Source organism: Oceanobacillus saliphilus (assembly GCF_023522835.1).
In the GTDB taxonomy this organism is placed as follows: Bacteria; Bacillota; Bacilli; order Bacillales; family Amphibacillaceae; genus Oceanobacillus; species Oceanobacillus saliphilus.
In genome coordinates, this window is sequence record NZ_JALCZU010000001.1 from 173,015 (window position 1) to 265,196 (window position 92,182).

The 92,182-nt window shown below is 37.6% G+C and carries 82 protein-coding genes, 4 pseudogenes and 2 riboswitches; of the genes and pseudogenes, 17 read left to right on the plus strand and 69 right to left on the minus strand.

What is annotated here, in order from left to right:
* Window positions 1–42 precede the first annotated feature (42 nt).
* The 12 genes and pseudogenes from MN204_RS00745 to MN204_RS00800 all read right to left on the minus strand — a co-directional run.
* Window positions 43–138 (minus strand): annotated as a pseudogene (locus tag MN204_RS00745) (aldehyde dehydrogenase family protein); the annotation flags it as partial.
* A 37-nt stretch (window positions 139–175) separates the two neighbouring features.
* Window positions 176–844 (minus strand): aspartate/glutamate racemase family protein, encoded by a 669-nt coding sequence (locus MN204_RS00750; protein ID WP_249869157.1) that lies wholly within the window; start codon window positions 842–844, stop codon window positions 176–178.
* Window positions 845–951: 107 nt separating this feature from the next.
* Window positions 952–1,878 (minus strand): AEC family transporter, encoded by a 927-nt coding sequence (locus tag MN204_RS00755; RefSeq protein WP_249869158.1) that lies wholly within the window; start codon window positions 1,876–1,878, stop codon window positions 952–954.
* 122 nt (window positions 1,879–2,000) lie between these two features.
* Window positions 2,001–3,194, minus strand: a complete 1,194-nt coding sequence (locus MN204_RS00760) for a PrpF domain-containing protein (protein WP_249869159.1) — start codon at window positions 3,192–3,194, stop codon at window positions 2,001–2,003.
* Between the two features lie 106 nt (window positions 3,195–3,300).
* Window positions 3,301–4,353: an AbrB family transcriptional regulator gene (locus tag MN204_RS00765; protein WP_249869160.1), complete on the minus strand. Its 1,053-nt coding sequence runs from the start codon at window positions 4,351–4,353 to the stop codon at window positions 3,301–3,303.
* A 45-nt stretch (window positions 4,354–4,398) separates the two neighbouring features.
* Entirely contained in the window at window positions 4,399–4,863 is a 465-nt protein-coding gene (locus tag MN204_RS00770) for a tripartite tricarboxylate transporter TctB family protein (RefSeq protein ID WP_249869161.1), read from the minus strand.
* Window positions 4,856–6,346 carry a tripartite tricarboxylate transporter permease gene (locus tag MN204_RS00775; protein WP_249869162.1) on the minus strand — a complete coding sequence of 497 codons (1,491 nt, stop codon included), beginning with the start codon at window positions 6,344–6,346 and terminating at the stop codon, window positions 4,856–4,858. Before MN204_RS00775 ends, MN204_RS00770 begins: the two co-directional genes overlap by 8 nt.
* A gap of 266 nt (window positions 6,347–6,612) precedes the next feature.
* Window positions 6,613–7,713, minus strand: a complete 1,101-nt coding sequence (locus MN204_RS00780; RefSeq protein ID WP_249869163.1) for a type 2 periplasmic-binding domain-containing protein — start codon at window positions 7,711–7,713, stop codon at window positions 6,613–6,615.
* A gap of 111 nt (window positions 7,714–7,824) precedes the next feature.
* A complete protein-coding gene (prpB, locus tag MN204_RS00785) occupies window positions 7,825–8,727 on the minus strand; it encodes a methylisocitrate lyase (protein ID WP_249869164.1) in 903 nt (300 codons plus the stop codon).
* A 36-nt stretch (window positions 8,728–8,763) separates the two neighbouring features.
* A complete protein-coding gene (locus MN204_RS00790; RefSeq protein WP_249869165.1) occupies window positions 8,764–10,164 on the minus strand; it encodes an MmgE/PrpD family protein in 1,401 nt (466 codons plus the stop codon).
* A gap of 22 nt (window positions 10,165–10,186) precedes the next feature.
* Complete coding sequence (gene acnA / locus MN204_RS00795) at window positions 10,187–12,916, minus strand: aconitate hydratase AcnA (RefSeq protein ID WP_249869166.1); 2,730 nt, start codon at window positions 12,914–12,916, stop codon at window positions 10,187–10,189.
* Between the two features lie 42 nt (window positions 12,917–12,958).
* The gene (locus tag MN204_RS00800; RefSeq protein WP_249869167.1) at window positions 12,959–14,005 is read right to left on the minus strand and encodes a threonine aldolase family protein; all 1,047 of its coding nucleotides are present in this window, start codon (window positions 14,003–14,005) and stop codon (window positions 12,959–12,961) included.
* 375 nt (window positions 14,006–14,380) lie between these two features.
* Here MN204_RS00800 and MN204_RS00805 point away from each other — a divergent pair, with 375 nt between their 5' ends.
* A complete protein-coding gene (locus MN204_RS00805; RefSeq protein ID WP_249869168.1) occupies window positions 14,381–15,244 on the plus strand; it encodes a LysR family transcriptional regulator in 864 nt (287 codons plus the stop codon).
* A 425-nt stretch (window positions 15,245–15,669) separates the two neighbouring features.
* Window positions 15,670–16,113: an SRPBCC family protein gene (locus MN204_RS00810; protein WP_249869169.1), complete on the plus strand. Its 444-nt coding sequence runs from the start codon at window positions 15,670–15,672 to the stop codon at window positions 16,111–16,113.
* A 250-nt stretch (window positions 16,114–16,363) separates the two neighbouring features.
* On the opposite strand, the gene MN204_RS00815 is transcribed toward MN204_RS00810, so the two are convergent.
* Complete coding sequence (locus MN204_RS00815) at window positions 16,364–16,888, minus strand: TetR/AcrR family transcriptional regulator (protein WP_249869170.1); 525 nt, start codon at window positions 16,886–16,888, stop codon at window positions 16,364–16,366.
* A gap of 115 nt (window positions 16,889–17,003) precedes the next feature.
* On the opposite strand from MN204_RS00815, the gene MN204_RS00820 reads away from it, so the two are divergent.
* A complete protein-coding gene (locus tag MN204_RS00820; RefSeq protein ID WP_249869171.1) occupies window positions 17,004–17,345 on the plus strand; it encodes a VOC family protein in 342 nt (113 codons plus the stop codon).
* Between the two features lie 317 nt (window positions 17,346–17,662).
* On the opposite strand, the gene MN204_RS00825 is transcribed toward MN204_RS00820, so the two are convergent.
* The 5 genes from MN204_RS00825 to tcuA (MN204_RS00845) all read right to left on the minus strand — a co-directional run bounded on the left by MN204_RS00825 (window position 17,663) and on the right by tcuA (MN204_RS00845) (window position 23,390).
* Window positions 17,663–19,033 (minus strand): LLM class flavin-dependent oxidoreductase, encoded by a 1,371-nt coding sequence (locus MN204_RS00825; protein WP_249869172.1) that lies wholly within the window; start codon window positions 19,031–19,033, stop codon window positions 17,663–17,665.
* A 21-nt stretch (window positions 19,034–19,054) separates the two neighbouring features.
* Window positions 19,055–20,245, minus strand: coding sequence for an acyl-CoA dehydrogenase family protein (locus tag MN204_RS00830; protein WP_249869173.1), 1,191 nt, complete (start codon window positions 20,243–20,245; stop codon window positions 19,055–19,057).
* A gap of 236 nt (window positions 20,246–20,481) precedes the next feature.
* Complete coding sequence (locus tag MN204_RS00835; RefSeq protein WP_249869174.1) at window positions 20,482–20,643, minus strand: YezD family protein; 162 nt, start codon at window positions 20,641–20,643, stop codon at window positions 20,482–20,484.
* Between the two features lie 138 nt (window positions 20,644–20,781).
* A riboswitch (SAM riboswitch) is annotated at window positions 20,782–20,890 on the minus strand.
* A gap of 115 nt (window positions 20,891–21,005) precedes the next feature.
* Window positions 21,006–21,182, minus strand: a complete 177-nt coding sequence (locus MN204_RS00840) for a hypothetical protein (RefSeq protein ID WP_249869175.1) — start codon at window positions 21,180–21,182, stop codon at window positions 21,006–21,008.
* 705 nt (window positions 21,183–21,887) lie between these two features.
* Window positions 21,888–23,390 (minus strand): FAD-dependent tricarballylate dehydrogenase TcuA, encoded by a 1,503-nt coding sequence (tcuA, locus tag MN204_RS00845; protein ID WP_249869176.1) that lies wholly within the window; start codon window positions 23,388–23,390, stop codon window positions 21,888–21,890.
* Between the two features lie 321 nt (window positions 23,391–23,711).
* On the opposite strand from tcuA (MN204_RS00845), the gene MN204_RS00850 reads away from it, so the two are divergent.
* From MN204_RS00850 to MN204_RS00860, 3 genes and pseudogenes are all read left to right on the plus strand, one after another.
* The gene (locus MN204_RS00850) at window positions 23,712–25,295 is read left to right on the plus strand and encodes an ATP-binding protein (RefSeq protein ID WP_249869177.1); all 1,584 of its coding nucleotides are present in this window, start codon (window positions 23,712–23,714) and stop codon (window positions 25,293–25,295) included.
* Window positions 25,296–25,310: 15 nt separating this feature from the next.
* The gene (locus tag MN204_RS00855) at window positions 25,311–26,030 is read left to right on the plus strand and encodes a response regulator (RefSeq protein WP_249869178.1); all 720 of its coding nucleotides are present in this window, start codon (window positions 25,311–25,313) and stop codon (window positions 26,028–26,030) included.
* Between the two features lie 13 nt (window positions 26,031–26,043).
* Window positions 26,044–26,304 (plus strand): annotated as a pseudogene (locus tag MN204_RS00860) (GntT/GntP/DsdX family permease); the annotation flags it as partial.
* A 1,061-nt stretch (window positions 26,305–27,365) separates the two neighbouring features.
* Here the strand turns inward: MN204_RS00860 and MN204_RS00865 are convergent.
* The 7 genes from MN204_RS00865 to MN204_RS00895 form a co-directional block, all read right to left on the minus strand.
* Entirely contained in the window at window positions 27,366–28,070 is a 705-nt protein-coding gene (locus MN204_RS00865) for a hypothetical protein (RefSeq protein WP_249869179.1), read from the minus strand.
* A 594-nt stretch (window positions 28,071–28,664) separates the two neighbouring features.
* Window positions 28,665–29,930, minus strand: a complete 1,266-nt coding sequence (locus tag MN204_RS00870) for an MBL fold metallo-hydrolase (protein WP_249869180.1) — start codon at window positions 29,928–29,930, stop codon at window positions 28,665–28,667.
* Window positions 29,912–30,724, minus strand: coding sequence for a sugar phosphate isomerase/epimerase family protein (locus MN204_RS00875; protein WP_249869181.1), 813 nt, complete (start codon window positions 30,722–30,724; stop codon window positions 29,912–29,914). Before MN204_RS00875 ends, MN204_RS00870 begins: the two co-directional genes overlap by 19 nt.
* A gap of 104 nt (window positions 30,725–30,828) precedes the next feature.
* On the minus strand, window positions 30,829–31,875 hold the full coding sequence (locus MN204_RS00880; RefSeq protein ID WP_249869182.1) for an ABC transporter ATP-binding protein: 1,047 nt from the start codon (window positions 31,873–31,875) through the stop codon (window positions 30,829–30,831).
* Window positions 31,876–31,888: 13 nt separating this feature from the next.
* On the minus strand, window positions 31,889–33,568 hold the full coding sequence (locus MN204_RS00885) for an ABC transporter permease (protein WP_249869183.1): 1,680 nt from the start codon (window positions 33,566–33,568) through the stop codon (window positions 31,889–31,891).
* A gap of 66 nt (window positions 33,569–33,634) precedes the next feature.
* The gene (locus tag MN204_RS00890) at window positions 33,635–34,651 is read right to left on the minus strand and encodes an ABC transporter substrate-binding protein (RefSeq protein WP_249869184.1); all 1,017 of its coding nucleotides are present in this window, start codon (window positions 34,649–34,651) and stop codon (window positions 33,635–33,637) included.
* Window positions 34,648–35,505 carry a MurR/RpiR family transcriptional regulator gene (locus MN204_RS00895; RefSeq protein ID WP_249869185.1) on the minus strand — a complete coding sequence of 286 codons (858 nt, stop codon included), beginning with the start codon at window positions 35,503–35,505 and terminating at the stop codon, window positions 34,648–34,650. Before MN204_RS00895 ends, MN204_RS00890 begins: the two co-directional genes overlap by 4 nt.
* A 1,078-nt stretch (window positions 35,506–36,583) precedes the next feature.
* Between MN204_RS00895 and MN204_RS00900 the strand changes: the two genes are divergently transcribed.
* Both MN204_RS00900 and MN204_RS00905 read left to right on the plus strand, forming a co-directional pair.
* A complete protein-coding gene (locus MN204_RS00900; protein ID WP_249869186.1) occupies window positions 36,584–38,338 on the plus strand; it encodes a sulfatase family protein in 1,755 nt (584 codons plus the stop codon).
* 336 nt (window positions 38,339–38,674) lie between these two features.
* A complete protein-coding gene (locus MN204_RS00905) occupies window positions 38,675–39,406 on the plus strand; it encodes an Ltp family lipoprotein (protein WP_249869187.1) in 732 nt (243 codons plus the stop codon).
* A gap of 202 nt (window positions 39,407–39,608) precedes the next feature.
* Here MN204_RS00905 and rraA (MN204_RS00910) read toward each other — a convergent pair whose 3' ends face one another.
* The 7 genes from rraA (MN204_RS00910) to rraA (MN204_RS00935) all read right to left on the minus strand — a co-directional run bounded on the left by rraA (MN204_RS00910) (window position 39,609) and on the right by rraA (MN204_RS00935) (window position 45,357).
* Complete coding sequence (gene rraA, locus MN204_RS00910) at window positions 39,609–40,091, minus strand: ribonuclease E activity regulator RraA (RefSeq protein ID WP_249869188.1); 483 nt, start codon at window positions 40,089–40,091, stop codon at window positions 39,609–39,611.
* Window positions 40,092–40,463: 372 nt separating this feature from the next.
* Window positions 40,464–40,739: a hypothetical protein gene (locus MN204_RS21185; RefSeq protein WP_368858639.1), complete on the minus strand. Its 276-nt coding sequence runs from the start codon at window positions 40,737–40,739 to the stop codon at window positions 40,464–40,466.
* A complete protein-coding gene (locus MN204_RS21190; protein WP_306798541.1) occupies window positions 40,718–40,843 on the minus strand; it encodes a hypothetical protein in 126 nt (41 codons plus the stop codon). Before MN204_RS21190 ends, MN204_RS21185 begins: the two co-directional genes overlap by 22 nt.
* Before the next feature lie 22 nt (window positions 40,844–40,865).
* A complete protein-coding gene (nfsA, locus tag MN204_RS00920) occupies window positions 40,866–41,642 on the minus strand; it encodes an oxygen-insensitive NADPH nitroreductase (protein WP_249869189.1) in 777 nt (258 codons plus the stop codon).
* A 29-nt stretch (window positions 41,643–41,671) separates the two neighbouring features.
* The gene (locus MN204_RS00925) at window positions 41,672–43,141 is read right to left on the minus strand and encodes an aldehyde dehydrogenase (protein ID WP_249869190.1); all 1,470 of its coding nucleotides are present in this window, start codon (window positions 43,139–43,141) and stop codon (window positions 41,672–41,674) included.
* Between the two features lie 38 nt (window positions 43,142–43,179).
* A complete protein-coding gene (locus MN204_RS00930; protein WP_249869191.1) occupies window positions 43,180–44,802 on the minus strand; it encodes a thiamine pyrophosphate-binding protein in 1,623 nt (540 codons plus the stop codon).
* A 63-nt stretch (window positions 44,803–44,865) separates the two neighbouring features.
* On the minus strand, window positions 44,866–45,357 hold the full coding sequence (gene rraA / locus MN204_RS00935) for a ribonuclease E activity regulator RraA (RefSeq protein ID WP_249869192.1): 492 nt from the start codon (window positions 45,355–45,357) through the stop codon (window positions 44,866–44,868).
* A gap of 202 nt (window positions 45,358–45,559) precedes the next feature.
* Here rraA (MN204_RS00935) and MN204_RS00940 point away from each other — a divergent pair, with 202 nt between their 5' ends.
* Together MN204_RS00940 and MN204_RS00945 are read left to right on the plus strand one after the other, a co-directional pair.
* Entirely contained in the window at window positions 45,560–46,429 is an 870-nt protein-coding gene (locus MN204_RS00940; RefSeq protein ID WP_249869193.1) for a LysR family transcriptional regulator, read from the plus strand.
* 53 nt (window positions 46,430–46,482) lie between these two features.
* Window positions 46,483–47,349: a LysR family transcriptional regulator gene (locus tag MN204_RS00945; RefSeq protein WP_249869194.1), complete on the plus strand. Its 867-nt coding sequence runs from the start codon at window positions 46,483–46,485 to the stop codon at window positions 47,347–47,349.
* On the opposite strand, the gene MN204_RS00950 is transcribed toward MN204_RS00945, so the two are convergent.
* The 13 genes from MN204_RS00950 to MN204_RS01010 all read right to left on the minus strand — a co-directional run bounded on the left by MN204_RS00950 (window position 47,342) and on the right by MN204_RS01010 (window position 60,984).
* A complete protein-coding gene (locus MN204_RS00950; RefSeq protein WP_249869195.1) occupies window positions 47,342–48,505 on the minus strand; it encodes an MFS transporter in 1,164 nt (387 codons plus the stop codon). The genes MN204_RS00945 and MN204_RS00950 overlap by 8 nt on opposite strands.
* A 190-nt stretch (window positions 48,506–48,695) precedes the next feature.
* On the minus strand, window positions 48,696–49,847 hold the full coding sequence (locus MN204_RS00955; RefSeq protein ID WP_249869196.1) for an acyl-CoA dehydrogenase family protein: 1,152 nt from the start codon (window positions 49,845–49,847) through the stop codon (window positions 48,696–48,698).
* Window positions 49,848–49,870: 23 nt separating this feature from the next.
* Window positions 49,871–50,743: a succinate--CoA ligase subunit alpha gene (gene sucD, locus MN204_RS00960; RefSeq protein ID WP_249869197.1), complete on the minus strand. Its 873-nt coding sequence runs from the start codon at window positions 50,741–50,743 to the stop codon at window positions 49,871–49,873.
* Window positions 50,724–51,893, minus strand: coding sequence for an ATP-grasp domain-containing protein (locus tag MN204_RS00965; protein ID WP_249869198.1), 1,170 nt, complete (start codon window positions 51,891–51,893; stop codon window positions 50,724–50,726). Before MN204_RS00965 ends, sucD begins: the two co-directional genes overlap by 20 nt.
* A 253-nt stretch (window positions 51,894–52,146) precedes the next feature.
* Window positions 52,147–52,935 carry an HpcH/HpaI aldolase family protein gene (locus MN204_RS00970; protein WP_249869199.1) on the minus strand — a complete coding sequence of 263 codons (789 nt, stop codon included), beginning with the start codon at window positions 52,933–52,935 and terminating at the stop codon, window positions 52,147–52,149.
* 47 nt (window positions 52,936–52,982) lie between these two features.
* Window positions 52,983–54,485, minus strand: a complete 1,503-nt coding sequence (locus MN204_RS00975; protein ID WP_249869200.1) for a tripartite tricarboxylate transporter permease — start codon at window positions 54,483–54,485, stop codon at window positions 52,983–52,985.
* Between the two features lie 18 nt (window positions 54,486–54,503).
* Complete coding sequence (locus tag MN204_RS00980; protein ID WP_249869201.1) at window positions 54,504–54,950, minus strand: tripartite tricarboxylate transporter TctB family protein; 447 nt, start codon at window positions 54,948–54,950, stop codon at window positions 54,504–54,506.
* Between the two features lie 29 nt (window positions 54,951–54,979).
* Window positions 54,980–55,957: a tripartite tricarboxylate transporter substrate binding protein gene (locus MN204_RS00985; protein WP_249869202.1), complete on the minus strand. Its 978-nt coding sequence runs from the start codon at window positions 55,955–55,957 to the stop codon at window positions 54,980–54,982.
* A 91-nt stretch (window positions 55,958–56,048) separates the two neighbouring features.
* Entirely contained in the window at window positions 56,049–57,014 is a 966-nt protein-coding gene (locus MN204_RS00990) for an NAD(P)-dependent oxidoreductase (RefSeq protein ID WP_306798542.1), read from the minus strand.
* A 158-nt stretch (window positions 57,015–57,172) separates the two neighbouring features.
* Entirely contained in the window at window positions 57,173–58,663 is a 1,491-nt protein-coding gene (gene tcuA, locus MN204_RS00995; protein ID WP_249869610.1) for an FAD-dependent tricarballylate dehydrogenase TcuA, read from the minus strand.
* Window positions 58,664–59,208: 545 nt separating this feature from the next.
* A complete protein-coding gene (locus MN204_RS01000) occupies window positions 59,209–59,352 on the minus strand; it encodes a hypothetical protein (RefSeq protein WP_249869204.1) in 144 nt (47 codons plus the stop codon).
* Window positions 59,340–60,311: a DnaD domain protein gene (locus tag MN204_RS01005; RefSeq protein WP_249869205.1), complete on the minus strand. Its 972-nt coding sequence runs from the start codon at window positions 60,309–60,311 to the stop codon at window positions 59,340–59,342. The genes MN204_RS01000 and MN204_RS01005 overlap by 13 nt, the downstream gene beginning before the upstream one ends.
* Before the next feature lie 106 nt (window positions 60,312–60,417).
* Window positions 60,418–60,984 carry a sigma-70 family RNA polymerase sigma factor gene (locus MN204_RS01010; RefSeq protein ID WP_249869206.1) on the minus strand — a complete coding sequence of 189 codons (567 nt, stop codon included), beginning with the start codon at window positions 60,982–60,984 and terminating at the stop codon, window positions 60,418–60,420.
* A 307-nt stretch (window positions 60,985–61,291) separates the two neighbouring features.
* On the opposite strand from MN204_RS01010, the gene MN204_RS01015 reads away from it, so the two are divergent.
* A complete protein-coding gene (locus tag MN204_RS01015; RefSeq protein ID WP_249869207.1) occupies window positions 61,292–61,555 on the plus strand; it encodes a helix-turn-helix domain-containing protein in 264 nt (87 codons plus the stop codon).
* A gap of 110 nt (window positions 61,556–61,665) precedes the next feature.
* Entirely contained in the window at window positions 61,666–62,163 is a 498-nt protein-coding gene (locus tag MN204_RS01020) for a competence protein ComK (protein ID WP_249869208.1), read from the plus strand.
* Between the two features lie 747 nt (window positions 62,164–62,910).
* Here the strand turns inward: MN204_RS01020 and MN204_RS01025 are convergent.
* The 23 genes and pseudogenes from MN204_RS01025 to MN204_RS01135 form a co-directional block, all read right to left on the minus strand.
* Window positions 62,911–64,077, minus strand: a complete 1,167-nt coding sequence (locus MN204_RS01025; protein ID WP_249869209.1) for a nucleotide sugar dehydrogenase — start codon at window positions 64,075–64,077, stop codon at window positions 62,911–62,913.
* Between the two features lie 66 nt (window positions 64,078–64,143).
* Window positions 64,144–65,169: a dTDP-glucose 4,6-dehydratase gene (gene rfbB / locus MN204_RS01030; RefSeq protein WP_249869210.1), complete on the minus strand. Its 1,026-nt coding sequence runs from the start codon at window positions 65,167–65,169 to the stop codon at window positions 64,144–64,146.
* Window positions 65,170–66,024: a dTDP-4-dehydrorhamnose reductase gene (gene rfbD / locus MN204_RS01035; RefSeq protein WP_249869211.1), complete on the minus strand. Its 855-nt coding sequence runs from the start codon at window positions 66,022–66,024 to the stop codon at window positions 65,170–65,172.
* A gap of 13 nt (window positions 66,025–66,037) precedes the next feature.
* Window positions 66,038–66,589, minus strand: coding sequence for a dTDP-4-dehydrorhamnose 3,5-epimerase (rfbC, locus tag MN204_RS01040; protein ID WP_249869611.1), 552 nt, complete (start codon window positions 66,587–66,589; stop codon window positions 66,038–66,040).
* A 23-nt stretch (window positions 66,590–66,612) separates the two neighbouring features.
* Window positions 66,613–67,491, minus strand: a complete 879-nt coding sequence (gene rfbA, locus MN204_RS01045; protein ID WP_249869212.1) for a glucose-1-phosphate thymidylyltransferase RfbA — start codon at window positions 67,489–67,491, stop codon at window positions 66,613–66,615.
* A 125-nt stretch (window positions 67,492–67,616) separates the two neighbouring features.
* Window positions 67,617–68,921 (minus strand): lipopolysaccharide biosynthesis protein, encoded by a 1,305-nt coding sequence (locus MN204_RS01050; protein ID WP_249869213.1) that lies wholly within the window; start codon window positions 68,919–68,921, stop codon window positions 67,617–67,619.
* A gap of 136 nt (window positions 68,922–69,057) precedes the next feature.
* Window positions 69,058–70,377, minus strand: a complete 1,320-nt coding sequence (locus MN204_RS01055; RefSeq protein WP_249869214.1) for a nucleotide sugar dehydrogenase — start codon at window positions 70,375–70,377, stop codon at window positions 69,058–69,060.
* 82 nt (window positions 70,378–70,459) lie between these two features.
* On the minus strand, window positions 70,460–71,590 hold the full coding sequence (locus MN204_RS01060; protein ID WP_249869215.1) for a glycosyltransferase: 1,131 nt from the start codon (window positions 71,588–71,590) through the stop codon (window positions 70,460–70,462).
* Between the two features lie 204 nt (window positions 71,591–71,794).
* Window positions 71,795–73,105: a hypothetical protein gene (locus tag MN204_RS01065; protein ID WP_249869216.1), complete on the minus strand. Its 1,311-nt coding sequence runs from the start codon at window positions 73,103–73,105 to the stop codon at window positions 71,795–71,797.
* 37 nt (window positions 73,106–73,142) lie between these two features.
* Window positions 73,143–74,039 (minus strand): glycosyltransferase family 2 protein, encoded by an 897-nt coding sequence (locus tag MN204_RS01070; protein WP_249869217.1) that lies wholly within the window; start codon window positions 74,037–74,039, stop codon window positions 73,143–73,145.
* 13 nt (window positions 74,040–74,052) lie between these two features.
* Window positions 74,053–75,219 (minus strand): glycosyltransferase family protein, encoded by a 1,167-nt coding sequence (locus MN204_RS01075; RefSeq protein ID WP_249869218.1) that lies wholly within the window; start codon window positions 75,217–75,219, stop codon window positions 74,053–74,055.
* A gap of 25 nt (window positions 75,220–75,244) precedes the next feature.
* Window positions 75,245–75,679: a glycosyltransferase family protein gene (locus tag MN204_RS01080; RefSeq protein ID WP_249869219.1), complete on the minus strand. Its 435-nt coding sequence runs from the start codon at window positions 75,677–75,679 to the stop codon at window positions 75,245–75,247.
* A gap of 43 nt (window positions 75,680–75,722) precedes the next feature.
* On the minus strand, window positions 75,723–76,346 hold the full coding sequence (locus MN204_RS01085; RefSeq protein ID WP_249869220.1) for a glycosyltransferase family protein: 624 nt from the start codon (window positions 76,344–76,346) through the stop codon (window positions 75,723–75,725).
* A 34-nt stretch (window positions 76,347–76,380) separates the two neighbouring features.
* Window positions 76,381–77,244: an NAD-dependent epimerase/dehydratase family protein gene (locus MN204_RS01090; protein WP_249869221.1), complete on the minus strand. Its 864-nt coding sequence runs from the start codon at window positions 77,242–77,244 to the stop codon at window positions 76,381–76,383.
* The gene (locus MN204_RS01095; RefSeq protein ID WP_249869222.1) at window positions 77,241–77,870 is read right to left on the minus strand and encodes a sugar transferase; all 630 of its coding nucleotides are present in this window, start codon (window positions 77,868–77,870) and stop codon (window positions 77,241–77,243) included. The genes MN204_RS01090 and MN204_RS01095 overlap by 4 nt, the downstream gene beginning before the upstream one ends.
* Window positions 77,871–78,401: 531 nt before the next feature.
* Window positions 78,402–78,731, minus strand: a pseudogene (locus tag MN204_RS01100) (type II secretion system protein); the annotation flags it as partial.
* 268 nt (window positions 78,732–78,999) lie between these two features.
* On the minus strand, window positions 79,000–79,896 hold the full coding sequence (gene galU, locus MN204_RS01105) for a UTP--glucose-1-phosphate uridylyltransferase GalU (protein WP_249869224.1): 897 nt from the start codon (window positions 79,894–79,896) through the stop codon (window positions 79,000–79,002).
* 67 nt (window positions 79,897–79,963) lie between these two features.
* Window positions 79,964–81,790: a polysaccharide biosynthesis protein gene (locus tag MN204_RS01110; RefSeq protein ID WP_249869225.1), complete on the minus strand. Its 1,827-nt coding sequence runs from the start codon at window positions 81,788–81,790 to the stop codon at window positions 79,964–79,966.
* Between the two features lie 45 nt (window positions 81,791–81,835).
* On the minus strand, window positions 81,836–82,519 hold the full coding sequence (locus MN204_RS01115) for a transcriptional regulator (RefSeq protein WP_249869226.1): 684 nt from the start codon (window positions 82,517–82,519) through the stop codon (window positions 81,836–81,838).
* Window positions 82,520–82,625: 106 nt separating this feature from the next.
* Window positions 82,626–83,306 (minus strand): response regulator transcription factor, encoded by a 681-nt coding sequence (locus MN204_RS21425; protein WP_249869227.1) that lies wholly within the window; start codon window positions 83,304–83,306, stop codon window positions 82,626–82,628.
* A gap of 106 nt (window positions 83,307–83,412) precedes the next feature.
* Window positions 83,413–84,177: a tyrosine-protein phosphatase gene (locus MN204_RS01125; protein ID WP_249869228.1), complete on the minus strand. Its 765-nt coding sequence runs from the start codon at window positions 84,175–84,177 to the stop codon at window positions 83,413–83,415.
* A gap of 203 nt (window positions 84,178–84,380) precedes the next feature.
* Window positions 84,381–85,082 carry a CpsD/CapB family tyrosine-protein kinase gene (locus tag MN204_RS01130; RefSeq protein ID WP_249869229.1) on the minus strand — a complete coding sequence of 234 codons (702 nt, stop codon included), beginning with the start codon at window positions 85,080–85,082 and terminating at the stop codon, window positions 84,381–84,383.
* Window positions 85,057–85,818: a YveK family protein gene (locus tag MN204_RS01135; RefSeq protein WP_249869230.1), complete on the minus strand. Its 762-nt coding sequence runs from the start codon at window positions 85,816–85,818 to the stop codon at window positions 85,057–85,059. The genes MN204_RS01130 and MN204_RS01135 overlap by 26 nt, the downstream gene beginning before the upstream one ends.
* Window positions 85,819–86,202: 384 nt before the next feature.
* Between MN204_RS01135 and MN204_RS01140 the strand changes: the two genes are divergently transcribed.
* The 5 genes and pseudogenes from MN204_RS01140 to MN204_RS21435 all read left to right on the plus strand — a co-directional run bounded on the left by MN204_RS01140 (window position 86,203) and on the right by MN204_RS21435 (window position 91,534).
* The gene (locus tag MN204_RS01140) at window positions 86,203–87,288 is read left to right on the plus strand and encodes a C40 family peptidase (protein ID WP_249869231.1); all 1,086 of its coding nucleotides are present in this window, start codon (window positions 86,203–86,205) and stop codon (window positions 87,286–87,288) included.
* A 625-nt stretch (window positions 87,289–87,913) separates the two neighbouring features.
* Window positions 87,914–87,998: riboswitch (cyclic di-GMP riboswitch) on the plus strand.
* A 57-nt stretch (window positions 87,999–88,055) separates the two neighbouring features.
* Window positions 88,056–88,235 (plus strand): aspartyl-phosphate phosphatase Spo0E family protein, encoded by a 180-nt coding sequence (locus MN204_RS01145; protein WP_249869232.1) that lies wholly within the window; start codon window positions 88,056–88,058, stop codon window positions 88,233–88,235.
* Between the two features lie 341 nt (window positions 88,236–88,576).
* Window positions 88,577–89,080: a PAS domain-containing protein gene (locus MN204_RS01150; protein WP_249869233.1), complete on the plus strand. Its 504-nt coding sequence runs from the start codon at window positions 88,577–88,579 to the stop codon at window positions 89,078–89,080.
* 36 nt (window positions 89,081–89,116) lie between these two features.
* Window positions 89,117–89,755, plus strand: a pseudogene (locus tag MN204_RS21430) (PAS domain-containing protein); the annotation flags it as partial.
* Window positions 89,744–91,534: an EAL domain-containing protein gene (locus tag MN204_RS21435; RefSeq protein ID WP_368858640.1), complete on the plus strand. Its 1,791-nt coding sequence runs from the start codon at window positions 89,744–89,746 to the stop codon at window positions 91,532–91,534. The pseudogene MN204_RS21430 and the gene MN204_RS21435, both read left to right, overlap by 12 nt.
* Window positions 91,535–91,769: 235 nt before the next feature.
* Here MN204_RS21435 and MN204_RS01160 read toward each other — a convergent pair whose 3' ends face one another.
* Complete coding sequence (locus MN204_RS01160; RefSeq protein ID WP_249869235.1) at window positions 91,770–91,961, minus strand: hypothetical protein; 192 nt, start codon at window positions 91,959–91,961, stop codon at window positions 91,770–91,772.
* Window positions 91,962–92,182: the final 221 nt, after the last annotated feature.

Sequence of the window (92,182 nt, forward strand, 5' to 3'; positions counted from 1 at the left end):
CCAATGCTTCCTGTTCCGCTGTCCGGTCTACAATTTAAAGGAAACGCCGGAGTTAGATCCCAGCTCGAGCGTAACTTTTTTCAGTCCGGCTTTTTCCCTTATCGATTTACCGACAGGAACACTGCCTGTAAAAGTAACCACAACTTTATCCTCCATTGAAAATAACTTTCCATTTTCACTGGCTCTCCCTCTTTACATGTGCTTTCGCTAATTGAATAATTGATTCGGCAGCGACCTGAGGGGCAATGAGCACAGCGTCATTGGAGTAATCTTCAACCGCTCTCGCCATGGAGTATTGTGCCAGCACTATTGATTCTGCGTCCGCGTTTTCTGCAATTTTTTCCTTGATCAGTCTGTCATGCTCTTCTCCGTTGCCATTTTGCAGCGCCTGAAATGCTTCGGTTAAGAGATGAACATGAATCGTGACGTCTTTCTTCTTTTCCTCCGCTACTTCTTTCAGCATTTTTTCTGTTGTTGGGCCGGCTGCTCCCACGGTGGCAATGACGACAATTTCATCACTTTGCTCTACCGCTCTTTCCAGCATACTTCTGTCAGAGCTTAATACTGGGACAGACAGCTTTTCTGCAATTGCAGGAACGTACGGTGAAAAGGATGAGCAGGTGAAGAGAATGCCATCCACATTGCTATCGACCGCCTTTTCCGCTAAATATGTTAATCTAGTAATCATTTTTTTCGTTACTTTATTCGTTTCATTGAGTTCATAAATCAGCCCTTCATCCATGAAGCTCACAAGATCGACCGCTTCTTCCTTTGAAAATGCGTTTAGAATTGGCGGTACCGAGTTCATCGTTGCGTGAATGAGTCCAATTTTTAATTTCTTCATGAAATCCTCCTTCCAGCTTGTAAATAGTACTATCATCTTTATTTGTATATGATGAACAGCAATTAATTAAATTGAAAAATCTTATGCTTAACTATTAGAATTACTTATTAAAAGATGACACCTGCCAGATATACAACAAATGTCACCGTCAAACTGCTTAAGATCGTCGTCACTAAAACGATCTGCCCGGCAGACTCCGGATAGTTATCGTATTCCAATGCGAGCTGTGCACTGTTTCTTGAAGCGGGAAAGGAACTTGCAATAAGTAATGCTTGTGCAGTTGTTCCCGTAATACCCATCAGTAAAATAAGCCCGAGCCCAATTGCTGGAGCCACAATAAGTCTCCCAATAATGCTCGAAATTAGTACTTTATCAGGTTTTGTTATTTTAATATAGGCAATCTGTGCGCCGAGCGACAATAATGCAATCGCGAGAAAGGCAGCTGACGCACTTTCGATTGGATTCCATATAAATGCTGGAATGTTAATCTGGAATGCCTGAAATAAGACGGCAAGCAATAATGCGTACAGGATTGGCATTTTTAATAATATAATGAATATCCCTTTGCCATCATGCTTGGCGGCAACAGAATTAAATAAGCCATATGTATATGTAACAAAATTTTGGATCGTCATGACGATGATCTGAATGGTCATACCGAGCGGGTTCGTCTGAAAAACGAGCTCGCTCACGGGCAGGCCATAGTTGCCGGAATTTAATAAGACGATACTGTTTTTAAAATTTGCCGTCATCCCCCTGTCGAGTTTCAGCATTTTAGCAGCTAATGCGCTGCCGGCCATTAAAATCAGGCATAGCAGTAGCTGGAAACCAATGACCTCCATGAAGACTTGGATATCGATTTCGCTCTGGTACACATTTACAAAGGCAATAACTGGTAATAAATAATACATCGTAATTTTCGAGAGCGTATTTAAATCAAAAGTAAAAATACGGTGCAGAACAATTCCTGCACCGAGTAAAATAAATACCGGAAAAATCACATTCAATAATATCGAAAAAAGCACGCTTAACATGATATACCACAATCCTACTTAAAAATATTTAATGAGACATACTGGCTCTGATTATTTCCATCGCGCTTTTTGCCGCTCATAGCCTGATGGTTCCTCTTTAATTTCCATTCACAGGTGCTAATTCAAGTAACTTCTTTGATGTGAAGGTGTGGGACATATTCCGTTTCCTCCTCTTTCTTTTCAGGAATAAATACTTCGCCTTTCATGATGCGCCTTGCTGTCCGTTCGAGACCGACAGAGAACACATCTTCTTGATCTTCGGTTAATGAGACCTGTACTTCCGCAATTCCGTCTGGATGACCGATACGAACGATCTGATTTTCTTGCGTATATCTTGTGTTTGATAACTGATTTGGAATCGTGCCCGGCAAGAGGGCTGCTGCTGCTAAATTATAAAGTCCGCTCCCAGCAAATGTGCGATGCAATTTTTCCATAGAGATCATTTTCGCCAGTATATCAATTTCTTTCGCTTTTATTTCCTTACCTGATGTTGTCGTATAATCCTGTGGAGCTGCAACCATCGCAATTTTCGGAATGGCAGGTACAGTTGCTTTCGCTTCTTCTGCAGAATCTGCAAAACCTACAGCTACTGCTGCTTCATCACGAATACAGTTCAATCTGTCCATTAAATTTTGCTTGGCCGTGATTTCACTTGTCGGCTCTGTTCCTCTCAGTCCAAAGTCAGCAGCTGCAACATAAACAAAAGGATTAACAATATCAAGGAAGGTCATATCATATGTTTTTTTGCCCACTTTGATCTTACTTATTTTATCTAAGGGTGCCGTTTTTCCAGTCTTTCCGGCGCCTGGGTGCATGATGTTGACACTATATTTACTGCCCGGCGTCACAATTCCGGGCATAAGATAATCGCCGCTTACCTTAGCCTTTCCTTGATGGAGCGGGACATCGATTTTCACTTCTCTGTTAATATTTGTATTAAATACATGTACCGTGACGGATGTAGCTTCTGGTGCGACCTCTACAAAGCCTTCATCCACCGCGAAGGCTCCCACTGCTGCCATCAGGTTGCCACATGTTCCTTGATCATCGACGATCGGTGCGCCGATGCCGATCTGATAAAAAGTGTATTCGACACCAATATTTTCTCTTTGTGACTTCCCAATGACGACTACTTTACTTGAATGCGAGGTACCGCTTCCGAGTCCATTGATTTGTGACGGGTTGTACGCATCAATCGCGTGAGTGAATATATGATTGCGCGCTTTCGTATTTTCAGGTAAATCGACTGCATTAAAAAAAAGACCTCGACTTGTGCCGCCCCGGTAAACAGAACACGGAATTGCAGTTTGAGACATACGAATCAGTCCTTTCTATTTTTATTTTGGATTCTATTTGTGAACTATGGTATTAAAATTGTGAACTTCGGCATTTCTACTACGAAATACTAGAAAGCCCACTCAGCTACAAATCTTCCTCACGATATTCCTTATTTAAATACATAAAAAATTTCAATAAAAACGGCAGTGTTAAAAATAGTGAAATAACCCGTATAATATGTAAACTGGTTACAATGGTCGGGTCGACATTTAATGCAATAGCAACAACGGACATTTCTGCGGCTCCTGCAGGTACTGTGCTGATCAGGCTTGTTGCAAAGGGGACTTCTGTCAGCCATTTGAAAATATAGGCATTTCCTAATGTCAGTACAAAAAACATCCCAACAATCGTGAGTGTTGCGGGACCAATTTTCAATATCTGATATAAAACATATTTATCAAAACGAATGCCAACAAATGCTCCAATCAGTGCCTGTCCGATTCCAGCGACGAATCTCGGGACCTGTTCTACCCCAAAAACGAATTGTGTTAATAAAAATCCTATTAAAATGGAAAATACTAAAGTACCGCCCGGGATTTTAAAAAGATGATCAAGTACAAGTGTCACAGCCATGACCAGCGCGAAAAATAATACTGTTTTCCAACTAATTGACGCTACTGCTTGCTCGACAAACACTGTATTTTGCACGGCTGGGCTAATAGAAGCTACAATTAACGGAATCGATAGCGTAAAAAAAGTCATTCGGACAGTATGAAATGCAGCGACCAGCCTGTCATCCGCACCATATTGTCCGCTGATTCCGATAATCTCAGAGGCTCCTCCTGGGATACAGCAGAAAAAAGCTGTGATTTTATCTACACCTTTTGATCTTTTAAAAAGAAAAATACCAAATAAAAATCCTGCGGTAATGGTGATGATAATGGTTAAGAATAGGGGCAACAGAAAGTGATGAATCATTTTTAATGTTGATAATGTCAGCAACAGACTGATATTAGCCCCGACAAATGCTAATGCAAACTTGAACGAAATGCGTTTGAAAGTAAATCTATTGATAAAAATGCCGCATATCATTCCCGTAGTCAATGCTCCTAACAACCATCCAGCAGGGATATTTAATTGATTAAATATAAAACCTGCTGTGATAGCTGCTAATAAATACAGTAATTTCCCTACCATTCCTACCAACCACACTTTTTGTGAAGTTAAACTCCATTCATAAAATTAAACAAATATAACCGTTAAAATATTAATTAAGCTCTTTGGCCAATACAGATTCATTAGATCAGCAAAACCGATAACGGCCCCGATTAAAATAGCAGTTATTAGAATTGCTTTCCATAATTTCGTTTTTGCAATGAAGTAGAGAAATGCAAACACATAAATTACACTGGCGAGCACCATACCAATAACATAAACCATCACAGCATAGAGAATCAGAATTCCGGAATATATTAATGCGGCACCTATGTGTGGATGCAGCAATTCAGCCCTTTCTTCTTCATTCCCTTTTTTCAAATTAATCACCTGACGAATGATTTCAATGACCATCAGTACGATTGCTACAAGAGAAAGATACAATGGGAAATAACTTGCCAATTCTTTAAATTGCGTTGCTTCGATAGCTGCAAATATAAAGAACATGAGCATAATAATCGTAAAAACCAACTGGGAAATAGCTTTATCCAATGGTTGGCCCCCCTTTCGCCTTTTCTCTTCTTGCCATCACAATCGACCCAATAACAATGAGGGTGATGAGTATTCCAATGATAATGACACCTGGGTTTGTTAACCACCCAGAACCGTATCTTGAAATGGAAATCCACAGATAACGTTCTATCGGTGTTGCCAGTACAAAACCGATTAGTACTGCTGCTCTTGACCAGCCCAATCTACTCATAAACCAGCCGATAATTCCAATTGCAAAAAAGAGAATGATGTCTCCCCAATGCCTTGTGCTTTGGTAAGCTCCAATCGTTAAAATAACAAGTAGAATAGGAACTAATATTTCCGCTTGCACCAACGCCACTTTAGAAATGTATTTTGCAAGAAAAATACAGGCAATCGCACCGATTATATTTGCCAATATAAGGGTCCAGATAATCGACATCGTTAAGTCCAGATCCTGATCGAGCATTCTTGGACCTGCCTGAACACCCATCAATGTTAGACCTCCAAGAAGCATTGCCGTTGTACCGCTTCCAGGGATTCCAAATAATAGTGTAGGGATAAGTCCTCCGCCTTCTTTTGCATTATTACTGCTTTCAGGTGCAATAACACCGCGGATATCCCCTTTACCGAAGTTTTCTGTATTTTTTTCTGTTTGTTTTGCAAGACCATAAGAGATCCAGTCGACAACACTTCCCCCTAATCCGGGAACAAATCCAATAATTGCCCCTAATACAGCGCTTCTGAAAACTAGGAATTTATGTTGGAAAGTTTCTTTGACCCCTTTAAAAATACCGCTGCCAATTTTTGCTTCTTTGGCGATACTTCCTTGTTTTTCGGCAACTAAATCGACCATTACAGGAAAGGCAAACAGACCGAGTGCTAAAATCGGCAGAGGGATTCCGCTTTGTAAGTAGAGGATATCAAATGAATAACGATATTCTGTTACAGATGGTGCTGCTCCAACACTTCCAAGCAATAAGCCAAATAATCCTGCACCTATACCTAGCTTCGGATTTTTACCAGTTAAAACGCCCACCATACTTAAACCTAATAATGAAAGCATTAATAACTCTGGTGATCCAAAGCTTAATATAAGAGGTCTTGCAATTTGTATAGCCAGGAATAATGCTATTCCTCCAATTAAGCCACCTAGTAAGGAAGCCGTAAAACTGGCTCCGAGCGCTCTGGCTGCTTCTCCCTTTTTAGCTAAAGGGTAGCCATCTACAATCGTTGCCTGTGATCCGGCAGAACCTGGGATACCAAGTAATACGGAAGGGAAGGTATCTGCTGTATGTATAACTGCAATCATCCCGATAAGCAGCGCCATACCTGTAAAGGGATCCATTCCGAATACGAATGGCAGTACGATTGCCATTCCAACAGTACCGCCGAGTCCTGGAATAACTCCTATAAAGGCGCCAATTGCAACTCCAAGAAATATATATAGTATTCTTGAAGGATCTAGCACAACACGAAGTGCTTCCATAGCTACTTCAATCACGTTTGTCCACTCCTTTACCTATGAGGTTAAAAAGCAGCTGCAATCTACAAGATTGCAGCTTGCTATTTATTTTTCTGCGTCTGGTTTCGCCACCCAGCGACTATCAAACTTCAAACTCCTCTATTACGATAAAGAAGACTTACCGATTGATTCCGTCAGAGGCTTCGTTAAACTTATACGCTTGTAGAGAAAGTCAACATCGAACCACTCACGTCCTGTGAGGCATCGTTTAAACATCGTCAAAGGATGCTTTTCGCCTTTGTCTTTTATTCTCCAAAGTTCTCTGCTAGATAGTCAAAGATCCATGCTTCGATGTCTGGATCTAGTTCTGGTTGGATAATGCTTGCGATTAAATCAACAAGCTCTTGACCAACGACTGGTTCATAACCGCCAAGTACATCTTCGCCATCTTCAACAAAGCTCGGATCCGCTGCTAAATTTTCTGCACCCTCTTGCAATAATCGAATCGCTTCTTCTGGTGTCTCATTTTTTGTCCAAAGAACTTTTTGAATGGTAAATCCTCTTGATGCAACAACTTCAAATGCATCCCATATTTCACCTGATGGTTCTTTCCCATAAACTTCTTCATAGAATTCTTTCAGGTTTGGCAGATCTGGGAATGCTGGGTCTCTAATAATATTTCCATCTGAATCAAAGTGTCCGAATGAATACAATGGAATTGCTTCTCCGTTTTCAACGAGCGGTTCAACGCTTGATAAATATGCTGCAGTTGTCTGATAGTTTAAACTTGACTCTCCTTGTTCAAATGCAACACGGGCAGGACCACTTCCCTCATAGCCTAATAGCGCCTGTACATCAAGTCCAAGTACATCAAATGACATTAATGGAACAAGGTCAAGACCTGTAGCACTTTGTCCAGAATATACGAGATCTGCTGGGTCCACATTCAAGATATCAGCAGGCTCCTCATAGCCAATATCTGCTGAAATGAATACGACACCACCAGCTGGAACACCAAGAATGGGCGTTAGTTCACTAAATTCATAATTAACACCCTCTGTGCCTAATAAGTGGTTTGTAATGGTAGAACCACTTGACCAGATCAGACTGTAACCATCTGCATCACGAAGGCCAAAGTACTCATTCATTCCAATCACACTTCCTGCACCAGGAATGTTTGTTACTTGTACAGAAGGATTCCCTGCAATATGGTCACTTAAGAATGGTGCAACATAACGGCCTAATACGTCAGAACCCCCGCCAGCATCATATGGAATAACCGTCTCTATATTCTCACCGCTGTAATAGTTCTCATCTGAATCAGCGTCTGCCTCGTTATCCCCGCAAGCTGCAAGTACAAGTATCGATGAAAGCGTTACCAATAAAAGTAAAATAAGTCTTTTCATTATATTTCTCTCCCTCAAATTTAATTTTCAAAATAAATACCCCTTGAACACTTTTGATTTAACGTTACTATTCCACTTCTTTCGCCTATCACCTACTTTAAAGAACACATATTATTTATCGTCGAGTACGGTTTGTGCAATAGATTCATCAAGCGCTTCATAGTCATAGAGCTGCAGGGATTCATACAGTTCTTTGCGTGTCTGCATGTTTTCGACGGAGTCTTTTTGTGTTCCCGACTGTTTAATTTCTTCAAAAACTCTTTCTACTGCTTTAGCAGCTACCCGGAGTGAAGTGACCGGATAGATCACCATTTTATAGCCCCACTCTTCGAATTGTTCTGCAGTGTAATAGGGTGTTTTTCCAAATTCGGTCATGTTTGCAAGTAGTGGCACATCCATTGCTTCAGCGAATTGTTTGAATTCTTCTTCGGTCTGCAGTGCTTCCGGGAAGATAGCGTCGGCTCCTGCTTCGACATATTGCTTCGCTCTTTCGATTGCGGCATCAATCCCCTCCATTGCTTTTGCATCAGTACGGGCAATGATTACAATCTCTTTATCTGCTTTTCTTGCAGCCTGCACTTTCTGCATCATTTCCTCTGTGGAAACAATTTTCTTTCCGTTTAAATGCCCGCATTTCTTTGGCAGGTCCTGATCCTCAATCTGGATTGCTGCTACTCCGGCATCGGCAAGCTCTTTTACCGTTCTTGTTACGTTTAAGACACTGCCAAATCCAGTATCAATATCAACGAGCATCGGCAGATTTGTAGCACGGATAATTTCCCTAGCCCTTGTTACAAGCTCTGTCAATGTGATGATTCCGAGGTCCGGCATACCTAGACTCGCTGAGAAAGCACCGCCGGACAAATAGATTGCTGGAAAATCAACTTTCTTTGCGATAATCCCGGTCATAGCATCATGTGCACCAGGCATTTGGATGATGCCTGGGTGTTCTTTTAACAGATGGCGAAATTGCTGGGCTTGTGTAAGTTCTTGTTCATTCACTAACCATGTCATTGAATTTTACTCCTTTTCTCTCTAAAATTTCATTGTCTACTCTGCTTTCACTGCTTCTTTCAGTATGAAGTGCTTATAGAGCGCATCATAATCTTTCATATTTTCAAATTCCCATAGGGTTTCCAGACTATTATTCTGCTGTTCTGCTGTGAGTGCACCTCCCGTTAAACGTTTATACTTATCAACGATTTGTTCATCGGTCATCGGGTTCCCGCTATGGCCTGCCGGATGTTTTACAAGTTTCTCCAGTTTTTCTCCAGTTTTCAATGTAAGGGTGATTCGGTTCGGGTTCCCATCCGGATAACCTGCATTCATTTCGTCTGTTACTTCAATGGTGATCATCGTTTTGAGTCTATTCCGTGTTGTTTCATTGCTTAAACGTTCTTTGTCGAATGTATCCAGATCGATTTTCCCGTCTTCCAGGGCAACAACCGTAATATACGGCAGGGAATGATCCGCAGTTGCTCTTGTTTTTGGCGCCCATTTCTGTTCATCTTTTGCAAGAATATCGTACGCCATTTGGAATGTTTCGACATGAATCTGTTCAATATCTTCAAATGAATCGATTTCTTCATTTAATGCAAGTGCTGCTTCAATCGCACTTTGTGTCATGTACTCTACTGCCCAATTTTTAACATATGTCTGTAAAATACGAATCGGGCGATCTGCTTTTTCAAATTGTCTGATGACATCTTCTGCGTCGAGTTTTTGATTCAGCAGCTGATAATTCACACCCATCGTACCTTCAATTGGTTCGTATGGTCCCTCCATGCCTGCTTCAGCAAGTTGCAATGCGAATACTGCATTACGGGCAGCATTTGATGCCGCGGCTCCCTTCCACATGGAAATCTCTCCATTACGGGTCTGACGCATGGCTGCATGTGGCACGATTGCCAAAGCGATTGCCTGCTCTGTTTCTTCCTGTGAAAGCTTTAAAAGATTCGCTCCGCCTGCGACAGTTGCGAGTGTAATATAATTGACGTGATCCCAGCCATTATTTTTCAGGCTTGCTGCATCACAGAAAATGACGCTTGTTTCATAGGCAACCGTAATTGCTGTGATTAAATCTTTTGCCGGAAGTTTCCTAGCTTCCGCGAGTGCAAGCAGTGGTGCGATCGTATCGCTTGGATGCTGTGGCTCAACAGATAAATACGTATCATTAAAATCCAGATAGCGGATTGCTGTACCATTGGCCAATGTTGCGATATCTGCATTCACTTTCCGGTTGGTACCAATAATTGTTGCTCCCCGGTCTGTCTCATACTGTGAAGCAAGTTTTCTTGCGGCAATGGTTGCATCCTGGTCGTACCCAGAAACGAGGCAGCCTAACGTATCAATGATTCTTCTTTTGGTTTCGCTGATTACGTCCTCTGATAAATCTTCATATGTGACTCTCCCAGCAAATGCTGCGATTGCACGTGTAACACGATCTGACATTTTTATATCTCCTTACTGCATATTATTTTTTATTTTTTTCCAGGCTTGGCATTTTATCTCGTAATATCTTCTGCAGAATGCCTCCCTGACGGAAATATTCAATTTCCACTTCATTATCCATACGGGCAATTGCCTCAAAGGTAATTTCTTCATTTCTGCTGTTTGTTACGGTCACTGTAATCGCTTCATTTGGCTGAATTGCTTCGTGGAGCGCGATATCAAACTGCTCACTGCCATCAAGGCCAAGCGTTGCCGCGTTCTCTCCTTTTGCAAATATGAGCGGGAGTACGCCCATCATAACAAGGTTCGATCGGTGAATTCTTTCAAAACTTTCAGCAATCACAGCTTTTACACCAAGCAGTCTCGTTCCTTTTGCCGCCCAGTCACGGGATGAACCCATTCCATAATCTTTTCCGCCAATAACGATAAGTCCTGTGCCGGTTTCTTTATATTTTTGCGCGGCATCGTAAATTGGCATGACTTCATCTGTTAGCCAGTATGTTGTCATTCCGCCCTCTGTTCCAGGTGCGAGGCGATTACGTAAACGGATATTTGCAAATGTTCCGCGCATCATGATTTCATGATTTCCTCTTCTGGATCCGTAAGAGTTAAAATGACGTGGGGACACGCCTTTCTCCTGCAGGAACTTGCCCGCCGGTGCCTGCATTGGGATCGCTCCAGCCGGTGAAATATGGTCCGTTGTTACCGTATCTCCTAGCATAGCGATTGCTCTTAAGCCAGACAGTTTCGTGATTGGTGCGACTTCATGGGTTAAATCCTGGAAAAATGTAGGGTTCTGTATATAGGTAGAATACTCATCAAATTGATAAACCGGATCCTGTTTCAAGTCCACTGCATTCCACTGTTCATTGGATTCATACAGTCCCTGATATTCATCGATAAATATTTCCGGATTCACGATCTTCTCGATCAGCTGATTAATTTCACCGATTGACGGCCAGATATCTTTCAGGTAAACCGGCTGACCAGATGGATCATGTCCTAACGGATCCTCCATTAAGTTTGTATTCACTGTTCCTGTCAGCGCATAAGCCACAACAAGCGGCGGTGATGCCAGATAATTCGCTCTTGTGAGCGGATGAATCCTTCCTTCAAAGTTACGGTTTCCGGAAAGTACCGAAGAAACAATCAGATTTTTTTCCGTAATCGCTTCTTCAATTTCCGGATCTAGCGGACCTGAATTCCCCATGCATGTGGTACAGCCATAACCCGTCAGATTAAATCCGAGCTGATCCAGGTACGGTGTCAGTCCCGATGCATCGAGATACCTTGTAACCACTTTTGAACCCGGTGCGAGGGATGTTTTGACAAAGTCCGGTACAGTCAGACCTTTTGCTATCGCATTTTTAGCAAGCAGTCCTGCTGCTAACATTACATGCGGATTGGAGGTATTCGTACATGACGTGATTGCTGCAATGACAACGGACCCTGTTTTTAAAGTGGATGTATTGCCATTTGCATGCTGCACTTCCGACTGCTTTTTTAGTTCGTCTGCCGACAGGTCATATCCCTGTTCTTCCACAGGGGCCTGAAGTGATTGATGGAACGCCTCCTTCATCCCCGATAAAGGTGTTAAATCCTGCGGGCGTTTTGGACCGGAAACGTTCGGCTCCAGTTCTGCCAGGTTCACTTCAATTGTTTCTGTATATTCCGGTTCGCCCATTTCAGGGGTATACCATAAATCATTTTCTTTACAATATTTTTCAACAAAAGCAATTTGTTCTTCCGGACGCCCGGTCAACCTCAGATAGTTTAATGTTTCATGATCTACCGGGAAGTAGGCAGCTGTTGCGCCATATTCCGGAGCCATATTGGAAATCGTTGCTCTATCAGCGAGCGGCATATTCTCTAGGCCTTCACCGTAAAACTCCACGAATTTCCCGACAACATTTTTCTGTCTGAGCACTTGCGTTATTTTTAACGCGAGATCGGTGGCCGTAGTGCCTTCCGGGAAATCACCTTTAAATTTCACCCCGATTACTTCCGGTGCCGGAAAGTGGGAAGCCTGCCCGAGCATACTTGCTTCTGCTTCAATTCCGCCAACACCCCAGCCAAGGACGCCCAAGCCATTGATCATCGGTGTATGTGAATCTGTTCCGACAAGTGTATCGGGAAAGGCATTAAAACTTCCGTCTTCCCGAGGCGTTTTATGTATGACATTTGCCAAATACTCCAAGTTTACCTGGTGAACGATTCCCGTTGCCGGCGGGACCGCTTTGAAATTTCCAAATGCTTCCTGTGCCCATTTCAAGAAAACATATCGCTCACTATTCCGTTCAAATTCCAGCTCCATATTTTTCTGAAAAGCGCTCGGTGTTCCGTATTCATCCACTTGCACCGAGTGGTCAATGACAAGATCTACAGGAATTTCTGGATTAATCTGTTCCGGATCGCCTCCTAAATCAAGCATTGCTTTTCTGAGAGATGCGAGATCTACAACTGCAGGAACACCTGTTAAATCTTGCAAAATAACGCGTGATGGCTTAAAAGGCACGGTTGTAGATGTCGAATTTTCCTCTTTTCCCCAATTCAGGAGATTTGTAATATGTTCTTCCTTGATTTGATAGTCATCGAAATTTCTTAAAAGTGACTCGAGTAACACACGAATCGAGTAAGGCAAGCGTATGATGTTGTCTTCTCCATTCTCATTCAGGGAACGAAGTCGATGATAATAATACTGCTTTCCATCCAATTCAAACTGGTTTTCTGTTCCAAGATTTTTTATATGCATGATTCTTTCTCCTTTATTCCTGTTGTGCTGTTCTTTCTTTTTTTAAACAGGGCTTCTTTTTATCTTTGCAAAATATGTATTTAATATTGCTGCTGCTTGTTCGATATCTCTCACTGTTACGTCTTTATGCGTCGTCATGCACAGTTGGTTTCCAGCAGTCGTCTTGACCTTTAATCCTTGTTCGGCAAGTGCATCTTTTATAGCTTCGGCTGAAAAGCGTTCCTTTGACAGATTCAGGAGAACAATGTTTGATTCCACTTGATTCAGCTGAAAAACTTCTTCTTGCATATGTAGCAGGCTTTTTAGCAGGTAAGCTTTTTCATTATCTTCATGTACGGTTTCAACTCTCTTTAATGCTTCAATCCCTGCCGCTGCAATGACACCAGCCTGGCGCATGCCGCCTCCAATAAGTTTCCTGACCTTGCGTGCTTCGCTGATAAAAGCTTTACTCCCGCATAACACAGAACCAACCGGTGCTCCTAATCCTTTGGAAAGGCAAAACTGGATGGATGCTGCGGGTGCGGCAAGTACTTTGACTGAAGTGTTGAAGTGAGTAGCTGCGTTAAAAATCCGGGCACCGTCAATGTGGACGGGCAAATTGTATTCGTTTGCCTTTTTGCAAAAGGCTGCCGTTTCTTTGGCAGATATGCATGTTCCGCCTTTACTACTAAACGTATTTTCCAAGCACAAGACGCCTAACTTTTCTTTTGGCAGGGTGTCTATGCTTTCAAGCAATGGTCTCCCTGTTTCATCTGACCTGAAGAAAACCGGCTCGCGTCCGAAATATTCTTTCTGAAAAATCGCACGTTCGCTTTGGTAAATATGACTGTCTGGATCAACACCAATTCTCCCATTGCGCTTCGTGTAAGTCAGCAGTGCCGTGTGATTCGCCATCGTACCACTGTTGCAAAACAGTGCATCTTCTTTTCTGGTAAGTTTTGCAGCTAAATTCTCTAAGGCGTTTACTGTCGCGTCTTCGCCTTTTCCTTCAGCATTTGTCCGCCCATCATCCCCGAGTTCCGCTTGCAAGATTGCTTCCATCATTTGAGCTGTCGGCTGTGTGACGGTATCACTTCGTAGATCAATCACTTGAAATTGCTCCTTTTATTTAGTGATATAATAAGAAGTATGCCTTATGATTTTTCATAATATCTGAGGCTTAATCGATAAATGAAATATGCTTTTTGTATCGTTATCGATAAGAAAAAGTGGTAACAGAATTTTAAATGTTTTCTTTTAATTTGTTATTTACTAATAATAGAGAATAGTTAACATCATGTAAACGTTTTCAATTTAACGTTTATTAAGTTCTTATCGCACATTAAGTTCATTTTGTTCACGGGTGGGGGTGCACGATTTTAAGTGCAACGTGCGCGGTTTTTGATTCGCACGGACTTCCCGGGAATATTAATGTTATATTATAAAGAATAAATAGAGCATTTGCAGTAGGTATGGAGGGATGTTATGGATCAGACAGATTGGGAGATTATTAATCTTTTGTTTGAGGAACAGAATATAACAAAGACCGCAGAGAGAATGTATATTTCGCAGCCTGCACTTACATATCGGATAAAAAGTATTGAAAAAAAACTTGGAGTAAAAATAATTCACCGTACAAAGCAGCGTATTAAATTTACACTTGAAGGAGAATACGTCGCAGAGTATGCACAGAATATGGTTGAACAATATCAAAGTTTGAAAGACAAACTTGAAAATTCGAATGATGATAATAAAGGAACGATACGCATTGGGGTTTCCACCAATTTCGCCAGATTTATTCTGCCGCAAATTTTAAATGCATTTCTAGAGTTATACCCGGAAGTGCAGTTCCATGTGACGACTTCCTGGAGCGAATCGATTCTTGAAATGGCAGAAAAGGGAAATATTCATTTAGCAATTGTGCGCGGCGATTTTTTATGGGAACATGAAAAGGTTTTACTGAAAAGAGAACCTATTTCTGTAATCTCTAAAAAGCCGATCGACATCAAGCGCTTGTCAGATGAACCACGGATCATGTTCCATACAGATCCTGACCTTCAGCAAACTATTGATCATTGGTGGCAGGAAAATTTTGTGAAGGCACCAAAAGTGGCCATGATGATCGATAATATTGAAACCTGTACAAAAATGGTGGAGAGCGGGCTCGGGTATGCCATTGTTCCTGAAATTAGTCTCACAGATCATGACGGTCTCGAGAAAATGCCGCTGAGGGATAAAAATAATGAGAAAATATTAAGAGATACATGGCTGCTTTATCATGACACCGATGCGGAATATCCGATTATTAAAAAGTTCATTGATTTTATTTCGGAAATATCTGGGGTATAGAAAATAAAATAAGGAGGCCGGAATATGATTAACGGGTTCTATTATGAGATGCAAACAATATAATTCACTTATAAAGTCGCATGGAAATTCACAATGAATTTCACATGCGTCTTTTCTTGTCGTTCTAGGCTTATTAAATCAAAAAGCTGGTTCATTCGGTACAATTAACAAGTCATTCCGCACGCTGGAAATAATAATTGTATAGGTAGTGAATTGTCTGTGATACTGATGTGATTTTATATGTAATTTAGAAAACGGGAGCAATTTTATTAAAAGAGTTAAATAGAATTTATGTTAAAATAAATACAGAGAATGTGAACGATTACACTTAAACTATATGACAGGATTGTTGAAGAAAAAATGAATAGTAGAGGTTATATAATTATATAATAAATAAAAATTAAGGGGTTTGGAGGATACTGAAAATGCCAGATATAAACCATAAAACCTATATTAAAGTACCTTTAGAAGAAGTGTATAAAACAGTTTCAACATCTAAAGGTTGGAATGCTTGGTTTACAGATGATACATCTTTAGAGATATATCCTGATGGAACTGGTGAAATACGATTGAGATGGATAAATTTCGGTAGTGAAAATGTAAATATTGAGGATGGGGGGAAGATACTTGAGGCAACTCCAAACAAAAGATTTGTTTTTCAATGGTCACCAGGAGAACAAAATTCAATAGTAACTTTTAAACTTCAGCCTTATAAAGACGGAACATTAGTAGTTCTTAATGAGAAGGGCTATACAAATTCAGAAAAGGATTTAAAAGCCTGTATTGGATGTGCAGTAGGTTGGGGAGAAGCATTAACACTTTTAAAGATATACTTAGAGTATGGAATTGTTTACAAACAGGATTTATAATTCTCTAAGTTATATGAGATCTTTGAAAAGTAATGTACATAAAGGTGATTGTGGTAATCATCCAATTCTTATTTAACAAATGTGTTACTTTAAGATTCAGCTGCCTATTCAGGCGGCTTTTTTCTAACGGCAGGATAGTTTAAGAACAACTCTGAATTCATATCTAATTATAACTGGGCTCTAATAAAAGGTCTGATTCATTAAGAATCAGACCCTTTTATTAGAAATTTATATTTGATGAAAATCTAATTTAAAAATCGCTCTCACTCTTATTAAATATCCACTCAATTAATTTTATTCCTTGTTCGAGTGTTATTCTATTTTCCGAAATTGAATCCAGAATAGATCGCCAAGAAGAAATTATTACTATACTAATTGGCATATGGTGATTTGTATCAAATCCAGATAAATACTTTGTAATTTTATCCGGTCTCAGGGTTGTAGCTTCATCGCTTAATAATTTACATATATTTATTTCTACAGCGAATTTTAGGGATGTAATAAGTGCGGCTTCCAAGCCTTGATCAGGTTTTTCAAAAACTGAAATAACTCCCTCCATTCTATCAACGATTCTTTGCTCCATTTCATTTTTAATAACTTCATACAGGTTTGCTTTTGAACCAAAGTGGTGATAAATTGCACCGGTTGTCATATTGGCTTTAGTGGCTAATTCGGTAATATTGACTCCTTTGTAGCCTTTAGTTCCAAATTCCTCTAACGCAACTTTAAGTATTTTATCTTTGCTTGAGCCTGGTATAGGTATCCATTCTTTCATCATACTTTCATTTTAGCATATTGACAGCTATCCGTAAATGGTTTATGTTCTACATAACAACATTATGAATTACATAATTAATTTACGGGAAATTATATTATAGGAGGAACATTAGATGAAATTATTATTTTTGTGTCACCCGGTTGAAAATATTAAAGAATCGACTGCGTTTTATCGTGATACGCTTGGTTTTAAAGAGGCTTGGCGGGAAGGAGATCATACTGTAACATTTCAACTACCCGATTCAGAAGTAAGGTTGATGATTGAAGATGATGAAAATGATTTGTTGCCTGGTGGTGTTTTCTTAGTGGGTAATGTAGATGATTTTTATAATCGAAATAAAGAAAAATTAGACTTTATAAAGTCACCAATTGATATTCCGCCGGGTCGCTATGCAATTTACAAAGATATCTCAGGCAATCCCATTAGAATACTTGATTTCACCAATGAAGATTAAATCTAAAAGAAGAGCGGTTTCTCCCTTGGAGGTGTGAAACCGTTCTTTTTAAAAATTTTGACCTAAGAACTTAATTTAGAATTGGCTTCTTGTTTAACTATCTGGTGCGATCTTTCAAGAAGGAATTGCACTTTTTCGTGAATATATATACTCTGGGGGCAGGATTTATATCAAAAAAACGCATGAAATCAAGTTGTGATTCCATGCGTGGTATAGAATTACTGAGCAGTATAACCGCCATCAATGACGACTGCTTGTCCTGTTCAGGTGGTGCGCCTGGCACCCACAGGCGACAGGCAGTCACAATCAGTCCAAACTCAACTCCTCACTCCCCCAAAAGACCGGCGATACCTCGCTGCAGGATGCCGCTCGCTCAGACGATCCTGTCCGAACAATCTCCCGCGCAGTGTTTCCGGCACTGCCTCCCGCTCTTTCAGCAGTCCGCGCTCAGCCAAAATCGGTACAACTTTTTCAATGAATTCGGTGTAAGAGCTCGGAATAAAGGCGTTCATCACGTTAATCCCAGACACACCTGCTTCCAGCCATTCTTCCAGCCGGTCGGCAATTTGTTCTGGGGTGCCGACACATCTCGTCGTTCTGCCGTGGTGGGCGGCTACATCGTGTAATGTCGGTTTTCGTCCCTCGACCGACTGTTTTATCCAATTAAAAATGCCGCGAACACCGTCTGTTTCAATATCCTCAATCGGTGTGTCCAAATCCCATTTGCCGAAGTCGATTCCCATACCGCCACCGAAGTGGGCAATCATCATCTTGTAATCGATGATCTCATCAAGCTCTTCCGCTTTTTTCTGTGCCTCTTCTTCTGTCTCACCAATGACAAACCATTGGCCTTGGAAGAATTGGACATCTTCTCCTCTGCGTCCGTTCTGCACCGCTTTTTCTCGTACTTCAGCTACTAGACTCCTCGCAGCTTCCGGATTCGGTGTGTTAATGAAAACCGCTTCTGCATGCTGTGCCGCGAACGCCTTCCCTCTTGTCGAGGCACCCGCCTGGAACAGGAGCGGTGTCCGTTGTGGGGACGGGGAAACAAGATGCGGGCCTTCGACTTTGTAATGCTTGCTTTCATGATGAATTTTATGAACATGCGCCGGATCTGCGTAAATTCCAGTTTCCCGATCTTTTTTCAATGCTTCATCATCCCAGGAGCCTTCCCATAATTTGTACACTACATCGAGATACTCATCCGCCGTATCATACCGTTCGTCATGGGGAAGCATCCCGTCGTAGCCATAATTTCTAAAGCCGTTTTCCAAATACCCGGTCACTATATTCCAGGCGACACGACCACGGGAAAGATGGTCGAGCGTGGACATTTGCCTGGCAAAATTGTACGGCGGTTGCTGATACACGCCAGCTGTCACTGCAATTCCAAGCCGCTCCGTCGTCGCTGCAATTGCCGATGCAAGCGTAAACGGATCATTGCTCGGAACCTGCAGGCCGTTTCGAATGTGAGATTCCCAGCCGCCCTCATAATCACCGTACAGACCAACGACATCCGCCAGAAAAATCGTGTCAAATCCGCCGTCTTCCAATTCTTTCGCAAGCGAAGTCCAGAGGCTTAAATCGTTGAAATCCCGCTGTCCCCCTCTTGGGTCGCGCCACGTTCCATGGACAATATGTGAAGCCGTATTCATTACAAATGCAGTAAGTGATAATGTTTTACTCATGTTATTTCTCTCCTTTTCCTTTTAAAAGTACGCCGTTGTCGGCAGCGATTCCCCGTTAATATGATAGTTTCCAATCAGCCTCGATTTGTACAGCGTCGGATTATGGGAAGCAAGGGTGCGAATGTTGCCCCAGTGCCTGTCCAGGTTTGCAGATTGTTTCGTTGCCGATGCGCCGCCGACTTCAAAGAGCAACGTTGCGGCCTCGAATGCAAGTTTTTCGATGGCAACCTTTACTTGCGAGCCGTTCAGTGCGGCTTCATGATCCGCTTCAGCATTTTTGTAATCCGCCCGGGAGGCGTCAATACTTCTTGCAGCAGCGAGTACGATCGATTCTGCAGCAAACGCGTAGCTCGATAATTCCCCGACAACCTGCTGCAGCTGTGGATCTTGTTTTAAGCCCGTCGTGTTGCCATGCGCAAAGGAGCGCTTCCGCTTGCCGATCAACTCGACCGCATCCGTAACAATCCGTTTCAAAATACCGGCAATGATTCCCTGGAGGTATAAATGTGGAATCGGGGCATAGCTGTTATTTTTATCATGCGATTCAAAAACTTCATTCGCCGCAACGAGCACCCGATCAAAACTCGTCGTCCCGCTTCCCGTCATTTTCTGGCCGAACCCATCCCAATCATCACGCACCGTCACTCCATCCCGCTTAACCGGGATGATCACACTCACCGGGGCATCACCGAGCATGGCGGTAACTTCCGTAAAATCCGCATAATACGTTCCAGTCGTAAACGCCTTTTCCCCTTGTAAAATATAACCGTCCCCCTCTTTCACCAAATGCGTGTCGTACGTTCCGCCGCCAGCCTGGTGCTTCGAATTCTCGGTATACGCGTTGCCGATGATGGCTCCCTGGCGAATTTCCTTCAAAAGATGCTCCCGGTTGGCAGTCTTATGTCTCAAAAGAAATTCCACGGTCATAAAATGTGCTCGAAAAATATGTGCAAGCTCCGGATCCGCCTCCGCAACCCGAATGACCGCCGTAAATAAATCAGCAATCGGAGCCCCGGCACCACCCAACTCCTTCGGCAGCGTAATCGCACCAAACCTGAAATGCTTCAACAACTGCACCCCTATCCATGGATGTTGCCTGCCCCCTTCTTTATTTCTCCGATCATAATCCGCCCGAATTGCTTCAATGACCTCGTCAAAAGCGTGTGAATAAATATCCAACTGACCCGTTTCCGTAGTTAATGTTGTACTCAATGAAACCCTCTCCTTTTCATTTGGTGTATGTTTTATTTTGCTTGAAAAGCCTCTTTCTGTGACTAGGCCGATTCTCTACAACTCCAGCCATATAAAAAAGGCACGTTGCGATGCGGGATAGAAATCTCATCCTAATCACAAGTGCCTTTCGTTGTCGAATCGGCAATGAAGTCGTATGGCAAAACCGGTAATACTGGGAAACGCTCGAGTCTACGATCTTGGAGGCAATCATCACATCATTTACGGATTGCTTTTTCATGCAATGGAAACCGCTTTTTCTCTGTCGTATCAATTTGAGTAATTTCCCCATCATGTACTGTGATCGTTAAACTCCCGTATTCGAGCTCTTCCAGCTTCGCTAAGATATGATCAATTTTAGTGCGGTCATATTTATTCAAGCCCCATCCTCCCCATCGAAATATGATTTGTTTAAATCAATTCCCTTTACCCCCCCAATCATGATTGCTTAAATAAAATAAAAACCCTCTTCTCGAAATAAGAAGAGGGTGAATTCAACAAGGTTAGTCGAACGGCTCTTCTTATCTTCCAGGCTGAACGCCTGCTGGAATTAGCACAGTTCTTGCATGCAGCAAGTCTGTTGCCGAGGCTTCAAAGGGCCAGTCCCTCCACCTCTCTGGATAAGAAAAAACAAACTAATTTAATTTTTAAAATTTATAGGTAAAGGATAATCTAGTTTTTCCATTCTGTCAAGGGGAAGATGGAATTTATTTGTAACTGGGGTCTAACCCCTCCAAATCCCCTAACCTTGCTTCCCTCTTCGATTATGATAAAGACTCATAACGAACCAAATAGCAGCTGGTGCTGCGAATCCAGCAACGATAATCGAGATGATATTCTTCAAGCTGTCACCTGTGTTGCTCAAAATTAACAGCGCACTAACAGCACTGAGCATGAGAAGGAACAGGACAATTTTCACCAGCTTTACTAACCCTTTCCTTCCTCAAGTGTAGAAAGCGAACCCAGAGCCAAACACAAAATCTATCAACTAACAAAATTCAAAAAATAGGGATTGCTATTTGTGGACTACGAAGATGCTTCTACTACATATAGCTTTAATAATAAATCATTTATCAACTTTATTAATGAAGTAGCTTCCAATGTGATGGTGAAGTAGAAGTGTTATGGAGCTAGGCTGCAATTCTCTAAGAAGGAGAATAAAGATGCAGGAGAGAAAGAAATTTACTTAAGGAGTGAGTTGGATTGCAAAGTAACAGCAACAATTCTAATAACATAAAATTAATAGCTTATCGTAATTCCTTATTTTCTTGCCTATGGAATTTTTGTAGTTTTTAATGATATGTTTCTAAAACTAGAATTTGATTATAAGTACATTTTTTCAGTAACATTTGTTTCAATGATAGCTGTTTTTTATATATCAGTATTCATTAGTAAAATTAGAAAGAAGAGGTGATTTTCGAAACATAGCTTATTCACCTATTGGGTGCTTTAGTTGAACATTATAATACTCAAAAAGAGCTTGGAAACCCAAGCTCTTTTTTATGTGATTTCATTTGAGTCTTTTCAGCGATTTGACTTGTGAATTGCACTGTTATTTGCTTTGTTATTTGACGTTTTGCACCTCAAAATAGAACCCGTTAGAATATGATCCGGCCTCCTGTTATTATTTTGCTTTTTCTTTCAATGCCGAGAGATAATTGGCTGCTGTTTTACCTGCTTGTTTACCGAACACCGCTCCGGACATCAGTCCAGAACCTCCTGGATAGTTGTGGTAGAACAATCCGCCGACCATTTCCCCTGCTGCAAATAATCCTGGGATTGGCTGCTCCTGTTCATCAAGCACCTCAGACAAGTCATTTACGCGGACCGCACCGAATGTGAATGTAATGCCACAAGTTACCGGGTATGCGTAAAATGGAGCTTGATCAAAAGTAAGCGCCCAGTTTGACTTTGAGGGCTCAATACCAACTGTTTGCTTGCCATCTTTAATACTTGGATTATAGTCCCCTTCTTGTACTGCCTGATTGTAACGCTCAATCGTTTCCAGGAATACCGGTTGCTCAACACCCATTTTTTCTGCCAATTCTTCAAGTGTATCCGCTTTGATGCATGTAGCTTCCTTGAGGTCATATTCTTTTCTCAGTAAAGAGCGAACTTGGCTATCATATAATTGAAAAGCTTTCTGGTCGGGCTGTTTTAAGGTTTCTTTTCCATACTTGGCATACGTATAATTTCTAAAATCAGCACCTTCATCAACGAAACGCTCCCCATTCTTATTGACGATTAAACCTAACGGGTAAGAAGATTTTTTATAAATATCCCCTGGTTTGGAATAATCGCCGACTCGCGGTGCGTTATAATCTGTTGTATGGGCGTGACATCCATCCCATTCGCCATATTTTTTCCCACCAGCTTCAAGTGCGATTTCGATACCGTCGCCTGTGTTATACTCTGATCCTCTGACGACTGCCTTTTCCCATTCTTCTCCGATATATTTCATGCGTTTAGCTTTACTTGCTTCAAACCCGCCGCTTGCGAGAATGACAGCTTTTGCAGGGATAAGAGAATTGGAGGCGTCTTTATTTTCTACGTTGAGCCCTACTATTTTCCCATTTTCTTGCTGTACCCCGATTGCCCTTGTTTCATATAGTGTTTCAACATTTAATTCGTCTAATCTATTAAACAGTGATTCAATTAAACCCATCCCTTTACGGTGTGTTTTAAGCGGAAGTCCGCCCCAGAAAACTAATTTTCCGCCCTGGTCAAAGTACTGATTCTCATTTAAATCAAATCGTACGCCTTGTTTATACATCCATTTAATTGTTTCAAAAGAATCCTCAGATAGCTTGTTTGCAAGACTTGGTTCACTTTTTCCTTTTGTTACACGCATTAAGTCTTCGTGAAAATCGCTGACTTCATATACAGGCATTTCTATTTTCTCAGCCTGTTCATCTGTTACTTCAGGTAAAACCTTTCTCATTTCGTCGAGGTTATTATATGCACAGCGGATTGCACCATCTGTGAAAAATGAGTTCCCACCACGCTTTTCTTTTGGTCCTTTTTCTACAACTAATACATTTAACCCTTCTTCTCTGGCAGAAACTGCAGCACAAAGCGCAGCATTTCCTGAGCCGACTACTATGACATCATATACGTTATTGTCCACAAAAATTCCTCCTCGTTGTTTCTATTAATTTAAGTTTATCGAATTTTGTTACAGTGGTGAAATATAAAATTTTTATAGGGGGTGATAAGTTTTTTTGTTGATTGGTGGTCTTGTAAGTGAGCGAAGTATGCGCACTTCAAGGGTGCGTATGCTTCATGGTGACTTGCGAAGTGGATACTTACTCGGAGTTCCTCATTTTAGTAAGGCTACTATATCAAAGTTTTTTGTTTTTTGTTAAAATACTATTAACTCATTCGATTATGCTAAATTTTCATTCAAATAACTATATATATTGAATAGATAGGGAGGCTTGTTTCAATTGTGAATAAAGTTTCTTTACAGATAAAAATCATTGTTTTAATTGTTGGTCTTATTTTAGGTATTACAATCTTACTTACGGGGATTCTATCATACTTTCAATTTGTAGAAACAGAAGAGGAAATGGGGAAACGGGCTTTGCATGTTGCGACAGCTGTCTCCTTCATGCCGACAATCAGGGAAGCTTTTGACGAACAGAATCCCTCAGAGATTATCCAGCCGATTGCTGAGGAAATTCGGGGGTTCCTTGATGCTGAATTCATTGTCATCGGGAATGCAGAAAGTATACGGTATTCCCATCCGAACGAAAATCAAATTGGTGAAAGAATGGTCGGGGATGATAATGATCCAGCTTTGATTGATGGGGAGTATTATATTTCCAGTGCAGAAGGGACGCTTGGACCCTCTTTACGCGGAAAGGCTCCGATTATTGGTGAGGATGGCTCCATTATAGGGATTGTTTCGGTTGGATTCTTAAGAGAGGATATTGAATCAATTATTTGGCAACAGATTCAAAGAATTAGCTTCATTGCCTTGGGGGTCCTTCTGATTGGCACACTTGGCGGGATCATCCTGGCGAGGAATATCCGAAAAGACACATTCGGGCTGGAGCCACATGAAATTGCTTCCTTGTATCGTAACCGTGATGCAATTTTAACCTCGGTGAAAGAGGGAATTATTGCCATCGACCAGACAGGGAATATCAATATGATTAATGAATCTGCTAGAAAGATCCTTCATTTACATACTAATAATAAAGCGTTTTCAAAAATTGAAGATGTGATTCCAAATACAAAAATGTATGATGTGCTCCGTTCTGGGGTGCCCGTGAAAGATGATGAGATGATTATCAATAACCGCTCCATTATTGTAAATCGAACCCCAATTAAAAATAAGGATGATGAAGTAATCGGCGTGGTCTCCAGTTTTCGTGATAAAACGGAAATGAATGAGATGCTTGCGACATTATCTGAGATGAGGAGCTACTCCGAGGACTTGCGGGCACAGACCCATGAATATACAAATAAATTATATGTATTATCCGGCTTGCTACAATTAGAATATTACGAAGAAGCGATTGATTTAATTCAGCAGGAGTCTGAGATTAATATTAAGCAAAATAAATTATTAATTGAACAAATTCAGGATAAAACCGTACAGTCTATTTTATTAGGGAAAATCAGCAAATGTTCCGAGAAAAAAATCGACTTTATCATCGATACGAACTCTTATCTGCATGAATTGCCGGATCATATTAATGCGCTAAAGCTTATCGCGATTTTAGGTAATTTAATTGATAATGCGATCGAGGCCATTGAATATTGTGAAGAAAGGGAGATTCGTTTCTTTGCTACTGATATTGGGAATGAAATTGTATTTGAAATAGCGGATAGCGGTAATGGTGTTAAAGAAGAAGATATAGAGAATATATTTGAACAAGGTTATTCCACCAAAGATAAAGGAGACAGGGGGTATGGGCTAAATATAGTAAAAGAAGCTGTAGAAGATTTATCTGGCGGTATCGTATTTGATCATATACCTGATGGCGGAACGGTATTTACTGTATTTTTTCCAAAGGCAAAGTAAATAAGGGGGGATAAAATGGGGGATATTCATGTAGTCATTGTAGAAGATGATTATCGCATCGGAAATATACACGAGGAATTTCTAAATAAGGCAGACGGTTTCAAAGTTGTGGGTAAAGCATTAAACGGACAAGAAGCACTGCAATTAGTGACGGAAAATGAACATGTCGATTTATTATTATTAGATATTTATATGCCCGATTTTCTTGGTACGGAGGTCATGGCAGAAATCAGAAAAATTAATTTAAGTATTGATATCATCATTATTTCTGCTGCAACAGAGAAAAATATTATTGAAGATGCGATACGGTTTGGTGCTTTTGACTATATTATAAAACCTGTGAAAATGAAACGATTTATCGAGACATTGGAACGCTATAAAAATATGAGAATGAGCTTGAAGAGTGAGCAGGATATCGATCAGCATCTCTTGGATCGATTCTTCGGACATTCTAATCAGGGAGAGACAGTGCAAGCAGCCCTAACGCCAAAAGGAATTGACCCGCTCACACTCAAAAAGATTGAAGATATCATTTACAAGACAGCTGAAGGAATTACCGCTGAAGAAATGGGAAGTCTTGTTGGTGCTTCAAGAACAACAGCCCGACGTTATTTAGAGTATCTTATTTCAGAAGGTACACTAGTAGCAGAATTAGAATATGGTGCAGTCGGACGCCCGGAGAGAAAATATTTTGCAGCAAAAAGAACGGACAGAGGGACAGGTGCATTGTCCTAGTTCTTTCGGTGGTGTAACAACATCAAGTAGATTGGGACCACAAGTTGCTGCACTTGGTGTTTCACCTGTTTTACTCGGTCTTGCCATCTGTGCAGGTGCAATCGGATTGTCATTACCGAATGATTCAGGATTCTGGTTAGTCAATAAATTTGGGAAACTTACCATCCCGCAAACCTTGAAAGCATGGACACTTGGAGGATTTGTCGCTGGGTTGACTGCTTTGGCGATGGTATATGTGTTGTATATGTTATCGCCGGTATTGCCGGGGCTATAGGGTATATAAAGAAGGAAGTTACAATGAAGTAGAGGGAGGGACAGTCATGTCCCTCCCTCTGCTCTTCATTCTTAACTCTTATTCTCAAAAAAATCTATAGGATTGATTTTTTGTAAACTGATAAAATGAGACTGTTCTACGAAAGATGGTGAGCTTATTAAGTAATAGAGCCATGTCAGATCTTTGCAATATGCCCATTGTATATTCCAAGCCAAAATGATAAATGCCGGACCTTGCTTCATTTAGCCATACAATTACACCATGTATGGTACCATCCTACCTAAAATCTCAACCTCACATTCTCTCAATTATCATTAGTTAATATCCAGCTCCATGGTTACATGCATGACATTTAATTCGTTTAAAACTAGGATAACTATAGTGGAAAAATTGTTGTCCTTGTTCTGTGGAATCAATCGTGAACCAACCACCATCCCGCAGTTCTCGCTCAATTCCTTTATAACTACTTTCCTTCTTTACTATGTATTTGCAATTTGCTTGATGTATTTTTATTGTCTTTGTTGGTTTGTCTATGTTGATCCAGAACAAAATATCACTCACTTTTAATAGTTTGATGTATATCCATTATAATATAACATACGAAGAAAATTTCTTACATCTAGAAACTTAGATTTAATAATTGTAAAAGATAAAGAGAAGTGCTATGAACACTTCTCACTAAAATCTCTACCAGTCAGTGTGGTAGTTGTCAAAAGCTACTTTTTTCTTTTGAGAACGTTTGCTTGTGACGGCTCTATACTGTACCCCATCTAAAAAAGTCGTGGCAACTTTTTTTATCGCCTTCTCATTGGATACATTGTAGACATTTATTGCCTCCCAAGATACAAAAGATTCATGGAAAATTCTTGGGGATTATAATTTAGGATAGACATATTAGAGTAAATCGTGCGTATTTTTGTTCGGACGGAGGGATATGTCAATCTCCAACTTCCCTCAGCGGGACAAGGTACCTGCCTTTGTCCGCCGATACGAATAATTCTTTCAGACTAAAGAAATACCTCTCCCTAAGTGGGAAAGGTATTTCTTTTTGTTATCATTTATTACACGGCTGGTGTTTCTTCCGGTTCATCTGTTGCTGGTTCTTCTTCTACCGGATTTTCTTCTACTGGATCTTCAACTGGTTCTTCTTCCACTGGTTCTTCTGAGGCTGGCTCTTCAGCTGGGTCCTCTTCTACTGGATCTTCTGGAGCCGGCTCTTCAGCTGGGTCCTCTTCCACTGGATCTTCTGGGGCTGGCTCTTCTACCGGCACTTCAGGAACTTCTACCTGAGGTGCTTCCGGTACTATGTCACTGGTATTGAGCAATATTTGTGCTTGAATTATATTGCTGATTGTTACTTGAATTTCATTTTCCATTTCCACTACTTCTGGTGCGCTATCGTCTACTTTTTTCGTGATAGCGTTTAGTTGATTGACAGAAGCGTTTAAGCGATTATTTAAAGAATCAAGATCTGCTTGTAAATTTTCATATTGATCCTGTGTTAATTCTGGAGTATTCAAAAGGACTTCGGTTACCAATTGAAGTTCCGAATTTATCGAAGAAACTCGATTATCAATCGGGTTTAAACGTTCCACACTTGCCGATCCATTTACGTTAACTTTTCCGTTTGCAACCCCATTGACCTGGCTATTAATCTGCCCATTTAATGAAGCATTTGGACTTGCTGCACTCACTGTAGCCTGTGCTGATAAAGCAATCCCGAGAGCAACAGCCGGTGCCGTAACCTTAATCAGTTTTTTGTTCATGTTGTGAATTCCTCCTTATGTTTTTAAAAAGTTGGTACACACAACGATTACCACTTACTGGATAGAAATAATCCTCATTTCAGGTATTTTTACTAAACGGAAAGACTGATGTAATAATCTCTTGTATCTGTAATATTAGCGAAAACTAGTTGATAATTTACATAGTAAACAAACGACAGAGGGAGGTACAATGATCAAGTTTCCCTAGGAGGACCTGTAGCTCTGTCCTTATGTTCTTCATCGCCATGTTGAAGATCATTTCTTCAGCTCTCCTCAAACGTTCACTCATTATCATTTTTCATTTGCACTCTTCCTATTGATCGCTACTGTATGTCTTGCTACATGATTCATCCTAATAAAAAATTACAATCTCATCACCTTCGCTAACTTCACAATCTACGGTCGAAATTCATTTTCAAGTCCACTTTATTCCATAAAAATTGCAAAACTCCTGGTGAAACTGTATTTTTACCAGGAGCTTTTCATCTTACCTCATAATTCAAAAAAATGAATTAATTCTTATCTTATTCGAATTCTATATTTTTCTAACAAAAAAACAGAGTAAAACCTCCTATATTACAAACTATCAATAAACTAAAACTCGATTCCTCCGCCACTCCTTATAGAAAACACATTTCTAAATCCATTGCTTGCCAAGAATTCAGCCACCTTATCATTTTCAACCTTAAAATTATGCGTCAAAATTGTACGATCAGCCATTAACCCAGATAACAATTCCTCTGTCTCTATGATATTCGGATGTACCTTAAACCTAACTTTATCTCCTTTATATTTAGACGAAGGATGTTCGATGATATGATAACCAAACGTGTTCTTTGCCACATAGCCAGTAAAAATAATATGTAAAAAATCTGTCTCCGATAAGTAATTAAAATAAAATGAAGCCGGTCCCGTCTGCATCATTCCATCAGTTGCCAATATAATAGTAGGAACTCCATTTTTCAGTGCTACTATTCTTGATTTCTCATCGCACACAATTGTAAATTGCTCCGACAGCTCGTTTACCTCAAAATCCTTTACCCAACCGGCAGCGCTTTCCATCTCTCTTAAAGGTCGAACAATCTCTTCTTCTACAATTACTTGAAATTCGAAATCCAGCTTATCAAACAGCTTAGATAAAGTAAGTAAAACTTCTTGAGCACGCCCAACTTTAGGAAGAGGCAATAAAACATGTTTCCCCCGCTGTAGTGCACGTAGAATCAACTCTTCCAATGTCTTTACTTGCTCGGCCTGCTTTTTCCTGTCCACTCCATAAGCCGTATTTACGATCGCAATATCCCGCTTTTTTTCCTCAGGTCTATAGTACTTATATAAAGCAGATTCGGTATGATAATCACCAGAGAAGAAAATGCTATACCCTTCAAATTCCATGTCGTACCAGACAGCGCCAAACGAATGACCGCTGCTTCCCCATTTTACATACAAATCCAGCTGTTCCATGAATACTTCTCCTAATGGTTCTGCAAACGTTCGGTACTGAATACGCTTTTCATCCTCTACCCTATAAGGAAGAGGTATTCCTTTCTTTTCATTCATCTCACGCCAGGCTGCTAAATAACTCGGGACCTGCTGCCTTGTAAGATCTGAACACAACACCTGACCGCGAAAGCCAAGGGAATATAAATAAGGAAGGGCACTGCAGTGGTCTTCATGCGAATGGGATAGTAATACCAAATCAATCGAGGTTGCTATTTCTTCATTTAATAACGGGTACTGTTCTTCATGGGTCAAGCCGGCTTTATCTGTTCCGCAATCAAGAAGAATCGTGGAATGCGTCCCAACCAACAAAATACTTGTACGTCCATACTCCCCTACTCCACCTAAACATTTAATTTGCATGTTTCTATACATCCTTTTAGCCATTGAAAGTTTTTCCTTACCATCTCTTCTTCTTTCCCGTATACATAACTCTCAATAATTAACGGTCCCTCGTATTTCCGAGCAACTGTAGGCAAAACATCCGCAAAGGAAATCGTATCGTTTGCATCTGTTTCAAACGGAAGATGCATCTTCTCTGAGGCTGCCTGACTAATATGTACATTTACAATCGGTACCTCGATTGATTGTACAAAGCTCTCTACATCTCCAACACTGTGGTAATGGGCTAAATCTAATGTTAGCCCGAGATGCGAACTATTTACACTTCCAATTAACCGTGTCACATCTTCATTTAGAAGTACAAATTCCTTGGGACGCTTCTCCATATTCTCGACACCCACAAGTACATGATGTTTTTCGGCATGTTCTGCAATCTGCTCAAAAGCTTCGACTTGCACCGGCCAAAAATCTTCTGGTCGGTCCTTAGAAGAAGACATTCTGCCTGGATGCAATGTTAACGCGCGGGCATCCATTTCACTCACTATCTCGATTGTTTCCAATGTTTGTCTCAAGGATTCTTCCCTGATTCCTTTATTGGATGAAGTTAAATTAATATCTCGAACATCCGCATGCACCTGATAATTCAGATTTAACTCCACCATTAATTGCTGTACTTCTTTTGGCTGTAGTCCACTTTGAAAAAAATGTCCCATCCAAATTTCAATCGTGTCGTAGCCGATATCAGCTAACATTTTAGCTGCGTCCTGCAAGCTAAAATGGCGTAATATTTCTGATGAGGAACCAATTGTTAACATGTTCTAACTCCTTTTCATTTAGAAAACTTGGCAACTACCTAAGCCTTTCGGTGACAGCCTTAGTTGCACTTATACAGGTAGGAAAGTTTTATACTTTCTACCTGCTAAAAAATAACAGGTTCTGGCAGTTCAATCGCCACATTTGTTTGTAGTGGAAGGTTAAGTTTATCTGCTGTTTCTACTTTTAGTTGAACATCGTCTACTTGAACGACATACTCTATTACATTTCCTAAATACGTCCGTTCGACAATCTGACCCTGTATATGATTTGCATCATTATTATGCCGTTTTACTAGTTTGATGCTTTCCGGTCGATAGCAAAGCGTCACATCTCGCTTCCCTGAATTCTCTGAAGCAGGCAATGGAATGACAACGGATGTTCCTTCGAGCAAGATGGATGATCCATCACGTCTTCCTTTGAGGAAATTTGTTCTTCCTATAAAATCAGCAACAAATTCATTTGTTGGGGAATTATACATTTCCTCGGGGCTACCAATTTGTTGAATAACACCTTGATTCATCACCACAATACGGTCTGACATGGACAATGCCTCAACTTGATCATGCGTTACATAAATAATCGTAACTCCAGTACGCGTCTGCAAATTTTTAATTTCAGCACGCATTTTATCACGAAGCTTGGCATCGAGATTCGATAATGGCTCATCCAATAACAGCAGAGAAGGCTCCATGACCAATGCTCGCGCTAATGCGACACGTTGCTGTTGGCCTCCAGAAAGCTGATTTGGGTATTTCTTCACGTGGTCCTGCAAGTTCACCATCTCTACCACTTGAGAGACTTTATCTTTGATTTTCTTCTTATTTACCTTTTTTATTTTGAGTGGATAGGCAATATTTTCAAATACAGTCATATGCGGCCATACGGCATAAGATTGGAATACCATTCCCAAATTCCGCTCCTCAGGTTGAAGGTTAACCCCTTGACCGTAAATAAGCTCGTCACCTATTTGAATCTTCCCTTCTGTTGGCTCAATAAATCCAGCAATCATACGCAAGGTTGTCGTTTTTCCGCAACCAGATGGTCCTAAAAAAGAAATGAATTCTCCTTTTTCAATCTTAAGGGAAAAATCTTTCACTGCATAAACAACATTAAATTGTTTCGTCAACTCGTTAATCGTTATAAAACTCATCGTAATCTCCTTCCTATCCGTTCATTCGGCGCGACAACCAATTGGATAGCTGATGTCCTGCTATAATTAAGAAAATCATGACCATGCTTAAGGCAGAGGCACTTGTCATATTCCCTTGTTCCTGCAGATTATATACTGCAACCGCAATCGTCTCATTTCCCGAGGACCAAAGCAGAATCGATATCGTCAGTTCACTGAGCGCAGGTATGAAAATTAAGAACCAACCACTGATGACACCCGGCTTAATTAACGGCAATACAATATCCCGCATATTTTGAAGCCAACTTGCCCCAGAAATGCGAGCGGCCTCTTCTAAAGATCCATGTACTTGAATTAAAGAGGACGAAATCGTTTGTACAGCAAGGGTGATGTAATACATCACATATGCAACCAAAATAATCCAGAGCGTATTATAGATGGAAACCTCAAATATGGGCAGTGGTTTAATCCACGCGAGTATAATCGCTAAACCGATGACCGTTCCGGGTAATGCATATGGCAATGAAACAATAAAAGAAATAGCCTGTCTCCCTTTGACATTCGTTTTCGTAATAAAATACGCTAAGACGATTCCAATCCCAACCGCAATTGTTGCCGCACCAAACGCTAAAATTAAGCTGTTTACCAGGGAACGTTTTGCCATTGGCATCTCAAATAAAATGTAACGATAATTTTCTAACGTCAAGTTATCTAACGTAGGCGGTAGACCGTAAGCTTTCGTTAAGGAAGTAGCTAAGATAGCTAGTACCGGGGCGACGGAAATCATAAACAATAAGCCACCGATAAGCGTTGTGATAACTACCCGGTATTTCCCAAGATTTACGATCATCTTTTGACTTGATTTCCCTGTCACAACCGCATAGCTCTTTTTATTCGTTAAATAGTATTGCAGCCAAATACCGATGACAGCAATCAATACGAGTACCATTGATAGGGAAGCTGCAATGGAAAAGCTATCTCGAATCGTGTAGTCGTTTAATAATTGATAGATTTTAGTGGTTAAAACGAAATAGGATTCATGAAAACCTAAAATAGAGGGAACACCGAAATTCGAGATGTTCGAAACAAATACCAATACCGCACTCGATAGAATACTAGGTTTAATTAAAGGAATCGTCACATCTTTCATTACACGTAATCTTGAAGCTCCAGATATTTGTGCTGCTTCTTCATAGGAAGAATCCATATTCTGAAAAGCAGTGTGTGTAATCATGAATACAAGTGAAAAACTACTTACCGTCATGACAAAAATGATTCCCCAAGGACCATATATTGAGACGAAGGGTTCTGTTGCCCCAGTCAACTCCATATAAATTTTATTTAAATAACCGACTGGACTGAGAAGCTGCCGCCAAGATATCGCAGAGATAAACGACGGAATCAGAAAGGGAATCATAATTCCTAAGGTGAGCCAGCGTTTTCCCTTGATATCCGTTCGAGACACAAACCAGGATAACGCTACACCAATAATTAATGAAAAAATGGTAGAAATGATCGATACAAATAAACTATTCCAAAGAACTTCATACATACTAGCGTCGGTTAACACGGTGATATAGTTTTGTAGAGAAAGTTCATTCTCTGAGGTGAAACTACGATACACAATAATGATCATTGGATAGATAATTAAAATCGCTAGTGCTAAAAACGCGATAGCATATATCCAATTTCCACTCTTTATTAGTCTTTTCATAAGTACTCCTTTATTACAAATATAAGAAAGGGATTCAGACCATCACGATTTGAACCCCTTCTACTATTAATTTGTAAAAATCTCTTCAAATTTTGCTGTGATTTCTTCGTTATGTGCATCTAAATAATCTAAATCTGTTTCTAAAATCTTCACATCTCCAATAGAAGGAACATTTTCAGATGCCTCCACATCTTCCCGAACGGAAACGACATTTTGACTGCTCATAATCTCTTGTCCATCTTTAGACAGCGTGAAATCGATAAATGATTTTGCCGTTTCAGGTGCTGCACTGTCTGCAACTAAAGCGATTGGAGAAGCTACCATTACTAACCCTTCTTCTGGGATAACATAGTCAATTGGCGAACCTTGTAATTTCATACCGGTTACCATATAGTCCAGTACAGGAGCGATTGCTAATTCACCAGTGACAACACGCTCTGCAACGTCTTGGTTATTAGAATATTGCTTTCCGCCGTTCTCTCTCATTTTCTCGAAAAATTCCCAGCCAAAATTATCATCCGCAGCCAAACTACCTACAAAACTAAAGGATGTTCCTGAACTTACGCTTGGAAGACCGACTTTTCCTTCGTATGCCGGATTGTGTAAATCATTCCAGCTGGCTGGAGCTTCCACGTTCGTGTTATAAGCGAGCACCATATTAATAATACGGGAACCATAATAATATCCTTCCGGGTCGATTAGATTACTGTTAACGGCATCCTTTTCCGTTGACTCGTATTGTTCCAACAACCCAAGTTCTTTTAAGGCTTCGGCTGACTGAAAATCTGCAACCCATACTACATCTGCCTGAACACTGTCTGCATCATGTTCTGCCTGAAGCTTTGCTAATAATTCACCGGAAGCAGCGCGGAAGACGTCTACTGTCTTACCTGGATGAGCTTCTTCAAAAGCTGCTTTAAATTCATCGACTAAATCTTGTGGAACAGATGTATAGACAGTAATCTTTTCTTCTTCCGTTACACCTTCGTTCCCTTCTGCAGCACTGTCCTCAGATGATCCACATGCGGCTAAAATCGTTATCATTAATAAAAGTAAGGCAATTATAAATTTGTTCAATTTCATTTCTCATTCTCCTTCAGATTAATTTTGTATTGGTTTGTCAGAAATTCTAAGTTTTCCATATTATTCATGGCTTCTTCTTCTTTTAGCAAGGTAAGTTCGAGCATTAATGCATTACAGACTGATATGGGAACCGCTAACGAATTGAGTTGATCGCGCGGGCCGCGTTTAATCGTGATTGGTACATCAGCCTTTCTCGCAATGGGTGATAACGGATTTTCCACAATTGCTATGGAAGGAATCTGCTTTTCTTTTACATAATCGAGCGCCGTGACGATTTCTTCATAATTCCTCTGGAACCCAATTGCAATCAAGACGTCAGATGGCTGAATAGACAAAAGTCTTTCTAATAATTCGTGGCCACCGGTAGTAAGGGCTTTTCGCTCCATTCCAATTCGACGTAAGCGAAACTCTAGAAAGGATACTAAAGACTTTGACACACCAAGCCCGACTATGTAAATCCGATTCGCATTTGCCAATAACTCTACAGCCTGTTCAAAGTGATCTGTATTAATCGTTTGTAATGCAAGTACTAGAGACTCCATATCCTTTTGCAACTCACTTTGTAGCCGGTTCTTGATGGTCGCTCGCTTTTCCAGCGAATTTTTCATCTTTAGTTTAGGTGAAAGCTGTGTAATTAGCTGTTCTTTTAAGAATCCCTGGAAATCATGGTATCCTTTAAAATCTAGAGCTCTAGCAAATCTTGTTAAGCTCGCTTCGGAAACACCCAGCTTTTTACTGAATTCCGTAATGGTTAGCATCGTGTAAGATTCCGGATGATTTAATAGTTTCTCGGCAATCTGCTTTTGACCCGTACTTAATATTCCATACTGATTATTAATCAACGTCTCTAACATATACTCTCTTCCTCACCTCCAGAAAATGCATTTTATGTTTCGTTAAATAGTGAAAATATATTTTCAACAATTCCAAGTATAGGCTCCATATATGAAAAACGTTTTAAGGCATTGTAATGTTTGTGTAAAGCATGAAATTAATATGGAAAGAAAGCTTATTATTTTCAAAAAAGCTTGATATATCAAGTCCAACAATGAAAATTACTCTTTTTTCTAGTAGTAATAAAATTGAAGTATATTCGGAAAACAATCCTAATCTATTAAAAAACCCGCTAATCTTATAGAGAGATTAGCAGGTTTTGATATTTATTATTTTGGTCTTATGATAGACGAGCCTTTCAGCAACTAGTGGCAAGCACATATTTGCTTCTAGTTAATCCATTGCCCCTGACGGAGGAACACTGTCTTATTTTCGGCCGGACGTGCCTGTCTCTCTACACTTATGGTCTTCACTACCTTGATGAAGTTCATTTTATCGGATTTTTCATCACATTTTGATCTTCATTGCCCTAATGAAGATCATTTCATCCGCTTTCCCAGCTCATTTTGACCTTCATTGCCTTGATGAAGGTCATTTCACCAGCTTTTCCACCATGTTTTGATCTTCATAGCACTTATGAAGATCATTTCATTCACTTTCCAAGCTCATTTTGACTTTCATTGCCTTGATGAAGGTCATTTCACCAGCTTTTCCATCACGTTTTGAACTTCATAGCCTTTATGAAGATCATTTCTTCGGATTTCCTATCTCGTTTTGAACTTCATCGCCTTGATGAAGTTCATTTCACTAGCTTTTCCACCACGTTTTGATCTTCATTGTCTTGATGAAGTTTATTTCACCAGCTTTTCCATCACGTTTTGATCTTCATAGCCCTTATGAAGATCATTTCATCCACTTTCCCAGCTCATTTTGACCTTCATTGCCTTGATGAAGGTCATTTCACCAGCTTTTCCACCACGTTTTGATCTTCATCGCCCTATTTCTCAAGACGATGAAGAACATTTTGAACCGTCCCCATGCTTCTCACATATGATACAGAAGCATAAAGAACTTTACCTACTCTAGGAGGGCGTCACATTGAGCAAAACAAAAAACAAAAGACCAAATATCCTTGTTATCCTTGTTGATGAGGAACGATTTCCAACGGTTTATGAAAACGAAGATCTAAAAGAATGGCGTAAAAATCATTTGAAAACACGGGAGCTTTTACGAGAAAATGGTATGTCATTCTTAAATCATTATATTGGAAGCTCAGCTTGTTCACCTAGTAGAACAACGCTTTACACCGGCCAATACCCTTCCCTGCACGGGGTCACGCAAACGACAGGTGCTGCGAAGGGAGGTTTTGATCCAGATGTATACTGGCTTGATTCCAATACAGTCCCTACTTTAGGTGACTATTTTCGTTCTGCAGGTTATCGAACGTTTTGGAAAGGGAAATGGCATGCTTCCGATGAGGATCTTATTGTTCCGGCAAGTCATGATGCAATGCTGAGCTTTAACCCAAAAACAGGGGTCCCAGTTCCCGAAAAACAACAGCTTTATTTACATGCAAATCGACTAGATTCCTATGGATTTGAAGGATGGATTGGCCCGGAACCACATGGATCAAACCCACGAAATTCAGCTTCCTCTGCTGCGATTGGGTTAAGTGGACGTGATTTTGTTTATTCGGAAGAGGTTGTTCGATTAATTAACTCCCTAGAAGGGGAAGCACAGGCAACTAATCACAAGCCTTGGTTAATTGTTTCATCATTTGTAAATCCACATGATATTACCCTATTTGGTCTATTCACACAATTACTGCCAACATTTGATTTTTCTGTAGATCCTTCTGTTCCTTTTATACCACCAGCACCGACAGCAAATGAAAACCTACTTACGAAGCCCACAGCCCAAAGTAGTTATCGAGACGTTTATCAGCAGGCATTACAACCTACATTAGAGACACCTTCTTACAGGCAACTATACTATTCGCTCCATAAGCAGGTTGATGATGAAATGTATAAAGTATTTACCGCTCTTAAGCAGTCTATTTTCTATGAAGATACAATTGTGGTATTTACTGCAGATCATGGTAGTCTCGTTGGGGCCCATGGAGGATTGTTTCAAAAATGGCATAATGCCTATGAGGAAGCACTTCATGTACCACTCATTATACACAGTCCTAAATTCTTTGCTGACGGTAAAGAAACGGATATGCTGACAAGTCATGTGGACATTGTTCCCACTTTATTAGGACTTGCAGACATTGATGTGCAAGCAGTACAAAGTAATCTGAAAAAAGATCATACAGAGGTCCATCCCCTAGTCGGTCGTGACCTATCTTCGTTACTGAACGGAAATCTGAAAAATACACGAGTTGAAGAGGCACTTTACTTTATGACAGATGATGAATTTTCAAAAGGTCTCAATCAATACACGCTAACTGGGCAACCATATGAGGCGGTTATACAGCCTAATCATTTGGAAACTGTCATCGTCAAACTACCAACAGGAGATAAGAATTCGAAGGAAATTTGGAAGTTCACCCGTTACTTCGATAATCCACAATTTTGGAGTAATCCAGGCGTAGAAGATGTGCAAACGATTCAGAAAAAAGCCACAGATATTTCAGAGAGTCATCAGGCTGCTCTTTGTATTACAACCACCAAAACGCAGCCAGTCCCGGATCAATTTGAATTATATAATATAACGAAAGATCCATTGGAAGAAATAAACCTTGCACACCCTATACATGAAACCCCTGAATCAAAAGTGATTCAAAACCTATTAACAGGAATTCTTAAAGAACAACGCAGGCAAAAAAGACTTACTCCTTCTAGTGGTTAGGAAGCAGCGGGACGGTTCTCGTGCTTCCTTTAGAATAAGAAATAGTAGTTTTAACAGCCCTTATGCAACATGATTTTCATTCGCAACCCTTTTATGAAAATCATGCTTTGGCTGTTCTCAGCGTGGAAGCAGGAGAACCTTCCGTGCTTCCATCTTTACGCTTTAAAAACAGGTTTGAGGGAATCCTCGAAACTTGGAACGTGGTAGGAGGGCAGGAACCTGCATTCCATGTTAATTCTAGGGAATAATTATTTTTTTATACTAGTATCGAATGTTATTGCATAGATCTACCATTTCTAGGATAATAGGATCAAATTAATCATTAGGAGGTTAGTAATGGTGAGAAAATACCTAATACTATTGTTACCTGTTTTATTTTTAGTAGCATGTTCAGAAGAAACTGTGGACATTGAAGGGGAAGCACTCAATTATGAAGAATTACAAGCTAAAACGGAAGAAGCAGAACAAGAATTAGAATCTATCCATGACGAATTGATAGAAAAAGAGAATGAATTATCAGATGTTAAAAATGCTATTGTTGAAAATAACGAAAAGTATGAAGGCTTAGAAGAATTAGCTAGTAATAGAGCTAGTATTACGAAAGAAGTTGAAGATGCAGAAAATAAATTAGAGTCGCTTCAAGCTGAAATCAGTAAACTAGAAGATGAACTTGTTATAGCAGCAGAAAAAGCCGAATCGGAAGAAGTCATTGAAGAAACAACAGAGGGACAAAAATCAGAAGCTGCGGCTACAGAGAAAACCGTAGAAAAATCTGATGAAACACTATCACAAAAAAATGCAGTGAATATGGCTAAAAGTTATTTAGACTATACGGCTTTTTCTAAAAGTGGCTTAATAGAACAATTAAAATATGAAGGATTTAATGATGAGGACGCTACTTATGCAGTAAATCAAATAAGTGTTAATTGGAAACAGCAAGCGGTAAAAATGGCTGAAAGTTACTTGGAATATACAAGTTTCTCAAGAAGCGGTTTAATTGAACAGTTAATGTATGAAGGTTTTAGCAATGAGGATGCTACTCATGCAGTAGATACAGTGGGACTTTAAAATTTCGGGTACTATTTAGTATTCTAAAGAGAAATAATAATAGAGTAAATAAAGAAAAGTAGCGATTTATAGGACTGGTTTCAAAAGTAAAGTTCCAATTCCAATCCATATTAGCAGAGACATTTACGTCTTTCTCACCCGGCATGGAACATGGAAAAAAAGAAGGAGGAATAGGTTATTTGTCTCTCCTCCCTCCTAATTATTAAAGAAGTGCTGTTTTCGAAACAATCACACCGTCTTCATCGGCATAGACATAATCTCCTGGAGTCCAATGTACATTACCAAAAGAAAAACTTACATCTCGTTCTCCTATCCCATTCTTTTTACTTTTTAATGGGTTTGTCCCTAGAGCAAAGATACCAATATCCATCGATGCAAGATCCGCTGAGTCACGAACACAGCCATTAATGATGACTCCTGCAAGGCCCCTGGAAACTGCAATACCGGCAAGACGACCCCCCATTAAGGCACAGTTTTTTGAACCGCCTCCATGAACAACAATCACAGAACCTGTAGGCACAGACTCAAGTGCTTTCAAAAACAGGACATTATCTTCGTATACACGAACAGTTTCTATTTTACCTGAAAAACGTTTTCTGTTTCCGTACGAACGGAAATCTAGATCACAAACCTGAACCTTGCTCGCATGCTCATCACATAAATCTGCTGTTTTAAAGTTTGCCATTTAATTCCACCCATCTTAATATTCAAAATACTTATCTTTATTATGAAGGAAATTAATAGAATTGCAAGATGCCTGGCACTTTGCTTAATTTTTTTCGATAAAAAATATAGTAAAAAATGGGAACTAGGTCTATCTAAAACCCTGCTCCCTTTTTTTACCTTTAAAATCAAAACTTAATGTAAATATTTAACAAATATGGGGTTTGATTCCACTAATGCAAGGCCAATGGGGCAGACACCTGCATTCTGTATTAATATTCCATTGCAAATAATGTTATTCCCTATCAATTAGATATTGTTTTAAGACTCTTCATATATCACTTCATTTATTTATACACTTCTCTTAGCATGTCAATAGTTCATTTCTATTTCATTACTTCTTATATCTATCAATAATATTATTTTGTCTATATGTGTAAACTTCCCTTAATTCTAATGTTATTGAAAGTCCACGATTCGCATATAAACCAGCAAAATGTTCTTTCATAACGCTAAACAGTTCCTCACAAATAGCCTTCTTCTTTTCTTCACTTCGTCCTGGTTTAATCTGGACATAACCATGAACTAAAGCATCATCTTCTAAGCCTTCTCCAATTTGATAGTCATGAACTTCAATTGCTCTTGTCTTTATACCACACCAACTGAGAATTCCTTAGGATGTGATATAAATACATTACAAATTTTTTCTAGCAACTTTGGAATATCCGCCTCATACTTGATATTATCTGAGTACTCAACAATGAAATTAGGCATACACCGGCCTCCTTCCTTCAATTTAAAGTAGTGGAAAACCTTGTTTCTTTAGGTAATCTTTAATATCTAATCTTCTAGGTTCTTTTCGTTTATCAATCATTACTTGGCTCCAAGTTTTGTTTAATCTTTTACCAGTCAATCGATTTTCATAGTGCTCTTTCATTTCTAAATCATACTCATTTAAATAATTTTCAACCTTTTCAAACGTTGGATACTCATCATCAAAGTAAATGGCTTCAAATGGCAATCTCGGTTTGACATCTGCAACCTCTTCTTCAATCGGTACTCCAATGCACATGCCAAACACTGGATAAGTTAATTCAGGCAAATGGAGTAAATTAGATACTTTTTCGATGTTATTTCTGATTCCACCTGTATACACAATTCCATATCCTAGAGCTTCAGCTGCAATCGCAGTATTCTGAGCAGCTAAGGCTGCGTCCACAGTTGCTACAATAAACATTTCTGTAGTTTCCATAGACGTTTTCATGTCAATTCCTTCACGCTTTCCCAGAGCATTAATACGGTGAAGATCCGCACAAAACACAAAAAAATGTGAACTGATTGCTACATGTGGCTGGTTTCCCACTAGATCTACTAATAGTTCTCGTTTTTCAGGTGAAGAAACATTAACAATAGAGTATGCTTGACCATGACTCGACGAAGAAGATGTTCGAGTTGCGGAAAGTATTTTCTCTAAATCTTCGCTTGGAATCTTTTCGTCAGTAAATTTCCTTACTGAACGATGACTCGTAATACTATCAATAAAATCAGTATTTCTTCTACGTTGATACATCATTACATACACCCCTTCATATAAAATTTATTTTAAATTTGCATCATAAATGGATTACGCTTGTCATCGGATAAATTAATCATCACATTCTTTGTTTGGGTATACTCATGTAATGTATGCCAGCTTCGCTCACGGCCAAAACCACTCTGTTTCATCCCCCCAAATGGGGTACCAACTTGGGAAGTACGATATGTGTTGACCCACACATTTCCAACCTCAAGCTGCTTGGCAGTTTTATGAGCTTTTTGTAAATCCCTTGTCCAAATCCCTGCTGCTAAACCATAAATGGAATCATTGGCTAACTCAATTGCATGATCAACATGATCAAAAGGAAGAATGGTTAACACTGGACCAAAAATCTCCTCACAAGCAATTGTGATTTTGGGGTCTTCAGTATAAAATATCGTAGGTTTAATAAAATAACCTTTAAGATTATCGTTTTCTAAAGCTGACCCGCCACAAAGTAACTCTGCGCCTTCTTGTTTAGCTTCATTTATCATTGATAAAATTTTGTCAAATTGATTTTTGTTAGCAACTGGACCCATTTGGGTAGATTCTTCAAAAGGATCACCAAGCTTAATCGAATTAGTAATTGCAACTAGTTCATCTTTTACCACTTCAAGTACTGAACGCTGTACAAGTAGTCGTGAGCCAGCGATACACGTCTGCCCTGCAGCCCCAAATATACCAGCAATCGCCCCAACAACAGCCTTTTCTAAGTCAGCATCCTCAAAAATAATATTTGGTGATTTTCCACCTAGCTCAAGCGAAATCGGAATTAGATTATCACTAACCGCTTTCGAGATTACCCTAGCTGTATTTGTTCCTCCTGTAAAACTTACCTTTCCAACAAGTCTGTGCCTCACCAGAGCATCTCCTGTTGCACCATTGCCAGTGACCACATTGACTACTCCTCTTGGGAAACCTGCTTCCTCAATAAGGTGTGCAAATTCTAGTGTTGAAGCACTTGCATATTCAGACGGTTTAATTACGACCGTATTCCCTGTTGCAAGTGCGGGTGCAAGCTTATTTGCCAATAGAGGCAATGGAGAATTCCAGGCAGTAATTATCGCTACTACACCAATTGGTTCTAAGGTTGTGTAGTCAAGTAACTCTTGATTATCCAAAGGAATTAAATTACCCATTAATTTATCAGCATATCCAGCAAAATATCGATAATTTCTTGCAGTAAATAAAACCTGATTTCTAGTTTCACTTAGAACTTTTCCATTATCACTTGATTCTATCCTCGCTAAATGCTCTACATTCTCTTCAATCAAATCGGCTAAACGATTGAGAAGTCTTGCTCTTTCTAATCCATTTGTTTCTTTCCATGTTCGAAAAGCATCATGAGCAACTTCTACCGTTTCAGATATTTCTTCTTTTGATAATAATGGAATCTGTGCCCATATTTCCTGATTACAGGGGTTGTAGGAAGGTATAAATTCTCCTGTACGACCATTCTTCCATTCGTTATCAACAAAAACTTTATAAGTTTTCATATTAACTCTCCATTCTATGTCCTACCACTAATATTCAATTACAAGTCACGAATAACATTAAATTGTTTATGATAGGAACTAGCATTAATTTTTGCTTCAATAATACATGGCATTTGGTTGTTTGAAGCAAGGGCCTCTTTCAATGCACTTCGTAATTCTTCCTCTGTTGACGCTATCCATCCATTGGCACTAAAACTTTCTGCAAACTTCACATAATTTGGTGCAACAAAACCGGTTCCTGCCGTTTTAGAATATCCTTTACTTTTTTGTTTAACATCCATTAGGCTTAATTTTTGATCCGAAAATACAATATTAATAACTGGCCACTTATTTTGAACTGCAGTGGCAATATCCGGAAGTCTCATCATAAAACCACCATCACCAGTCAGAGATGCAACCGTCTTATGTGGAAAGAGATGTTTTAAGGCCATAGCTGATGGTAACGCAAAACCCATTGTCGCTAACCCATTCGATAAAAAGAAACTTCGAGGATTCATCGCATTCCACAGTTGTGTAACAATTAGTTTACTAGCACCAACATCTGTTGTCATTAATGTATCTAAAGGTAAGACTTCTTGAGAAATTTCCACAACACGGTTGGCTGTAAGGCCATCTGCTTCATAGCTAAGTTTTTCATATACTTCTCTTCTGTGTTGAATAACATCATTAACTTTCCAGTGGCTATTTCCTTCTTTCATTAAATAATTAATTGCTTTTAAAGATTTTTTAATGTTTCCTACTACATCCACATCTGCATAATACATTTCTTCTATATTAGGAGCTGCGTTTAAGGAAACAATTTTTTGAGAATAAGACCATTTTTTAGGTAATAACTCAACTGGATCTAGACCAATTGCGACAATTAAGTCACATTTTTCAAAGATTGATGCTTCCAATTTTCCTCCCATAAATAATCCTAGAGACATTTCATGACCATCTGAAACTGCACCTTTGGCTTTGGCAGTTTTGAATATTGGAATGTTCCACTTCGAAACTAGGTTCTCTAGCAACTCAAATTGTTCACCGGAACCATGATTAATTGCAAGGCCAGCTATAATTACTGGATATTTAGCTTTTTCGATTTCTGTGACTGCCTCTTTAATAGAATTTTCATCTGCAGATAATTGATAGGTGTTTATAGGAGCCACTTGAATTTCATCTTCAACTTCTTGTTTCACAATATCGTTAGGTACATCAAAATGAACAGGGCCATAATTAGGAGTTGTTGCTACCTTAAAGCCTCTATTGATCATTGAATTCCAATTTGTTGCTGATAGTGTAGAAGATAGTTTTGTTATTGGTTTAAATGCATCATTATGGTTTATTTTTTGCCTTAAAGCATAATCGACATCCTCTGTCCCATAACGATCAGTTAATGTGATTAATGGAGCACGATCTAAAAGCGCATAGGCCATACCAGGTCCGAGGCTTAATGCACCAGGACCTAAATCCGCTACAGTTATTCCTGGTACTCCTTTTATTTCCCCTACAATACTTGCCATGATTGCTGCAGTCGTTTCATGCTGTGTTAGAATAAAATCCAGACCCATTTCGTCCATATTACATAGTAAATCACTAGATGTTCCTCCACCTGGAATTCCAAATACTGTATCAACACCAGAGACTTTTAGTTTCTGGACAATTGCTTCCCCTAATTTCATGTAACCTTCCTCCTAATCTACTTTCACACAAAACTATTTAAACAGTAAGTATAGTTACAAAAATCATTGTTTGATTTTATCTTTTGAAACTACTATCCCATCAGCATCAGCATACAGATGGTAACCAGGAATCCAATTAATATTCCCAAAGCTAAGGGTTACATCTCGTTCTCCCTCACTATTTTTATTTGCTTTATGACGACTTGGACATGGGTGCGTACCAACAGCCATAACACCCATATCTACTTCAGCTATTCCTTCAATGTCTCTTACAAAGCCATTAATGATAATTCCAGCAATACCCCTATCTGCTGCAATCCCTGCTTTTCTATCGCCCATCCAAGCACAAGGTTCTCGTAATACACCGTCTAAAACGATAACAGAACCAGGTGCAGCAGTTTCGATTGTATTCATAAATATTTCATTATCATTTTCTGTAATCCTAACCGTTGTAATCGGTCCTGAAAAAGTTTTCTTGCCTCCATAAGAATAAAACTGCGTCTCACATACCATTAACTCATTAAAATAATGATCACATAAATCTGCTGTCTTCACTTTTCTGCCCCCTATATCATATTTGGTAATGAAGTAAATTCCATAAATTTAATAACTTAAAAACTAGCAATTTAGCTTGTTTAGATGTACTATTATGATATATCAATTTACTGAATATAAGAAATACTTTTACGTTATCCTTGTAATAACTTCAATTTATAACAAGAGAGGAAATGCAAGGGGAGGAGGGGCGACATTTAAAATGGATGAAAAAGATTGGTATATGCTGAAAGCGCTTCATGATGAAGGGAGCATTACAAAAGCATCTGAAGTACTGTATGTCTCACAACCCGCATTGACTAAAAGAATTAAGCAACTGGAAAGTGATTTTAGAATGGAATTCATTTCAAGAAGTAGTAAAGGTATACGCTTTACCAAAGAAGGAGAGTATTTAGTTAATTATGCAAAAGATATGATAACTGCACTTCAAAAAACGAAAGATGCTCTCAACAACATGTCAAGCAACTCCGTGTCTGGTACCCTACGACTTGGAGGTTCATTCAATTTTGCACATAACCATCTCCCATACTTGCTGAAAGAATTTTCACAGCAATTTCCACTTGTTAAAACCGATATTCGGACTGGATACAGTTCAGACATTATTAAACAACTGCAAGATGAAATTATTCAAATCGGGATCGTAAGGGGAGAATTTTCCTGGAATGGCCCAAAGAAACATTTAAAGTCTGAAAATATCTGTCTTGTATCAAATAAAGAAATAGATGTTAGCGACCTACCGAATCTCCCGCGTGTTGTTTACAAAACAGATCCCCTACTCAAAAAACAACTAGATCAATGGTGGTATGACGTATACAAACAACCACCTACAATTGCAATGGAAGTTGACAATAGTAAAACTTGTGTAGGAATGGTTAGTCAAGGCTTGGGTTTTGCTATTCTCCCACAATATAGTCTTGATATAAATAGCAACTTATATCTAAAAAATCTCCAAGATGCTGATGGCAATCAACTACATAGAGATACATGGATAATTTATAAAGAGAAGGATATAAAGTTCTCAACTGTGAATGAATTTGTGAAATTTATTGAGCAACGAATGGAAGAGAAATAAGCACCTTAGATAGAGAAATTCCAAAGTTCGTCATGAAAGGAGGCATTTACTTTTTGAATGAAAAGGATTGGCAAATCTTAAAAACGATTGATGAGGAAAAAAATATTACAAGATCAGCAGAAAGATTATACATATCGCAACCTGCTTTGACATATCGAATAAACCAAATAGAGAATGAATTAAATATTAAAATCTTTTCAAGAAGTAACAAAGGCATTTTTATTACCGAAGAAGGAATACATGTCGTTAAGTATGCTGAAAAAATGCTACTTCATTTTCAGAAGTTAAAAGACAACTTAATGAACCTTAAAGATATGACTTCAGGTGAATTAAGAATAGGTGTTTCCAGCAATTTCGCCCAATATGAACTACCTAATATTTTAAAAAACTTTTTAACAGATTTTCCAAATGTCCAAGTAAAATTAATGACTGACTGGAGTAATAAAATAATGAATCTCTTTCTTAATGAAGAAATTCATGTGGCAATAGTCAGAGGAGAATGTACCTGGAAAGGACCAAAAATCTTTATCAATCAAGATCCAATTTCACTCATATCCAAACAACAGATACCTATTGACTCTCTTCCTAATCATCCTATGATTAGCTATAAGACGGAACCAGCCTTAAAGAATATCATCGATACTTGGTGGCGAGAACACTTTCAAACACCTCCCTTAATTTCAATGGAAGTGGATAAGTTGGAAACATGTAAAGAAATGGTGCTTAAAGGTCTTGGCTTCGGAGTTGTCCCCAATTATGTTGTGAAACATCATAAAAACAATTTGTCTATCCAACCATTAACTTCCATCAAAAACAAACCAATTGTTCGCGACCTCTGGCTTTATTATCGAAAGGAAAGTTTAGAACTGTCAACAGTAAAGGCATTCATTGACTTTATGGAAGAGGCCAAACTCAAGTAGAGTCTTGAGATTTGGTCTTTTCTTGTTTATCCAACCCTAATGAAAAGAAAGCACCAAAACCTAGTAAGATTGCCTCTATAACAAATATCGAACCAAGCCCAACAAGGGAACTCACCCCTGCAAAGATAATCGGTGATACTACCTGTGACAATCTATTTCCAGCTAGTCTTAAGCCTAAAACCTCAGCAGTGTGATTTTTTGGAGCAAATTGATAGGTTAACAGAATGGTTAAAGGCTGAGACATCCCCAACCCAGCACCTAGTATCATAACAACAATAATAATTGTACTAAAGCCATCAAATACAGGAATAAAGCTATAAGCTATGGCTCCCATTAACATGAATGCAAATAAAACTCGAACCCGACCAAATTTAAGTACAGCTGTTGCCAAAAATAATCGAGCGATAACACTAGCCAATGCCATAAACATGATAATCAAACCAATTTTTGATGGGCTAAAACCTTGTGAATTTGCATAGAGCGGATAGTATACATAAAATAAATCAAGGGCAGCTAAGTTAATCATACTTACTATAATAATTCGCTTTAACCCTTTAATGGATACTATTTTCTTAACTGAAATACTTTCAATATTTTTTTTATCCGTTTGACTCTTTTTTTGAATGACAAGTATGCCACAAACAAGAGATACAATGGAAATTATCGATAAAATAAAATAGGTATCCTGAAACCCTCTATGCTCGGAAACAAATCCTCCAATTAACGGACCAATTGTATTTCCAATTGACGTAAATAAGCTAAAAGTACCAATTGCTTTATCTTGCTTAACCCCACTTGTTGCAAATTTTGCTATTCCATTTTGTACAGATACTAATGCTAAAAATTGAGATCCTCCAAGTAGAATTAAACAGATATAAAGCATGTATAGCTCTGGTATAAGATATGGTAATATTAGTGCTAACGTAACCCCAATTGTTCCCAAAACTAATGGTAACTTTTCACCAAATTTATCAATAAAACGGCCTGTGACAATAGCAATGAAAATTGGCATGATTGAATAAAATGCTGTAATTACTCCAATTTCAAGTACGGAAGCCCCTAAATCTTCCGCAAACAACGATGTCATGGGGCGAACCGCTGAAACTGGTATGAGTATAAATAAAATTGCAAATAAAAACAGAAAGTAGTTTTTCATTGTATTTTCATCCATTCATATTTTAAAGGCTTATGGACTCTATTGAGCAATTTTACTTCTAACCAATAAGGAAGACCTCAATTTCTATGAATAGGGTGTTACTTAGCAGTAAGGACTTCCTATTCTATTAGTTCCGTTCATTTACACAAAACATTCTAACTCATTTTTAAAAGAGTACTTTATACATTAATTAATAGATTCTATCAGCATTTAATAGTTTTTTAGCAATTACATTCTTTTGTATTTCTGATGTGCCACCTCCAAGAGCACCAAACCTTGCTCCTCTTACCATGCGTTCTACTGGATATTCTTTTGTATAACCATACCCACCATGAAGTTGTAATGCCTTGTTTGTGACACGAATAGCCATTTCGTTCGTGAAGAACTTAGCAGTCGATGCCTCTAACTGATCTGAAAATCCTTTACCTGCATTCATAGCAGCTTTATATAGAAGCGCTTTACTTGCCTCGATTTCTGTATACATTTCGGCAAGCATCCATTGAATTCCTTGGAAATCGGATATTTTTTGACCAAATTGTTCTCTTTCCTTCGTAAAGCGTAGCGCCTCATTAAAAGCACCTTCAGCAAGCCCGAGTGTAATCGCTGGATTTAAGCAACGCTGTGTATTAAAGCCAGACATTAACTTTTTGAATCCGTTTTCTCTAACTAAAACATTTTCAACTGGAACCTCGCAATCTTCCAAAACAACCTCCCATAAGTACTCACCACCCATTGTTTTAAACCCTTGTTTAACTTGAAGGCCTAAAGTATCTTTGTCAACTAATAAACAACCGATTCCTTTATAACCTTCTTCACCCTCAAACCGTGTAAATAGCAGGAATAAATCAGCAACTTCTGCACGGCTAATCATCGTTTTTGTTCCATTTACAATATATTTATTCCCTTTTAAAACTGCATTTGTTTTCATTTGGGCAGCATCTGACCCAGTATCAGGTTCCGTTATACAAATTGCTAAAATTGCATCTCCTCTAGCAATCCTTGGTAAATATTTATGCTTCTGTTCTTCTGTCCCGTAAGCAACAATAGCTTTTGTTTGTACACCAATTTCTCCTAAGGCCGCCATTGCTGTAATATAGCAACCTTTTGCTATTTCTTCTAATATTAAAACTGCGTCCATAACCGTGCCATCCGAACCACCATACTCTTCTGGTATTGAAATTCCGAGTATCCCTAAATCACCAAGTAATTTAATGTTTTCCATAGGAAACTCTCCGGTTTCACTGATTTCTGCTGCTCTTGGTTTAAATTTTTCTTCCGTTACTTTTCTAATTGTATCAACCATTAGACTTTGCTCTTCAGTAATTTTCATTGCATTGGTCATTTTTCTTACCTCCAATATATATTTTAAAATTTTGAAAATTTAATCGCCAAATCTTTAACCTCGAACAATGAGTTCGCAACATAAATGCCATTTCGTTTTAACTCTTCTATTTTAGATTGATAACTACCCTCTGTCTTTGAAATAAGTGCACCTGCATGTCCCATAGGCTTACCCTCTGGAGCGTTTTTACCAGCAATGAATGAAATTACTGGCTTCTGAATATGTTTTCGAACATATCGTGCACATTCTTCTTCTTCATTACCACCTATTTCTCCAACTAATACCACACAGTTCGTTTCATCGTCTTCCTCAAACAACCGAAGAGCATCTATAAAGCTGAATCCTTTTATAGGATCTCCACCAATACCGATAATTGTCGATTGTCCGATTCCAGCTTCCTTTAGTTGATAACAAATCTCATAGGTCAATGTTCCGCTCTTACCGACAACACCGACTGTTCCAGGTAATACCACCTTATCTGGAATAAATCCAATCTTTGATTTTCCAGGAGTATATATTCCTGGTGAGCACGGGCCAATTAAGGTTGAATTCGAATGTTCAAGCAGGCTGTGAACGTACAGCATTTCATGAATCGGAATACCTTCAGTAACACAAACAATTAATTCGACGTTTGCATCGATACTTTCTATAATAGCTTTGGCTGCATATTTTGCTGGAGCATAGATAAGTGACAAATCTACCTTATGCTCAAGTAATGCTTCCTTGACTGTATCGTATATAGGCCAGCTTCCAACCATAGTCCCTCCTTTACTCGGAACCACTCCAGCTACAATTTGCGTGTTATTTTTAGCCATGTTTATCGCATGTTTGTAAGCAATCTTAGCTGTTAACCCTTGAATTAATACCTTTGTTTTATCATGGATTAGTACACTCAAATTTGGATTCACCTCCCAGCAAAACTCTCAATGATTGTTCAAGTGAATTGGTAACAAATATTCCTTGCTCTTCGATGATTCTTTTTGCTTTGGCATAGTTATTACCCTCTAAGCGTAATATCCACTTCACATCTTTATTAAAATGAACTTGTTCTTTTGCCTTTAGAAGAACAACAGCAAATTCTGCTAAATCTGTGATACCCGCGAATATACTGACGAAAATATACTCTAAGTTACGGAACTTTTTAAACTCTTCTAGTATCACTACTAACCTAGCAGGATCCCCTTTAATTTGCCCTGAACGAACATCAGCAAAGTTAATTGGTTCAATCTGCCTTTCTTTCATTTCATCCACAATGGCCATAGATAAACCAGCACCTGTCGAGAGTAATGCCACCGTACCTTCTCGATTAAGTTCAACGAAATCAAAGCCATAATGAAGTTTAAACCATGTTTGTCTGTAAAGTTCCCTATTCGATGAAACGATTTCCTTTGTGACTTCATGAAATGGAACTGCATTATCGTCCACATAAAAATGGACATCTAATATACCTAAGTTATTGGAAGTTGTCCAAACAATTGGGTTTATTTCCAGTAATGTACAATCATAGGTACGAAACACTTTATAAAGTTTTTTTATAACAGCTGTTAATTTTGATGCTCGATTATCAGGTAAATTAGAACTTAATAAAAAGCCATTCAGTTTCTCATCATTTAGATCTTGTTCAATTGATATCGTTAGACGATGTAGGTTCTCACCATCTGTTTGCTCCTCTACATCAACCCCACCAGAAATACTAAATAACAGTAAAATTTCTCTTCTTGTTGCATCGAGTGAAAAACTCACATAATATTCATTATAAAATGGAATTACTTCTTCGCATAAAATACTCGTTACCAATTGACCACTAAAAGAACTATAGAGCATTTCTTTAAGCCACTGTATTGCTTCTTGTTCAGTATTCGCTACTATAACCCCTCCAAGTTTGCCTCTTCCCCCTGACAATACTTGAACCTTCATTACCATCGGAAACCCTAGTACATTTTTGGCAATATTTAAGTCATCTACTGTTGAGACCAGTACTGATTTAGGAATGGAGAAACCGTCTTGCTTCATAATATCCTTCCCACTATGCTCTAATAACCGCATCTACTTTATAACCTCCTATTTCACAATTTTAATCTCCCTTTATTCCACTTAGACTAATCGAAAGCTTTCTTAATAAAACCATACTAGAATATACAAGAAATCTACAATAGAAAAAATTTAGTGGCCCGATTAACTATTTCTATCGTGTGAATTGGAAATAGGAGATAATAATCTTCCCTAGCTCAAATAACAAAAAGAAAACCGAATGAATATGAGGGTTTTAACCAAATTTCATGCGGTTTGAATAAAATAGCTATGGTTTTATTTTTGATATGATTTTTGAAAAAGCGTGCTTGATAATGGATGAATCATGTCCAAAGGTAATTATTTTCGCACCTTTTTCCTGCCATTCTTTAACAACTTCGTTTAAGTTTTCATCAGTAGAATCTAGCTGTGGGGAAATGGCTCGCCCTTTTTTTAATGCCTTCTCAAATATTTTTTCTTCTGCTTCCAGTACAAGTTGATGATTTCTTTGGCCTGGAACCCCTAATGCATTAGATAAATCTCCACGGCCACTTAAAATCATATCAATTCCTTCTACATTTAAGATTTCATCAAGATTTTCTATAGCCTGTAAATTTTCAATTTGAATTCCTATCATTACCTCTTCATTTGTCCACTTTTTGAAATCTTCGCCCTTAATTTCGCCATAGCCTGATTTCCTTGGAGATGAAAACATACCACGATTCCCAACAGGAGAAAATTTCACAGCATTTACAACCGCTTGAGCATCTGCTGCCGTTTCGATATCTGGTACAATAACCCCCATTACTCCACTTTCTAGTACATTCGCTATCTTTTGTTCATCTAACTCTAAACGAATAAAAGGAATGATTCCATGAACTTCAGCAGCGCGTATAAAATGTTCTATTGCAAACAGATCAAATGGTGCATGGGCCCAATCTAGTCTTATCCATTCAAACCCAGCTAAACCAGCTAACTCAATAATGGTTGGTGATGGTATTGATGTGTAAATTCCTGGTGAAATATCCCCCGTTTTGAGAGCCTTCTTTACCTTATTATCATTTAATACGTACACCATTTTAAAACCTCCACTTATATTATTAATCTAGTTACTAATATTTCTAGTTAGCTGGCCTTCGTCTCCTCTTTTACTTTTTGTGTTTTTTGTTTTCTATGCGAAATAAATATTGCAATTAACATGAGTATTAATATTCCGATTATTATCTGGCTGTATGACCTAGTGAAAAACACTGTCAAATCGCCTCCAGACATACTTATTGAACGTCTGAAACTTGTTTCAATTATCGGTCCCAAAATAAATGCTAATATAATCGATGGGAGTGAAAAATCTAACTTTTTAAGGATATATGCTAGTACACCAATGGCAATAGCTACCCAAACGTCAAAGATGTTTTGACTTGAGGCATAAACTCCAATTATAGTAACTAACAAAATAATCGGAATCAAAATGTAGTTTTGCAAAGTTAGTACACGCGCCCATAATGATGTAGTATATTTACCTATTACATACATCGCAACTGTTGCAATTAAAAAGCCCCAGAAAATACCATAAATTAAATTAGTTTCTGACTTAAACACATTCGGTCCTAGCTGAATGCCTTGAATTAAGAATGCTCCTAAAATTACTGCTGTTGCAGGTGAACCTGGAAGACCTAAGGTTAAAAGGGGTACAAGCGCTCCACCTACTGCACCATTATTTGCAGCTTCTGGAGCTGCAATCCCGTTAGGTTCCCCTTTTCCAAAATCTTCTGGGTTTTTAGAAGAACGTTTTACTTCTGTATAAGCAAACCAAGATGCGGGTCCAGCTCCTAATCCAGGGAGAACCCCAACAAATGAACCGATAAACGAACCCTTCATAATACTTTTAAAAACATTCTTAAATTCTTCCCATGATATTTTAGTCTTTAAATTTTCTTTTTTCGAAACATAGCGTTTACGAAGATCACCTAACATGAATAACACCTCTGAAATCGCAAACATACCAATTAATACAGCAATCATTGAAACTCCATCTAATAATGATAGACTCCCAAACGTAAATCGGGCAGAACCAGTCATTGTATCTATTCCAATCATACTAAGAAGAAGTCCAAACAATACAGATAAGAAACTTTTTGGTAAGTCTTTACTACTAAGACCTCCTACCAAAATAAGTCCTACAATTCCAATTAAAAAGAATTCTGGATCGCCAAATTTTACAGCGATATTTGCTAGAGGAATGGTTAAAGTCATTAAAATAATACCACCTACTATTCCTCCAATAGTAGATGAAGTAAGAGAATAACCCAATGCTTTGCCAGGTGATCCCTTCCTAGCTAGTGGTAAACCGTCTATTAAGGTTGCAGTTGCAGCAGGTGTACCAGGTACACCTAACACAATGGATGAAATAGATCCACCATATTCAGCACATTGATAGACTGCTACTAAAAGTAATATTGCTGGAAGTGGATCTAATGTAAAAGTAACTGGTAAAATCAACGCTATACCAACTGTAGCTCCAAGGCCTGGTAAAGCACCAATGAAGAGTCCAAAAATGGTACCAAAAATTATGGCAAACAATGCTTGTAGAGTAAATAAAGCTGAAAAGTCAAATGCGAAAACATCCATAATTTATCTCCCTTACAATTAAAAGTTAACTCCAAGTAATTGAGAAAATACTACATATATTAATCCAACGACAGTTATAGCTGTTCCTCCTGAAATTAGTAATTTCCTGATTTTATTATTAATGTTACTGAATATATAGAACAAAAAGCATAATAGTAAAAACGAGAGAATATAAAACAACCCAAGGTACTGCCATAAAATCAAAAATATTACTGTTGCTACGATTGTTGTTATTACATACTTAAAATTTGCCAATTCTACTTTTTCGTCTTCTTGTCTCAGTGTAGTGATAAAGCTGATGACACCGACAATAATGATTAGAGTCGCAACAATTCTGGGAAATGTTGCAGGACTACTTGGCTGATTTGGTTGTATTCCTGCCAAATCACTAGACACAAACATGAAAACTAATGCCATTGCGATTAGTAGAATCAACGATACATAAGTTGATTTTTTATAACTCATCAAATAACCTCCATAGAGCGTGCTTAAGTTTATTTGTATCTCTCGAATAGATCTTTACTCTCGTTGTATATATCATTTAATATTGTTTCGAGTTCTTCACCTGTCACAAAGTATATATCCTGATTAGTTTTCTCCGCATATTCAGCAAATTCTTCAGATTCAGTTACACTTTTAAGAACATCCTGGATTTCCTCAATAACGTCTTCAGGTGTCCCAGGTTTGACGAAAAAGCCTCTCCAAATCAATTCATCATCAACATTTTCAAGTCCTAATTCTTTAAAAGTAGGAATATCTGGATGTAGAGGTACACGTTCAGAGCTACTTACTGCCAAAATTCGAACTTCACCAGCCTCGACTTGTTGTTGAACGACCTCACCAGATGCTCCAATGGCGTCAGCGTTTCCTCCTAATAAACGTGTAAGAGCTTCTCCACCGCCATCATAAGCAACATAATTGAAATCAATCTCAGCACCGTCCATTACTTTTAATGAAAATACATGGTTGGCACCATTTGTATTTGAACCTACAACGTTAAGCTCCCCAGGATTTTCTTTTGCATATTCAACAAAATCTTCAAATGTTTGGAATGGACTGTCAGCCATAACTGCAAGAACGTGATAGTTAGAAACCATTGTTGCAACAGGAATTACATCATCTGGTGTAAATGGTATCTCCCCTGATGCCATTGTTTGTGGAAGTGTAGAAGAATGATTCATGATTGTATATCCATCCGCTTCCTGATTTATAGTGTGATTCAATGCAACAGAACCACTTCCACCTGGCTTATTTTCTACAACAACTGTTTGTCCAAAAAACTCTTCAGCTATTGAAGCGACTTCACGGGTCATTACATCACCTGGACCTCCTGCAGAGAAAGGAACAATCATTGAAATTGATTTATCTGGATAGGTAGCATCTTCACTATTCGCATTATCCCCACATGCCGCTAGCAAACTAGTAATTAGTAGTAGTAAAATAGTGAAATAAAATAATTTTTTTCTTTTCATAATAAAAACCCCTTTAGTAATATTTAGTAAAGATTTCACAGCAAATTGTAACCGCTTTCAATAAACGGAGATTTATTATCTAATTTTTTGATCAAACTTTTGTTAAATCCATTGCATTTACAACAGTATGTTCTTGCATCACCACACCTGAATCTAAAACAGCATTTATATTTTCACATGCTTGTTTAACTACTGCTTCCATTGCTTCAACAGTACCTCCACCAATGTGAGGGGTTATAATAACATTTGGTAATTCGACTAATTTATTTTCTTTACTGATAGGTTCTGACTCCAAAACATCCAAACCTACGCCTGTTAAATGCCCTGATTTTACGACCTCATAAAGCGCATTCTCATCAATAACTCCTCCACGACAAGTATTAATTAATACTGCTGTTTCTTTCATTTTTAACAATCTATTTCTGTCCATTAAATGATAAGTATGATCACTTAGTGGTACATGTAAAGAAACCACATCTACAATTTCCAGCAATTGATCAAGATTTACGTATTTAATACCTAACTTCTTTTCTTCATCACTAGAAAGTCTAAAGACATCATAGTAGTAGACGTCACACTCGTATCCTTTTAATATTCTTCTAACTATTCGCCCGATATTACCAAACCCCACAAGTCCAACCTTTTTATAAAATAATTCATATGAATCGTCACGTAACTCCGTTTTTAACCACTTTCCATGTTGAACAATTTCATTATGAGCTGTAACTATATGCTTATAGGTTGCTGTAATTAGAGATACAGTATGTTCGGCCACTGAGGTAGCATTTAATCCAGGGGTATTTGCTACTGGTATGTTTCGCTTAGAAGCACCTTCAATATCAATATTATTAACACCTGCTCCCAACTTTTGAATAAATATACATTCTTTTGCTTCAGCTAATACTTCTTTCGGTATTCCATACGTAAATGTAATTAATACTTGCGCTGATGAGATAAACTTTTTATAGTCACTTTTTGTTTGACAGAAGAAAATTTGATGATTGTTTCCTAAATAACTTTGAATCAACTCTTGCATTCGCGAAGATATTCTATCCAAAACAACAACGTTCAGTGTAAGTCCCCCTCTCTTTTAAAATCAATTACTGAAGTTTAGTATACTAATCTTACATTATTTACTGAATATTTTGAAATAATAATAGATTATAGCAACTATAACCGTTTTCTATAGTAAAGAATCAGTCTAATAAATAATTATTAATTTTCATTTAAAGTAGCGTTTAAAGCAGCAGATAAACCGGCTTGTTTACCGAATACTGCACCCGACATAAGTCCTGAACCACCAGGATAATTATGATAAAAAATACCTCCAACCATCTCACCAGCAGCAAAAAGTCCTTCAATTGTTTCGTTAGCTTTAGACAGTACATGACATTCGGTATTCACTCTTAGTCCGCCAAAGGTAAATGTAATGCCACATGTTACAGGAAATGCATAGAACGGACCATTTTCTATCTTTAAAGCCCAATTCGTTTTATTTGGGTTCAAACCTTCTGTTCCTTTGCCGTCTTTAATTGCGGGATCATAGTCACCATCTTGGACTGCTTTGTTATATTCGTAAATTGTTTGCTTAAATGACTCTTGATTTACTGGAAGCTTTTCTACCAATTCTTCTAAACTAACTGCTTCATAAAAAGTAGCCTCTTCTAAATTATACTCGTTACGTAACATGAGGCGTACTTGTGAATCGAAAATTTGATAAGCTGCCTGCTCAGGCTGATTAAGTACTTCACGACCATATTTGGCATAGGTATAGTTCCTGAAATCATTACCTTCATCGACAAAACGCTTACCTTCCTTATTTAGCATAATCCCTAATGGATAGGAATGTCTCTTAAAGATATCACCTGGTTTTTCAAAGTCTCCAAACTTAGGCGCATTATAATCTGTGCCAATTGAATGACAACCAGTCCATTGACCGTATGTTTGTGCACCAACTTCAAGAGCCATTGTAATTCCATCACCGGTGTTATACTCTGTCCCTCTAACAATCGTATTTTTCCATTCTTCACCTAAATATTCCATTCGCATTTCTTTGTTTGCTTCGAAGCTACCACACGCTAATACAACAGATTTGGTAGGTACTACTATTTCATCTCCAGACTTATTAACAATAATTGAGGTAACCTTTTTATCCTCTTGATTAAGCTTAACAGCTTGTGCCTCATACCAAACATCTATACCTAGTTCATCCACACGATTAAATAAAGAACGAACGAGACCAATCCCTTTGTCATGTATTTTCACAGGTAAGCCGCCCCAGAATTGGTTTTTCCCTTCTGGATTAACAAATGATTGATTGTCATAAATAAGATCAAAACTAACACCCTGGTTTTTCATCCAAGAAATAGTATCATAGGATTCAGAAACCAATTTTTTTGCGAGTTCTGGGTCACTTTCATTTTTTGTTACACGCATCAAATCTGCATAATACTCTTCCTCAGTATATGGTGGCATGACAATTTTTTCTGCTTCATCCTCCGTAATTGCTGGAATCACATGTCGTATATCATCTAATTCTTTATAAGCGAAGCGAATGGCACCATCTGTAAAAAAGGAATTTCCCCCACGTTTGTTTAATGGTGCTTTCTCTAAAACTAAAACTTTAGCCCCCTGCTCTCTAGCTGAAATTGCCGCGCATAACGCTGCATTCCCAGCCCCTACTACTACAACATCATAAAACACCATCTTTTGTGACAATTTATTTTCCTCCCTATTTATTAATATCAATGAATCATTAGCAAAGTAACCGCTGGATTCAACGATTCTTCTTGATAATCACGAAATTAGTCTGTATATTTAAATGATGTTTGATTACTGATCTTAACTTGGCTATAAGGTTATTGTTTTAAATTTGATGCACTATTATAACTTATCAAGAAGCCCTTAATAGGAATGACTAAGAGATCCTACTTGATTCATAATTCCTAAATCAACATTGTTAGTTATATTTTGGCTCTATGTAGTATACAAAAATATTTACCGAATAAATATTTTGTATTTTCATTATACTTCGAATAGGAATTTTTGAATAATAAATAATCGGAATATATTGTATTCATTTTGGTTATATGATGAGTATAAGTCAAACCTTTCATGTAGTTCCTAAAATTATCACTAAATATATTTCCAAATAAATAACAGTCCGTGCCAATATAATTAACTTTATTCCACCAGTAAAAAACTAAACTATGAAGTAAGAGTTGTACGCTCTCACACTTACACAGTTTAGTTTACATTTCCATACTTGGAGTAAGTTTTAACTTACACACTTTATTTGACAAACCCGGATTGTAAGATCCAGTGGCCGTTATCACCACTTGTACACGGTATCCATCCATACCTTTTAATCCAATACTGGAAATTACTGTCGCCATTTTTCAACCCCAAAGCGGTGGGGGTCAGGCACCTGCATTCCCGCATCACCCCGATACTCCACCAACCTCCTCTCCACACTCTCCCTCAACCCTACCGAATCCCTATTCCCAACCACATCCTGCTTCTTCTCCCTCCGCTTCCGCTCCCTAAACCAATCAGGAACTACATCCGCAGCCCCCTTACTACCAGCCCGATAACCACCCGACTCACGCACCACTTTCCGCTCCCGCTGACGCCGATACTCCACTTCCTCTGCACGAGCATCCTCTACATTCCGAATTCCCTTCTTCACCCAGGCATCAAGAATCGCCTTCACATATCCCCAGTTCAATCGTCCGCGTTCCAGTGCACGTTTCATGGCATATAAAACGAGCGACTCACCTAATTCATTTATCCAATGAATCATATCTTCCGCTACATACGGGCTTACCCCACCAAAATTATCCTGGAAAAATCGAATCGCGTCGGTTGCATTTGTTGTATCGTTTTGTTTCGTTTTGTTTTGTTTAATTAATGGGTCAGCATTCTGGCTCACATTGTGGTTCATGTTGTCGTCCATCTTTTGGTCATTATTGCGGTCCAATTTGTGGTCCAAATTGTGGTTCACACGATCGTCTGCACCACTTTCCCCACTCTCCTCCATCTCGAAAACTTCCGGATCCTCTTCATCCGTCATCCTATCTAACGAAACAATTTGATAAGATGCTGCTCGACTTCCACCTCGAGACTTCACACGAATATATCCCTTCTCCTGCAGTTCATTCCGTGCCCGTTTAAATGTGCTTACTGTCAAATTGGCTTTATAACAAAGCATAGACATTGCAGCAGTAAACTCCTGCCTCCACCCTGCACGATTATTGACTTGCATGAGCACATGCCAAAGATTTGCTGCCGAAGCTGTCAGCTGGTTTGTTTCCAAATGATTATAAAAAGCATTGACTTGTTTGATGTAATTCATCGATTCCACCCTTTCAAATTGGATAATTCTCTATCATTCCGAGGCCGCTAGAAAAATGCCTCCAACAACGCCGCATTCTTTCTGACAATCTCGATTAACCGATTAATTAATCCTCCAAGGAAGCAAAAGAACCGTCCCCATGCTTCCTTTTTAGTTTTTTTCTGACTTGTTTTCCCCAGCTTTTGACGGCTTCGGGGGTGGTGTTTTCTTGGATGGCGATGTCTTTGATGGATATGTCTCCTAGGATGTAAAAATTGACCCACTTCCACTGATTTTCGGTTAGTTGTGATTTGATTTTTCTCCATTGAATTGGGTCGTCAAGCAAGATATCAGGGATATTCGGTATTGGATAGGATGCATGACTCTTGCGGATATAATTGCCATCTTGTAGTTGCGTCTGCGATTGTTCGCGGATTTTTTCTTCTGCTTGGAGTGTTCTTGATTTCTTACGTAGTAAATCGATTAATCGATTGCGGATGGTGTAGTTGAAGTAGGTTGCGAGGGGGCCTTTGTCTGGTTCGTACTTCTTGTAGGCGATCCACATGGCATATAATCCTTCCATATAAAATTCCCTTGATGGATCATAAATTCCTAATCGCTGCATCTGGTAATAAATCCGTCTTTCATTCTGTTTGAAAATCTCCTCAAATTGCATTTCCTCTTTATCCTTCATTTGTACTTCCTCCTTTTTCTGTTAGGACTAGCTTTATCCTACAAAAAAACTGAAAAAATTGCATCTTGCCTAACTTTTGCTATCTACCTTCAAAATGCGATTTTCTTTGGGAATTTTTAAAAAATACACACACAACCCCCGCCGAAAATTCAATTTTCAGCGGGGGTTGTCGAAGTTAGACACTTTTTTATTTATTTTGTATGTTTCTCATCGAAATAAAGTTGCATCAATCCATAAAAAGTGCTCTATAGAGCGTGGCTCCTTCTATGTTCTACCTAGATAATAACCGTAAAAAGGGAGAAATACGTTGAAAGAATCCGAGCTATTCAATCAATTACTAGGTAAACAATTAAGAATCAAGCGACACCAACAGATGAAATCGCTAGAGGAATTAGCGGAAGATGTGGACTTGGATGATAAACATTTAGGACGTCTTGAACGGGGAGAAGTTTCTAAAGGTCCCCAATCTTTTACGCTCTACAGGTTATGCAGAACACTGAATATAAACGCCGGACAGTTGTTTGATGAAATTGAAAAAGAAATAGAAAACAAAAGGGACAAGCGGAAATGATTGTCCCCGCTCCTTTCCTATCTTTCTCTAAAGCCATCCACACACCTGTTTTACGCTTCTTAGACTTCTCCTTTTTTATTCCATCATCCCCATAAAGGAGTGCCCAATCCATGAATGAAATCTTATCCGACTATCTCATTAATGAAAAAACGATGGCCTTGTTACCTGCATATAACGCAGCATACGATACGATTGCAGTAGAGCAGGGAAAACGGTTCTTTATTCAAAAAACTGCCATCCAACTCATCAACCAGGCTTGCATCGAGAGTAACTCCACTTATGAAGAAAGGAGGCAATCCGTCATCAATCAAACTGGATTCAAACGAAAGATCCCCATTCCTATCAATCTAGGAAAAAACATCTTCACCTTTCCAACCCACGCCACGGCCGACTTCCATTGCAGCTGGCTATTCTACCATCAACTTCTCCAGATTAGACAGAATCACCTAAAAACAGAACCTCACACGAAATCAATCATTACCTTCTTAAATGGTGAGAAAGTCTCCATGGACATTACGAGTTACATCTTGAACAAGCAAATGGAGCGGACATTGGAATGCATCTTTGCATTTTCTTCTTGTAGTGGGAAGGCTGTATATGGCATTTAAATCTATGTATTGGCAATTAAGATTAATTCAAGTAAAAAATATTTAGGAAGATTCTATAAAAATGATTGCACGGTATTTAAAAACAACTCTAATTAACTGATTGCAAAAGTAAAGTCCTACAGCTTTTCAAAGTGTAATTTGTAGCGATTGGTAAATACGTTAGCAGGCGCTAAATCCCTTGGGAAACATTGGTAAATAACATATCAAGAATGGTAAGATCTAGTGGCCGTAATCAACCATACTAACCTTATCGCTCATTCTACTTCCACTGTGAGCTTGTATTAACTGTTATTTCGCTTATCATTAATTGTATTACTTATTTTGCTGATTGCATTCTATTATTTTCTGTTTCTTTCATAACTCTCATTAAAAGTTGTTGGAGTTTTTCTTTCTCACTCATTGTTTATCCACCTTTTAAAATTAATTACTAACAGTGCTTGTGTACTGCATTATAAATATCTATAACCTTGCGTCCAGTAAAATGGTCATTTTTGCATAGTAATTAATCAGTTAACCCACCAACCGGACGAGGAAACTGTGCCTGTGTACTTTAACAGTATGCGCTTTTTTAATAAATAGGAAATTTAACAAGAAATTAATTTAAAACAGCTAACCAAAATGGGATTTCCTACGTTCCAAATTCGTTAGCTTGATGGCTATGGGGGCTGACCCAAGATTCCAGGTGAAAAGTAAGCAATACAAATAAGCCCGCCAAGCCACTAATTCTGGCCCAGCGGGTCTAATTTATTAATCCCTACTAAATAAATCTCTAGTATAAACCTTATCTTCTACATCACGTAAATCATCAGACAATCGATTTGCAACAATTACATCTGAAACTCTCTTAAAATCATCAAAATCATTTATTACTCTTGAGTTATAGAATGTCTCTTCATGAAGGGCTGGCTCATATACAACAACTTCAATACCTTTAGCTTTAATTCGCTTCATAACACCTTGAATAGCGGATTGTCTAAAATTATCTGAGTCCATTTTCATAGTAAGTCGATAGATTCCAACAATCTTAGGATTCTTCTTAATAATCATTTCAGCAACATGATCTTTTCTTGTTCTGTTTGCATCTACGATAGCTGTCATTATATTATTCGGTACATCTGCATAATTTGCTAATAACTGCTTTGTATCTTTAGGTAGGCAGTAACCGCCATAACCAAACGATGGGTTATTATAGTGATTGCCAATGCGTGGATCTAAGCCAACTCCATCAATAATTTGCTTACTGTCTAATCCTCTTACCTCTGAATAAGAATCGAGCTCATTAAAAAAGGCGACTCTCATCGCAAGATATGTGTTGGCAAATAGTTTAATAGCTTCTGCTTCTGTTGAATTTGTAAACAATACAGGAATATCTTCCTTAATCGCTCCTTCAGCTAACAAGTTAGCAAACACCTGAGCTCTGTCAGACTGTTCCCCAACAATTATACGCGAAGGGTACAAGTTATCGTACAAAGCCTTTCCTTCACGTAAAAATTCAGGTGAGAAAATAATATTTTCGGTTTCGAATTTTTCTTTTATTTTTTCTGTATAACCAACCGGAACTGTAGATTTAATAGCCATTATTGCATCTGGATTAATAGATAGTACATTAGCAATAACCGCTTCAACAGTTCTAGTATTAAAGTAGTTTTTCTCTGGATCATAATTTGTTGGCGTAGAAATAATTACATAATCTGCATCTTTATAAGCTTTATAATTATCTGTAGTAGCAGTTAAATTTAATTCTTTACTTGCTAAATATTCTTCAATCTCATTATCAATAATAGTAGACCTTTTATTATTAATCATATCTACCTTTTCTTGAATAATATCTAATGCAATTACTTCGTTTTTCTGAGCCAGTAATATAGCATTTGATAAGCCAACATAACCTGTTCCAGCAATCGTAATTTTCATATGAACATTACCTCTTCCAAAGTTTCAATACCTCTTACTTAATCCACATTTATTAATGGTTTAACTTTATTTATTAATACTATATTGCTTTTCAAAATAGTCCTGATAATCTCCACTAATAATTTGCTCCCACCATTCTTTGTTATCAAGATACCATTGAATTGTTTGAGCAATTCCTGTTTCAAAATTATAAGTTGGTTTCCAACCTAAATTTTCTAATTTAGTAGGGTCAATTGCATAACGCTTATCATGTCCTAAGCGATCCTTAACAAAATCAATTAACTCATCTGATTTCCCAAGCGCTTCAATAATCGTCTTAACTACCTCTAAATTCGTCAGCTCATTATGACCACCAACATTGTACACTTCTCCATTTACACCTTCATGCATAACTAAATCAATCGCTGCACAATGATCAATTACATGTAACCAATCACGTATGTTTTTCCCATCACCATAAACTGGAACCTTTTGGTCATTTAAGACACGAGAAATTGTTAATGGAATTAACTTTTCCGGGAAGTGATATGGTCCATAATTATTAGAACAACGAGTGATGTTTACTGGTAATCCATATGTTTCGTGATACGCCCTAACTAATAAATCAGATGAGGCTTTACTCGCACTATAAGGGCTATTTGGTTGTAAAGGTGTTTCTTCTGTGAAAAATGTATTTGGGTCAAAATCTAATTCACCATATACCTCATCTGTCGATACGTGTACAAATTTCGTTACTTCAACTGCTCTAGACGCATCTAACAAAACTTGTGTTCCAAGTACATTCGTTTGAACAAAGATTCCTGGGTCAGTAATTGAACGATCAACATGACTCTCTGCAGCAAAATGTACAACATAGTCAAACTTCTCTTTTTCAAACAGTGGGACTATGGTTTCACGGTCAGCAATATCTGCTTTCACAAAAAAATAATTGTCTTTCTTTTCAATATACTTATGCTTTGTTAAGTCACCTGCATAAGTTAATAAATCCATATTATAAATATCATATTGAGGATACTTATCAACCATATATTGAACAAAATTACCCCCAATAAAACCTGCTCCGCCTGTTACGAGAATCTTCTTTCTAAACAATTATTTCACCTCTTGTTTTAATTCATTTAAATAATGTTTAAGTGCATCTTGCCATTTCGGCAAGGGATGAAAACCATTTTCTATCAGATTTTGCTTTGACATCCTTGAATTCTTGGGACGAACGGCACGAGTCGGATACTCTTCAGAAGAAATTGAATTAACTTTTACATCTGCATTAGCTTGTTTATATATTTCTTGAGCAAATTCTGCCCAACTACAAAAACCTTCGTTTGAAGCATGATAAACTCCATATTTATCGCTTTGGATCATTTCAATAATTAATTGAGCTAAATCGAATGTATAAGTAGGGGAACCTACTTGATCACCTACAACATTTACTTCTTTTTTTGTTTCCGCTAATCTGAGCATTGTTTTCACAAAGTTATTTCCATTTATTCCAAAAACCCATGAGATACGTATGATAAACCAATGGTCTAGCAGTTGTTTTAGTATTTTTTCACCTTCATATTTTGTTAACCCATAATATCCAATCGGATTTGTTTTATCCTTTTCATCGAATGGTGAATCCCCTTCTCCGTTAAACACGTAATCAGTACTTATATATAAAAACTTTGCATCTATCTCTTTTGCAGTTTTAGCTAAGTGCTTTGTACCTTCAACATTTACATCCCAGCATTTACTTTTATCATCTTCTGCTTTATCAACTGCTGTATAGGCAGCACAGTGAATAATTGCATCAGGATTCATTTCTTTAACGTAGTAAGTAACTGCAGCTTCGTTCGTAATATCTAAATCCTTCGAGCCTATTCCCACCATGTTCAACCCAATTTTCAGACCACTTTGTACGACATCGTAACCAAGCTGACCAGTATATCCAGTTACTAATACCTTCATATAACTACTCCCCTTAGCTGAAGTTATTCTCAGCATCCTTTAGTACCATTGCCTTTTCGTCTTTTCCTGATAGTATAGGATCTATATCCATGGGCCAATTGATTCCAATAGTAGGATCGTTCCAAATAATGCCACGATCGTATTCTGGAGCATAAAGCTCATCCACTTTATATTGTACTTCTACATTTTCAGTTAAGGTCATAAATCCGTGAGCAAATCCTTTTGGAATTAATAATTGCTTTTTATTTTGTTCTGTTAATTCAATCCCAAACCAATGTCCATAAGTTGGACTATTTTTTCGAATATCTACAGCAACATCATAAATTGCCCCCTTAGTACAGCGTACCAACTTCGTTTGGGCTTTAGGTTCAAGTTGGTAATGTAATCCTCTTAATGTACCCTTAGCGGCTGAAAATGATTGATTATCTTGGACAAATTTTATATTGATTCCAGCTTCCAACAAATTCGCCTCATTATATGTCTCCATAAACCAGCCACGATGGTCACCAAATACGTTTGGCTCAACTATAACCACACCATCTAAATTAGTTTTAGTAAGTTTCATCATTCTTTCACTTCTTTCAATTCTTAATATTTTATTTCTCCATTTGCAACTTTCATTAAATATTGACCATAACCTGTTTTGCTAAGTCTCTCGCCACAATCCCATAATTGTTCCTTAGTAATCCAGCCATTAATAAATGCAACTTCTTCTGGAGCAGCAATTTTAATCCCTTGATGTTCTTCAACTGTTTTAACAAAGTTTGTTGCTTCAACTAAGCTTTGATGTGTTCCGGTATCTAACCAAGTAAACCCTCTACCTAATAGTTCCACATCCAAATCCCCTAGTTTTAAATATGCTTCATTTATAGAGGTGATTTCGAGTTCACCGCGTGCAGATGGCTTTACATTTTTTGCAATATCAACCACACGGTTATCATAAAAATATAAACCGGTAATAGCGTAATTGGATTTGGGGATTTCCGGCTTTTCTTCTACACTAACTACCTTACCAAACTCATTAAACTCTACAACTCCAAAGCGTTGTGGATCTTGTACATGATATCCAAACACGGTAGCACCAGTTTCTTTATTTGCTGCACGTTGAAGTATTTTTCTCATACCACTACCATAATAGATGTTATCCCCTAAAATCATAGCCACTGAGTCATCTTTAATAAATTCTTCACCAATTAAAAAGGCCTGAGCTAATCCATCAGGGCTTTGCTGTACTTCATATTTTAGATTCAATCCGAATTGAGCTCCATCGCCCAGTAAAGATTCAAAACGAGGAGTATCTTCAGGTGTTGAAATAATTAGTATATCCTTTACTCCTGCAAGCATTAAAGTTGATAATGGGTAATAAATCATTGGTTTATCATAAACTGGTAACAATTGTTTACTTGTTACCATTGTGAGAGGATATAAACGCGTACCGCTACCTCCTGCTAATATAATCCCTTTCATTCATATAAGCTCCTTTCTATTCGCCCAAGTAATTTTTATTAACATTTGATGATAACATTTCTAACAAGATATATGACTAACAATCTACCTTGATATCAAGAGTATAAGATTTAAATTATTGATACTTACAAGTTTGTTCTAATTTTTTTATTATCAAACTTTTTACACAAGCTAAAAATTGATAACATTAGTAGAATATTCAGAAGACCACTAGATGCACAAAACAGAGCTATAGCAATTATTTCACTAGAAAAAATTATAGAACCTAATAGTAACAAGGAGATACGAATTATCACTGAAATTATCGTAAATATTAAATGGAATTTCTGTGCTAATATTACTGGCAATGCTCTTAATGCTGGTTGCAAGATAAACGATGAAAAGCTCCACAATGATATCCACCTTGCATATTCACCTGCTTCTGTCCATTCTGAACCAAACACAAAACTAAATAAAATTGGACCAAAAATAATAACAACCCCATAAGGTAAAATTCCTATACCAGCAAGAATGAGTGTTGCCTTTTTCAGAACTTGTGTAACGGATATACCATCATTCGCTACTCTAGCAATTTTGGGGTAAAATACGTCACCAACTGATTTTCCTATTAGTTGAGTAGGTACTCCTAGGACAGTTCTTCCTATATTGTAAAACCCAACCGCAGCAGGACCAAAAAAACTTGCCATCATTAAAACAGGAATACCTTCTGAAATAGAGTTTACAATAGTTTGGGGTGCTCTATATAATGGAAAATCCTTATAATCTTTTATGATACCTCTTATGGAAGTCCGGTCTTTAATAATATCTGAGGGAAGCTTATAACTAGTCTTCCTTGTAAATAAATGCATTAAAATAGCTTTTAATCCTTGTGTTAAGGCTGTAAATAAAATCAACACTGATGCAAATGGATGAACTAAACCAATACCTACCTTTCCTCCATTGACTATAAGAGCTTGCAAAAAAGTAACCTTAGCGGAAATAGTAAATTGTTTAGTTCGAATTAGCCACTGCTCCATGACTTGTAATAGCCCTGCTGATAAAATTACTACAGGAATCAAATACAAGTAAGAATTAATGTCTTCTAATTGAAAAACCCGAACAATTGGTTCATGAAATAATATTATCAACAATCCTACTACTATTGAAAAAAGAACTGCAATTAACAAGGAAAGACGAATTAGTCCCTTAGCATCTTTTTCACGCTGTGGAAGTACTATAGCTATAGGAAATGTTAATGCTGCAATAGGGGCAAAAAAAGACACAAGTGCTATAAATGTCCCCATTAATCCATAGGCTTCTGGTCCATAGATTCTTGTAATAATAGGAGAAAGAGCTACACCTATTACTTGAGCGGCAGCTGTTCCAGAAGACAATATTACTACATTACGAACAAATGGCTTTTTAGCGATTTTTAAAATTTTATTTTTCATTCTGATATCCCTTACTTTTTCCAAATTCTAGATTGGGGAAAGGAGATCTCAATGCTAATCTCCCAAAACTTTATATTTTCAAAAAATACAAATACTATTCATAATTGTTCTATACGAAATAAATTAATATTATCTTTTATAAGCTCCAATAAGTGTATCCTTTTTCGTCAATCTCTTTTCTGTTAAAGATACTTTTTACATCAACAATAATTTTGGCTTTATTATTATGTTTAGCGAACAATGAATCTACTTCTTCCAAACTCATTTTCTTGAACGTGTCATGTGCAACCGCAAGAACCAAACAATCAGCATCTTTCACTTCCCTTATATCAACCAAATCAATATCATACTCTCTCTTTGCTTCTTCTGTATCTGCAACTGGATCTACCACAATTGGTTCAATTCCATAATCTGTTAAGCTTGAAATTATATCAATAACTTTTGAGTTTCTGGTATCTGGTGTGTTTTCCTTAAAGGTCATTCCTAAAATTACTACTTTAGCTTGTTTAACAACCTTATCCGTTAAAATTAGCTTCTTAATAATTGCATCAGCAATAAATTTACCCATTCCATCATTAATTTTTCTCCCGGAAAGAATAATTTGACTGTGATAACCTAATTTCTCCGCCTCATAGACAAAATAGTATGGGTCAACGCCTATACAATGCCCACCAACAAGTCCAGGATAGAATTTAAGCGCATTCCATTTTGTATTCATTGCCTCGATTACTTCTTTTGTATCAATTCCCATGCGGTCAAATACCATAGCAAGTTCATTCATAAATGCAATATTAATATCTCTCTGGCTATTTTCAACAACCTTAGCCGCTTCTGCTACTTTTATTGAGCCTACTTTATGAACACCAGCTTCAATTACTAATTCGTACACTCTAGCGATATCATGCAAACTCTCTTTATCCATACCAGATACGATCTTAATAATGTTCTCTAATCTATGTTGTTTATCACCCGGATTAATTCGTTCAGGAGAATAGCCTATCTTAAAGTCAACGCCACATTTCAATCCAGACTCTCTTTCCAATATTGGAACACAAATGTCTTCAGTAACTCCTGGATAAACAGTAGATTCATAAACTACAATAGAACCTTTACTCAGGTTTCTACCAACAGTAGAACTTGCAAGTTCAACAGGTGTAAGGTCTGGAGTTTTATCAATGTTAATTGGAGTTGGAACCCCTATTATATGAAATTTTGCTTCTTTTAATCTTGTTTCATCCGAAGTAAAATCAACGGTGGTTTGTTTTATTCCCTCGTTACCTATTTCATTTGTTGGATCTATACCACTTTTATATAATTCAATTTTTCTTGAATCTATATCAAAGCCAATAACCTCTAGCTTCTTTGCAAATGCAACTGCTATAGGCATTCCGACGTACCCTAAGCCTATTACTGCTATTTTTTCTTCCTTATTAACTAATTTTTCAAATATACTCATTTTATATTTCCTCACTTTAAACTTTTATTTCTAATAATAATCAGTAGAAATACTACTTTAATCTTGTCTCCATACAAATTACTTACTTAATAAAATTAATTATTGGTTTCATAGCTACATCATAGTCGAAATGCGTCTTCGCATATCGCATAATATTTTTTTGAATTGTTTGAATTGATTCTTTACTAAGAGCATCATGATAAAATTCTATAATATTATTAAAATCTAAATCTGAATCATCTGCTGGGACTTTGAAATAGTAATTGTATTGTTCATCATAATCAAGTTCTGTTTTAACCCCTGATATAATTAACAATCCCTTTGCACAGTATTCTTTTCCCTTTAAAGAACTATTATATTCAACCCCAGACCTATGCCTTCCTAAACTATCTAATCCAATCTCACACTGTTCATATACTTTATCCAATTCACTCCCTGTTAACATCCCATATAAGAATACATGCTGGTTCAAATTATATTCTTCTATCATTTTTTTATACTTTTCCATCTCTTCCCCATCTCCAACTATATGGAGATTAACTATTCTACTATTCTGACCATCTTTATAATAATTTGCTAATCCTTTTATTGCCCTATCATATCCATGCCAATAGGCTAAACTTGAACAAGCAATGAGGTTAACCTCTTCTTCATTGGCATGTTCTGTTAAGTGTTTTCTCTTTAATGTGGTGAAATTAATTGCGTTTGAAACCGTTAATGTCGGAATTTTAAATACTTCTTTATCTCTTGAGTAAGTAACTACTTTATCAACATATAAATTAAGGTGATTTCTCCAATATTTATCTTTGAAAACTAATGGCAGGGATTTAATTTCAGTTAGCTCTTTATCATAAGGATAAGTTGGTATTTCGACTATTATTTTTATGCTAGATTTTACTCTCTTGACTTTTTTCAGGAAATATATTAAATCTCCATCCATATACCACGATTTTCTTATATAGATAAAGTCATAGCTAGAAATAGTTGAATATTCGAAATCCCACCTATGCAAATGTGAAAATGGTAATCTTCTTTCAATACGATATATTTTTTGATTTCTTTTGGAATATGGATTATAAAAATCCATATGAATCCCACTACGCTTAAATGAATTGATTTGATTGTAAATTTTCTTCGCAATTCCATTAGATGTAACCTCTGTAATCCTGTCCAAGAAAAAATTTGCTCCAAAAGCTATATATAAACCTCTCAATGTATAACCTCCATTAGATGCATTTTTAAAAAGGATGCCCTTTGCAAGAGAGTACCATGCACCTTTTTAGACCGAAATTAATCTATACCAATCATATATCTTTGACATTAATATCAAACTTTCCTAGTAGTTTTAAAAGTGCCTCTATAGATATGCAATTAAAAGACATAAAATTAGTAAGCTTTGATAATATAAAATATAACATTATGTCTTATTAGTGTTCTTTTCATGGTTATCATATAAAATGATAAAGCATAACAAAAACATAATATATGCACCAGGACTTGCTTTAACAACATCTAGTTTAACCATATATATTAAAACCGAAAATATTAAATAAAATCCTATTGCTTTCTTTAGTCCACTATCAGAAGTTTTTATGACCGTTTTTAATAATTTTGTGTATAGAGCTATAACAATTAACAGTCCTACAATACCAAATTTCCAAATAACATTAACATACCCAACGTCACTCCCAGTGTTAATTAAATCCTTTGGTGTTAAACCAGTTCCAAATATAATTGATAGATCAGTAGGAAAAAACCAAAACATAGAGGCATTTGTATAATAACCCCCTGTTACTTCACCTTCTGTAATTAATGCTATTGTTGAATCAATTCCTTCTTTCATCCAGGTATAAGTTGTTGGAGCATTTAATTGAATTAGATTAAAAACAGCACTTAATAGATAAGACAAAATTAGTAAACTAAACAATACCTTTAAAAACGAAGTAGCTTTCCCACTATAAATTAGATATAACAATAAAGATATTATTAGGCCTAAAACAGATAATAATAACCCTGTCCTTGAATTTAATAATGGCATCATAAATATGGCACCTGATATAATGAAATAAAGTTTATTTCTATATAATGCATAATTGAATGTAGTTATAAACATTATACTAGTTACGTATCCAAACATATCATAAAGACTATAAGCAAATCCGAAATTTCTCTTTCCGGAGATATCAGTAACATAGGTTGAAATCTTATTAGATGAACTAATATTTGTGGACATAATTTGGATAAAATAATTTTTTATATCAGATGATAAAAATGAGGCAATGACTAATACTGCTTGTATTGAAGCAGCAAATATTATCATCTTTATTAAAAAGTAAAAGTCATATCCCTTTTTTTGGGATCTTGTGGTTACAAATAAACCTATTGCTATAATATATAATCCGTAGGATATGAGACCAATGAATGTGTTTAAAAATGCACTTGTTAAATTTACATCATTTCTAAAAAGAAAGTTTAAACCGGTAATAACCACTCCGTATATAAAATATAGTAAATAACCTTTTATAAATATAGTAATTCTACTTTTGGCTATAGCTACTTTTGCATAACCATAATTTAGAACTACATAAATTATTGAGTATATTGTCAATATTGGTTCGAAACTAAAATTTTTAATTAAAGGTGGGTCAAATAACCATAAAAAAAGATAAAGTATTAACACTATATCAAGTTTGAATAAATTTCGATTTATAACTCGACCATTTTGCATGTTGCAACTCCTTTAAAACTAGTAATGTAACTTGCTACTAGCCTTCAGATTTATTAATCGATAATAAATCTTTATATATTAAGCTTCTCATCACTTTACGTGACTTTATACCATGACGCATAATAAACATTTTACGTTCCCAACTACTTGATACCACTTGCATCGTTGAACCGTACTCTTTATGAAGAATACTAATATCTGGTGTGTATAGCATAACTAAACCATCTCGCTCAGCAATATACTTTAATATAGCTTCTTCAAAATACAAAAATGTTTGGTCATTTAGACCATTATATTTATCAAGATATGAGCTGGACAAAATCAAGCAACTACCTTGTAATTCAACGTTAATCAAATCATTATTAATTTTATCAGAGCGTTCTTTTATCACTTTAGAAGAAAGCCAATTCTTCATTTTTATATAAATTTCAATTATGTCTATATGAAGATACAAGAGAATAAGCTCAATATATTTAATCCAAAGCATGTAGTTAATAGTCAAAAGATTATATTTTTTTGTTTTTCTTGGATTACCATGTGTAATGCCATCCAAATTAAGTATATCTGGCCCCATCACATGGAATTGATATTTATCATATTTGTGAGATATGACCTCATTCCAATTTCCTGAAATAATTTCTGTATCACTATTAAGTAAAACAACAAAATTATTTGGAAACAATTTTCTTGAGTACTCAATACCAACATTAAGGCCCTTAGCAAACCCAAGATTTTGTGAATTAGTTAATACATGAATTTCTTTATTATCTTTATATTCTTTTCTTAACCTTTCTCCTGAATCGTTACCCGAACCATTATCTACAATTATGACAACATTATTTTCATGTAGATTGGCTTTATTAATGGATTTTACACACTGGAAAGTATCCTCATACTTTTTATAATGCAAAATAATAAACGATAATCTAACCATAAAACCCCTCCTCTTACTCTTGAGTATCCATTAGGTATTTTTCAATCACTGGTTTCATCATTTTTTTCCATGACAAGTACTTTTCGGCATAATCTCGTATTTCATTTGGTGAATTTACACATTCATCAAAAAATTCTATCACTCTATCAATGTCAACATATTCTTTATACTCATCCACTTCGAGAACAAAATCAAGGTTTCTTTTCTCTTTTTTGATAAAATCTAAATTACCAGCAAATATAAATGGGATTCCCCTTGCTAAATATTCTCTACTTTTTAATGAGCCCACGATATTTGTTGTTTCTATTCTATTCAACGCCAAACAGTCGACGCCGATATCAGACTCATCAAATATTTCATCTAAATGAACTCCTGTTTGAAATCCCCAGAACTTAATGTATTTCTCCACATTGTAACTTGTGGCTAGTGCCTTAAGATCCACTCCATTACCTTCCGGGCCTACTATATTAATAAATACTTTTCTTTTTCTATTTGGATTTTTATAATATTCTCCCAATCCTTTGATTAACTTATCATATCCATGTTGTGGCATTATATGACCAACAGCTATCAATGTTAAATGGTTATCACTCCTTTTCTTAAAGTGAGTACCGAATTTTTTAACATCAACCCCATTCATAGTTTCCACTACTTTTGGATGACTCCCATCATATTCTCCAAAGACAACCAACTGATTTACCTTTGAGAATAATTTTTCATACAAAAAGCTATCAATATAATAGAATAATTTTTTTCGCGTTACTATCATCTCTCTCTTCCATGGATATGTAGGGTATTCATAAGCAACATAAACATTTTTTTTTCTTAACCAATCGATTAACCCTAATATCCAAGGAGTTATGGGAACAATTCTTCTAATATAAACAATATCCGGTTTTACTGTATTTACTATTTCTTTGAAATTATTTACAAACTCTTTTATTAGAAACATCTCATCAAAGATATTCTTTGACTTTATTATTCTTTTATGCTTTAGTTTAGATGTATTCGTAGAAATTTCATTTTCTAAAAATTCATAGAAAAGTATATTATCACCAGAAATAGTGTATAGGTATGTTTCATTTCCTAGATCGCGTAGAGCTTCGACTTGCGAATGTATTTTATTCTTATATCCCGGTCTATCTAGCTCATTCAAAAACGAAATATAGATTATTTTCATATGATCCTCCTATAAATTCTAACTCCTAAGTAATTTGCTTTAAAACATCCTTAACTCTCATATAAAATTGATCAACAGAAAACAGTTTCTTAAATATTTCATAAGTCTTAGCTCTAGATTTATATGAGTACTTCCAACCAAACTCTCTGTCCATTTCCCAGTTAATGCCGATTCCGTGCTTTTCAACTAAATCCCAAGTATCACCGCGAATATTATTTATTATCGGTAGACCTGCCTCAAAGTAGTCAATACTTTTCATTGTTAACCCTACAAAAACACTATCCTTCATAATATTTAAACCATAGTGGCAGCAGTCAAATATCTGCTGTTTCTTATTTTGATCATAAATTTTCCCATGATAAATAACAGTTGCCCCGGAAAGTTTCGCGCAATCAATCAATTCTTCCTTTTTTTCTCCATCACCAATTATATGAAGAGTTACAGGCTTAATACTGGTCAAGCATTTAATAATTTCTCCTATTTTAGGAATATCAATAATATTATTAATTGAACACAAGATAGCAAATCGAAATGTCATTTTGAGGTAATTGAGGGTTGATTTTAATTTCATTTACTTGTCTAGCCAAATAAATAGTTTGAAGCTTATTCTGTCCTACTACGGGTTTTAATATTTCATGATACAAACTGCATTCTGTGACTACTATATCAGCTACATTCAATTTTTTATCTCTCAGATTACGCCAATTACTAAATGGTGGTAAACTCTTAAACTTATGAATAGGCATTGTTTCAGGCCATAAATCAATTACATCGAAAATCAATTTTGTATTGGGATATGCCCTTTTATATCTGTCTGCCATTTCAACAAATGAATTTGGCGGAATTAACACCCAAACCAAATCTACTTCTTGATTCTTGATTTCATCAAATATATCTCTAGATAATTTATAATGCGAATACAGTCTACCGAGAGATAAGTTTTTGTAGTACGGATTAGCCTTAACGTATATATAATTATTCTTGTTGTCATTCCTCTCAACCTTATCAAAGTGTCTGAAGTTTGAAGTATACACTTTGACAGTATCACCATTAGCCTTAAAGAAACCATATAATAAATCCACTCTATGTTCATAGGTATCGAAACAGTTTATAATAAAAACTTTCATTTCACTAACTCCTCAGTACAAATAATAAAAAAGATTATTTTCCCTCTGTCAACATTATGCTTTTACGCAAATCTCTTATTTGGTAATTCCCCTTATTGTATTGACTCATGGATTGCTCATAAACCAAATTACCAAACACCTTATTAATAATCCCAAGTTTCCTACCAATAATCATTAATATAAGATTAAATACCTTAACCAGCTTAATCTTCTTCCCATTTGCTTCTGCAATCAACCTAACCATCTCACTAGTTGTAACATATTCGCGGTTCTGAGGAAAAAACAACCCACTCTCTTCATGTTCAATTATTAGCCTCAAGAACTCACAAAGATTATCTATATGGAGCATACTACGTTGATTATTAATAGCAGGGAAAATTGGTAGTTTCTGTGCAGCCTTTGCTAATTTTGGGTAATTCCCTTTAGAACCTTTCCCATATATCATGGGTGGCCTAATTATGGCCACTTTATAGTTATCACTTAACAAGTGTTTGATACCCTCTTCCGCCTGCAATTTACTATTCCCATAAAAATTACTCGGTGTTGGGACTGTATTTTTAGTGATGACTCTTTTCGAATTACTACTATCCCCATATACAATAATGCTGCTCATAAAAATAAACTGCTTAACGCCATCTGCTTTGGCTTTTTCAGCAGTTGCAATCGTGAGGTCCCGGTTTACCTTATAATACATCTCTTCCATTTTTGGATCAGATGAGACATGTGCTATCCCGGCAAGGTGGAGTACCACATCATACTCAGAGAAATCTTTTTCTTTCCAACTATCATTTCTTAAGCTAATAGAGTCTATAGAATATTTATCAGGAAATTTATCAATCCAATTTATAAGGCTCGTCCCTACATAACTAGTTCTACCTGTTATTAATATCTTTTTCATTTAGAAATGCTCTCCTTGCTACTTGCAATTTCCTTCTTAACACCAGTTCCACCTTCAACAACCCCGTCACTCTTCACTACACTAACTATGGTCCCGAAGAAGCACTTTACATCCATCCAGAGGCTAATTTTCTCAACGTAGTCCCCATCCAACTTTGCTTTCACTTCAATAGGAAGCTCGTCTCTACCATTAATCTGTGCCCAACCAGTTAATCCTGGTGGTACATCATTAGCACCATACTTATCCCGTTCAGCAATGAGGTCATACTGATTCCATAGTGCTGGTCTTGGCCCAATAATACTCATTTGTCCCACAAAAATATTCCAAATCTGCGGAAGCTCATCAAGCGAGGTTTTTCTCAGGAATTTCCCCATCTTCGTGATATACTGTTCTGGATTACCTAATAAGTGAGTTGGAGTGTCCTTTGGTGTATCTATTCTCATGGTACGGAATTTCAATATATTAAAATGAGTTTTGTTGATTCCAACACGTTTTTGCTTAAACAAGACGGGGCCTCTTGAATCCATCTTAATAGCAATTATTAGAATTAAAAAAATGGGTGATAAGACAATAAGTCCTATTAAAGAAAGGATAATATCTATCAATCTTTTAACCTTCATATACATCCAGCTACACTCCTTAAAATATGTTCTTTAGTAGATTAGGACTTAATTAGAATTTTTTATTCTTCATTCCAATCAACTACTAAACCACTAAAATTGTTATCTACTACTGATAGCCACCTCGTACCGAATATTCAATATGCGGTAGTATGTTCTTGTAAACAAGCGCGAATTTACATGCTACATATTGTGTTTTGTTATCAAATTCCGATACTCACCTCGCATTTTCTATTCAATATGCGAAATAGATGAAAAAATCAACATATAGTATGTTATTGTGGATAAAACGGTTTTATAATACTATATATAGTGTTTCTTATCGTATTACAATACCCACCTCGTAATATCTATTCAATCTACCAAGTAAATACGAAATAGATATTCTTGCATTTATCACCCTATACCGAGTTTCTTCCTATTATATAAACCATTCAATCAATCTATAAATCTCACTAAAATCGCCTCAAACCCATATCCCGCAAGGTTTCTAGCGTTCAATCTAACCACGATAGTCAGTTCCCACCAACCATCCAATCAAAGAAAAGGAACTCCTCCACTAACATCATCTTCCTCCGCATAACCACTACAAACAACCTCACCATCAATATACGCCACATCACATTTACCAGAACAATTCTCAAAATCATACTCATTTTGCAAAGTAAACTGCGCAAATAAAACATCCGTATGATCCTTTCCCTCCATTACTAAATATGTTTCATAATCCTTCTCCACTAAATCCAACTCAGCAAGACATGCATCTTTTTCCGCTTGTTTAACTGTTGATAAAAAAGCAGGAACAGCTATAAGTAATACAATACTTAAGATCACTAACACAGCAAGAACCTCAATAACAGTAAATCCTTTTGCGCCTGCCTAAGTTATTATTAAGCTTTTTTTCAACAATTTTCGCCACCCTCCCAGACAAGTATGATTTTTCAATCTAAAATCTCATCTGTATTTCTAAAAGGTGTCAAAAAAAATAATTAAAGGGGGCATTCAACCCCACCTCACACCACACTAATGACAACAATTGCGTCTAAGGTCCTATTTCAACCCACAGCACAGCCGAGTACCTCCATTGATACAGGTAAGGAGATATCACCATAAAACATGTTAACACGCATTCACTTTAATAAGTTAAATTACGAGCATTTACTTTTTCTACTAGATATTTATACAACTCTTCCCCAATCTCCTCATTCTCCAGCGCCAACTCCACCGTCGTCTTCACAAACCCCAACTTCTCCCCAACATCATACCGCTTACCCTCAAAATCATAAGCATACACACTCTGAATCTCATTCAACATCTGAATCGCATCCGTCAGCTGAATCTCACCACCAGCACCAATCTGTTGCTTATCAAGGAAATCAAAAATTTCAGGCGTAAACACATAACGCCCCATAATAGCTAAATTAGAAGGAGCAGTTCCTTGCTTCGGTTTCTCCACAAAGTTACTTACTTTATATCGTCTACCCTCAACAGTAAGAGGATCCACAACACCATAACGATGAGTCTCATTCTCAGGAACCTGTTGAACACCAACAATCGAAGATTGAGTCTTCTCAAACTCATTAATCAACTGCCGTAAACCAGGTTTTTCTCCCTTATCCTCTTGAACTCGAACAATATCATCACCCAAAAGCACAGCAAATGGCTCATCGCCAATAAATTTACGTGCACACCACACCGCATGACCTAATCCTTTAGGCTCTTTTTGTCTTATGTAATGGATATCCACATTGGATGCTTGATTTACCTTTTCCAGCAAGTCAAACTTTTCCTTCTTTATCAGGTTATCTTCTAATTCAAAGTTATGATCAAAGTGATCTTCAATCGCCCGTTTCCCTTTACCGGTAACAATAATAATATCTTCTATCCCAGACTCAATTGCTTCTTCAACAATATATTCAATTGTTGGTCGATCCACAATCGGCAGCATTTCTTTCGGCATCGCTTTTGTCGCAGGTAAGAATCTAGTCCCCAGTCCTGCCGCTGGAATGATAGCTTTTTTAATAGTTTTCAATAGACTCAGCTCCAATAATTAAATATTTTAATTAGCGGTTTAACTTGTTTTTAAAGGGGTATAAGTATTATACATTTGCTGTCAATAGGCGCCGCTCGGCAAAAACGATTCCCATAAGCTCATCTTTTAATTTGACGGCATCAAAGTCATCGAAGTTATCAATTAAATCAATTAACAATTGCTTATCCACCTCAACCGTCCTCCCTACATAAATCTTCTCATAAACCGCATCCGGATGCACCTCGTCCTCACCCAAAAGCTCCTCAAACATCTTCTCCCCAGGCCTTATCCCAGCAAACTCAATCGGAATCTCTTCTTCTGTATATCCTGATAATTTAATAAGGTTTCGAGCCAAATCAACAATCTTCACAGGCTCACCCATATCCAAAACGAAGATCTCCCCACCATTCGCCAATGTCCCAGCCTGAATAACCAATCGGGAGGCTTCCGGAATCGTCATAAAATAACGCGTCATATCCGGATGAGTAACCGTAACCGGTCCACCACGTTCAATTTGTTTCTTGAAAAGTGGAATAACACTACCACGACTGCCAAGCACGTTACCAAATCGTACGGCGACAAATTTCGTCTTGCTTCGCTGTGCCATATCCTGGACAACCATTTCTGCTATACGTTTCGTTGCGCCCATCACATTTGTTGGGTTTACTGCTTTATCGGTCGATACCATCACAAATTTATTCACACCGAATGCATCGGCAGCTTCTGCGACATTTTTCGTGCCGATAATATTGTTTTTCACCGCTTCATGTGGATTATATTCCATCAATGGCACATGCTTATGTGCTGCCGCATGGTAAATGATTTCCGGTTTATGCTGATTAACAATATCAAATATCCGTTCGCGGTCCTGCACATCACCGATAATCGGGATAATCTCTGTTTCGGTATCGCCATAGACACGTTTCAGTTCCATATCAATCGTATAAATGCTGAATTCCCCATGGCCTACAAGCAAGATTTTCTTCGGTGTAAACCGCATGAGCTGGCGGCAGATTTCCGAACCGATTGATCCACCTGCACCAGTAACCATCACCGTATTCCCGGTGACATATTCTTGGATTTTATCGATATCCAGCTTGACCGGCTCTCGACCGAGCAGATCCTCTACTTCGACATTTTTCAGATGGCTGACAGATACTTTTCCTGTCATGAGATCCTCAATTTTAGGAATCATTTGCACCTTTGCATTCGTTTTATTACATTCTTCAACAATTTTCTCTAATTCGCCATTACGTAACGACGGAATGGCGATTACGATATGTTCGATATCAAGCTTTGCGGCAACTTCTTCGATATCCGCTGTTGTGCCTTCTACCGGTAAGTTGTACACCTGCATTTTTTGTTTATTGATGTCATCATCCACAAATGCAACTGGACGTAAATCGGTGTTGCTATGCTCATTGCGGAGCTGGCGGGCAATCATTGCACCCGCAGACCCGGCACCAACGATTAGGGTACGTTTTTTGGTTGTGTCGTTTTTTATGTAACGGTCCCGGACAATCCTCCATACGAAGCGGGAGCCACCAATAAGGATAATATGCAGCATCCAAGTGATAAGCAGTGCTCTTCTGTACACCGTTCCATTCACAAGCAGCTGAACACCACCGACTGCGATAATCGAAAAGGTGATTGACTTTACAATACTTACGAGCTCACCCACACTAGCATATGCCCAAACTTTATTATACAGGTTATAAATAAAAGCAAAGATATGATGAAAGACTAATAGGGCAGCAGCGCTAATCAACAGTTCGTCTAAAAGCAGACTGTTCGGGTAAGATGGATAGATTGCCCAAAACGCAATGAATATCGCTGTCGTTACAATGAGAGAGTCCAGTAATATAAGGGATGTTAGCCTTTTACGATACGACATAAATTCAGTTCCTTTCTTTCAATAACTTAAGTACTTATTAAAGCCCTACACTTCCACAGATTTCCATTTATTCGACATAATCCTATCCAAGTATTTTACCACATTCTTCCTGCCTTTTATGTTAATTTTTTTATAAATTTTACTTATATGTACTTTTACAGTTCCTTCAGTAATTTTCAGTTTGTCTGCGATCTCACCATTCCGCAAATTTTGCTTTAAATGATAAGCTACTTCCGCTTCCTTCACAGACAGATGTACACCATGTTCAATCAGTCTCTTATTAAAGAAATCAAAGTTATCATGTCGTAATTCTTCCAATTTCTCCACGAATTTCTGAGTGATTGGTGTAGGGAGAATGAAATAATTTTGTTGAACATGGAAAATCGTACGAATCAAATCATTCGCATCATCGGAATGCTTTTCTATTATACTATCGCTCCCCGCTTCAATGATCTGAAAATAACAGTCAGACTGAAGATGGTTTACGAACGTAATTAGTTTCACATCTGGAATTATTGCTTTTATCCGCTGTACCATTTCAGTAGATTCCGTTATTGGCAAACCCTCTATATCCATCAGAATGATATCAGGCTTCATCTGTTCAACGGTCCAATCCATAACTTCATTACATTCTATGTATCCTACCAGCTTTAAGCTTTCATGATTCTCTATTTTTTCAGTAACATGGTTAGAAAATGGAACGCTGCTTATGTATGCTACAGTAACCATATATATTTCCCGCCTATTCATCTATTTCAAAAATAACACTTTAAAAGATATATTCCAATAGTACAATAGTGCGGGTCATATTATTAGTGACTTTTGACAATAAAAGTCATAATTTAGGAGTTTCTTCCTTTTCTTGAAATATATGTTTAAAATAGGCGATTGCCTTTGCACGGTTATGAATATCCAGTTTGTTATAAATTTCACTAATATAATTTTTAACGGTACCTTCACCAAGGAATAACTTATTGGCAATTTGGTGGTTTGTGTAATTCCCCATCAGCAGAAATGCAATATCAATCTCCCGCTTCGAAAATTTGTATCCCAATCGTTCCATGCTAGTTGCAAAAATCTGTTTTCTGTTCAGGCTCAATTCGCGTATTCGCCTTGCGAGTATACGAGCTACTTCACCAGAAAAGACCACTTCCCCATGATAAGCTTTAATGATGGAATCTACCAGCTGGTCCGCATATAAAGCTTTTACTAAGAAACCATCTGCACCGACATTGATTCCGGAAATGACGTGATCATCCTCTGCTGTACTCGTCAGTAAAACCACTTTGATATCGGGATAATGATCCTTAATGAATTTTGTCGTTTTAATCCCATCCATCGTTGGCATGTGAATATCCATTAACACGACATCAGGCTTCAGATGCCTGATTTCTTCCATGGCAATTTCTCCATTGTCAGCTGTGCCAATAACTTGTATGTTATCTGTACGTTCTAAGATTGCTTCTAATCCATCACGGAATAAACGCTGATCCTCTACTAAAAGAACTTTAATCACTTGAAATGCCCCTTTTAGATATTTGATTTATACTCCCCAATTTTTTCTCTATCTATATAGTAAATGTTGCGGTGTACAAATAAACGTACAGCTTGAAATGGGTTCATTAGAATAACCCGAGAAATTTTTTCTTTTTTACCTGGGAAGGCTCCATTCTGTTGACATTCATATTGTCAACCAGTAATTGACTATTTTCCAGGAACATATAGAAATAATCGCTGCCATATTTATTTTTTATTTCATGGAATGCATCATGCATACAAAATCCCCGTGTTGTCGTGTTATGGGCATCCGACGCCACAAAATGCGTCAGGTTAGCCTCAATCAAATCATGCGAGAACTTCTGGATGTTTTTGCCGAATTTACCGACGACACTTGCAGCCGTAACCTGAGTTAATGCACCCTTTTTAACAAATTCATACAGTTTGCCTGGATGTTCAATCAACTCCTGATTGCGTTCCGGGTGAACAATTACTGGTGTATAGCCTGCCACTTGAATGTCGAACAGCATTTGGCTTGCATAGCGCGGAACATTCGCTGATGGAAATTCAATAAACAGATACTTCGAGTCATTGATAGGCAATATGTTGCCATTCTTCATATCTTCCAAAATATCTCCATTGATGCGGTTTTCCTGTCCTGGAAGAATGATTAACGGGATATCTTCTTTCACAAACAATTCACTTAAAATCTCTACACTATTGATAATAGAGTGACGATCATTATCATACTTACCGTTCTTATTATGAGGGGTTGCGACAATCGCCGTGATGCCTTGAGCCACCGCTTCTCTTGCCATTGCCAAACTATCTTCTTCCGTCTTTGCGCCATCATCAACACCAGGCAAGATATGGGAATGAATATCAATCATTGTTCGACACTTCCTCTCTTTAATCTATTAACTTATTAATCTACTAGTATAACAAAGGCTTTTTTTCCTTACAATTTTATTATATTTAGGTCAAAATACCCGTGTATGTAATTATACCAAAACTTGTAATAATTACCAATTTTTTACGAACAATAGAGAAAGAACTCTCTGATTTGTTTATCAGAGAGTTCTCGTCTATGTAATTAATTTGTACCGTAATAATAGTAATAGTTCGATGCTTTTTTCTCACGACCGTTTAAGACGGTTCCGAGCAATTTGGCTTTGGCAGGCTCCAGGATTTCTTTTGCCTTTTGGGCTGCTTCCAATTCTGTATGTTCACTGCGTACAACGAGCAATGAACCATCGACAACATTTGCCAGAATCTGCGCGTCTGCAACTGCCAATACTGGCGGGGTATCGAAAATCACAATATCATATGCTGTTGTCGCTTCCCTTATGAAGGCTGCCATTTTTCTTGAAGCAAGCAGTTCAGAAGGATTCGGTGGGATCGGTCCACATGAGATGACATCCAAGTTTTCCACATCGGAAGGATTCACTGTTTCATCTAATGTATGTTCACCAACCAAGATATTGCTCAAACCTCTTAAGTTATCAAGGCGGAACGTATAATGTACCGTTGGTTTTCTAAGATCCGCGTCAATCAGCAATACTTTTTTACCTGTTTGCGCATAAACGACTGCAAGGTTTGCGATTGTCGTCGATTTCCCTTCACTTGGCCCTGAGGAGGTTACAAGTAGCGATTTAATGTCGTTATCCACGGATGCATACTGGATATTCGTGCGAATCGTCCGATATTGTTCAGATATCGGAGATTTAGGATTTAGCTTGGTGATGAGGTTTCTCATCTTGTTGTTTGCTTTAAACTGATTTCTTTTGCGCGCCATCAAAGCCACTCCTTTGCTTCCGATTTGATTCAAAGGTGAATTGACTTCCTCTAATATCCTCTTCACTCACTAAGGAGATAACACCAAGGACAGGCAATTCCAATTTCTTTTCAACGTCTTCTTCTGTAGTAATCGTGTTATCCAAGTATTCAAGCAAGAATGCAATCCCTACTCCAACCATTGCGCCAAGTACAATAGCAATTGCAATGTTCAGAATTGGGTTCGGTGCAACTGGCGACGGGTTCGGGCTTAGCTGTGCTTCTGTCAGAATACTAACGTTGTCGACATTCATAATATCCGGTATTTTCGATTCAAAGGTTGATACCGTCACATTGGCAATGTCCACCGCAGTAGCCGGATTTTCATGTGTAGCAGTTACCGTAACCACCTGTGAATTATCCGCACTGGATACTTGAATTTTTTCAGAAAGTGCTGCTGATGAATAAGGCAGGTTTAATTGCTCCACTACATCATCTAAAATGGCAGGACTCTTTATGATTATGTTATAAGTATTTATCATTTGTACGTTTGTTTGTATGTTGTTTGTATTAAGTTGAGACGGATCCTGCAGCTCCTGATTTACAATGAACTGTGAGCTGGATTGATAAGTAGGTGTTAATACGAAATAACTAATAATTGCAGCAACAAGTGCAGCGCCAAATACGAAAGCCGTAATCATTAAAAAGCGCTTTTTCAAAACCCCGAATATCTCTTTCAGGGAAATCGTTTCTTCCATTTCGGTACCCCCATATAGTTTTGTTTTGTCTAAGATTGTTGAAATATATTCTATCATTTAACTACTTTTCGACATTACAATTAGGAATTATATCATATTAAATCGTTGTGTTATATATTTTTTTGAAATATTTACAAATAGTAAGTATTTTGTGGGGGTTGTTTTATCGATTTTTTTCATAGTAATATTACAAAAAGATTACAAATCTCCTATAAATATATAATATTTTCCATTTAACAGCTATAATTATGTTAGTTTCTGTTAGATTATGGTCATACAGAGATAGTTTACCAGATTTGGTTTTTGGGGACAGCGTGCAGGTGAGTTGTTTATCACATTGCGGGTGATTCTCAGGACCGAACTGAACAACAGGGGGATATTCAATTGGCGAACAAGAAAATATTTATGTCGGTTACTGCCACAGCAGTTATCGCATCGGCCTTTTTTGCAACAGACGAAGCAGAAGCAGCATCCTATAAAGTACAAAGCGGTGACTCACTCTGGTCGATTGCACAAAAACATGGGACAAGCGTGTCCGTATTAAGATCAATCAATAATTTAACATCAGATCTTATTTTTCCAAACCAAGTGATTGAAACAGATCAGGTAACAAGTTCCAATTCAAATACTAATTCCAGCACAAGTTCTAATACTACTAATACATCTACTACTAATTCTACTACATACACCGTTGTACGTGGTGACACGTTAAGTGGCATTGCCTCGAAACACGGTATCTCTCTAGCCAATTTGATGAAATGGAACAACCTGAGTACGACATTAATCTATCCTGGGAATAAATTTGTTGTAAGTGCACCTTCTGCATCGAGTTCAAGCTCAAGTTCAGCAGGGTCGACGTCAACGACTTCATCAAGCAATAGCCAAGTTGGGTCATCATCCGTTTACACGGTCAAATCCGGTGACACGTTATCACGAATCGCGTCACAGCATGGCGTGACAGTTAGTAATTTGAAATCATGGAACAACTTGAGATCTGACCTGATTTTAATCGGTCAAAAGCTGAATATCGGCGGCAAAGCTACATCTTCAAGTACAGGCACTGTATCTACTACAAGCGTAAGCACAGCACCTGCAGCAAACGTCAGCTATAACGTTGATAAACTGATCAGCACAGCAAAAAGCCTGAACGGAACGAGATATGTATGGGGTGGAGCCACAACAAGCGGCTTTGACTGCAGCGGATTCATCTATTATGTATACAAGCAAGCAGGCATGGACATCAGTCGGACATCTGCAGCAGGATACTTTGACCGTTCATACTATGTAAACTCCCCACAAGTGGGCGACCTTGTATTCTTTGAAGGAACATATAAATCTGGCATCTCCCATATGGGAATTTTCATTGGTAATAACCAGTTCATCCACGCTAGTTCTAGTGGTGTACAGATTACTAGTTTGAGTAATTCTTATTGGAGTAAGCATTTTGATAGTTTTAAGCGGTTTTATTAGGGGATAGTTTTTAAACCTGATAGTTGATTGATAGGGTTTTGGGTTTGGTTGATATAGAGGGAGAACTCCGGCGTGGGCTGGGGTTCTTTTTTTGTTGGTGGGGAGTGTTTGGGCGGGTGGGGCTCTCCCGTTTCGGCGGAGGGCTCTCCCGTTTCGACGGGGCTCTCTCCCGTTTCGTCGGGGCTCTCTCCCGTTTAGACGGGGCTCTCTCCCGTTTAGACGGAGCTCTCTCCCGTTTCGACGGGCGGCTCTCCCGTTTCGACGGGGGGCTCTCCCGTTTCGACGGGCGGCTCTCCCGTTTCGGCGGGCGGCTCTCCCGTTTGGACGGGCGGCTCTCCCGTTTGGACGGGCGGCTCTCCCGTTTGGACGGGCGGCTCTCCCGTTTGGACGGGCGGCTTTGTAAGGGCAAGTTTATTGAATGCATGTTATTAAAGAAAAGAAGGAACTCCGCGGGGCTGGGGTTGTTTTTTGCATTCCAATAGTTAATTTATTGATAACTTAGTGAATAAAAACTCACAATATTATAAAAAAATCCTTTATTGTTGCAATAGTACTATATAACTCCACTATTTCCTGGTAACATATTTAATTAAGTGGGTATTTAGAATCATCCCTAAAATCTGTCATTCGTTAATCGCTAGCTTATCGAGAGGTAAGGACGAAAAATAGAAGACCTATAACTCGTCGGCTATGGTAGCTTAGTTTGCGAAGAAGGCAACGAAGGCGAGCGTTAGCCTTTATATACAAAGTATATAGGTGATAACTTAATGGTTGATATACATGATGAAGAAACAACAGATTACCTCTTAGATTTGATTCATTATAAAAGAGAAATATTAGTGAAAACAGCTGAGAGATTTGGTTTGGAAAGTGAAAAAACATTGCTATGCAGTCAAGGATTAGATGCGTTAATTGTCAAGAAACAGCGAATGGTGAAATCAGAGTGACAATGCATGCTTGATAGAAATATTTTAATTGCTGATCATTAATAGTTTAGTAGATGCTTCTTTAATAGACTTCAGCAACAAGATTATCGAGACGATACAGAGAAAGGAAGCAAATAACCGTTTACAAACATACAAAGTCGGCTGATGTGTTCCTCTACATATCAGACCAATGTAGATGGTTTAGCTGTTTTGAAGAAAATAGGTAGGGAATATTTAATAGAAACGGGTTCCTAAAACTAATTTCATGGAGACCAATTGTTACCATGATGAGCAGTAATTTTTCCCTTGTAATTTGAATTTCATGTAACATCATTCTGTTCTTATAGGAGGAATAAGTGCCAATGAAAAAATTTCGAAATCTGTTTACAAGAAATATATCTTCCAATAATCATGGAATAGATAAGCAAACGAAGGGAAACGTATTACCTCCTACCCCTCGTTCTTTAGCATTAAACCAGCCAGATTTAATTATCGTGTTTTCTCCAGCAGGGGACATTATTTCAGAAACTAGCAAAAGGCTTATGGAAATATTCGGATCTCCGTTACGAACAAAGAATGATTTTCTTCATTTATTTCCAGAATCGACCTCCGCAAGACTGGAAACGGTATTTCGTAATACATTAGAAGGCAAATCAGAAAATATAGAAATAGAAATTAGAAGAAATAATGGTCAAGAAATGCAGCTATTACTTACTTTTATTCCAATTTATATAAAAAACAATACGACAGAGGGGATTTACGTTATCATTAACGATTTAACAAAGCACTCCCAGCTGGAACATTCGTTAGAACTGATGAAAAAACATTTAAATCACTCCCAGGAGATTGCTGCAGTTGGCAGTTGAGAATATCTCCTTGATGGTGAAACTGTCGATTGTTCGGGAAACCTTTTAGATACACTTGGCATCGATCAATCTGAAAATATCCGAATGGATGAACTTTTTGCAATGGTTCATCCAGATGATTATTCGTTAACGTTTCAAAAGTTTGTTGAGTCAACAAGAAAAGGAAATAGCTTTAGCGCTGAATTTCGAATACTTCATGGGAAAACAAACGAACTGCGGTACATAACCGCTCAGGCTGAATGTATCAAGAAGGGTGATATTCCCTATAAATTTATCGGGGTGATTAGAGACGATACTCCTTATAAACGTTTAGAAAATGAATTAAAAAATCAGATTACCAATTTACAACATATCTATGATCACTTAGATGCAGGAATATGGCTGCGGGAAAACACGGAAGGAAAGATGGTCTATGCTTCAAAAGGGCTTGTGGATATTCTGCAATATCCTTTGGAAAAGATATATAAAGAACCTGATTTTTGGAAAAAAGTGGTCCCCCCTGAATACCGTAAGATGTTAATCGAAAGTTATCATTTATTAAAAAATGGTCAACTAACTAAAAATATCATTCCGATTGAAACTCTAGACGGAAAAACAAAATGGATTCAGGAACAGACGATTCCATGGTTCGATGATAACGGAGAAATAGCTTATCTATTTGGAATGGTACTAGATGTCAGCGATGAATTAGAAATGCATGATCAACTTAACTTCCTCGCTCATCATGATGCACTTACCAAAATGCCAAACCGTCATGGTCTATATGATAAACTCGATACACTTTGTCAGGAAGAACATCCATTTGCTCTTTTGTATTTAGATTTGGATCGGTTTAACGTGATCAACGATTCATTAGGTTATCATGTTGGGGACGAGTTATTAAAGGAAGTTGCAAGCGGGATTAGAGCAATCGTTCCAAAAGAAGGTTATATCTCACGTATCGGTGGCACTGACTTTGTCATTGTGATAGAAAACGATCCACTTAAAGATTCTATTTCTAGTTTAGCTGATCAGTTAATGCAACACATTCAGAAACCAGTAACGGTCCAAGACTTTGAAATACAAATAACAACCAGTATCGGAATTAGCTTTTTCCCGGAACATGGAAAAAGCAAACTGGAGTTAATTGAAAATTCCCGCTCCTCCTTGTACCATGCAAAAAGACAAGGGAAAAACAATTATAAGATATATTTTGATATGAAAGATATATCATCTTATAAGAAATATATTTTGGATAGAGACATGAGAAAGGGTCTTATCAACGAAGAATTTGAAATCTATTACCAGCCAAAAGTGAATACAGATGGAGTCCTTGTAGGAGCAGAGGCATTATTGCGATGGAATCATCATGAATGGGGACTTGTTTCACCTGAAGACTTTATTCCCATCGCAGAAGAAAATCATTTTATTAATGATTTAGGTGATTGGGTGATAAAGGACGTTTGCATCCAACTTAAAAAATGGAAAGAAAAAGACGTTACATTACGTCCGATAGCTATCAATATATCCCCCATTCGTTTAATGAAAAAAGGATTGGTAGAATACGTTAAACAACAGTTGGAGCTTTATCAAATTCCGGGCAACTATTTGGAGTTTGAAATCACAGAAGAATCGCTCTTAAAGTCCGATATCACTGTTCTTAGCACGTTAGAGGACTTAAAAAGTATTGGTGCGACCATTGCCATTGATGATTTCGGTACTGGTTATTCTTCATTCAAAACGTTGCGAGAAATCCCAGCGGACACCTTAAAGATAGATAAAGTTTTCATCCAACATATTACGGACGAAAACAAAGTAGATGCAGCAATCGTCTCCTCTTCCTTGCATCTAGCTAAAGGTTTAGGATTGAAAATTTTAGCCGAGGGTGTAGAAGAATATGAACAATTAGAGTTTCTAAAACAAAAAGAATGTGATTTTATTCAGGGATATTTATTTTCCAAACCTGTAGTATTAGAAACGTTTGAACAAATGCTGCAAACTGGTTATTTATCACCGAGTAAAAAGAAACTTTCAAAGAAACCTGAAATAGAACGTAGAGCGTTTTACCGATTTGAGTTCCCTTATCGTGTGCTTGGAAATATGACGATAACAGAAGTGAAAAATCGTAAAGTCAACCTTGGTGCAACACCAATTTTAATAGAAAATATTAGTTTGGGTGGAATAAAAATAGTATCTTTATTAAGGCTACCTATTAATTCAGATATGAAATTTATGTTTGCTTTTACCCTTATGAATGAGCTGTTTGAATTAGAAGGCACATTAATATGGAAGGACGATGCAAAAGGAGATACGTTTTTCTATGGTGTTACATTCAACTTAACTGTCCAAGATGAAGATCGATTAGCGCCAATAATTAATCAGATGAGTGCTTTGCAACATGCAACGAAACAAATACCTGATACAGATTTTGTTTATGAAGATTCCTTTTCTTATTTACGTAAACTTCATTCATAGGATTTAAGTTAGCTGTTTTGGGGCTTTATAGGGATTTTAGGGATATTTAAATAAAAAGCTGACATTTATTTTGATATCCCTATTGCAATATTAAGGGTGGAGTAATAATTGCCTGTTAATTTTGGAGTAAGTTTTAACTTACACACTTTATTTGACAAACCCTGAATTTTACAAATCTCGGGGTTGATTGTGCAGCTTTGCCGGATGGTTACTTGCTTTGGGCTTCTTACTGTTATTACAATGTTCCCCTCAACCTTGCTACTTCTTCTACCTTTAATTTCGTTAACTTTGCAATGTGATCATCTGAGAAATTTTCACGTATTAACTCTTGAGCCAACATCTTTTTCGCTTCTTCTCGGCCTTCGTCTCTCGCCTCAGCAAACAACTCCGCTAATGTCGGTGGTAATTTTTCTTTTTCTGCACGCATTGTTTGGGACACCTCCATTCCTATTAGGGGTCTTATGTCTTCGCTTAATTTCTTTTTTAAGGATTCTGGAACGTGGAGTAAATAATCGATGAAAGAAAATATACTGCTGACTTTGTCCCGATCACTAATTGTTATTGAATTAATTCCCTCAACCTTGCTACTTCTTCTACCTTCAATTTCGTTAACTTTGCAATGTGTTCATCCGAAAAATTTTCACGTAT

Excerpts from the sequence above, each read along its gene's own strand:
- MN204_RS00950 (WP_249869195.1), bottom strand. The coding sequence starts at position 48,505 with ATGAAAAACTACTTTCTGTTTTTATTTGCAATTTTATTTATACTCATA.
- MN204_RS00780 (WP_249869163.1), bottom strand. The coding sequence starts at position 7,713 with ATGAAAAGACTTATTTTACTTTTATTGGTAACGCTTTCATCGATACTT.
- MN204_RS00855 (WP_249869178.1), top strand. The coding sequence starts at position 25,311 with ATGGGGGATATTCATGTAGTCATTGTAGAAGATGATTATCGCATCGGA.
- MN204_RS00790 (WP_249869165.1), bottom strand. The coding sequence starts at position 10,164 with ATGTCAGATCGTGTTACACGTGCAATCGCAGCATTTGCTGGGAGAGTC.
- MN204_RS01125 (WP_249869228.1), bottom strand. The coding sequence starts at position 84,177 with ATGATTGATATTCATTCCCATATCTTGCCTGGTGTTGATGATGGCGCA.
- prpB (WP_249869164.1), bottom strand. The coding sequence starts at position 8,727 with ATGACATGGTTAGTGAATGAACAAGAACTTACACAAGCCCAGCAATTT.
- MN204_RS00895 (WP_249869185.1), bottom strand. The coding sequence starts at position 35,505 with ATGTTAGAGACGTTGATTAATAATCAGTATGGAATATTAAGTACGGGT.
- MN204_RS00765 (WP_249869160.1), bottom strand. The coding sequence starts at position 4,353 with ATGGTAGGGAAATTACTGTATTTATTAGCAGCTATCACAGCAGGTTTT.
- MN204_RS00975 (WP_249869200.1), bottom strand. The coding sequence starts at position 54,485 with ATGGATGTTTTCGCATTTGACTTTTCAGCTTTATTTACTCTACAAGCA.
- nfsA (WP_249869189.1), bottom strand. The coding sequence starts at position 41,642 with ATGATGTATCAACGTAGAAGAAATACTGATTTTATTGATAGTATTACG.
- MN204_RS01075 (WP_249869218.1), bottom strand. The coding sequence starts at position 75,219 with ATGAAAATAATCTATATTTCGTTTTTGAATGAGCTAGATAGACCGGGA.
- MN204_RS00750 (WP_249869157.1), bottom strand. The coding sequence starts at position 844 with ATGAAGAAATTAAAAATTGGACTCATTCACGCAACGATGAACTCGGTA.
- MN204_RS00890 (WP_249869184.1), bottom strand. The coding sequence starts at position 34,651 with ATGAAATTGAACAAATTTATAATTGCCTTACTTTTATTAATGATAACG.
- rfbD (WP_249869211.1), bottom strand. The coding sequence starts at position 66,024 with ATGAAGGTATTAGTAACTGGATATACTGGTCAGCTTGGTTACGATGTC.
- MN204_RS01000 (WP_249869204.1), bottom strand. The coding sequence starts at position 59,352 with ATGGCGACAGTAATTTCCAGTATTGGATTAAAAGGTATGGATGGATAC.
- MN204_RS01145 (WP_249869232.1), top strand. The coding sequence starts at position 88,056 with ATGGTTGATATACATGATGAAGAAACAACAGATTACCTCTTAGATTTG.
- acnA (WP_249869166.1), bottom strand. The coding sequence starts at position 12,916 with ATGCATATAAAAAATCTTGGAACAGAAAACCAGTTTGAATTGGATGGA.
- MN204_RS01020 (WP_249869208.1), top strand. The coding sequence starts at position 61,666 with ATGAATGAAATCTTATCCGACTATCTCATTAATGAAAAAACGATGGCC.
- MN204_RS01150 (WP_249869233.1), top strand. The coding sequence starts at position 88,577 with ATGAAAAAATTTCGAAATCTGTTTACAAGAAATATATCTTCCAATAAT.
- MN204_RS00885 (WP_249869183.1), bottom strand. The coding sequence starts at position 33,568 with ATGAAAAGACTAATAAAGAGTGGAAATTGGATATATGCTATCGCGTTT.
- MN204_RS00755 (WP_249869158.1), bottom strand. The coding sequence starts at position 1,878 with ATGTTAAGCGTGCTTTTTTCGATATTATTGAATGTGATTTTTCCGGTA.
- MN204_RS00815 (WP_249869170.1), bottom strand. The coding sequence starts at position 16,888 with ATGAAAGAATGGATACCTATACCAGGCTCAAGCAAAGATAAAATACTT.
- MN204_RS01065 (WP_249869216.1), bottom strand. The coding sequence starts at position 73,105 with ATGCAAAATGGTCGAGTTATAAATCGAAATTTATTCAAACTTGATATA.
- MN204_RS01025 (WP_249869209.1), bottom strand. The coding sequence starts at position 64,077 with ATGAAAATTACGATTGCTGGAACAGGTTATGTTGGCTTATCAAATGCT.
- MN204_RS01110 (WP_249869225.1), bottom strand. The coding sequence starts at position 81,790 with ATGTCGTATCGTAAAAGGCTAACATCCCTTATATTACTGGACTCTCTC.
- MN204_RS01055 (WP_249869214.1), bottom strand. The coding sequence starts at position 70,377 with ATGAGTATATTTGAAAAATTAGTTAATAAGGAAGAAAAAATAGCAGTA.
- MN204_RS00985 (WP_249869202.1), bottom strand. The coding sequence starts at position 55,957 with ATGAAAAGAAAAAAATTATTTTATTTCACTATTTTACTACTACTAATT.
- MN204_RS00810 (WP_249869169.1), top strand. The coding sequence starts at position 15,670 with ATGCCAGATATAAACCATAAAACCTATATTAAAGTACCTTTAGAAGAA.
- MN204_RS01010 (WP_249869206.1), bottom strand. The coding sequence starts at position 60,984 with ATGAAGGATAAAGAGGAAATGCAATTTGAGGAGATTTTCAAACAGAAT.
- MN204_RS01005 (WP_249869205.1), bottom strand. The coding sequence starts at position 60,311 with ATGAATTACATCAAACAAGTCAATGCTTTTTATAATCATTTGGAAACA.
- MN204_RS01115 (WP_249869226.1), bottom strand. The coding sequence starts at position 82,519 with ATGGTTACTGTAGCATACATAAGCAGCGTTCCATTTTCTAACCATGTT.
- MN204_RS01160 (WP_249869235.1), bottom strand. The coding sequence starts at position 91,961 with ATGCGTGCAGAAAAAGAAAAATTACCACCGACATTAGCGGAGTTGTTT.
- MN204_RS01130 (WP_249869229.1), bottom strand. The coding sequence starts at position 85,082 with ATGGCGCGCAAAAGAAATCAGTTTAAAGCAAACAACAAGATGAGAAAC.
- rfbA (WP_249869212.1), bottom strand. The coding sequence starts at position 67,491 with ATGAAAGGGATTATATTAGCAGGAGGTAGCGGTACGCGTTTATATCCT.
- MN204_RS00825 (WP_249869172.1), bottom strand. The coding sequence starts at position 19,033 with ATGAGTAAAACATTATCACTTACTGCATTTGTAATGAATACGGCTTCA.
- MN204_RS00870 (WP_249869180.1), bottom strand. The coding sequence starts at position 29,930 with ATGCAAATTAAATGTTTAGGTGGAGTAGGGGAGTATGGACGTACAAGT.
- tcuA (WP_249869610.1), bottom strand. The coding sequence starts at position 58,663 with ATGGTGTTTTATGATGTTGTAGTAGTAGGGGCTGGGAATGCAGCGTTA.
- MN204_RS00940 (WP_249869193.1), top strand. The coding sequence starts at position 45,560 with ATGGATGAAAAAGATTGGTATATGCTGAAAGCGCTTCATGATGAAGGG.
- MN204_RS01070 (WP_249869217.1), bottom strand. The coding sequence starts at position 74,039 with ATGGTTAGATTATCGTTTATTATTTTGCATTATAAAAAGTATGAGGAT.
- MN204_RS00875 (WP_249869181.1), bottom strand. The coding sequence starts at position 30,724 with ATGTTAACAATTGGTTCCTCATCAGAAATATTACGCCATTTTAGCTTG.
- MN204_RS01090 (WP_249869221.1), bottom strand. The coding sequence starts at position 77,244 with ATGAAAAAGATATTAATAACAGGTAGAACTAGTTATGTAGGGACGAGC.
- MN204_RS01095 (WP_249869222.1), bottom strand. The coding sequence starts at position 77,870 with ATGTATATGAAGGTTAAAAGATTGATAGATATTATCCTTTCTTTAATA.
- MN204_RS21190 (WP_306798541.1), bottom strand. The coding sequence starts at position 40,843 with ATGCCTAATTTCATTGTTGAGTACTCAGATAATATCAAGTATGAGGCG.
- MN204_RS01050 (WP_249869213.1), bottom strand. The coding sequence starts at position 68,921 with ATGAAAAATAAAATTTTAAAAATCGCTAAAAAGCCATTTGTTCGTAAT.
- MN204_RS00760 (WP_249869159.1), bottom strand. The coding sequence starts at position 3,194 with ATGTCTCAAACTGCAATTCCGTGTTCTGTTTACCGGGGCGGCACAAGT.
- MN204_RS00820 (WP_249869171.1), top strand. The coding sequence starts at position 17,004 with ATGAAATTATTATTTTTGTGTCACCCGGTTGAAAATATTAAAGAATCG.
- MN204_RS00805 (WP_249869168.1), top strand. The coding sequence starts at position 14,381 with ATGGATCAGACAGATTGGGAGATTATTAATCTTTTGTTTGAGGAACAG.
- MN204_RS00970 (WP_249869199.1), bottom strand. The coding sequence starts at position 52,935 with ATGGTGTACGTATTAAATGATAATAAGGTAAAGAAGGCTCTCAAAACG.
- MN204_RS00955 (WP_249869196.1), bottom strand. The coding sequence starts at position 49,847 with ATGACCAATGCAATGAAAATTACTGAAGAGCAAAGTCTAATGGTTGAT.
- MN204_RS21435 (WP_368858640.1), top strand. The coding sequence starts at position 89,744 with ATGGTACTAGATGTCAGCGATGAATTAGAAATGCATGATCAACTTAAC.
- MN204_RS01085 (WP_249869220.1), bottom strand. The coding sequence starts at position 76,346 with ATGAAAGTTTTTATTATAAACTGTTTCGATACCTATGAACATAGAGTG.
- MN204_RS00930 (WP_249869191.1), bottom strand. The coding sequence starts at position 44,802 with ATGAAATTAGGGGAAGCAATTGTCCAGAAACTAAAAGTCTCTGGTGTT.
- MN204_RS00925 (WP_249869190.1), bottom strand. The coding sequence starts at position 43,141 with ATGAAAACTTATAAAGTTTTTGTTGATAACGAATGGAAGAATGGTCGT.
- MN204_RS00880 (WP_249869182.1), bottom strand. The coding sequence starts at position 31,875 with ATGAGTTTTATAACGATTAACGAGTTGACGAAACAATTTAATGTTGTT.
- MN204_RS00980 (WP_249869201.1), bottom strand. The coding sequence starts at position 54,950 with ATGAGTTATAAAAAATCAACTTATGTATCGTTGATTCTACTAATCGCA.
- rraA (WP_249869188.1), bottom strand. The coding sequence starts at position 40,091 with ATGGCAAACTTTAAAACAGCAGATTTATGTGATGAGCATGCGAGCAAG.
- MN204_RS00905 (WP_249869187.1), top strand. The coding sequence starts at position 38,675 with ATGGTGAGAAAATACCTAATACTATTGTTACCTGTTTTATTTTTAGTA.
- MN204_RS00865 (WP_249869179.1), bottom strand. The coding sequence starts at position 28,070 with ATGAACAAAAAACTGATTAAGGTTACGGCACCGGCTGTTGCTCTCGGG.
- MN204_RS00965 (WP_249869198.1), bottom strand. The coding sequence starts at position 51,893 with ATGCGGTTATTAGAGCATAGTGGGAAGGATATTATGAAGCAAGACGGT.
- rfbC (WP_249869611.1), bottom strand. The coding sequence starts at position 66,589 with ATGAAACTTACTAAAACTAATTTAGATGGTGTGGTTATAGTTGAGCCA.
- MN204_RS01135 (WP_249869230.1), bottom strand. The coding sequence starts at position 85,818 with ATGGAAGAAACGATTTCCCTGAAAGAGATATTCGGGGTTTTGAAAAAG.